The sequence below is a fragment of the Algivirga pacifica genome (genome assembly GCF_039543525.1).
GTDB lineage: Bacteria > Bacteroidota > Bacteroidia > Cytophagales > Flammeovirgaceae > Algivirga > Algivirga pacifica.
Genome location: NZ_BAABJX010000032.1, coordinates 1 through 115,343 on the forward strand (window position 1 = coordinate 1; position 115,343 = coordinate 115,343).

General features: G+C 39.6%; 88 protein-coding genes (1 of these 88 running past the window's edge). 51 read left to right on the plus strand and 37 right to left on the minus strand.

The genetic code is table 11. The features are described from left to right. The first annotated feature begins 295 nt into the window (after positions 1 to 295). The 4 genes from pgi to ABD985_RS10355 all read left to right on the plus strand — a co-directional run bounded on the left by pgi (position 296) and on the right by ABD985_RS10355 (position 5,216). Positions 296 to 1,942: a glucose-6-phosphate isomerase gene (gene pgi, locus ABD985_RS10340; RefSeq protein WP_345371475.1), complete on the plus strand. Its 1,647-nt coding sequence runs from the start codon at positions 296 to 298 to the stop codon at positions 1,940 to 1,942. A gap of 277 nt (positions 1,943 to 2,219) precedes the next feature. Then, positions 2,220 to 2,897 carry a DUF4377 domain-containing protein gene (locus ABD985_RS10345; protein ID WP_345371477.1) on the plus strand — a complete coding sequence of 226 codons (678 nt, stop codon included), beginning with the start codon at positions 2,220 to 2,222 and terminating at the stop codon, positions 2,895 to 2,897. Positions 2,898 to 3,136: 239 nt separating this feature from the next. Beyond that, positions 3,137 to 3,565 carry a hypothetical protein gene (locus ABD985_RS10350; RefSeq protein ID WP_345371479.1) on the plus strand — a complete coding sequence of 143 codons (429 nt, stop codon included), beginning with the start codon at positions 3,137 to 3,139 and terminating at the stop codon, positions 3,563 to 3,565. A 760-nt stretch (positions 3,566 to 4,325) separates the two neighbouring features. After that, on the plus strand, positions 4,326 to 5,216 hold the full coding sequence (locus tag ABD985_RS10355; RefSeq protein ID WP_345371481.1) for a 1,4-dihydroxy-2-naphthoate polyprenyltransferase: 891 nt from the start codon (positions 4,326 to 4,328) through the stop codon (positions 5,214 to 5,216). Positions 5,217 to 5,325: 109 nt separating this feature from the next. Here ABD985_RS10355 and ABD985_RS10360 read toward each other — a convergent pair whose 3' ends face one another. Continuing rightward, on the minus strand, positions 5,326 to 7,533 hold the full coding sequence (locus tag ABD985_RS10360; protein WP_345371482.1) for a S46 family peptidase: 2,208 nt from the start codon (positions 7,531 to 7,533) through the stop codon (positions 5,326 to 5,328). Positions 7,534 to 7,694: 161 nt separating this feature from the next. Here ABD985_RS10360 and ABD985_RS10365 point away from each other — a divergent pair, with 161 nt between their 5' ends. Next, complete coding sequence (locus tag ABD985_RS10365) at positions 7,695 to 8,324, plus strand: RNA-binding domain-containing protein (RefSeq protein WP_345371484.1); 630 nt, start codon at positions 7,695 to 7,697, stop codon at positions 8,322 to 8,324. Between the two features lie 212 nt (positions 8,325 to 8,536). Continuing rightward, positions 8,537 to 9,433, plus strand: a complete 897-nt coding sequence (locus tag ABD985_RS10370; protein WP_345371486.1) for an Rpn family recombination-promoting nuclease/putative transposase — start codon at positions 8,537 to 8,539, stop codon at positions 9,431 to 9,433. Positions 9,434 to 9,533: 100 nt separating this feature from the next. Here ABD985_RS10370 and ABD985_RS10375 read toward each other — a convergent pair whose 3' ends face one another. Further along, positions 9,534 to 10,487, minus strand: coding sequence for an acetyl-CoA carboxylase carboxyltransferase subunit alpha (locus ABD985_RS10375; protein ID WP_345371488.1), 954 nt, complete (start codon positions 10,485 to 10,487; stop codon positions 9,534 to 9,536). A gap of 306 nt (positions 10,488 to 10,793) precedes the next feature. Here ABD985_RS10375 and ABD985_RS10380 point away from each other — a divergent pair, with 306 nt between their 5' ends. Continuing rightward, positions 10,794 to 11,945: a hypothetical protein gene (locus ABD985_RS10380; protein ID WP_345371489.1), complete on the plus strand. Its 1,152-nt coding sequence runs from the start codon at positions 10,794 to 10,796 to the stop codon at positions 11,943 to 11,945. Between the two features lie 186 nt (positions 11,946 to 12,131). On the opposite strand, the gene ABD985_RS10385 is transcribed toward ABD985_RS10380, so the two are convergent. From ABD985_RS10385 to ABD985_RS10395, 3 genes are all read right to left on the minus strand, one after another. Beyond that, positions 12,132 to 13,697 (minus strand): hypothetical protein, encoded by a 1,566-nt coding sequence (locus ABD985_RS10385; protein WP_345371490.1) that lies wholly within the window; start codon positions 13,695 to 13,697, stop codon positions 12,132 to 12,134. 178 nt (positions 13,698 to 13,875) lie between these two features. After that, complete coding sequence (locus ABD985_RS10390) at positions 13,876 to 15,579, minus strand: Na/Pi cotransporter family protein (protein WP_345371491.1); 1,704 nt, start codon at positions 15,577 to 15,579, stop codon at positions 13,876 to 13,878. A 343-nt stretch (positions 15,580 to 15,922) separates the two neighbouring features. Beyond that, on the minus strand, positions 15,923 to 16,294 hold the full coding sequence (locus tag ABD985_RS10395) for a CoA-binding protein (RefSeq protein ID WP_345371492.1): 372 nt from the start codon (positions 16,292 to 16,294) through the stop codon (positions 15,923 to 15,925). A 149-nt stretch (positions 16,295 to 16,443) separates the two neighbouring features. Between ABD985_RS10395 and ABD985_RS10400 the strand changes: the two genes are divergently transcribed. From ABD985_RS10400 to ABD985_RS10440, 9 genes are all read left to right on the plus strand, one after another. Next, the gene (locus ABD985_RS10400; protein WP_345371494.1) at positions 16,444 to 17,241 is read left to right on the plus strand and encodes a DUF4905 domain-containing protein; all 798 of its coding nucleotides are present in this window, start codon (positions 16,444 to 16,446) and stop codon (positions 17,239 to 17,241) included. A 106-nt stretch (positions 17,242 to 17,347) separates the two neighbouring features. Further along, on the plus strand, positions 17,348 to 18,313 hold the full coding sequence (locus ABD985_RS10405; RefSeq protein ID WP_345371496.1) for a lytic transglycosylase: 966 nt from the start codon (positions 17,348 to 17,350) through the stop codon (positions 18,311 to 18,313). Positions 18,314 to 18,394: 81 nt separating this feature from the next. Further along, positions 18,395 to 18,889 (plus strand): acyl-CoA carboxylase biotin carboxyl carrier protein subunit, encoded by a 495-nt coding sequence (locus ABD985_RS10410; protein WP_345371498.1) that lies wholly within the window; start codon positions 18,395 to 18,397, stop codon positions 18,887 to 18,889. 299 nt (positions 18,890 to 19,188) lie between these two features. After that, positions 19,189 to 19,788, plus strand: a complete 600-nt coding sequence (locus ABD985_RS10415; RefSeq protein ID WP_345371500.1) for a ribonuclease HII — start codon at positions 19,189 to 19,191, stop codon at positions 19,786 to 19,788. Between the two features lie 218 nt (positions 19,789 to 20,006). Further along, complete coding sequence (locus tag ABD985_RS10420; protein ID WP_345371502.1) at positions 20,007 to 20,969, plus strand: Smr/MutS family protein; 963 nt, start codon at positions 20,007 to 20,009, stop codon at positions 20,967 to 20,969. Between the two features lie 285 nt (positions 20,970 to 21,254). Beyond that, positions 21,255 to 21,875, plus strand: a complete 621-nt coding sequence (locus ABD985_RS10425; RefSeq protein WP_345371503.1) for a hypothetical protein — start codon at positions 21,255 to 21,257, stop codon at positions 21,873 to 21,875. 169 nt (positions 21,876 to 22,044) lie between these two features. After that, on the plus strand, positions 22,045 to 23,085 hold the full coding sequence (gene hisC / locus ABD985_RS10430; protein ID WP_345371504.1) for a histidinol-phosphate transaminase: 1,041 nt from the start codon (positions 22,045 to 22,047) through the stop codon (positions 23,083 to 23,085). Between the two features lie 367 nt (positions 23,086 to 23,452). After that, positions 23,453 to 25,075: an SUMF1/EgtB/PvdO family nonheme iron enzyme gene (locus ABD985_RS10435; protein ID WP_345371506.1), complete on the plus strand. Its 1,623-nt coding sequence runs from the start codon at positions 23,453 to 23,455 to the stop codon at positions 25,073 to 25,075. Between the two features lie 112 nt (positions 25,076 to 25,187). Beyond that, positions 25,188 to 26,330, plus strand: a complete 1,143-nt coding sequence (locus ABD985_RS10440) for a glycoside hydrolase family 3 N-terminal domain-containing protein (RefSeq protein ID WP_345371508.1) — start codon at positions 25,188 to 25,190, stop codon at positions 26,328 to 26,330. 204 nt (positions 26,331 to 26,534) lie between these two features. Here ABD985_RS10440 and ABD985_RS10445 read toward each other — a convergent pair whose 3' ends face one another. Beyond that, the gene (locus tag ABD985_RS10445) at positions 26,535 to 27,815 is read right to left on the minus strand and encodes an L-lactate MFS transporter (protein WP_345371510.1); all 1,281 of its coding nucleotides are present in this window, start codon (positions 27,813 to 27,815) and stop codon (positions 26,535 to 26,537) included. Positions 27,816 to 28,023: 208 nt separating this feature from the next. Between ABD985_RS10445 and pflB the strand changes: the two genes are divergently transcribed. Continuing rightward, positions 28,024 to 30,249 carry a formate C-acetyltransferase gene (pflB, locus tag ABD985_RS10450; RefSeq protein ID WP_345371511.1) on the plus strand — a complete coding sequence of 742 codons (2,226 nt, stop codon included), beginning with the start codon at positions 28,024 to 28,026 and terminating at the stop codon, positions 30,247 to 30,249. 250 nt (positions 30,250 to 30,499) lie between these two features. After that, on the plus strand, positions 30,500 to 31,276 hold the full coding sequence (pflA, locus tag ABD985_RS10455) for a pyruvate formate-lyase-activating protein (protein WP_345371513.1): 777 nt from the start codon (positions 30,500 to 30,502) through the stop codon (positions 31,274 to 31,276). A gap of 63 nt (positions 31,277 to 31,339) precedes the next feature. Here pflA and floA read toward each other — a convergent pair whose 3' ends face one another. Next, positions 31,340 to 32,353, minus strand: coding sequence for a flotillin-like protein FloA (gene floA / locus ABD985_RS10460; RefSeq protein WP_425550442.1), 1,014 nt, complete (start codon positions 32,351 to 32,353; stop codon positions 31,340 to 31,342). A gap of 546 nt (positions 32,354 to 32,899) precedes the next feature. On the opposite strand from floA, the gene ABD985_RS10465 reads away from it, so the two are divergent. From ABD985_RS10465 to ABD985_RS10475, 3 genes are all read left to right on the plus strand, one after another. Then, the gene (locus ABD985_RS10465; protein ID WP_345371517.1) at positions 32,900 to 34,309 is read left to right on the plus strand and encodes a peptide MFS transporter; all 1,410 of its coding nucleotides are present in this window, start codon (positions 32,900 to 32,902) and stop codon (positions 34,307 to 34,309) included. A gap of 293 nt (positions 34,310 to 34,602) precedes the next feature. Continuing rightward, positions 34,603 to 36,042 (plus strand): peptide MFS transporter, encoded by a 1,440-nt coding sequence (locus ABD985_RS10470; RefSeq protein ID WP_345371518.1) that lies wholly within the window; start codon positions 34,603 to 34,605, stop codon positions 36,040 to 36,042. 274 nt (positions 36,043 to 36,316) lie between these two features. Beyond that, complete coding sequence (locus ABD985_RS10475; RefSeq protein WP_345371519.1) at positions 36,317 to 37,822, plus strand: MBOAT family O-acyltransferase; 1,506 nt, start codon at positions 36,317 to 36,319, stop codon at positions 37,820 to 37,822. 244 nt (positions 37,823 to 38,066) lie between these two features. On the opposite strand, the gene ABD985_RS10480 is transcribed toward ABD985_RS10475, so the two are convergent. Together ABD985_RS10480 and ABD985_RS10485 are read right to left on the minus strand one after the other, a co-directional pair. Further along, complete coding sequence (locus ABD985_RS10480) at positions 38,067 to 39,209, minus strand: DEAD/DEAH box helicase (protein ID WP_345371520.1); 1,143 nt, start codon at positions 39,207 to 39,209, stop codon at positions 38,067 to 38,069. Positions 39,210 to 39,680: 471 nt separating this feature from the next. Beyond that, positions 39,681 to 40,166, minus strand: a complete 486-nt coding sequence (locus ABD985_RS10485; protein WP_345371521.1) for an SRPBCC family protein — start codon at positions 40,164 to 40,166, stop codon at positions 39,681 to 39,683. Positions 40,167 to 40,389: 223 nt separating this feature from the next. On the opposite strand from ABD985_RS10485, the gene radA reads away from it, so the two are divergent. Next, positions 40,390 to 41,784, plus strand: a complete 1,395-nt coding sequence (gene radA, locus ABD985_RS10490) for a DNA repair protein RadA (protein WP_345371522.1) — start codon at positions 40,390 to 40,392, stop codon at positions 41,782 to 41,784. A 207-nt stretch (positions 41,785 to 41,991) separates the two neighbouring features. Then, positions 41,992 to 43,884: an OmpA family protein gene (locus tag ABD985_RS10495; RefSeq protein WP_345371524.1), complete on the plus strand. Its 1,893-nt coding sequence runs from the start codon at positions 41,992 to 41,994 to the stop codon at positions 43,882 to 43,884. A gap of 33 nt (positions 43,885 to 43,917) precedes the next feature. Here the strand turns inward: ABD985_RS10495 and ABD985_RS10500 are convergent, their stop codons facing one another. Beyond that, positions 43,918 to 44,964, minus strand: a complete 1,047-nt coding sequence (locus ABD985_RS10500; RefSeq protein WP_345371526.1) for a hypothetical protein — start codon at positions 44,962 to 44,964, stop codon at positions 43,918 to 43,920. A 678-nt stretch (positions 44,965 to 45,642) separates the two neighbouring features. Between ABD985_RS10500 and glgP the strand changes: the two genes are divergently transcribed. The 3 genes from glgP to ABD985_RS10515 all read left to right on the plus strand — a co-directional run bounded on the left by glgP (position 45,643) and on the right by ABD985_RS10515 (position 49,920). Further along, positions 45,643 to 47,298: an alpha-glucan family phosphorylase gene (gene glgP, locus ABD985_RS10505; protein ID WP_345371527.1), complete on the plus strand. Its 1,656-nt coding sequence runs from the start codon at positions 45,643 to 45,645 to the stop codon at positions 47,296 to 47,298. 393 nt (positions 47,299 to 47,691) lie between these two features. After that, positions 47,692 to 48,480 carry a hypothetical protein gene (locus tag ABD985_RS10510; RefSeq protein WP_345371529.1) on the plus strand — a complete coding sequence of 263 codons (789 nt, stop codon included), beginning with the start codon at positions 47,692 to 47,694 and terminating at the stop codon, positions 48,478 to 48,480. Positions 48,481 to 48,591: 111 nt separating this feature from the next. Further along, a complete protein-coding gene (locus ABD985_RS10515) occupies positions 48,592 to 49,920 on the plus strand; it encodes an NCS2 family permease (protein WP_345371531.1) in 1,329 nt (442 codons plus the stop codon). A gap of 75 nt (positions 49,921 to 49,995) precedes the next feature. On the opposite strand, the gene ABD985_RS10520 is transcribed toward ABD985_RS10515, so the two are convergent. The 5 genes from ABD985_RS10520 to ABD985_RS10540 form a co-directional block, all read right to left on the minus strand. Continuing rightward, the gene (locus ABD985_RS10520; RefSeq protein ID WP_345371532.1) at positions 49,996 to 50,244 is read right to left on the minus strand and encodes a hypothetical protein; all 249 of its coding nucleotides are present in this window, start codon (positions 50,242 to 50,244) and stop codon (positions 49,996 to 49,998) included. A 274-nt stretch (positions 50,245 to 50,518) separates the two neighbouring features. Next, complete coding sequence (hisF, locus tag ABD985_RS10525; protein ID WP_345371533.1) at positions 50,519 to 51,274, minus strand: imidazole glycerol phosphate synthase subunit HisF; 756 nt, start codon at positions 51,272 to 51,274, stop codon at positions 50,519 to 50,521. 10 nt (positions 51,275 to 51,284) lie between these two features. Then, on the minus strand, positions 51,285 to 51,998 hold the full coding sequence (hisA, locus tag ABD985_RS10530; protein WP_345371535.1) for a 1-(5-phosphoribosyl)-5-[(5-phosphoribosylamino)methylideneamino]imidazole-4-carboxamide isomerase: 714 nt from the start codon (positions 51,996 to 51,998) through the stop codon (positions 51,285 to 51,287). 75 nt (positions 51,999 to 52,073) lie between these two features. Beyond that, complete coding sequence (gene hisH / locus ABD985_RS10535; RefSeq protein WP_345371712.1) at positions 52,074 to 52,661, minus strand: imidazole glycerol phosphate synthase subunit HisH; 588 nt, start codon at positions 52,659 to 52,661, stop codon at positions 52,074 to 52,076. 192 nt (positions 52,662 to 52,853) lie between these two features. Then, entirely contained in the window at positions 52,854 to 54,203 is a 1,350-nt protein-coding gene (locus tag ABD985_RS10540; protein WP_345371537.1) for an NfeD family protein, read from the minus strand. 531 nt (positions 54,204 to 54,734) lie between these two features. Between ABD985_RS10540 and tgt the strand changes: the two genes are divergently transcribed. Continuing rightward, the gene (tgt, locus tag ABD985_RS10545) at positions 54,735 to 55,865 is read left to right on the plus strand and encodes a tRNA guanosine(34) transglycosylase Tgt (protein ID WP_345371538.1); all 1,131 of its coding nucleotides are present in this window, start codon (positions 54,735 to 54,737) and stop codon (positions 55,863 to 55,865) included. 50 nt (positions 55,866 to 55,915) lie between these two features. Here the strand turns inward: tgt and ABD985_RS10550 are convergent, their stop codons facing one another. Beyond that, positions 55,916 to 56,587 carry a hypothetical protein gene (locus tag ABD985_RS10550; RefSeq protein ID WP_345371540.1) on the minus strand — a complete coding sequence of 224 codons (672 nt, stop codon included), beginning with the start codon at positions 56,585 to 56,587 and terminating at the stop codon, positions 55,916 to 55,918. A gap of 63 nt (positions 56,588 to 56,650) precedes the next feature. Further along, entirely contained in the window at positions 56,651 to 57,475 is an 825-nt protein-coding gene (locus tag ABD985_RS10555) for an enoyl-CoA hydratase-related protein (RefSeq protein ID WP_345371541.1), read from the minus strand. Between the two features lie 238 nt (positions 57,476 to 57,713). On the opposite strand from ABD985_RS10555, the gene gluP reads away from it, so the two are divergent. Beyond that, a complete protein-coding gene (gene gluP / locus ABD985_RS10560) occupies positions 57,714 to 58,955 on the plus strand; it encodes a glucose/galactose MFS transporter (protein WP_345371542.1) in 1,242 nt (413 codons plus the stop codon). Between the two features lie 72 nt (positions 58,956 to 59,027). Here gluP and ABD985_RS10565 read toward each other — a convergent pair whose 3' ends face one another. The 6 genes from ABD985_RS10565 to ABD985_RS10590 form a co-directional block, all read right to left on the minus strand. Beyond that, complete coding sequence (locus tag ABD985_RS10565; protein WP_345371543.1) at positions 59,028 to 59,954, minus strand: hypothetical protein; 927 nt, start codon at positions 59,952 to 59,954, stop codon at positions 59,028 to 59,030. A gap of 56 nt (positions 59,955 to 60,010) precedes the next feature. After that, a complete protein-coding gene (locus ABD985_RS10570) occupies positions 60,011 to 61,291 on the minus strand; it encodes an asparagine synthetase B (protein ID WP_425550443.1) in 1,281 nt (426 codons plus the stop codon). A gap of 139 nt (positions 61,292 to 61,430) precedes the next feature. Then, complete coding sequence (locus tag ABD985_RS10575; protein ID WP_345371546.1) at positions 61,431 to 63,866, minus strand: PspC domain-containing protein; 2,436 nt, start codon at positions 63,864 to 63,866, stop codon at positions 61,431 to 61,433. Positions 63,867 to 64,182: 316 nt separating this feature from the next. Further along, entirely contained in the window at positions 64,183 to 66,027 is a 1,845-nt protein-coding gene (glmS, locus tag ABD985_RS10580; RefSeq protein WP_345371547.1) for a glutamine--fructose-6-phosphate transaminase (isomerizing), read from the minus strand. 264 nt (positions 66,028 to 66,291) lie between these two features. Next, positions 66,292 to 67,707, minus strand: coding sequence for a DUF4270 family protein (locus ABD985_RS10585; RefSeq protein WP_345371548.1), 1,416 nt, complete (start codon positions 67,705 to 67,707; stop codon positions 66,292 to 66,294). 287 nt (positions 67,708 to 67,994) lie between these two features. After that, positions 67,995 to 68,810 carry a glycogen/starch synthase gene (locus tag ABD985_RS10590; RefSeq protein ID WP_345371549.1) on the minus strand — a complete coding sequence of 272 codons (816 nt, stop codon included), beginning with the start codon at positions 68,808 to 68,810 and terminating at the stop codon, positions 67,995 to 67,997. A gap of 129 nt (positions 68,811 to 68,939) precedes the next feature. Here ABD985_RS10590 and panC point away from each other — a divergent pair, with 129 nt between their 5' ends. From panC to rfaE2, 4 genes are all read left to right on the plus strand, one after another. Then, positions 68,940 to 69,803 (plus strand): pantoate--beta-alanine ligase, encoded by an 864-nt coding sequence (gene panC / locus ABD985_RS10595; RefSeq protein WP_345371550.1) that lies wholly within the window; start codon positions 68,940 to 68,942, stop codon positions 69,801 to 69,803. 193 nt (positions 69,804 to 69,996) lie between these two features. Continuing rightward, positions 69,997 to 70,356 (plus strand): aspartate 1-decarboxylase, encoded by a 360-nt coding sequence (gene panD, locus ABD985_RS10600; protein WP_345371552.1) that lies wholly within the window; start codon positions 69,997 to 69,999, stop codon positions 70,354 to 70,356. Between the two features lie 131 nt (positions 70,357 to 70,487). Next, entirely contained in the window at positions 70,488 to 71,582 is a 1,095-nt protein-coding gene (locus ABD985_RS10605; RefSeq protein WP_345371554.1) for a lysylphosphatidylglycerol synthase transmembrane domain-containing protein, read from the plus strand. A 90-nt stretch (positions 71,583 to 71,672) separates the two neighbouring features. After that, complete coding sequence (gene rfaE2 / locus ABD985_RS10610) at positions 71,673 to 72,152, plus strand: D-glycero-beta-D-manno-heptose 1-phosphate adenylyltransferase (protein ID WP_345371555.1); 480 nt, start codon at positions 71,673 to 71,675, stop codon at positions 72,150 to 72,152. Positions 72,153 to 72,157: 5 nt separating this feature from the next. Here the strand turns inward: rfaE2 and ABD985_RS10615 are convergent, their stop codons facing one another. Further along, positions 72,158 to 72,724 (minus strand): pyridoxamine 5'-phosphate oxidase family protein, encoded by a 567-nt coding sequence (locus ABD985_RS10615; RefSeq protein WP_345371557.1) that lies wholly within the window; start codon positions 72,722 to 72,724, stop codon positions 72,158 to 72,160. A 170-nt stretch (positions 72,725 to 72,894) separates the two neighbouring features. Between ABD985_RS10615 and ABD985_RS10620 the strand changes: the two genes are divergently transcribed. Beyond that, positions 72,895 to 73,581, plus strand: a complete 687-nt coding sequence (locus ABD985_RS10620) for a zinc metallopeptidase (protein WP_345371559.1) — start codon at positions 72,895 to 72,897, stop codon at positions 73,579 to 73,581. A gap of 65 nt (positions 73,582 to 73,646) precedes the next feature. Here ABD985_RS10620 and ispG read toward each other — a convergent pair whose 3' ends face one another. Next, complete coding sequence (ispG, locus tag ABD985_RS10625) at positions 73,647 to 75,635, minus strand: (E)-4-hydroxy-3-methylbut-2-enyl-diphosphate synthase (protein ID WP_345371561.1); 1,989 nt, start codon at positions 75,633 to 75,635, stop codon at positions 73,647 to 73,649. Between the two features lie 248 nt (positions 75,636 to 75,883). Between ispG and ABD985_RS10630 the strand changes: the two genes are divergently transcribed. Both ABD985_RS10630 and ABD985_RS10635 read left to right on the plus strand, forming a co-directional pair. After that, positions 75,884 to 79,477, plus strand: a complete 3,594-nt coding sequence (locus ABD985_RS10630; protein ID WP_345371562.1) for a malectin domain-containing carbohydrate-binding protein — start codon at positions 75,884 to 75,886, stop codon at positions 79,475 to 79,477. Positions 79,478 to 79,719: 242 nt separating this feature from the next. Continuing rightward, positions 79,720 to 81,858, plus strand: coding sequence for a zinc-dependent metalloprotease (locus tag ABD985_RS10635; RefSeq protein ID WP_345371564.1), 2,139 nt, complete (start codon positions 79,720 to 79,722; stop codon positions 81,856 to 81,858). Between the two features lie 23 nt (positions 81,859 to 81,881). Here the strand turns inward: ABD985_RS10635 and ABD985_RS10640 are convergent, their stop codons facing one another. The 4 genes from ABD985_RS10640 to ABD985_RS10655 all read right to left on the minus strand — a co-directional run bounded on the left by ABD985_RS10640 (position 81,882) and on the right by ABD985_RS10655 (position 86,269). Continuing rightward, on the minus strand, positions 81,882 to 82,742 hold the full coding sequence (locus ABD985_RS10640) for a hypothetical protein (protein ID WP_345371566.1): 861 nt from the start codon (positions 82,740 to 82,742) through the stop codon (positions 81,882 to 81,884). Beyond that, the gene (locus tag ABD985_RS10645; protein ID WP_345371568.1) at positions 82,739 to 83,857 is read right to left on the minus strand and encodes a glycosyltransferase family 4 protein; all 1,119 of its coding nucleotides are present in this window, start codon (positions 83,855 to 83,857) and stop codon (positions 82,739 to 82,741) included. Before ABD985_RS10645 ends, ABD985_RS10640 begins: the two co-directional genes overlap by 4 nt. Positions 83,858 to 83,946: 89 nt before the next feature. Next, on the minus strand, positions 83,947 to 84,909 hold the full coding sequence (locus ABD985_RS10650; RefSeq protein WP_345371570.1) for a hypothetical protein: 963 nt from the start codon (positions 84,907 to 84,909) through the stop codon (positions 83,947 to 83,949). A 166-nt stretch (positions 84,910 to 85,075) separates the two neighbouring features. Next, positions 85,076 to 86,269, minus strand: coding sequence for a glycosyltransferase family 4 protein (locus ABD985_RS10655; RefSeq protein ID WP_345371571.1), 1,194 nt, complete (start codon positions 86,267 to 86,269; stop codon positions 85,076 to 85,078). Between the two features lie 253 nt (positions 86,270 to 86,522). On the opposite strand from ABD985_RS10655, the gene ABD985_RS10660 reads away from it, so the two are divergent. Then, complete coding sequence (locus ABD985_RS10660) at positions 86,523 to 87,794, plus strand: MFS transporter (protein WP_345371573.1); 1,272 nt, start codon at positions 86,523 to 86,525, stop codon at positions 87,792 to 87,794. Between the two features lie 441 nt (positions 87,795 to 88,235). On the opposite strand, the gene ABD985_RS10665 is transcribed toward ABD985_RS10660, so the two are convergent. The 4 genes from ABD985_RS10665 to ABD985_RS10680 all read right to left on the minus strand — a co-directional run bounded on the left by ABD985_RS10665 (position 88,236) and on the right by ABD985_RS10680 (position 92,481). Continuing rightward, complete coding sequence (locus ABD985_RS10665; protein WP_345371574.1) at positions 88,236 to 88,985, minus strand: carboxypeptidase-like regulatory domain-containing protein; 750 nt, start codon at positions 88,983 to 88,985, stop codon at positions 88,236 to 88,238. Between the two features lie 67 nt (positions 88,986 to 89,052). Further along, positions 89,053 to 90,339, minus strand: a complete 1,287-nt coding sequence (locus ABD985_RS10670) for a toxin-antitoxin system YwqK family antitoxin (protein WP_345371576.1) — start codon at positions 90,337 to 90,339, stop codon at positions 89,053 to 89,055. Continuing rightward, positions 90,333 to 90,947, minus strand: coding sequence for a hypothetical protein (locus tag ABD985_RS10675; RefSeq protein ID WP_345371578.1), 615 nt, complete (start codon positions 90,945 to 90,947; stop codon positions 90,333 to 90,335). Before ABD985_RS10675 ends, ABD985_RS10670 begins: the two co-directional genes overlap by 7 nt. Before the next feature lie 19 nt (positions 90,948 to 90,966). Next, on the minus strand, positions 90,967 to 92,481 hold the full coding sequence (locus ABD985_RS10680) for a DUF4348 domain-containing protein (protein ID WP_345371580.1): 1,515 nt from the start codon (positions 92,479 to 92,481) through the stop codon (positions 90,967 to 90,969). Positions 92,482 to 92,798: 317 nt separating this feature from the next. Here ABD985_RS10680 and ABD985_RS10685 point away from each other — a divergent pair, with 317 nt between their 5' ends. From ABD985_RS10685 to ABD985_RS10730, 10 genes are all read left to right on the plus strand, one after another. Next, positions 92,799 to 94,169: a UDP-N-acetylmuramate--L-alanine ligase gene (locus tag ABD985_RS10685; RefSeq protein WP_345371581.1), complete on the plus strand. Its 1,371-nt coding sequence runs from the start codon at positions 92,799 to 92,801 to the stop codon at positions 94,167 to 94,169. 276 nt (positions 94,170 to 94,445) lie between these two features. After that, positions 94,446 to 95,480, plus strand: coding sequence for a UDP-N-acetylmuramate dehydrogenase (gene murB, locus ABD985_RS10690; protein WP_345371583.1), 1,035 nt, complete (start codon positions 94,446 to 94,448; stop codon positions 95,478 to 95,480). A gap of 52 nt (positions 95,481 to 95,532) precedes the next feature. Further along, complete coding sequence (locus ABD985_RS10695) at positions 95,533 to 96,561, plus strand: potassium channel family protein (protein ID WP_345371585.1); 1,029 nt, start codon at positions 95,533 to 95,535, stop codon at positions 96,559 to 96,561. Beyond that, positions 96,561 to 97,250, plus strand: a complete 690-nt coding sequence (locus tag ABD985_RS10700) for a hypothetical protein (protein WP_345371587.1) — start codon at positions 96,561 to 96,563, stop codon at positions 97,248 to 97,250. The genes ABD985_RS10695 and ABD985_RS10700 overlap by 1 nt, the downstream gene beginning before the upstream one ends. An 86-nt stretch (positions 97,251 to 97,336) precedes the next feature. Then, the gene (locus tag ABD985_RS10705; protein ID WP_345371588.1) at positions 97,337 to 98,092 is read left to right on the plus strand and encodes a C40 family peptidase; all 756 of its coding nucleotides are present in this window, start codon (positions 97,337 to 97,339) and stop codon (positions 98,090 to 98,092) included. Positions 98,093 to 98,126: 34 nt separating this feature from the next. Further along, positions 98,127 to 99,773, plus strand: a complete 1,647-nt coding sequence (locus ABD985_RS10710; protein WP_345371590.1) for a caspase family protein — start codon at positions 98,127 to 98,129, stop codon at positions 99,771 to 99,773. 462 nt (positions 99,774 to 100,235) lie between these two features. After that, positions 100,236 to 101,138: an HNH endonuclease gene (locus ABD985_RS10715; protein ID WP_345371592.1), complete on the plus strand. Its 903-nt coding sequence runs from the start codon at positions 100,236 to 100,238 to the stop codon at positions 101,136 to 101,138. Positions 101,139 to 101,474: 336 nt separating this feature from the next. Beyond that, a complete protein-coding gene (gene aceB, locus ABD985_RS10720; RefSeq protein ID WP_345371594.1) occupies positions 101,475 to 103,079 on the plus strand; it encodes a malate synthase A in 1,605 nt (534 codons plus the stop codon). Positions 103,080 to 103,189: 110 nt separating this feature from the next. Beyond that, on the plus strand, positions 103,190 to 104,464 hold the full coding sequence (gene aceA, locus ABD985_RS10725; RefSeq protein ID WP_345371596.1) for an isocitrate lyase: 1,275 nt from the start codon (positions 103,190 to 103,192) through the stop codon (positions 104,462 to 104,464). A gap of 174 nt (positions 104,465 to 104,638) precedes the next feature. Continuing rightward, positions 104,639 to 105,295 carry a hypothetical protein gene (locus ABD985_RS10730; RefSeq protein WP_345371598.1) on the plus strand — a complete coding sequence of 219 codons (657 nt, stop codon included), beginning with the start codon at positions 104,639 to 104,641 and terminating at the stop codon, positions 105,293 to 105,295. A gap of 31 nt (positions 105,296 to 105,326) precedes the next feature. On the opposite strand, the gene ABD985_RS10735 is transcribed toward ABD985_RS10730, so the two are convergent. Continuing rightward, a complete protein-coding gene (locus ABD985_RS10735) occupies positions 105,327 to 106,313 on the minus strand; it encodes a beta-ketoacyl-ACP synthase III (protein ID WP_345371600.1) in 987 nt (328 codons plus the stop codon). Between the two features lie 254 nt (positions 106,314 to 106,567). Between ABD985_RS10735 and sdaAB the strand changes: the two genes are divergently transcribed. Together sdaAB and ABD985_RS10745 are read left to right on the plus strand one after the other, a co-directional pair. Further along, the gene (gene sdaAB / locus ABD985_RS10740; protein ID WP_345371602.1) at positions 106,568 to 107,245 is read left to right on the plus strand and encodes an L-serine ammonia-lyase, iron-sulfur-dependent subunit beta; all 678 of its coding nucleotides are present in this window, start codon (positions 106,568 to 106,570) and stop codon (positions 107,243 to 107,245) included. Between the two features lie 146 nt (positions 107,246 to 107,391). Further along, entirely contained in the window at positions 107,392 to 107,817 is a 426-nt protein-coding gene (locus ABD985_RS10745) for a DUF2147 domain-containing protein (protein WP_345371603.1), read from the plus strand. 121 nt (positions 107,818 to 107,938) lie between these two features. On the opposite strand, the gene ABD985_RS10750 is transcribed toward ABD985_RS10745, so the two are convergent. Beyond that, the gene (locus ABD985_RS10750; protein WP_345371605.1) at positions 107,939 to 108,298 is read right to left on the minus strand and encodes an arsenate reductase family protein; all 360 of its coding nucleotides are present in this window, start codon (positions 108,296 to 108,298) and stop codon (positions 107,939 to 107,941) included. 278 nt (positions 108,299 to 108,576) lie between these two features. Between ABD985_RS10750 and ABD985_RS10755 the strand changes: the two genes are divergently transcribed. After that, a complete protein-coding gene (locus ABD985_RS10755) occupies positions 108,577 to 109,797 on the plus strand; it encodes a bifunctional 3,4-dihydroxy-2-butanone-4-phosphate synthase/GTP cyclohydrolase II (protein ID WP_345371606.1) in 1,221 nt (406 codons plus the stop codon). A gap of 126 nt (positions 109,798 to 109,923) precedes the next feature. On the opposite strand, the gene ABD985_RS10760 is transcribed toward ABD985_RS10755, so the two are convergent. Beyond that, positions 109,924 to 111,021 (minus strand): Nif3-like dinuclear metal center hexameric protein, encoded by a 1,098-nt coding sequence (locus tag ABD985_RS10760; RefSeq protein WP_345371607.1) that lies wholly within the window; start codon positions 111,019 to 111,021, stop codon positions 109,924 to 109,926. A 264-nt stretch (positions 111,022 to 111,285) separates the two neighbouring features. Here ABD985_RS10760 and ABD985_RS10765 point away from each other — a divergent pair, with 264 nt between their 5' ends. Next, positions 111,286 to 112,167, plus strand: coding sequence for a DMT family transporter (locus ABD985_RS10765; protein WP_345371609.1), 882 nt, complete (start codon positions 111,286 to 111,288; stop codon positions 112,165 to 112,167). A gap of 83 nt (positions 112,168 to 112,250) precedes the next feature. Here the strand turns inward: ABD985_RS10765 and ABD985_RS10770 are convergent, their stop codons facing one another. Then, positions 112,251 to 113,630, minus strand: a complete 1,380-nt coding sequence (locus ABD985_RS10770) for a LysM peptidoglycan-binding domain-containing protein (RefSeq protein ID WP_345371611.1) — start codon at positions 113,628 to 113,630, stop codon at positions 112,251 to 112,253. Positions 113,631 to 114,280: 650 nt separating this feature from the next. Here ABD985_RS10770 and ABD985_RS10775 point away from each other — a divergent pair. After that, on the plus strand, positions 114,281 to 115,343 hold the beginning of the coding sequence (locus ABD985_RS10775; protein ID WP_345371613.1) for a TonB-dependent receptor plug domain-containing protein. 2,078 nt of this gene lie beyond the right edge of the window; 1,063 of the gene's 3,141 nt are visible here — the first part of the coding sequence; the start codon lies at positions 114,281 to 114,283; its stop codon lies beyond the right edge, outside the window.

A 115,343-nucleotide genomic window follows, 5' to 3' on the forward strand; every position in this document is an offset into this window, starting at 1 on the left:
CATAAAGATAGCGCCTTAGAACGAATATCTTAAATCAAAATTTTCAATGAGCGAAAGCTCAGTTTTTAATTAAAATGAATCACCCAAAAAGACTGCTGAACTAGTTCTAGAGTGTATTAATTATTGAAAATTGACCATTGAAAATTATAAAAGCTATAGCGTACCACTGATCTACACACCAATATTCCTCACCATTTTTTAATGATATTGTGATTTAAGAAGTAGGTTAAAAGGGTTTTTTAATGAAAAGTGTATCTTTGAATCGTAAAAAGAATTCCACTTATATATTTTAACAATGCTAAAGAAAATTAATCCAACAGAGACTAAAGCTTGGGCTAAACTACAAGCCCACTTCGCACAAATGGAAGGCGTACATATGAACGACCTTTTTGCCAAAGATGCAGACAGAGCCAACAAATTTGCCATCGAATTCAATGATCTATATGTAGATTACTCTAAAAACCTAATTACGGAAGAAACAAAACAGCTTCTGTTAGAATTGGCCGAAGAGGTTGAGCTAAAAGATGCCATCAAAAACATGTTTTCTGGTGCGCCTATCAACGAAACAGAAGGCAGAGCAGTATATCACGTAGCCTTGAGAAACCGTTCCAATACACCTATGGAAGTGGATGGAAAGGATGTAATGCCTGACATCAATGAGGTATTAGGCAATATGAAAGCCTTTACGGAGAAAGTAATTGGTGGAGAGTGGAAAGGATACACTGGAAAAGCCATCACAGATGTGGTTAATATCGGTATTGGTGGTTCAGACCTTGGTCCTTTGATGGTGACAGAAGGCCTTAAAGCATATAGAAACCATATCAACGTACACTATGTCTCCAATGTGGATGGTACACACATCGCCGAGACCCTAAAAAATATTGATGCTGAAACTACGCTATTCATCATTGCATCCAAAACATTTACCACTCAGGAAACAATGACCAATGCAAACTCTGCAAAATCATGGTTCCTGGAGCACGCAAAAGATGAGGCGCAAGTAGCAAAACACTTTGTAGCGCTATCTACAAACACTGAAAAAGTAACTGAATTTGGCATCGACAGCAACAATATGTTCCAGTTCTGGGACTGGGTTGGAGGTCGTTACTCTCTATGGTCGGCGATCGGTTTGAGTATTGCTTGTCACATCGGCTTCGATAACTTCGAGAAATTATTGGAAGGAGCTCACGCCATGGACAACCACTTCCGTGATGCAGACTTCGGTGATAACCTGCCAGTAGTTCTTGCACTACTAGGCGTATGGTATAACAACTTCTACGAAGCAGACAGCCATGCCCTATTGCCTTACGACCAATATCTACACCGTTTTGCTGCTTACTTCCAGCAAGGAGATATGGAGTCTAACGGTAAGTATGTAGACCGTTCAGGAAAACCTGTTGATTACCAAACTGGACCAATCATCTGGGGAGAGCCAGGTACGAACGGACAGCACGCTTTCTACCAATTGATCCACCAAGGTACAAAAATGATTCCTGCTGACTTTATTGCACCAGCACAATCACACAACCCTCTTTCTGATCACCATCCGAAGTTATTGTCTAACTTCTTTGCTCAGACGGAAGCCTTAATGACTGGAAAGTCAGAAGATGTGGTTGTAGAAGAATTGAAAGCTGCAGGAAAATCAGCAGAAGAAATCGAACAATTGAAAACCTTCAAGGTGTTCGAAGGAAATCGCCCTACCAACTCTATCTTGGTGAAAAAAGTGACTCCATTTACACTTGGTGCAATGATTGCGATGTATGAGCACAAAATCTTTGCACAAGGGGTAATCTGGAACATTTTCAGCTTCGACCAGTGGGGAGTGGAACTTGGAAAGCAGTTGGCCAATAAGATCTTGCCTGAGCTTCAGAATGAGGAGAATATCACCTCTCATGATAGCTCTACCAATGCATTGATCAACAAGTACAAATCAATGAGATAATCTTGTTGAACCGTTGAATCGTTGAATAGAGCTTCGCTCGTTGATTTGAGTTGAACTGTTGATTGAACTCAACAAACAAATCAACTCGAATCAACGATTCAACAAATACTTGATGGTTTAGCGTTTAAGTTAAGCCATCACATCATTCCTCCCTCTCCTATGAGAAATGTATTTTCTCATCTTTTATCCCCTCCAAATAGTATAAATTATACCAATTCTTCGTCAAAGTATATTCTTTATAATTACTGACGAATCATCATTAAACAATCAACCATCTATGTTACGTAAATTTTATTATCTAGTACTCAGCGCTAGCTTAATCATGTCTTGTCAATCCAATTCAGAGCAACAGCAGGAAGAGGCTGCTAAACCAATCACTGGAAATTACCAGTCAGTTAATAAAGATGGGACTATCAAACACCACAGTTATTACTTATCACTTTCAGAGGACTCTACTGCTCAACTGATCACTGATACACAAAATTTCAAGCCCGAAATACAAGAAAGAGGCACTTGGAAAACCACTGGCTCTAACATCACTTTAGACCTTAGAGGCATAGGGCAAAAAAGTGAGCGAATCATCACCTTAGAAAAGGTGCAAGATCACTTAGTCATCAAAAATATCGATAAGAATGACACCACGGTGGTTACCCTAAAAAAGACAGACCAACTCCCTCCTTCTGAAAAAGAATTAATTATGTGGATACACCCAGAAAAGAAAGATTGCGTGGGCGTTGGTCCTATGAAGTGTATTCAGGTACAGTACGGCATGGAGGAACCCGTTGAAGGAGAATGGCTTTTATTCTATAGCGCTATTGAAGGCTTTGATATCACAGAAGGAAAAATCGCACAACTGAAAGTAAAAAGGGTTACCAGAGAAAACGTTCCTCAGGATGCTTCCAAGTATCAGTACACCCTAATGGAAAAAATACAGGAGCAGGATCTGAAAGATTAAAAAGGCTTACCTGAATTAACGATTTTAGAAGAAGCAGTGGCTGCTAAAGGACCATACGCTTTAGCAGCTGTTGCTAGTATTCTCCTAGTAATGGTTGGATCAGCTTATGGAGCTACTGGTGGTCCTATGTATATGGGAGGTACTAATCCTATGATGTGGGATAAGAGTGATTATGGTAGAGGTTATGCTCAAAAAAGAAAAAAGGAGAGGAACATAGTAATTCGAATAAACGATAATATATGAATATTGAATTCATTCCTAATAAAGGTATAGAGCCATTATATTTTGGAAAATCAATCAAAGATATTCTCAAAAAATATGAACTAGAATCATATACTTTTCGTGAAAAGGGATCTGAATATGATAATGATTTACATATGTATACCTTTAAAAAGTTAAACTCATTTACTGTTTTTTGTGAAGAGGATCAATGTATATCATCTATTATATGTCAGCAAAAATGTCTTTATAAGGGACAAAACTTGATTGGATTATCTGATGACCAAATAGTTGAATTATTCGGAAAACCAGATAACACTGATAGTCAACAGGTTGATAACCCTCCAGAATTACCTCAGATTATATTTTATTACGAAAATTTTGGAATGGATATTTGGTTTAAATACGGCCTTACTGTTTCTGTCACTATTTATAATGGATTAGAATAGTACCCGTTCGCACACAGTATGCCTAAATAGGTAATATCAATAGAAGGCTAACTACTCATGCTAGCCTTCCATTTTTTATAAACGTATGTTGGTGCAAGAAATACAGTCCTACAATTCCTTTTCAATCTAATGTCAAATTCCATTTGTGGGATAATTAATCTTAGCGGTGGGTGCGAACTGCAGATCTTTCAACCCATCGTCTGCGTAGGAATAGCGGCTGCGAAGGAAATGGATGCTATTCTTACGTAGACCGTAGGTTAAAACACCACAGCTAATATATGTCACCCCTAACGGGGTTGTATACTACCTAAACCCTGAAAGGGTGACATCACATAGGGAAGGGAAGGGACGGTAAGTCTTCATTCCGTTACTTTACGGAACATGACAATTATTTACGAAACACAACGATTTTTTATTCTATCTATCAATTCATTACCAACCTCTATTTCCCATCCCTACCACCCGAGCGTGGACGCTCGGCGAAAGCGCTTTTAGGTCTTAGGCAGGAGCCTAAGACCAGTGTCGGGGAGGGCAAACTAGGTCGTAAGGAGGATCTTACAACCAGTATCTCTGATCCAGATACTGCAGTGTCCAAACCATAATCCTTACCTGAGGCAAGGACCTACAGCGAACAGCAATCCCCTTACCTCTATAAGAAATCCATAAAAAAGTTGTACTATAAAGCTACAGATATAGTATTCTTCCCGTATTTTTGGTTTTAATTAAACGAAATTATACCGCATCATACACTTTTATTGCAATGAAATCTTGGATTGAGGCAAGTAGGCCACGAACACTTCCTTTGGCATTATCCAGCATCGGCATGGGTTCTTTTTTGGCTGCAGGACTAGGGTTGTTCCAATGGGACGTTTTTTTACTATGTAGTTTGACCACTATTTTCTTACAGATTCTATCTAACCTGGCCAACGATTATGGGGACTCTATACATGGAGCCGATAGTGCTGAACGAGAAGGACCTTCTAGAGCGGTACAAAGTGGTGCCATCAGTATGAAGGCCATGAAAAATGCGATGATTCTGTTTGGCATCTTATCTTTCGTCACTGGAATTGTGTTGCTTTATATTAGTCTTACCTCCATGGAAGAGTTTTTGTACTTTCTGGGATTAGGAGTATTGGCGATTATTGCTGCGATCACCTACACGGCAGGAAAAAAGCCGTATGGATATGCAGGCCTTGGGGATATTTCTGTAATGATTTTCTTTGGATGGGTAGGTGTAGTGGGTACATTCTACTTACAAGCCAAACAGATTCCACTTTCCTACTTCCTTCCAGCCAGTAGTATGGGCTTATTGGCTGTAGCGGTATTGAATGTCAATAATATTCGCGATATCAACTCAGACATCAAGGCGGGAAAAAAATCGATGCCTGTACGTTTGGGAAGAAGAAAGGCAAGAATCTATCATTGGTTCCTTCTTTTAGGAGCGGTACTCTCTGCCATTATCTTTGTAGTACTGAACTATAAAGGATGGCCACAATGGGCTTTCCTATTAGTACTGCCACTAATTTTCATCAATGGGCGTGCTGTACAAACCAAAGAAAAAGCCGCTGAGCTAGATCCTTATTTGAAACAAATGGCCTTGACTTCACTGGTGTTTATGCTAGTATTTGGGCTTGGACACGTACTTGCGTGATTAATGAAGAGTGAAGAATTAAAAATGAAGAATAAAGGCTATTGCTCGTGATTAGTAAAAAATTAAGAATGAAGAATAAAAGCTATTCTTCATTCTTAATTTTTCATTCTTAATTCTTAATCAACGTCATTTCATCAATCAAGTGCTTGGCACCGCCAAACTTATCGATGATAAACAATACGTAACGAATATCTACTGAGATATTTCTACACTTCACAGGATCAAACATAATGTCTGACATCGTGCTTTCCCACGTACGGTCAAAGTTCAATCCGATCAACTGTCCATTACCATTGATTACTGGGCTACCAGAGTTTCCACCTGTGGTGTGGTTGGAAGCCGTAAAGCAAACGACCAAGTCACCATCCTGCCCGTAGATACCGTAATCCTTATTGTTATACAATTCTACGAGTTTTTCTGGCACATAGAACTCATGTGTTTCAGAGACATCTGTTCTTCTCTTCTCCATTACTCCTTCTAAGGTTGTATATGGCAGATACTCTACTCCATCTCTTGGGTTTGACCCCTCTACTTTACCGAAAGTAACACGCATGGTGCTATTGGCATCTGACCAATATTTCTTATCGTCAAATACTTCCATGGTACCTTTCACGTAATCCTGCATTAATGCATTGATTTGCTCTTGTTTCTCACCATATGCTGGCGCTACTTCCTGACGATACTTCAGAACTAACTCCCCTGCCGTTACCCATGCAATATCCTTTTTCATCTCTTTAGAGATAGAGGCTACTGCTTTTTTAAGGGCCTTTTGGTCTCCTTTCTCAGCGGCTTCAAATGCCGGTTTCATCAACTCATTCAGACGCTCTTTATCAGCAAAAACGGACTCTTGATACAACTCGTTCTCCAGTTTCTTCAGTTCTCCTTTTTTGTGGGCTTCATTAAGGTGATCTGCCAAGAAAACAGGGGCTACGGTTTCTACATATGTTCCAACTAAAGCATCAAAAATTTTCTGGTCCACCCCTTTATCGTAGTCTTTGTAGAAATCTTCGTTGACCTGCTTTAACTGCAGTACAAGCTCAGCCAATTTCCCTTTGTCGTAAAGTTCTTTGTAATTGGTCACTAACTTGTCATATCTACTCGACATACGGAAGATCTCCGGTCCATAGTAATAGAACTCAATAAATAAATCTCTCGCCAGGTTATACGGCTCGATCTCCGCATAAGCACGCTCAAAGTCCTTGAGAAGGTTTTCATATTGTGCATTCCCTTTGACTGCTTGTTGGAACGCAGCCTCTTGTGTTTGCTTTTTCGTTACGGCATCCAGACGATCCAAACCTTTGCTCTCTCCAATCCATTTTTTCCATGCATTGGCTATACGTGCTTGCTTTGCAGAGTATTTAATACGGATGAGATCATCACTTTTCATGGCTTTGTCAATTACAGACAAGCTAGCATCTCTCATAGAGATTTTCACTGGATTGGATACCTCAGTTACATACTTCACCCCATAAGAAGGAATATACTGCTGAGTACGTCCAGGGAAACCATATACCATCGTGAAGTCTTCTGGCTTCACACCATCCAATGAAATTGGGAAATGGTGACGAGGCTTGTAAGGCACGTTATCTGGAGAGTAAGCCGCAGGCTTGTTATCCTTGTCTGCATAAATTCTAAATACGGAGAAATCTCCTGTATGTCTTGGCCACATCCAGTTGTCTGTATCTCCACCAAACTTACCAATAGATGAAGGAGGCGCAAATACTAGACGAACGTCCGTAAAGGTCTCCATGATAAACATATAGTAAGCATTGCCGTAAAAGAAAGGCTTAATTGACGCCTCATAGTGTGTTCCTTCTACCGCTGTGCCCTGTAGCTTTTCTGTGTTTTCTTTAATCAACTGTTGACGCTCTTCTTCGGTCATCGCATCCGTCACACCCGTGAGAACCTCCTTGGTTACGTCCTTGATCTCTACGATAAAGCTCACCTTCATATTATTATTCGGAAGCTCCTCCCCGTGGTTCTTAGCGGCAAAACCATCTTTCAGGTAGTCATTTTCTACCGTAGAATGAGATTGGATCTGTCCATATCCACAGTGGTGGTTGGTCAACACTAGTCCTTGGTCAGAGATCACCTCTCCGGTACAACCACGATTAAACCATACCACTGCATCTTTCATACTTGACTGATTCACGGAATAAATATCCTCAGCCGTTAACTGGAAGCCATTATTCTGCATCTCTTTCTCGATCATTAATTGCTTGATCAAAGAAGGTAGCCACATACCCTCATGGGCAAATAAACTTCCTTGCCACAGTAAAAGTACTATTAGCAGAAAACTTGGTTTATTCAATTTCATGCGCTCAATATGTTAGTGAATGATATATAATAATGACCAAAGGTAATATCTCCTTGATTTGGATGCTAATTCTACCGAAAGAAAACAAAATTGTATTTTTCTGCTTTTATTATTAAGATAGTACAACTTCTCATTCTTCATTCCTTTTAACCCCTAATCTCATGGAATACACTGATCTATTAAAAATCATCTCCAAGGGAGAGTCCCAGGAAGTAGAATTCAAGCAGACACTTCCAAATATTTACAAAACTGCCAAGACGATGGTCTCTTTTGCAAATACAGACGGAGGAATGATATTGGTAGGGGTAAGAGACAATAAAAGTATTAGCGGCATTGACCCTGAGGAAGAAGAGTACTTAATCAATGAAGCGGCTACCCTATATTGTGACCCTCCGGTTGATATTCAATTTGAGCGTATTGAAACCGAAGAAGAAGAGATGGTACTCATCGTTCATGTTCCGGAAAGCGATCAAAAGCCTCATTATGCCCTGGATAAAAATGAGGAATGGAATGCCTATATACGATCAGGGGATCAATGTCTTATTGCCAGCAAGATGAATATAAAAATGGCTGAGCAAGGTATAGAAGGTAATAAGAAAAAACAGCTAAGCAGTCAAGAAGAGGCACTTTTACATTACTTGCACAAGCATCAGAAAATCACTCTAAAAGATTTTGCTCGATTAGTCAACTTCTCTGAAAGAAGAGCTAGAAGGACTTTAATTGACCTCACCAAAGAAGGAATTCTTCGATTGCATGACTTTGAGAAGGAGGTTTTTTACACGTTGGCATAGTCATCATTGTGACTCTCAATGATATCTTAAGAAGCATCTTCTGAGAAATCGTACTAACCATTATGATGGGAACTACGATTATTAAGCCTATTGTCGTAAAAGAGCGAAGGATATCACAAACCATTAGCTAGCCTTTTACACTTATTTTCACCAAGCTCATTATAATACCCTGACCTGTTTTTTATTAGCCTTTCACCAAACGAATTAAGCTAATGCAGATCAGTCAAAAACCCATTTATATCAATCCCTTTACCGACTTTGGCTTTAAGCTCCTTTTTGGCACGGAAGCCAATAAAGACTTGCTTATCGATTTCCTCAATCAATTACTGAAAGAAGAGGCCGGAACAATTATCCATATATCCTACCTGAATAAGGAACAAAAGGGAAAAAATAAGGAAGCTCGAACTTCCGTTTATGATATCTATTGTGAAAATCAGGAGGGCGAACGCTTTATTGTAGAAATTCAAAAAGCCAAGCAAGACTTCTTCATGGATCGTATGCTCTACTACATCACTTTTCCAATACAGGAACAGGCCAAAAAAGGCGAATGGAACTACGAACTAAAAGCCGTTTACTCCATTGCTATACTAGATTTCACACTTCCTACTTCCGACAAGAATGATCAACAGGTTGTTACCACAGGAAAGCTGTATGATATAAGCAGAAATAAAATCATGTCCAATAAATTGACTTTTTATTATCTGGAAATGCCTAAATTTGGAAAGGAATGGCAAGAGTGCCACACCCATTTTGAGAAGTGGCTTTACCTTTTCAAAAACCTAAACCAATTGCACGAAATGCCTGTTGGCTTAGTAGACAGGAAACTCAAAAAGTTCTTGAAGGAAGCCAAAATCGCTAACCTTAACAACGAAGAATATACTATGTATGAGGAAAGTTTGAAACGGTATAATGATCTAAAAAACAGCTTGGATACTGCCAGGGAGGAAGGTCGTGAGGAAGGTCGTGAGGAAGGTCGTGAGGAAGGTCGTGAGGAAGGTAAAAAAGAAAGAAATATCGAAATTGCCCGAAACCTTAAAAAGGCAGGGATCGCTCTCGAGGTTATTATAAGCAGTACAGGACTTTCAAAGAAAGAAATTGAGACGCTTTAAACGATCGATCCTGTAAACCTCTGGTATATAAAAAGGCTTACCTCTAAAGTCATAAGAGGTAAGCCTTTTTATATTGAGTGGATATAGTCGTGAAGTGTGCTTATTCCACTACTACACCCATTTGACAGAACTTATCGATACGCTTTTCGATACGTTTATCAACAGATAGCTTATTAAGCTTCTTCATTTCTTTCTGAATAGCAGCTTTCAAGTTGGCTGCCATACCTACCGGATCGTTATGTGCTCCTCCAAGAGGCTCTTCCACTATTACGTCTACCAAGCCGAAGCCTTTCATATCTGTAGCAGTCAAGCGAAGTGCCTCCGCTGCTTGCTCTTTATATTCCCAGCTTCTCCAAAGGATTGTCGAACAGTTCTCAGGAGAGATCACAGAGTACCAAGTATTTTCTAGCATCATTACGGAATCACCGATAGCAATACCCAATGCACCACCGGAAGCACCTTCACCGATCACAATACAGATCACCGGAACTTTCAGCATAAACATCTCCTTCAGGTTTCTGGCAATCGCCTCTGCCTGTCCCCTCTCCTCTGCTTCCAACCCTGGGAATGCTCCTGGCGTATCAATCAGTGTGATGATTGGCTTATTAAATTTCTCTGCCATTTTCATCAAACGCAATGCTTTACGATATCCCTCTGGGTTAGCCATACCAAAGTTACGCAACTGTCTTTGCTTGGTATTCCTTCCTTTCTGCTGTCCTAGGATTACATACGACTCTCCATCGATAGAACCAATTCCTCCCACCATGGCTTTGTCGTCTGCAATATTACGATCACCATGCAACTCAATAAAGTCATCCGTAATCGCATAGATATAATCCAACGCATAAGGGCGGTCAGGATGTCTCGAGAGCTGTACCCTTTGCCATCTTGTTAGATTCTTAAAGGTATTCTTTTTTAACTGACTAATTTTGTTTTCAAGATCAACGATGGCTGCTTTCACGTCCACGTTGTTCTCCGAGGCCAATTGCTTCATATCAACAAGCTTTGCTTCCAATTCTGCAATTGGTTTTTCAAAATCCAACAGTGTATCCATAAATTGGTCATTTTATAACTTCTGAACAGGTGTAGCACCCCTGCTCTATTTTCTATTTTCTTCGACAAACATAATAATTATTCCCACAAAACAGAGCATTTACAATCATTTTTATACGTTGTGTTTATATTATTCCAAGATACCATATAATTAAATGAATGCTCTATTTTTTAATATAGCTATAGAATTAATCATTTTTCAAAAAATGACTAAAACTATGTTGGAAATTAATAAATGCTTAATAATTTCGCCGGACTTTTTCACGACCTTGCATAAAGAAGTATACATATAATACAAGATCAAATCATGGCCAGAAAGAAACGATTAGAAGACAAGATTACCACTAATAGGCTGGAACGCACCAGCTACCCCCTCTTTGACCTTGGGGAGGGTTCTCAGAAATTTATTGCATTTATTATTGTTTTGGCCATACTTTGTGCCGCAGCAACTCCTTATCCGCACGTTGCCATGTGGCTCGGCTTTGCACTAGCAGGCTACTCTGCTATTGCTAATGATAGTATTCAGACCATAGGAACATTTATTGTATCCAACAATAATAAAAAGTGGTGGGTATTGTGGTTATATATTGGAGGGATTTTCTTACTAGCAGTAGGACAAAGCTGGTACTTAAACGACGGAGATGTCAGCTCAGGTAGACTAACCTCTAAAGGATTTGATGTTGCACCAACATCCTTCTCTTTCCTTCAATTGGCAGCCCCTTTGATTCTGTTAGTTCTAACACGAATGAAAATGCCTGTCTCTACCACTTTCCTTATCCTCAATGCTTTTGCTGATAAACCCTCTACCATGTGGGGCGTTATCCAAAAGAGTATTATGGGGTACTTACTAGCATTCACCTTAGCTTTGGTCGTTTGGTACGTTATCGATAAAACAGTCGCCAACTTAGTGAGAGGTAAAAAGCCTGCAAAATGGTGGATGCCTGTACAATGGGTAACCAGTGGTTTATTGTGGTTTACCTGGATTCAACAGGATGCGGCCAATATTGCCGTCTTTCTTCCGCGACAGCTAGACACTACTGAGTTTATGCTTTTCGCAGGATATATCTTCCTTGGCTTGGGACTACTATTCTACCTTAAAGGAGACCGTATTCAAGATATTGTCAATGAAAAATCTGGTGTAGCGGATATTCGTGCAGCTACCGTGGTCGATTTCGTTTATGCGATTATTCTGTTCTACTTCAAGATTCACAGTAAAATACCAATGAGTACAACCTGGGTATTTATCGGTTTACTAGCGGGTAGAGAGATCGCTATCAGTTTCACAAAGAAACGTGCGACTAAACGAAAAATGTCATTGATGAAGAGTTTACGTATGATGCGAGGTGACTTAGTGAAAGCCTTTATTGGATTGGCAATTTCTGTTGTTTTGGCGATTATGATTAATGATCAGATGCGTGAAGAACTGCTAGGTGGGATTCTTGGAATGATAGGATTCTAGGTCAGTGAGCAGTGAGCAGTGAGCAGTGAGCAGTGAGTAAGCTTATTTGGTCACTAATGAATAAACTCTAGATCAAAAATAAAAGCCTCGAAGAAGGCTGCTTAATTATTGGCAGCAGTTCTTCGAGGTTTTTTGCTTCTGAAAAGATATCGCTCTATTCATACACAAACGAGCCTAACCTTTTTATTAAAAAGCAGGAAAGTAATATATTCTTGGAGCAGTAAAAGGAGCACTATTCGTCAAGTAAACGGGTAAGACAAATTCCCTTTCAATATAGTCTCCCTTATACTTGACCTTTTTCAGGTTACTTGTTTTTAATAACTTTTGAATTACGGCACCCATTACATAATTATCAACCACCTTATGGAAAGGCTTCAATACCCCGATATTATAGGAACCATCCTTATGGACATTTATCTTCAATAAGAGGTAACCTCTTTTCTGCTCAAAGAGTACTTCGTATGGCATTAAGAAGTTTTGGCCTAATGTCATCGACTTGATTCCTTTCAATGGCTTCTTGGCATTTCGGAGATATAAATATACTTTTTCTTTTTCCTCATTTTCGTAATAAGCTTCCTCCAAAAAATTTCCATTAAACTCCCTCACCACAAACGCCTGTCTATGTGAATCCCAAACCGAGTCCACATCAACCTCTTCTTCCTGCGCATTCAAAACACTCATATAGAAATCTTTTTTGATCTTACTATTAAAGTTGCTCCAATTATCTTCATACACTCTAAGACGGTGGATATGAAGCTTCTCATTTTCATCGTAATCTTTAACATCCATGTAGTTGGTATTCTGATCATACAAGAAATCTGTCATACCATACATATCGTTTATATCGTTCGACATTTTGATACTTCGTTGTAGCTTACCTAAGCTATCGTAATACATAACCGACTGCAAATCATAAGGATAAATAGCCGTCTGAATACGGGTTTGTACTTTATGTCCATCAAGGTCGAAGAACTCCTTCTTGTAGTATTTTTTTTCGAACTGAGAGTATAAGGAATAATATACTGAGGTAGAGGTTTGACCGATGGTCTCTCTCATATTGCTGTCATGATAAACTTTTAGCTGCGACTTGTATCGGTTATAAGCTTCCAAGTACCAGATCACTCCAATTGCCTCCATCTCTTTTAGCTGCTCCTCGGTCAATACACTTTCCCATGCTGGCTCAATTTGCTTAAAAAATGCTAACCGCTCGGACTTCTTCCTGGGTACCTGTTTTATAACCCCATTGGTATCCTTGTACAAATAAACAGTCTTTGACTTACTCATTAGCGGATAGGTATAAGCTAAAAATAATTTATCACCCAACTTTGTTAGCTCCCTAACGTAAACAGGCGTTGCCTGAGGAGTTCCTCCAAAATCTCCGTACAAAAAGTTGGAGACCGTCCAATACCTTTGATTATTCATTACAAAAAACTTGATCTCCTTTATTGGTATTTTCTTTCCCTTTGATGGAAGTTTCTGTGTGAAATGAATATACTCTGGTGTTTTTCCTAAAGCGATAAATCCTTTGGCCTTTTGTCCATTGGCAAAATGGACCTCTCCTCCCTTGAAAGGAGTCAATCCTCCATAAGGTACCGTTATCTGAACTTCGGGATTAAAGCTGATGGGATCAAATAAGTTATCAATAGGTGTTCCATCAATAGCATAATGGTATCCTATATTTTGTGCTACTGATACCTGAGAAAAAAAATAAAATAGAAAAAATAAACAGGAATGAATTCTATGCTTGTTCATTAGTCAATAAGGTTATTACGTTTTAAAAGTCTCCTTCAATACAATTGAACGATTCAGTGAATTTATAATAAAAAACAAACAATCCCCTTACTTCCCATGAAAGTACTGTAAAACAAAAGCCCTTCGATCCACATGTCGAAGAGCTTCCATATATCAATAAATACTTCTGTTCACTACTTTAGTCTACCAAACCAGCTACTGCCTTAGAAACCCCCAAGATATGGTCTCCAATACGCTCTATAGAAGAAATCAAATCGTTATAGGCTAACAGTGCTCCTCCATCAGAGACCTTACTGATTCTCTTCATATTTTTCTTACGAAGTGAGCGACGGCAATTGTTGATTTTTTTCTCCAAATCAAGGGCATCATCCATTCTTACCCTGCCATATCCCTTGTTCATATTGACAATCATCAGGTCCAAAGCTTCCTGCACGATATCAAAGTACTCTGCAATTTCTTTTTGCTGGTCTTCCAATAGCCAAACATGTCCTCCATAACGTTTTTCTACCACGTAGGACATCGACTTAAAGACATCCGTGATACGCTCCAAATCATGAAGAATACGAATCAAAGAGCGAATCTCAATAGCAGCAACTTCTGAAAGAGAGCTCTTATCAGCTACTTTTATCAAATAATCAAAGAGCTCTACTTCTCTTTTATCAAACTTCAGTTCAACCTTACGAACAAACTGCATGGCTCTATCACGCTCCTGCTTATGTTCTTCACTCAACAAAAGCATATCCCTACAAGCTTCTGTTGCCGCCTTAATATCCTTAGCCATGAGATCATACTCTTTCTTGACATCCGTAATGGCAGCATCTAACGTATAGATTTGAGAGGTATTGACGTATACCAATTCCTCGGAAGTGTCTTCTAAATCTTGTACTCTTTGAGGAACAAGCTGACTCGCAAAAGCCTCAAGTAACGTATTAAAGTTTAACATAACGAACACATTCACAATGTTAAACAGGGAATGAAAAAGAGAAAGCCCTACCGTAATCGCTAAAGGATTATTCACCTCTGGCATACCGTAGTCTGTGTAATTCAGCATGATATAATCAATCCCATCCAACATCCAAGGTAAAACGGCTACCGCCCAGATACTTCCCAAGAAGTTAATAATGAAATGTGCTCTAGCTACTCTCTTGGCATTCGTATTGGATACCAAGGCTGCTAAGTTCGCTGTAATAGTCGTTCCTATATTCTCTCCAATCACCATAGCTGCCGCTACATCAAAAGGAATCATTCCTTCGCTACAAAGAACTAGGGTAAAGGCCATCGCTGCACTGGAGGATTGCATCACGATCGTGATCAAAAAACCTACTAGTACAAATAGCATAATCGACCAAATACCATAATGGGTGAGGTCTTGAAGAAAACTTACTTGAGCCAAACTAAGTGCAGGCACAGAATCTTGCATGGCGGCTATCCCTAAAAAGAAAAGAGAAAAACCCGCTAAAACCTCTCCCCAGCTCTTGAACTGACTCTTCTGAGAGAGATACATAGGCACGGCAATCACCAGCAAGCCCATCGCAAGCTTAGAGATATTCACCTGAAACCCTAAAATAGAAATCATCCAGGCGGTTACGGTTGTTCCTATGTTTGCACCTAGTACAATACTAATTCCTTGCTGTAAGCTCAGCAAAGAAGCATTGGTAAATCCTACCGCCATCACAGTGGTTACTGAGGACGATTGGATAAAAGCAGTCACTAAAAAACCGATAAACACTCCAATGATTGGAGTAGAGGCCATGGTGCTCACCACCTCCCGTATCTTGTCTTCAGTTACGTTTTTCAACCCTTCATTCATGGTTCTCATCCCATAAATGACTAAGCCTAAAGCTCCTAGGAAATTTAAAAAGTTGAGAAAACTGTAGTCCATAATGTTTGTTTGTACACATCAACGTTGCTCTTGGTAACAACGTCTTGTTTATATATCAGCAAAATCCAATGAAATATTGGAATTTCAATAAAATCCCGTGACGCAAATTAACTTAATTTATCACTGCTATGAACGATCTCTAACGTTTATTAACGATAAGTTAACAAACGTAAATCATACACTTTAATCTAAACTTACTTTTTAAAATGAATAAACATTCATTGTTGCAGGAAGATTTCATTTCCCACGGTTTTTATGATTTCACTGATGACTACAGCCAAAGGAGAAAGAAGAAATTGAACACTCCACCTCTTAACTTTTACTTTTTACCTCTTACCTTGCTTCAATAATTCCCAATGCTAAGCATGACCAACGTACACCCTTCCACGACTTCAATTCCTTTTTCTTCAGCTAAGCGCATCAATTCTATATTTTCTGTTCCTGGATTAAAAACGATGCGTTTTGGCGCTTGCTTAAGGATATAATCATACCATTCGGGCTGATTTTGAGGGCCTACATATAACGTGACCGTATGTACACTTTCATGAATCACTTCTTTATCCTGCGATATTTGCTTGCCGAAAACTTCCCCTTTCTTAATTCCTACGGGTACAATAGTATGTCCACGCTCTGTCAACATTTGAGCGGCACGGAAAGCATAACGACCTGTATTGGTCGTTGCACCAAGGATCAAAGTCTTTTTATCGTTTGCCATTGATTATAATATAATAGGATTAAACTAAAATACAATTTTCAAAGATTTGATGATATCATTCCATTAATAGAAACAAGAATTGCCTATTATTGTTAATGAATAAGCTTTTGATAGGACAATATTAAGAATTGACTCAGTAATACAAAGGAATGAAGATGGAGATCAAGGAAATCATCACCCACAAGAAAGAGGGGTGGCAAGTATGGAGACTGCTTTATGAGAAAGATTTTGTTATTGTGGAGTGGAGAAATGAAGAAGCTCGTAAGGTTGATTTTATGAAAATTGACTTGAAGGAAGGGAAAATCGATTGGGAAGGTATCTCCTTAGAAGAAGATTGGTGGGTGGGCGCTTCAGCCATTGCAGATGATCACTTGTATCTATATAATTTTGATGAAGAAGAACAGGTACCAAAAGTCAGGAATATCATTGCTATTGATCACCATAATGGAAAGGTGAAGTGGATCAAGGAAGGCTGTCAATATCTCGATGCGCAAAATGATGAGATACAAGCAATACACCCTGCCTCTGGCTCCTACCTATTACTTGCGGCAACAGATGGACGTACCTTAAAAGAAGCGCAAGAGCTTCCTGAGTTGCAATCCACCACGACAAACGTGGAAGAAAATATACATCGATATACGGAGACAAACCCTCATTTTGATACTTTTAAAAGGTTTTTAAGTAAATCACTGCACATACACCCTCATAAGCAAATCCTCTATTTGGAGCACAAGGAAGGATTTACACTAAGCTTTTATATGGAGGAAGATAGCAGTGCAAAGATCTACTCCCATTGGCTTTGCACCTTTAGTAAGGGAGGAGATTTACTTCAGAAAATCTGTTTGCAAGCACAAACAGAAGAAGTATCCTTGGATGCTTTTTGGAGTCAGGAAAACTACCTTTTTTACCTTGTTGAGAAGGATACCCTAGTCGTAAATAGGATTTAAACCATCTTAGAATAGGTAACCTTTAACATTTTTAATTTATATTGCCTTAGCGTAAGTGTTCCAAACCTACGCTAAGAATCGAACTTCAAATGATATAACACCCACTATGAGAAAACCTTGTTTTTTTCAATTATTTACGCTGTTCTTCCTTCTTTCATTTTCTTTATCCTGGGGACAACAACCTCAGCTTAGTATCAAACATGAAGTAAAGTCTGGAGAGACAGCACAATCCATTGCTAGCGCTTACAACATAGAAATCACTGACTTACTGGATTTTAATAAAAAAAACAGTAGTCTTCTTTCCATTGGTGAAGTACTTTACATTCCCAATCAAGAAAGTGACAATAACAATCCGGAAATTCCATCCAATCTATTACACCAACCGGCTGCTGCAGCTCCTCCAGCTAACCTGCAGTTAGCTAGTAGTAGAGGTGCACAAGAAAGAATCACTATTCCTGCAGGTGGTAGATTACCTATTATACACCAGATTGACATTAGCGAGAATGCTTATTCCTTGGCAAGCAACTTCAATGTTCCTGCTGATAGTATCTTCGTCTGGAACAAAGTTCCCATCAATGGAGACCTACATCCTAAAAAATGGATTATCGTAGGGTATGAATCAAATATGGGTAATACTTACGATGGTGTAAAGTCCTTACAAGTCGTCGCTGGAAGAGGTGCTTCAAGCATAGAATATGTTTCCAATGAAAACCCTACGATCATGGAAGGGCAAGGAGTCTTTAAAAAGGCCAGCACTCAGCCTGTAGAAAAAAGTGTTCCCAGAACAGAAGAAGGAAAAGCATGGATTGTTCCTATGCCTAACAGTGCTTTGAATAAAGCGGTTGCGATTTACAAAAAAGAAACTGTCGGGGAATATATTAAGGTGATCAATCCTATCAACCCTTCCAAATACACTGCTGTCAAAGTACTCGCTGAGCTTCCTCCGCATGAGGCACAAGGAGGGATTGTCATTAAGCTATCTGCCGCTGTATGTCGCAAGATTGGTATTAAAGAAGATGAGATGAATGGAAAGGCATTTCCAATTAAGATAGAATATATCGTACACTACTAGCAGTGAGCAGTGAGCAGTGAGCAGTGAACTTAAGTTATAGAACATGACTTTTACAGCAACCTAACAGATAAACAACAACATATGCAAATCAACACCAACAACAACACCTATAAAGCCGCTTTTGAGGAGGATTTACTACACTTGAATGATCAGTCTATTCCTCTAGATATCGCCAAACTTAAAGAAGGGCACTTCAGTATTATACACAACGACCAAACCTTTGATGTGGTGGTGGTTGATGCGGATTATGAGCAAAAAGCATTTACTATCAAAGTCAATAATCAACGTTTTACCTTAACCGCAAAAACGGACTTGGACTTGATGCTTGAGAAACTAGGCATGAACACACAAGTGAATACTGTTGTTAGCGACATTAAAGCCCCTATGCCTGGACTAATCCTTACCTATAGTGTTGAAGAAGGCCAAGAAATTAGTAAGGGAACTCCCCTATTAATTCTGGAAGCCATGAAAATGGAGAATGTCATCAAATCACCAAGAGACGGAGTGATCAAGAAACTAAACCGGAAAGCTGGAGAGAATGTGGAGAAGAACACCGTTTTGGTCTCTTTCCAATAGTTTTTATGTTACTACAGACGATGGAGCGCCCACAAAGGCGTTCTTCCTGTTTCATATTATTACAGATGATGAGGTGCCCACAAGAGGCACCTTTTTTTGCTTACTATTTTTCCTGAGGTTCGAGCGCCCACAAGGGGCACCTTTTTCACTTACTACTTTTCCTGAGCTTCGAGTGCCCACAAGGGGCACCTTTTTTACTTACTACTTTTCCTGAGCTTCGGGTGCCCACAAGGGGCACCCTTTCTGCATTTTTTCGTATCTTTGCCTGATAATTATACAACATCATCTAAAAATTATTCATGTTAGCATCAACCTTTGGATCAGGTAAAATTGAGGCAGGACTAGATGAGGCGGGTAGAGGCTGTCTAGCAGGACCTGTCGTAGCTGCAGCAGTTATTCTCCCTGTGGACTTCGAGCACCCGTTACTGAATGACTCCAAGAAAATCAGTGCAAAAAAAAGAGAGCTCCTTAAGGACATTATTAAGGAACACGCCCTTGCTTATGCGATTGCAGAGGTAAGTCCAGAAGAAATCGATAAGATCAATATTCTTAACGCCTCTTTTTTGGCTATGCACCGCTGTGTGGAACAACTAAGCGTACAGCCTGAGTTACTACTTATTGACGGCAACCGCTTTAACCCCTACCCTAGTATCCCCCATGAATGTATCATCAAAGGAGACGGTAAATATGCGAGTATAGCGGCAGCTTCCATTCTTGCTAAAACTTATCGTGACGAATTGATGCTGAAATTTGGAGAAGAATATCCCGGATATGGATGGGAAAAGAATGCAGGGTACCCTACAAAACAACATAGGGCAGCAATTAAGGAATTAGGGACCACTCCACATCATCGTAGTTCCTTTAAGCTACTCCCTGAGCAGACGAGTCTACCGTTTTAAAAATTTTCAACAAAGGTTATCACGGTTAATTGTCTATGAGTAAAAAAGCCTACTGAACTGCTTGTAGAGTGTATTAATTTTTCAATGATCAATTTTCAATTAAACTAAATCACCCAAAAAGGTTGCTGAACTAGCTCTAGAGTGTACTAATTATTGAAAATTAATCATTGATCATTGAAAATTGATAACTGATCATTAAAATATTAAACCATTATAAAATGAATATTGGAGATAGAGTAAGAAGTATTGGCGGTAACGAAGAAGGTATCGTCACCGGATTCATCAGTGAAAGAGAGGTAGAAGTGGAGATCGAGGATGGTTTCCGCATCCCTTTTTTACGCGCCGAACTGGTATTGGTTTCTAAAGACGAGACCAAAGCGTTTGGAGATAACCCAACACCCCTGGAAGATAGCTCAAAGAAGAATAAACCTCAAATCCCTGTTTATGCGGAAAAAGGAATATTCCTAGCTTTTACGCATCTCAACGACAAACTATTGGAGTTGCACCTGATCAATAATACAGACCTCACCATTCCTGTCTTATTGGGTTCTGAAAAGAAAGGAATGTACGAAGGAATCTACGTGGGAGGACTAAACCCTAAGACTCACAAGAAAGTGCACCAGCTCAACCTCGATGACTTTGAGCAATGGCCACTATTGATTGTACAGGGATTGCTATTCAAGGCTGGACTTAGTATCGCCAGAGAACCATTGGTACGCAAGCTTAAGTTCAAGGCCCAAGCCTTTATGAAAAGCAAAAAAGAGGTTCCTATGTTAGGGATGGATGGCTATGTCTTCCAATTGGATGTAGAGGAGCTAGGTGAGCTGGATGCCGACCAGCTAAAAAATGGTATTCTGGAAAGCGACCAACCTGCCCAGGAGCAAATCGAAATGCCTAAGGCCCCAAAAACAGAAATCGATCTACATGCAGAAGCATTGGGTATTGAAGGAGCGGACGAGAAAAATATTCTTAGCCTACAGATTCTGCATTTTGAAAAGGAGCTGGAAGCTGCTATCGCTCATGACAAACCTGCAATTACTTTCATACATGGAGTAGGTGCTGGTATACTTAAACAGGAGATCGAAAAAAGATTAAAGAAATACAAGGAACATATTGAGTTCTTCCAAGAGGCTCAAAAAGAAAAATTTGGCTACGGTGCCATTAAGATTAAGTTGAAATAAGAAGGAAGAAGGAAGAAGGAAGAAGGAAGAAGGAAGAAGGAAGAAGGAAGAAGGAAGAAGGAAGAAGGAAGAAGGAATTTAACGACTATTCTTGTTAAAAACAGCCCTATTCATAATTTTATCCTTCATCCTTTATCCTTTATCCTTTATCCTTTATCCTTTATCCTTTATCCTTTATCCTTTATCCTTTATCCTTTATCCTTTATCCTTTATCCTTTATCCTTTATCCTTTATCCTTTATCCTTTAGACAACTTCATTTTTGATCACCACTAATTGAAATTACCATGAAAATAGGTATTGGAACATTCTTTATCATACTAGCCCTATTGCTGTTTGGCATTGGTAAGCCCAAGTTTTCCAAAGAATACGAAGACTATAAGAGCGCCTCTCACACGATTTCAGAAGGCACTGTCTACCTAAATGGGAAGGTGGCGCCAACCACTCCCAACCTGATCAAGGATTTGGTATATGGATTCAAAGGGGAGTTTACAGGCTTTGGAAAATACAATGGTTTCAAACCCGTCGAGTTGTACGAACAGACGGTTCCTTTTATTACGGAAGATGGCAAAAACATCTCACTGGTTTTTGCACAACCTCCCCATAGAGGTCAATTTATCATCAAGCATATGCTTCCCGAAAAGACCCATAACAACACCGCCATTGTCTTGCAGGGAATCCGTAAAAATAGCATGCTCAATGTCTTAGGAGAAATGAAAGGAGATACGCTTCAAGTGAATTATAGTTATGTAGACACTCCTAAAGCTTATAAAGAATTTGTAGAAGGCGGCAACAGTATTCTAAATCAAGTATTTGCCGGATTGCTGGCAACAGGGCTATTGTTCTTGTTTTGGGGATTTTTAAGTAGACAGAAAAAGAAGAAGCACGGACGTAGAATACAGTATTAAAGTAAAAGAATTAGCCGATTATAGGTATTTGACACTCCTTCCTTGAAACAATTCCATTAACAATAGGATTATATTGTGTTTAATACATAAATTAACCATTTCACTATAATTAATTATCAGTAATTATTAGTCCGAAATTAATAATTATCAATAATCGACTGTATTCATTATGTTCGAACTAAACAAACTACTTCGCCCGCACATCGCAGACTTGAAACCTTATTCCTCTGCCAAGGACGAATATACAGGGGGATATGGCATTTTTTTAGATGCCAATGAAAATGCACTGGGTTCTGCTTCATCCACTACCCACAACCGCTATCCAGACCCTTACCAAAAAGAGGTCAAAACCAAGATTGCTGCCCTCAAAGGTGTTGATGTTTCCAATATTTTCTTAGGAAATGGAAGTGACGATATCATTGACTTACTATTTAGAGTATTGTGTCGTCCTGAAAAAGACAATATCATTATCATGCCTCCTACTTTTGGCATGTATCAGGTAGCTGCAGATGTCAATACCATTGAGTATAGAGTAGCTCCCTTGACGGATAAATTTGAGCTACAGGCAGACAAAGTATTGGAGCAAGTGGATGAAAATACTAAGATGATTTTCGTCTGTACCCCAAACAACCCTACAGGGAACGACCTTTCCACTCAGGAAATCAATAAGATTATCGAAAACTTCGAGGGAATCGTAGTTGTCGATGAGGCTTATGCAGATTTCACGACTCAGGAGAGCTATATTAACCACCTAGAGCAATATCCTAACGTAGTGGTATTACAAACCTTCTCCAAAGCCTGGGGAATGGCCGAGCTTCGTCTGGGAATGGCATTTGCTTCTTCAGACATCATCCATGTCCTTAACAAAGTAAAGATGCCTTACAATATCAATGGCATCACGCAAAAGATTGCTTTGGACGCATTGGAAAACGCTAATAAAAAAGAGGATATGGTTGCTGCTCTCATTGAAGAAAGAAAAAGATTAGAAGCAATACTCCCTACCCTTGATGTGGTACAGCATGTCTACCCTTCTGATGCCAACTTCTTATTGGTAAAAGTAGAAGATGCTAACGATATCTATCAAAAATTGATGGATAAGAAAGTGATTGTTAGAAATATCTCCAAGGCTCCTGGCTGTGAAGGATGCTTGAGAATCAGTGTAGGTACGGCAGAGGAGAATGCGGTATTGTTGGACGTGCTCCGCGATTAAAACGCTTTGTTGAGCGCTACGCTGTTGAGTAGAGCTTCGCTCTGTTGAGTTTCACCTTCGGTGAGTTGAGTTATTTATCTTATCAGAGCCTGTTTATAAAACAGAAAATTAATGACACCACTATTCGAAACGTTATTCTTACGTGGACCCTTGTCCTACAGACCGTGCGTGAGGCAAGGGCCTACATTGTATCGTATCATTAGAATAGAATAACTCAACTCACCGAAGGTGAAGCTCAACAGCACGGAGTGCTACTCAACAGCCGAGCGCTCAACAAAGCACCTATATGTAAATATTAACAAAATATCATTAGTTTTACGGCACCTAAAAAATTAAAGCAAAAACTACAAACCAATTATTTTCAGCCGTGAAACATTCAAGATTTCTTTTACTATTTGCCTTGGGTCTTATTGCTTTTTTCTCAAAGGCTCAAGAAAACAGAGGCTTTGGAGTGGCCCAAGCTACACCCGAAATTATAGAAGGTAAAAAATACGCCTTGGTCATGGGTAATAATATTTATGACCATGAAAATGCCTGGCCAAAGCTTAACAATGCCGTCAATGATGCCCAGGATGTTGCCGCAGCCCTGCAACAATTCCATGGATTTGAAGTCACCTTCTTACAAAATTCTACCAAGAAGAACTTTTTAGATGCATTCAGAAGCATTAGTGATAAGGTTCAGAAAAACGACCGCTTTTTACTTTTTGTCGCTGGGCATGGTGATTTTGACCCTGACCTTACCAAGGATGGTTATTTGGTCTTTAAAGACTCTCAAGACCCAAAAGTGGATTCCTACCGAGGCACTTATGTTGACTACACCCTACTCAACAGTATTCTGGATAATCTTAGCTGTGATCATGTAGGAGTAATCCTGGATGTTTGTTTTGGAGGAGTATTTAATGAAAGCCTCCGAAAAAGCAGTTCCCGTGGACAAAATAATATGTACAATCGAATCGCTCCTGAAACTTATGCCAAGATGATGCTGGGATACCGTACCAGAAAGGTGTTAACCTCTGGGGCTGACGAACCCGTTACCGATGGTGTAGGTCGTAACTCTCCCTTTACTAGCAGGGTATTAAAATCACTGACTTCTACTGAGAAACTGGTCTCTATGGAAAGAATCTTCCAAACGGTGAGGAGCGAAACTGGAAAGGGGCTTCTTAACCCCTTCGGCTCTAATAAAGTCGGCAGTGATTTTATCTTTCGCTATAAACTAGAAGGTATACTGGCGGACACTAATCCACTTGGAAATAATGAGATGGACCCTAAAGACCATGCCTTAACCTTGGTTCAAGGAGGATTCTTTAAAATGGGAGGAACAGAGTACGATGCCCAACCCATCCGAGAAGTAAAAGTAGACGACTTCTATATTAGCAAGCATGAGGTGACCGTAGCCCAGTTTGAAGAATTTGTTTTGGCAACCAACTACATTACCGATGCTGAAAAAGCTGGGAATAGTGAAAACTGGCGACACGACCCTAGAGGTATGGAACGCTTAAAGTCGGACTATAACCAACCTGTAATTTATGTATCTTGGAATGATGCCGTAGCCTACTGCAATTGGTTGAGAGAATCAACAGGAGATTTCTTCCGCCTTCCAACAGAAGCTGAATGGGAATATGCTGCAAAAGGAGGAAGCTCATCCAAACGATATACCTTTGCTGGTGGAAACTCAGCATTTGACGTGATGTGGTTTGATCAAAACGCTGACAATAACATTCACGCCATTGCCAAGAAAACTCCTAATGAGCTGGATTTATACGATATGAGTGGAAATGTATACGAATGGTGTGCTGACTACTACGGCCCATATCACAACGATGATACCGATAACCCTAAAGGCCCTGAGGCGGGAACAGACCGAGTTACCCGAGGAGGCAGTTGGAGAGATTATGAGGAGAATGGCTCCCCCTCCTATCGCAATAGCTTCTCACAAGGAGAAGGTGCTGACGACATAGGATTTAGAGTAGTAAGAGCAACTTATGAGTAAGCTGTAAGCCGATTGTAATGTTGGCAAGGGTCTTGCTTATTGGATTAAATTCCCTTTCTTTGAAGGGAATTTAATTCAAATTTTTCTTACTTCTCTAATGACAGACATCAAGATGCGAAAGATCCTGACCCTTATAGCAACCCTTCCGGCTATCGCCTATTTATATTTAAACTACAACCAATCTACTCACAAGGAATCCGAAAGCACTCCTATTATTCCACAAACCTCTTTTACACTAGAAGACTACTATACCAACAATCCATTTTTACATGCTAAAGTAGACTCTATTATGCAGAGTATCGACTCGGCAGCTTTATCGGCACAGGTTATTGTAACGGTAGGTGGCGATAGTGGCTACCCTGCAGCACAAATAGAAGACATGGTAAAAGAAGGGCATGTAGGAGGAGTATTGTTATTGAGTGGTGAGAAAACACAACTGACAAATCTTTCCAAAAAATATGATAGCCTAAGCCTACAAAATGGTCATCTACCCTTGATCTATAGTGCAGATGCTGAACCTTCTTTAGTCAATAAAAAGATCAAAGGTCTTCCTAAGTTTCCTAATACAAATACCTTAAAAACAGAGGAGCAGACGGTTGCTACTGCAGAAGCAATCTCCAAGGAACTTAAATCTATGGGTATCACTCATAACTTTGCTCCTATCTGTGATTTTAGTATCAATCGTTCGATCATCGGCAACCGTAGTTTTGGTAGTGACCCAGATACTGTTGCTAAGTATGCGCGTATCTTCTCAGAGGCAACACAAGGTATGCAAGTTGCCGCTACGGCAAAGCATTTCCCAGGACATGGAACTGTCAAAGGAGATACGCATAAGGAAGTAGTTTATATCGATGGAGAAATGCAGGAACTCCCCGCCTTCCAAGAACTTATCAATAGTGGCGTACTCTCCGTAATGGTAGGACATATTGCTGTCAAGAATAATCCAGAGTTTAGTACTTATGGAACCCCTGCCAGTTGCTCTAGACGTATTGTTTATGACTTGCTTACCATGCGTATGGGCTTTCAAGGAATTATTGTCACGGACGCTATGAATATGGGCGCGGTCAAAAATCTTCCTAATGCATCCATGAAAGCCCTGGAAGCCGGCTGCCATATGATCTTGATGCCTGCCAATGAAAAGCAACTACACAAAAAAATCCTTGAGCGAATGCAAAAGGATGAGAAATTCAAAAAACATATCTGGCGTTCTGCCTATAAAATTATTCGACTAAAAGTCTGCCTTGGCCTGTTGTAGCAGTGAGCAGTGAGCAGTGAGCAGTGAGCAGTGAAGTTTGATACTTTTCGTGTATCATTGCTAGTGCAGGAGTATTTAATTTTCAATGATTAATTTTCAATTTTCAATTATTTACTCCTCATTGTTCACTGCTCACTGTACATTGATAATTGTTCACTGCTCACTGTACATTGATAACTGTTCACTGCCCACTGCCCATTGTCATTACGCTACTTTTAGGGAAGCTGTTTCCTCTGCGTCCTGCAATTCACTCTGTTTTCTGACTTGCTTAATATTTCGTTGCATCAGGATAGACAACACCAATGCCACAATAAACAATCCGGCAAATATATATAATGTTTGCTCATAGCTTCCTGTTGCTTCACGAATATATGCAGCCATTTGCGGACCAATCAAACCTGCTACACCCCAAGCTGTTAAAACATATCCGCTGATCATAGATAAATGCTTCGTTCCAAAAATATCGCCAACAAAGGCTGGCATTGTTGCAAAACCACCTCCATAACAGCTAATAATAATAAAAATTAGCATCTGGAAGAAGAAAGCATTTGTTGTCTGTGGCAACAACATAAAAGCTACAATTTGTATCGCAAAGAATGCGGTAAACGTCATTGGCCTACCTATCTTATCCGAAAAGCTTGACCAAGCAATACGCCCAACACCATTGAACAAGCCCATGGCTCCTACCATCGCAATCGCTGCCGCTGTAGTCAAGCCTGCCACTTCCTGAGACAGTGGAGAGGCTACAGAGATAATCGCAATACCACAAGTAATATTAATAAAGAACATAAACCATAGGTAGTAGAAACGCTTTGTTTTCATGGCTTCCCCTACGGTTAGTTCTGCCAAATCTTTTTTCACTGCTTTTCCATTGCTATTCTCAGCAGTAACCATTCCTTTGGGCAACCATCCTGTTGGAGGAGGTGCCAAGTATTGTGCTGAGCTAATCATCACAACCATATACACCGCTCCTAGCATATACATAGTCGTAGAGATTCCCAACTCCGGAATACTAAACTGGTATACACTACTTGCGATCAAAGCTCCAAAACCAAAACCCATAATGGCTAAACCAGTCGCCAAGCCCCTACGATCCGGGAACCATTTGATCAGCGTAGATACAGGAGCAATATATCCTACTCCAAGACCCATACCTCCGATAACACCATATCCGAGATAGAACAACCATAAGTTATCAATATCGACAGCCCATCCAGAGAGTAATAGCCCTCCACCGTACAATACGGCAGCGATCATACCACTCTTCTTAGGTCCTAACTTCTCTGCATACTTCCCTAATAAAGCAGCCGTAAATCCTAAACAAAGAATAGCTATACTAAAAGCCCAGGCAGTATGGCTATACTCCCAACCTACTTGGTCAAAAAGTGGCTTCTTCAGTACACTGTAAGCATAAACAGCACCAATAGAAATATGGATCCCAACGGCCGAAGCAGCAATCAGCCAGCGATTTTTAACTTTTTCCATTTAAAGATTATTTGTTAAGTGAAGTGATGATTTAATTATTTAAGCTTCGGTAATACTACACTCAAATTAGACTTTTCGTTGATTCCATTTAACTTTATAAAGTTAATGGATGAAAACCACTCATCTTTGAGATGATTTGGCATATGGGGGTGTTAGCAAAAAAATGTGTTATTACATTGAGAATAGTCTCCAAAAAATATTGACTTTTATGGAAAAAAATACCTTTACCCCCGGCCAATGGCAAGACACTATTGACGTAAAAGATTTTGTATCCAAAAACCTCACTCCTTATGAGGGGGATGAGTCTTTTTTGAGTCCGATTTCAGAGAAAACCAAAGTATTGTATGACCTCTGTATGGAAGGAGTCAAGGAAGAACTTAAAAATAATGGCGTACGCTCTATCGACCCATCGACCATATCCCGTATCAACTCCCACGCTGCCGGATATATATCCAAAGACCATGAAGTCATTGTCGGATTACAAACCGATGAACTACTCCGAAGAGCTATAAAACCTTATGGGGGTGCTAGAGTAGTCGAAAAAGCCTGTGCTGAGCATGGTATCGCACTAGATGCCCAAGTAAAGGAAATGTTTGCCAAGTACATTAAATCACATAACGATGGCGTATTTGATGCCTATACCTCTGAGGTTCGTAAATACCGTTCATTAGGGTTCCTAACGGGACTTCCCGACAACTATGCCCGGGGTAGAATTATAGGGGATTACAGACGCTTGGCGCTTTATGGAGCAGACCGACTCATTGAAAGCAAGCAAGAAGACTTGGAGGCTATTACGGGACCAATGACAGACTACCGTATACGACTTAGGGAAGAAGTCAGTGAGCAAATCAAAGCCTTGAAAGAGATTATTGCATTAGGCAACACTTATGGCTTAGAGTTAGGAAGACCTGCTGAAAATGCTCAAGAAGCTGTACAGTGGGTCTATATGGCTTACTTAGCGGCTGTCAAAGAACAAGATGGTGCTGCCATGTCTTTAGGTAACGTATCAGCCTTTCTGGATGTCTATATTGAAAAAGACTTACAGGATGGAAGCATATCAGAGGAACAAGCACAGGAGATGATTGACCAATTTGTACTCAAGTTACGGATGGTACGTCACTTACGTATGGAGGCTTACAATGAGATATTCGCCGGTGACCCTACCTGGGTAACGGAAGCTATTGGAGGTATTAGCTTGAATGGAGAAAATAAGGTCACCAAAACGGCCTTCCGTTTCTTACAAACACTCTATAACCTAGGCCCTTCCCCTGAACCCAATATGACCATTCTTTGGTCACAGAAACTCCCACAAGCATTCAAAGATTTCTGCGCAAAGGTTTCTATTGATACCTCTTCCATACAGTACGAAAATGACGATCTGATGCGGGAAGTTCGCTGCTCGGATGACTATGGTATAGCTTGCTGTGTCTCCTTTCAGGAAATAGGAAAGCAAATACAGTTCTTTGGCGCTCGATGTAACCTCGCCAAGACATTATTATTGGCAATCAATGGCGGAAGATGCGAAAATACAGGTACACAGGTGATCGAAGGCATCCCAGCCTTGAAAAGTGACACGCTGGATTATGAGGAAGTTATGAGCAACTTCAAGCTTACCATGAAAGAAATGGCTAGGGTATACGTGGATGCCATGAATATCATCCATTATATGCACGATAAATACTATTACGAACGTGCCCAGATGGCTTTGGTAGATACCGACCCCAAAGTTAACGTAGCTTACGGTATTGCAGGACTATCCATTGTTGCCGACTCCCTATCTGCCATCAAGCACGCCAAAGTAACGGCTATCCGTGATGAAAATGGGCTTGCGGTAGACTATAAAATTGAGGGAGAATTTCCTTGTTATGGAAATGATGAAGATAGTGTGGATGAGATAGCCGTCTCGATCACATCACACTTCAATAAAGAGCTTGCTTCTCATGCTACCTATAAGAATGCAGAACCAACCATGTCTATCCTGACCATTACCTCCAATGTTGCTTATGGCAAGAAGACTGGTGCTACTCCTGACGGCAGGGCCAAAGGAATTCCGTTTGCTCCCGGAGCCAACCCGATGCACGGTAGAGATACACATGGGGCTATTGCTTCCCTTAATTCAGTTGCAAAACTCGACTATAAAGATGCGCTGGATGGAATATCTAATACCGTCAGCTTTATCCCTAAAACACTAGGAGGAGATCGAAAAGGACAAATCAGTAACTTAGTGGCTATTATGGATGGATACTTCGGTAAAGGAGCCCATCATATGAATGTCAATGTACTCAACCGTGAAGTCCTACAAGATGCGATGGAACATCCGGAACAATATCCTCAACTGACCATCAGGGTTTCAGGGTATGCTGTTAACTTTGTACGACTATCCAGGGAGCAGCAGCTAGAGGTATTGTCTAGAAGTTTCTTTGAGAAGATATGATCTAGCTGATGAAGGATGAAGGATGAAGGAATATAAACATTTAGATATTTATTCCTTCATCCTTTCTCCTTTCTCCTTTCTCCTTTCTCCTTTCTCCTTTCTCCTAAAAAGAACTTTTTATTGTAAACCTTTCTTAACACACACACCAACGTAGCACTTTTCTAATAGTCTATTGGTTTTATCCATGTAATACAGTAATAAATACCACTTATTACAAAATAAACCATTCACTATAAATCTCTGAAAAGAAATGACTGCTGCGAATTTTTGTCCATCTCCTTCTACTACAACCAACACTACGACTCTTAATGTACACTCCATTGAGTCATTTGGCACGTATGATGGCCCTGGTATTCGTTTAGTAATTTTCTTACAAGGGTGCCCATTTCAGTGCCTATACTGCGCCAACCCAGATACTATGGCTTATGGGGAGGGAACTAACATGGATATAGAAGAATTGGTAAAAAAAGCCGTAAACATGAAGCCCTACTTCTCTAATGGTGGAGGGGTTACAATTTCGGGAGGAGAGGCTTGTTCACAAGCGAAAGGGCTTATCCCTTTATTTAAGCGTCTGAAAGAAGAAGGTATTCATACCTGTCTGGATACTAATGGGTATATCTTCAACAAATACGTAGAGGAGCTTTTGACCTATACCGATTTGGTATTATTGGATGTCAAGCATATTGATGACGAGAAGCATAAAGTGATCACTAAACGCTCTAATAAAAAAGTACTGGACTTTGCCAAGTATTTGGAAGAGCAGCAAAAAGTCTTCTGGTTACGATACGTATTGGTCCCAGGGCTGTCCAATGAAGAAAAAGACTTACATGCCCTTGGAGCGCACTTCAAAAACTACCAGCAAATACAAAAGTTGGAAATTCAACCATATCATAAACTAGGAGTTCATAAATGGGAGCATTTGGGGATGGAATACCCTCTAAAAGACACTCCTGAGAATACTCCTGAGCAGTTAAAAGTGGCAAAAAGTATTTTTGAGCAGTACGCTGCTGAGGTGGTTGTTAATTAAGGTTGAACCGTTGAATCGTTGAATTGAGCTTTGCTCCATTCAACGATTCAACGGTTCAACTCATTAGTCAATCTCTGGATCTTCATCAGAACGTCTCACATGCTTCACTTCCTCCCTACTCGTTTCTGCAATCGCATCTCGCATTGTCGTATCTGACTGAATATTTCTCATTTTATAATAGTCCATAATCCCCAGGTTTCCTTTACGGAAGGCATCTGCCATTGCCTTAGGGACTTCAGATTCTGCCAAGATTACCTCAGCACGAGCTGACTGTGCTTTGGCTTTCATCTCCTGCTCCTCGGCTACGGCCATCGCCCTTCTTTCCTCTGCTTTCGCTTCGGCTACCTTCAAGTCAGCGTTGGCCTGATCAATTTGCAATTTAGCACCAATGTTACTTCCAATATCCACATCGGCAATATCAATGGACAAGATCTCAAAGGCCGTTCCGGCATCTAATCCTTTCTCCAATACCAATCGAGAGATTCGATCAGGATTTTCCAATACATCTTTATGAGAAGAAGAAGAACCAATACTGGTTACAATGCCCTCTCCTACCCTTGCGAGAATCGTATCTTCACCAGCACCACCGACCAATTGTGCAATATTGGCACGTACCGTTACTCTTGCTCTAGCAATCAACTGAATACCGTCCTGTGCTACTGCTGCCACATTAGGGGTATTGATCACCTGAGGGTTCACTGAAATTTGCACCGCCTCAAATACATCCCTACCAGCCAGGTCAATCGCTGCTGCTTGCTTAAAGGACAATGGAATATTGGCTTTTTCTGCCGAAATCAATGCCTTAATTACTGAGGGAACATGTCCCCCTGCCAGATAGTGGGTCTCCAAATCTGCCGTCGTCACTGTTGTAAGCCCCGCTTTAGTAGAGGTAATCATAGAATTGACAATCACTCGAGGAGGTACCTTACGAATTCTCATAATTACCAACTGGAATAAACTAATACGTACTCCAGAGAATATTGCCGTGATCCAAAGATTCACGGGCACAAAGTAAATAAAGACAAAGAAGCCAACCACTGCCAGCAACAACATCATCAGGATGAACCCTATATTCATATCCATGCCGTTTGAAAAAGTTTTGTATATATAGATTATTACAGATTTTCTGCTACTCAAATATAAACTTTTCCACAAGAGATTGAAACATTCCAACTACTTTTAAAAAAAGTAGCTTTACAGCAGGTTTCACCCATTAATATTTATTCACTTTCCATCTGAACTTATCCTCCATTTTCTCTTCAGGAAGGGAACTATGATTACCTCCTGATTATCAAACCACAAAAGAAATTAAGAAACATCCACCTTCATAGTCCAAGAATTTTCATTAACAAAACATCGTACAAATGTCATTGAAATTGTAAAATTCCAAGCAGATATTTCACTTCACATAACATTGTAGATTTTATCATTGGTTTATTCATAAATATCTACAACTTTTAATACTACTTGATACCAGCAGAATACAGTAGTAACCTCTACTACTTCCAAGGTTGTCAAAAGCTTCAGGTGTATCCTCTTCCTGTTTACCTCCTAAGAGAGTAATAGAAACGGGAGACTTTCAGATATGATGAATCAACAAATCATCTTTTAAATAGAAATAACGTGAGTCAACAAACATCCAAACAAGGACACCCGAAAGGGTTATACCTACTGTTTACGGTAGAAATGTGGGAGCGCTTTAGTTATTACGGTATGCGTGCCATCTTCATTTTGTACATGATCAAGGCCTTGCAATTTTCCAACGAAGACGCTTCCAATATTTATGGTACCTATACTTCATTGGTTTACCTGACCCCACTACTAGGTGGGTATATTTCTGACCGCTTCTGGGGAAACCGAAGGTCCATTTTTGTAGGGGGTATTTTAATGGCTATCGGACAGTTTGTAATGTTCTTGAGTGCCTCCATGTTTGACAACAACGAGGCTTTAATCGGTGGAATTTCCATGCCGATCCTATTGATGTATATCGCCCTTGGCTTTATTATCTTCGGTAATGGATTCTTCAAACCGAATATTTCCTCCATGGTAGGATCCCTATATCCAAGAGGAGATAATCGACTGGACTCTGCCTTTACCATTTTCTATATGGGGATTAACTTAGGTGCCTTCTTTGCTCCTCTGGTTACTGGTTTTGTAGGGGATACAGGAAATCCAGGTGATTTCAGATGGGGTTTCTTAGCCGCTTCCGTAGGAATGATCCTAGGAACCATCATCTTTGAGATGCAAAAAGAGAAGCATTTAGTAACACCTGAAGGACTACCCGTTGGAAACAAACCAATTCAACAACCTAAAGGAGTGAAAGGTCAAGGAGGAGACGGTGATCAACTTACTCGCGTAGATTACGACCGTATTGCCGTAATCTTTATCCTATCCATCTTCGTCATTGCCTTTTGGAGTGCTTTTGAGCAAGCAGGTGCATCTCTAACCGTTTTTGCAGACAAATACACCAATCGTAACCTAATGGGATGGGAAGTTCCCGCCAGTTACTTCCAATCTCTCAACCCTGCCTTCATTATGCTTTTTGCTCCTCTTTTTGACTTCATCTGGACAAAACTTGGAGATAAGCAACCTTCTTCTCCTCTAAAAATGTCCATTGGTCTAGCCTTATTGGGAATAGGTTACTGGGTCATTGCACAAGGAGTAGATAACGTGTCGGAAACACAAAAAGCAAGTATGTTCTGGTTAACAGCTATGTATCTATTGCATACTACTGGTGAGTTAGCACTTTCACCCGTAGGTTTGTCTGTAGTAAACAAGTTATCTCCTGCCAAATTTACCTCCCTGATGATGGGAGTATGGTTCCTATCTACAGTAGCCGGTAATAAATTGGCTGGGGTATTCAGTGCTTACCTTCCAACTGCTGAAAGTGGTCCAAAATCTATCATGGGTATCTATGAGATTACAGACCTTAACTCTTTCTTTATGCTGTTCGTATTTGTATCTGGTGGAGCGGCAATCATTCTCTTCTTGTTACATAGAGTGTTAGAGAAAATGATGCATGGTATTAAGTAATCAGACCACTAGAATAATTCCTTCTCAACGTAATCAATAACATTTAGCCTCAGTTTTAACAATAATCGTTAGAACTGAGGCTATTACATTGCCCAACACTTATAGGTATACATATTTTCCGTGATAAGAGAGTCACTGAATATCAGTAAAAAGAAGACTATTCTATGGTTATTTTCTCTGATAAATGTTTCTGTATTTTTTTTAATTCTGCTAAAAAAACCTTACTATTGATAATTTAGCGTGAAAAAATTGCACTAAACTAAGTAAACTTATACATCATTAAATCACTAACTATGAATAACACAACGGTTAATAGTGGCCATCCAAAAGGGTTATACATTCTGTTCTTCACAGAGATGTGGGAACGCTTCAGTTACTACGGTATGCGCGCTTTATTGGTACTTTTCCTAACTGCTCCATTATTTGGCATGGAGGGTATCGAAAGCCCCGCTTTCGCAGGGTTAGGTTGGGACAGAGGCGATGCACTCTCACTATATGGAACCTATACCATGTTAGTATATCTAATGTCTATCCCCGGTGGTATTCTAGCGGACAAGTGGTTAGGACAGAAAAAAACCGTAATGCTTGGTGGTTGGTTGCTGGTAGCAGGTCATGGTGTGATGGCTATCCCTCAAACGTGGGCATTCTATACAGCACTAGCACTTATCGTATTGGGTGTAGGTTGCTTGAAGCCTAATATCTCTACGATGGTTGGTGGTCTTTACAAAGACAAAGACCCAAGAAGGGATAAAGGATTTACCATTTTCTATATTGGCATTAACTTAGGTGCTTTCCTTGCTCCTTTGGCTTGTGGATCTATCGCAGCTACTTACGGATGGCACTGGGGCTTCGGTCTAGCAGGTATCGGTATGGCCTTTGGGCAGATTGTTTATATGTGGGGACAAAAATACCTACAGGGTGTTGGTGAGTCATTGAATACTGACCAAAACTTGAAAGCAGCGAACGACAAACCATTGACTAACATCGAAAAAGACCGAGTGGTTGTTCTTTTGATTTCATTCTTGATTATCATCTTATTCTGGGCTGCATTTGAGCAAGCTGGAGGTTTGATGAACCTATATGCTCAAGAAAAAACCAATCGTGTTATTGGCTTCCTAGGAGACATCAACCTTTCATTCCTTGAAAACGGTAATGCAATCCCTGCAGCATGGTTCCAATCTGTAAACTCTCTATTTATCCTTACATTAGGTCTTCCAGTAGCAGCATTCTGGGCAGCTAGAAGCAAAGCTGGAAAAGAGAGCTCTACCCTATTGAAAATGGCCATTGGTACGATGATCATGGGTGCTGGTTTCCTATTCATGTCGAAAGCAGCAATTGAAGCTGAAGCTACTACAGATGCCAAAGCAGCAATGATTTGGTTGGTATTGGCTTACTTATTCCATACTGTAGGTGAACTTTGTGCGTCTCCAACAGCACTTTCTTTCATTACTAAGCTAGCTCCAGCAAAATATGCTTCTATCATGATGGGGGTTTACTTTGCAGCAACAGGTCTTGGTAACAAAGTAGCTGGTGTGATTGGTGAGGTTGCTGTAAGTGACTCTACCAGCGAGTTGACGGTATTTACTTCTATTGCCGTGATCTGGGTAGCATTAGGTGGATTAGTTCTATTATTCCTGAAGAAGCTGAAGAAGCTTACGCACGGCGCCGAGGATGGAGAGTATACTTCAGTGAACGAAGCCGCTAAAGGTGAAGTAAAAGAAGAAGCAATGTAATTTACTGCTTTCCTGTTACTGGAAAGTCAATATATGTAGAGCGGTATAGGGCAGTGATGCTTTATACCGCTTTTTTTGTTGTTGAATCGTTGATTCGTTGAATCGAGTTGATTTGTTTATTGATTAAGGTAAGATTGAATATTCAATTAGGATTGAATCAGTCAACGATTCAACAATTACGGTCCAATAATTGTCTATTGATCTTTTTTAAACTTTCTCACTATCGGAATATTGAATTAATCCCTATTTTTGTGATAATCTAACCAAACAGACTATGTCAGAACTTTTTACGTACTCAGAGAACTCTCCTCTTCTGTTTACACAAACAGCCTTTTGGATTTTCTTTGGCGTCATTATTATCGGATATCACTTTCTTCAGGACCGTATCAAGGGTAGAAATATCATGCTACTAATTGCTAGCTTGTACTTCTATTACTTGTCTAGTGGCTTCTATTTCCTACTCTTGATCTTCTCTACTTTTGTGGATTATTATATTGGTGGAGCGATCTACAAGAGTACCCATAAAGGAATAAGAAAGTTGCTGGTCACCTTGAGTGTGACGATTAACCTTAGCTTATTAGCCTACTTCAAGTATACCTATTTCTTTACGGATGGGATCAACACTTTATTTGATACGGATATAGAAGTCAATAACTTTCTGGCTGTCTTTCTGAATACGTTTGGAGCGGATATGGACACCAGTAATATCTTCTTGCCTATCGGTATTTCCTTCTATACTTTTCAGACCATTAGTTACTCTGTCGATATCTATAGGAATCAGCTAACTCCTACTAAGAGTTTGATGGACTTTGGACTCTTTGTAAGTTTCTTTCCCCAGTTGGTCGCTGGCCCTATTGTACGCGCCTCTGAGTTTATCCCACAGATCTATAAAAAATTTAGTTTAGACCAACGCGCTTATGGACAAGCGATCTATTTGATTATGTGTGGTCTTTTCAAGAAGATCTTTATTTCTGATTATATCTCCATCAACTTTGTAGATCGTATTTTCGATTCCCCTGCCAGCTATACGGGATTTGAGAACCTAATGGCTTCTTATGGGTATGCGATACAAATCTACTGTGATTTCTCTGGATATACAGATATAGCGATTGGTGTAGCAGCACTCTTAGGGTTTCAATTACCGCTCAACTTCAACTCTCCATATAAAGCCTTGGACATTACAGACTTCTGGAGAAGATGGCATATTTCCCTTTCTTCTTTCCTAAGGGACTATTTATATATTCCGCTGGGAGGTAACCGTAAAGGAAAAATACGCACTTATTTCAACCTATTCATGACGATGTTCCTTGGAGGACTATGGCATGGTGCACACGTCCGTTTCCTTATTTGGGGTATACTACATGGAGTGGCATTGGGTGTTCATAAAATATGGATGGAGAAAACAGGCAGTCATAAGAAAAAACATTCCCTGGGAAGGAATATACTGATGGGAGTGATTACGTTCCACTTCGTCACCTTCTGTTGGATATTCTTCAGAGCTTCGGATATGGAAGCTGTTACTGCGGTACTTACGCAAATCAGCAGCAACTTCAACTTCGCACAGATTCCTGAAGTTATTTCGGCCTACAGCAAGCCATTTATGGTGATTATCTTAGGCTTTGGTATTCACCTATTCCCTCAAGGGTTAAAAGACCAACTAGGAAAGGTCTTTACGCAAATGCCGGATTTGGCTAAGGCTGCTGCTATTGTACTACTCGCACTACTCCTCTTTCAAAGTAGATCTTCGGATATTCAGCCGTTTATCTATTTTCAGTTCTAATACATTTGTAGGGGTATGATGATTAAGTTTGAATAAATAGCGGTCTTACTGTTAAATCGCTTTGTTGAATCGTTGAATCGATGAATTTCACCTTCGGTGAGTTGATTAGTTGATTGATCTTTCACCTCATACTCGATCAACAAATCAACTCGATTCAACGAGCGAAGCTCAATTCAACTCTCCAAAGGAGAATTTCAACGATTCAACAAAGCGGTTTGCTAGTACGACAGTTATCTACTCATCGTTAATATCCTTGCAAATCAATAGTAGCTGCATCTACAGTCTCCACTTGCTTCTTCATCTTCTTCTGAATCACCTTAAAATGGTGCTCATCTTCCTCAGTAATAAACGTATAGGCTTCTCCTGTTTGCTCTGCCCTACCCGTACGTCCAATTCTATGAATAAAGTCCTTTGGAGAACGAGGTAACTCATAATTAATCACATAAGGCAAAGCATCAATATCCACTCCTCTGGCTAACAAGTCAGTCGCTACTAATGCCGTCAATTCACCATCCTTGAACATTTGTAGGGATTTCTTACGGTTCCCTTGCCCTTTCTTACTATGAATGGCCCTTGCCGTAATACCATTTTTGAAAAGTTTATCTGCGACCACATCTGCCTGATGGGTAGAAGAAGTAAAAATTAATACTTGTCGAATATTCTTTTCAATAATCAAGTGACGTAAAAGTGGTCCTTTACGCTCAGGAGTGACCTGATAGGCAAGCTGCTTGATCAACGTGATATCCTGCTCCTCTTGTCCAAGATCTACTACTACCGGATCTTTTAACAACCCTGCCTGAATGGTATTGATATCTGGACTTAATGTAGCGGAGAATAATAGATTCTGTCTCATAAAAGGCAGTTTCCCTAATATTTGGTCCATCTCTTCCTTAAATCCCAGGTTGAGCATTTTATCCGCTTCATCCAATACTAGTGTACTCACAGAAGAGAAGTTCACCGCATTCTTCTCATACAATTCCAATAAACGTCCCGGTGTTGCAACCAGTACATTGATATTATTGAGTTTTTGCATTTGAGGATTAATCGATACCCCTCCATATACCGCCATAGAACGGAAAGGATAAGGAACATATTTCTCAAAAGAACGAAATACCTCCTCTACCTGTATAGCCAACTCGCGAGTGGGTACCAATACCAAGGTATTGATATGTCTGTTCTTCAACTTGGTAACTCCTTCCAGGTTTCTAAGAATAGGCAACACATAGCTCAGTGTTTTTCCTGATCCTGTTTTGGCAATCCCTAACACATCCTGTTTTTTTCGTACTGCCGGAATCACTTCCGTTTGTATAGGGTATGGCTTCTCATAATTCATGGCTGCCAGGGCATCCAGCAAATAGGAAGGTAATTTTAGTTTCTTGAATGACATAATTTCTCGTAGTTGTCCTTTTTAATATTTTGGCAAAGGTACGAGTATATCTTTTGAGGAAGGCTATTTTAATCATTAAAAATAGAGTATCCCTTACTGTTTGTAGAATTGATAGAACAAACACAAATGACGTGAGACTTTTAGAAAATGGTTCTACAACCTAAATATACATATCAATTTACTTCCTAATCAGTGAGTTTTCAGCCTGCTATGCAATGAACGTACCTCCCTTACGTTCTACCCGCCTATATTAGTAATAGAAAATAAAAGTCAATCACTGTGAGCTATTTAATAGAACATATCATCAAACAAATACCCTATCCTTCTCTTTTTGAAGTTAAGGTATTTCCTATTCGCTTTATCCTTTATAAGTTAACTTGGGAGGTAGGAACAGGGTTTCAAGTATTATTTCCACTCTACTCCAGTTTCATAAGAGATGTTATTACATGGACATAATAATAACCTTTCCTGCTATAAAGCAAACACCTTCTTATAAATCGGCTTTCGATACAAAAACTGTCCATACATGGCAGGAAATAGTAATAAATCCATAATACTACTTCCTGTGGTATAGGTAACATCATCGACAATCACTGTATGCTCTCCGTGACGAATCAGACGGTGCTTATGCTTCCATTCCGTAAGACCCAAAGGCAACTTATCCCCTTTATCCACAAAATAAATTTCTCCATGAAGATGTTGTTGCTCCGTTACCACACTAATCCAATTTTGACGAAACAATAAAAAATCCAAAGACAAAGCGACTCTATCCCCTGTTTCACACCCCTCAAACTGTTTGACCTCTAACTTTGGAAAAGGAGGGGCTAATTGATTGAATAGTGTTTGATTAAACCCTTTCCAGACCTGTTCATAAGGTTGTTTAACTTGTGTAGCCACTTCAAAATGCATAACAATGTAGGATATATGGATGTTATTGAATTTATGTAAAATATACATTTAATAACGTTTAGAAAATGAAAGAGTTTTGTTTAAAATATTGATTATTGTCTCTTAGATTCTATTATTTTTACCATTCAGAGCTTATTAGGAATACTCAGATATAAGATTTTTCTATCTAAACCAATATTCCTAATAAGCTCTTACAGGAAATTATTGATACATTATTATTCAATATGATCCATGATCAAACTGCTAACTGAATATTTAAACTATTTTTATAATGGCTAAAAAGGTCAAAACCGCTTTTTTCTGCCAAAACTGTGGGCACGAATCGGCAAAATGGCAAGGCAAATGTCCTTCCTGTGGTGAATGGAATACTTTTGTAGAAGAAATCCTTCAGGATAAATCAGCTGCACCTCAGAAGGGAGATTGGAAACCTGCAGGCAACGTGGCAGAAGGCAAAAAAACGGTTAGCAAACCGCTAAAAATTGAGGAAATCACCTATTCTGAAGAGCAACGTATCATTACCAAAGATGCTGAACTTAATCGTGTATTAGGAGGGGGTATTATGCCCGGGTCTGTTGTTTTGATTGGTGGAGAGCCCGGTATTGGTAAATCTACGCTCATGTTACAAATTGCCCTTACCCTCAATCAACAAAAGGTGCTTTATGTTTCTGGGGAGGAAAGTGGACAACAAATTAAGCAACGTGCAGAACGTTTGCCATTCGATTCCGACAACTGTTATATCCTTACGGAGACCAATACCCAGCAGATCTTCCAACAAATAGAGCAAAACAAGCCAGATGTCTTGGTCATTGACTCTATTCAAACGTTATCTTCCTCATTGCTAGAAGCTGCTGCAGGAAGTGTTTCTCAGGTCAAAGAGTGTACGCTGGAGCTGATTCGATTTGCCAAGGAAACCAATACACCGGTATTCATGATTGGTCACATCACTAAGGATGGAAACCTCGCAGGGCCAAAAGTACTGGAACATATGGTCGATACGGTATTACAGTTTGAGGGAGACCGACACATGACCTACCGTATTCTTCGTACCACTAAAAACCGTTTTGGCTCTACCTCAGAACTTGGCATCTACGAAATGCAATCCGTAGGACTAAGAGAAGTCAGTAATCCTTCTGAAATTTTGATTTCCCAAAGAGATGGAGGATTGAGTGGGATTGCGGTTGGCACAATAATGGAAGGAAATCGTCCATTGTTAGTGGAGGTGCAATCTTTGGTGACTCCTTCTGTGTATGGAAATCCCCAACGCAACAGTAACGGCTTTGATAGCAAACGTTTGAATATGCTTCTAGCCGTACTAGAAAAACGAGGTGGATACAAATTAAGCTTCTCGGATATCTTCCTCAATATTACAGGAGGACTAAAAGTAGAAGACCCTGCCATTGATCTGGCTGTATGTGCTTCCATGATCTCTTCTCATGAAGATTGGGCCTTGGATGGACAGGTATGTTTTGCGGCAGAAGTAGGTCTTGGAGGTGAAATTCGAGCCATCAGCAAAATAGAGCATCGAATCAGTGAAGCCGAAAAGCTAGGATTCAAGCATATTTTTGTTTCCAAGTTTAATATGAAAGGCGTGAAGCAAGAAGATCACAATATACGTATCCATGCCATCGGGAAACTAGAAGAACTAACGGACTACCTCTTCACTTAATGTTGATTCGTTGAATCGTTGAATTGAGCTTTGCTCGTTGATTCGAGATGAATCGTTGACTGATTCAATTCTAATTGAATACGCAATAACAAATCATTAAACAAATCAACTCGAATCAACGGGCGAAGCCCAATTCAACGATTCAACGGTTCAACAACTATTATGCTTCTAAATTTTTCATCCTTTTCCAATCAAAACAACAAACCTATGAAACCACTTCTACTCCTACTCTTACTTAACGTATTGCTACTTCCATCGCTATTTGCTCAAAGCAAAAAAGCCATCAAGGCATTTGAAAGAGGTTATCAGCATATGATTATGCGAGAGAATACTGATGCAAAGAAGTACTTCAACGAAGCCATCACCTTAGAGCCTTCTTATGGAGATGCCTTATATGCTTTGGGACAACTCTATTACTTTGAACGCAATATTCCCGCCATGAAAAAGACTTATGCCCAGCTACTGGAATGTTGTGGACAATCTCCTGAGTTTTCCAGTGTCAATATTATCATGGGAAGATTAGCGATTGGAGAAGGTAATTATGATCAGGCACAGATTTATGCCCAACAATATATGGATCAAGGGGAAGATGCCCCAAAACGTTCCCTAGCCTCACAGATCTTATCCACCGTAGAGTACGCCAAGGAACAATTACAACATCCTCTGGACTATACTCCTCAATCCCTACCCAATGAGGTAAACATTAAGCAACAGCAATATTTCCCTGTGATCACAGCTGATCAAAAATATCTGTATTTTACTGCCAGAGACGAACAGGGAGATGAAAACATTTACCAATGTGTCAGAACAGCATCCGGTTGGTCTACCCCTGAATCCATTGAATCCTTAAATACTCCTTACAATGAGGGAACTTGTAGTATTTCTGCAGATGGGAAAACCATGATTTTCACCTTCTGTGAGAATACCCGTAGAAGGTTTTCCTATGGTAGTTGTGACCTTTTTATTAGTTATAATGAAGGAGGTGAATGGTCAGAGCCTGTCAACATGGGACCAGCCGTTAACTCTCCTGACTGGGACTCTCAACCCTCACTATCCGCTGATGGACGTACGCTTTACTTTGTTTCAGACCGTAGGGGCGGACAAGGACAATCTGACATCTGGGTATGTAAACAAGATGACCAAGGCAAATGGATGCCCGCTAAAAACTTAGGAATGCCCGTAAACACTTCTCAGGATGACATTTCCCCATTTATTCACGCTAATGGTACTACCCTATTCTTTGCTTCCAAAGGACATTTGGGTATGGGAGATCATGATCTGTTTCAAGCAGAGCTTCAAAATGGTGTATTTTCTGAGCCTAAAAATCTAGGATATCCTATCAATACCTTCTCTGAGCAAGTTTCCTTATTTATTACGGCTGATGGAAAGCAGGCTTATTACTCCATGGAAGAATACAATCCTAATACCTATGCTAACCGTAGAAATCTAGCTTCCTTTACACTTCCTGAGGAAGTTCAAATTAATCCTAGTGGGTATATAAAAGGAAAAGTATTAGACAAGAATAATCAAGCTCCTGTAGAAGCACGCATTACCCTGATGGATATTATATCCGGAGATACCATCTCATTATTTAAGTCAGACAAGCAAACTGGAGATTATCTGTCTGTACTTCCGAAAGGCAAGCAATATGCTATGCATGTATCTGCCGAAAACTATGTTTTTCATAGTATGTCTTTTGACTACCGCAAAAGTAATACAGAGGGACTGACACAAGATATCTACCTGTCTCCTATCACTACAGGTACTAAGATTACTTTAAACAATCTATTCTTCGAGATAAACTCATTTAAACTTCTAGATGCCTCCAAAGTAGAGTTAGGTAAACTGGCTGATTTCCTACAAAAAAACAAAACCATACGTATTGCGATTAATGGACATACTGATAATGTTGGTAGTTCTGTCTACAACCTACAACTATCTCAAAAAAGAGCTGAATCTGTTGTAACCTACCTTAAAAAGCTTGGCATTACTGATGACCGACTGCATGCAAAGGGCTTCGGTGAAAAACAACCTATTGCTCCTAACGACACCACCGCTAATAAGGCCCTCAATCGTAGAATTGAATTTGAGATTCTATAATAGAAAGGGCGTCCGTTGTGGACGCCCTTTCTATTATTTTACCTTCTTGTATTTTTTTGCCGTTTTCAGTAAGAACTCAAGATGCTCCGTCATAATCTCTCCCATGTTATCACATTTCAAGTACCCTTGATGGTTATAATGCTCAGCAAGGTCCTTTCTTAGGGATACGACATTTTCCTTAGGGGATAAATGATCTTGTCGCATAACTTCTAATAAGTCTTTCACCTTATGTCCTGAGGCTGTGAAACGGTTTGCAATCATAAAGCGTTCTTCAGCCTGATATTGCTGTTGAGATTCCGGTGAAATTTTCCCTAGTCCTAATTCAATGATCGGCATGTTTTGTTTATAGAATTGAGGAAAGTAAATATTCTTACGCCCTTCATAACATTGCTGGTCAAAATCAATCGATCGTATCCTATAGTTGATTTCATCAAAATCCGGAATCATATTGACCACAAAATTACTGGAATGCATATCTCCCAACAATTGGGCAAAACATCGCTCATTAAACTTAATAAACTCCTTTGCCAGACGAATCTTATTTTGCCTTCCATCTTCCAGGTAGTTATTGATAAACATATCTCCAGGTATTCCAGCAATATGCTCCTCGATCAATGTTTGCTCACTTACCAGATAGTTTACCCTATTCGGAGAAAGAATATCTTCTAACTCCAACCCATAAACACGGGAAGCATCTGCTACTTTTATATAGAAGTAATCAAAGTTATCATTAATACGGTTGACTACCCTTACACGAAATGGCTGTGTATTACCATAAGCACACAAATCTACTCGGTCAATATATAAGTGCTCCAATAGGTCGATATTACCATCAACCTTTAGTGTGGCATATATTTTCTTTAAACTTTGATGTATACTTTCCCTATCATAGGGATTATAAATAACAGTCAACCATAAGGTATCTTCTCCCTCACTATCATAAAGAGGAATAGCCTCTTCATAACGTCTCATATCTTCGTATTGAATAGAAATTGGGGATATTCGGTTGTATTGCTCCAGAAAGTCCTTCAACAAACCCGTCACCTTGAAAGGGACTTTCTTTCTACTAATCATTGCCATAAGCTCTCTATAATGTATGTTAGTTGTCTTTTTATCACTTTAAATATAACAGGTCTTAGTGCATACTTGATCCCTATTAAGTAATATTTATACCTATCCGTGCCTTCTATAGCACTAAACCAGCCAAGCACTCCAAAAAAAACAACTTTTAGGTATTTATTACGTGAGTTTCATCATCCTTGGCCAACAAAACGGGAAATCTATGGTTTCATGAACATTTCCGGATGTATTTACTTTATATCAATAGTAGGGAGGTTCTTCTATTTATAATCTATATAATCCCTCCTATAATTAGGTCTATTCACAAATCAATGATTCTATATCTCTTTCTGTATTTACGACATTATACCCTTATGTGGGAAAATTGATAAAACCGTGTTGTTATAGCCGAAAAGAGATACTACATTCCTGTTACATTCCAAAATGACGACAGATTAGTCGAGGACAAAATTTTCTATAGAAGATGTTCATAGTAATATCACTATTCACGGTTATTTACAATTTTTTCAAAAATTCTTACTTATCGCAACCCGTTGCTATGGAAACGCAGCTGCGAACATGACTTTTATCATCAAAATCATTCCTATATTTGCAAACATTGCCAGTGCAATTAAATATTACTGTTGTCAAAAACAGACCAAATTAATCTTTAGAAGATTCATTTAATAAATAAATACCATGTCACGTTTCGAACAATTCAAGCATTCTTACGCTTACGATCCAAAGTACAAGACTCGCGCCGCTTACTTCTCAATGGAGTTTGCTATTGATCAACCATTCAAAATCTATTCTGGTGGTCTTGGTTTCTTGGCTGGATCTCACATGAGAAGTGCTTATGAGCTGAATCAAAACCTTATTGGAATCGGTATCCTATGGACATTCGGTTACTATGACCAAATCCGTAAAGGAAACCAGGAGATGGACTCTCTTTTCCAAGAGAAGATCTATAACTTCTTGGAAGACACAAACATCAAGTTCACGATTGAGGTAGACGGTCACCCAGTATGGGTAACAGCAAAATACCTTGCTCCTGAGGTGTTCAATACTGTTCCAATGTTCTTCTTAACGACAAACATCCCAGAGAACGACTACTTGGCACAATGTATCAGCAACAACCTATATGATGCTGACATTAACGCTAAAGTTGCTCAGTACATTCTATTGGGACAAGGTGGTGCAAAACTATTGGACGAGTTGGAGTACAACGCTGAGATCTATCACATGAACGAGGCGCACGCTCTTCCTGCAGCATTCCACCTATATAACAAGTTCGGCCGTAACTTGGACGAAGTGAAGAAACACCTAGTGTTCACTACACACACTCCAGAAGAGGCAGGTAACGAGAAGCACGATATCCAGTTGCTTGACAAGATGGGTTACTTCGAGGGAGTACCATTGGCAGAAGTAAGAAAAATCACTGGTATCGACGGAGAGGAGTTCAGCCACTCTTTGGCAGCACTTAGAATGTCTAAAATTGCCAATGGTGTATCTGCACTTCACGGAGAAGTTTCTCGTGGAATGTGGAACAAATATGACGATATCTGTCCAATCGTTTCTATTACTAATGCTCAGAACGCTCCTTATTGGAAAGATGAGGTAATGTATGAGGCATTGGGTAAAGGAGAGGACGATAAACTAATCGCTCGTAAGAAATACTTGAAGAAGAAATTGTTCGAGACCGTAGCAGACCAAACAGGTAAACTACTAGATCCTAATGCGTTGACTATCGTTTGGGCTAGACGTTTCGCTGCTTACAAGCGTGCTGACTTGATCACTAAAGACAAAGAGCGTTTCGAGCGTATCCTAGCGAGCACTGACCGTCCAGTACAGATCATCTGGGCAGGTAAGCCTTATCCAATGGATTACGGTGCGGTATCTATCTTCAATAGCTTGGTACACTTGGCTAAGAACTACAAGAACCTTTCTGTATTGGTAGGTTATGAGTTGAAGCTTTCTAAGAAATTGAAGCAAGGTGCTGATATCTGGTTGAACAATCCACGTGTACCTAGAGAGGCTTCTGGTACTTCAGGTATGACTGCGTCTATGAACGGTGCGATCAACTTCTCTACTAACGATGGATGGATTCCTGAGTTTGCTAACGGAGAAAACGCATTCGTAATTCCTCGTCCAGATCTAAGCAAGCCTATCCACGAGCAAGATGCTGAGGATATGAACAGCCTATTGGATATGTTGGAGAACGAAATCATTCCAATGTACTATGACAGACCAGAGGAGTGGTTGCAAATGGTGAAGAACTCTATGAACGACGTTCTTCCATTCTTCGACTCTAGCCGTATGGCATCTCAGTACTATGAGAAAGTATACAACTACTAAGGTAGAAGGTAATAGGTAAAAAGTAATAGGTCATAGACTTATGTCTTTACTTCACTTACTTTAATCACTACCTATTCTTAAAATACAATCCCCTATTCTTGTGAATAGGGGATTTTTTTTGGCCCTACTCTACACTCAAACAAATTGTACTTTTACAATACTATTATTCATAAAGTATATTCAAGTGAAAAAGAGATAACCACATAACATACTGCATAATATGTAAAAAATACGTTTGTTAATATTATGCAACACGTCCTAACAATCCATATCAAAAGATTTTTTTACTAACACCAAATGTTACATTTGCACTATTCTAATAGTAATTAAGGAGTTTTAAAGTTTTAAGACTTCATTCTTTCCATCACAACGACAAACAAATTTAATCAGCGGATGAAAAAGCTATTTTCCATCTTCATTACCATCGTCGCTTTGACGATCGCAAGCGACGCAATGGCGCAGAATTGGAATTCCACCTTTGTCCAGGCTTACTACGGAGGCGGCTATGACGATTTTAAAATCAACAACAATACCGCCGACGGTAACATGATGACCGTAACACTACAGCATGCGAGCTCGTGGAAATACGGAGGTAACTTCTTCTTTATCAACTACACCTTCGCTCCTGAAGGGTTTATGAACTTCTTCAATGAAGAAAACACAGGAAGCAAGTCTAGAATTTACTCAGAATGGTCTCCTTACCTTAGCCTTTCAAAAGTGACTGGTAAAAACGTAGGCTTTGGTCCTATCGCTGATGTATCAGTTGAGGGTTCCCTTAACGTTGGTGACGGCTTTAGAGCTGGTTTGGGAGGTGTTGGTCTTACTTTCAAAACTCCTATGGGTACTTTCCTGAAGTTGATCGGTTACTACCGTAAAGACAACTTCAATGAGGCTACCGCTCAAATCACTGGGGTATGGGACATCCCTGTATGGAAAAAAGGTGGTGTGCGCTTTGAAGGATACTTTGACCTAATCCCTAACGAGCAAGGTCTAGGAGAGAATGGTATCCACTGGGGTACAGACTTCCTATCACAAGCTCGTGTATTGTTTGATGTAGGTAGACACACGATCTTCAAGAACGATACTGCTAACAAACTAGAAATTGGTTTGGATTACTACATGCACTTCAACAAGTTAATCAGCACAAACGCTCCTCAGGTAGCGGTAAGATGGAGCTGGTAAACTTCCTAATATAGTTTAACTATTCGAATGAAAAGTTTCACTAATCGGTTATTGTACCGTTGGTGAAACTTTCACTTTTAGTGATTCAATTTTCTATATCAAGAATATTTTATGAAAGCATTATTCAATTATTTTGGCATTGACGGCAAGGAAATCACTGTCAAGAAAGAGGTTATTGGAGGGGTTACCACATTCCTGACCATGGCCTATATTCTTTTTGTGAACCCTTCTATTCTTGCCAGTACAGGAATGGATGAGGGCGCCTTGTTTACCGTAACCGCCGTTGCTGCCATTATTGGTACTTTGCTAGCAGCTTTCTGGGGAAAAGTTCCTTTTGCGATGGCTCCAGGCATGGGATTGAACGCCTTCTTCACTTATACATTAGTCATTGGACAAGGTATTCCTTGGCAAACAGCCTTGGGTATCGTATTCCTTTCCGGATTAGTATTCGTTGGATTAACCCTTATGGGAGTAAGACAAAAAATCATTGATGCTATTCCAGTATCATTGCGTATCGCTACTTCTGCAGGTATTGGTTTGTTTATCAGTTTCATTGGTTTACAAAACATGGGGCTTATTCAAGATAACCCGGTAACGCTGGTACAGATGGGATCTTTTATGACGGCTGAAGGTGCTTTCAACACACCTCTTCTATTGTCTATTCTGGGAATGCTTCTAATCGCTATCCTAGAGTACCATAAGGTGACTGGATCGATCTTCATTGGTATTATTGCTACCACTATAGCGGGTATCTTCACAGGTGATGTTTCATTGCCAACTGCTATTGTTTCTGCTCCTCCATCGATTGCTCCTATTGCTTTCAAACTAGATGTACTGGGTGCTTTACACCTTGCTTTCCTTGCGCCGATCTTCTCCTTTATGTTTGTGGACTTGTTTGACTCTTTGGGAACGATCGTAGCATGTTCTTATGAGGCTAAATTAGTAGACAAGAATGGTCGTATTCCACGTTTGGGTAGAATCCTTGAGGCTGACTCTATTGCCACTTTGATTGGATCTTTATTGGGTACTAGTACAACAACTACCTATATAGAATCTGCTTCTGGTATCTCTAATGGTGCTCGTACAGGTTTTGCTTCAGTCGTTACCGCTGCATTGTTTGGGGTAGCCTTGCTATTCTCTCCATTGATTGGTATCGTGCCAGCATTTGCTACTGCTCCAGCACTAGTAATTGTAGGGGTATTTATGATGAAAAATATCAAGATGGTTGACTTTGACAATCTAAGAGAAGCTGTTCCAGCTTTCTTGACGATCGTCTTGATGCCATTGACATACAGCATTAGCCACGGCTTGACCTTTGGTTTCCTATCTTACGTGATTATTGCACTACTTACAGGCAATATCAAAAAAGTAAGTGTAGTAATGTGGATTATCGGAGTGCTTTCAGCAATCAATCTTGTTATATCTGCAGGACTTGTTTAAGAGCTGTCTATAGTATATTCAAAAAAATGCCTTCCTTTTATTAGATAAAGGAAGGCATTTTTTATTTAGTGTGATTCATTTCAAATACTTAAAAAGCTCTCTTAAATCCACGATGTGACAATACTTTTCGAGTACCTCAGAGACAGGAGAAACATTAACCTGTGTCTGCGCATCTTCCACTACTTCAATCAAAAGGTTATCATAATGATAAAGGCAATGCAGCACTCCCTTCATCGTTCTGTCTCCAATATATTCAGCAAAGTACCGTACCGTTTCCAACTGCTTCATTAAAGAAAGCTGTGAAAAATAATGATCTTTCAGCATAATAATGATTTATGGAAATTGTGTTCAAAAAAACATTAGAAGTAAATGAGACTTTAATCATTTCTTCTATGTCATTATTTATTACGGTAATTCTCTATACATAAACTACTTAGCTGCTGTATATATAAATTAGTGGAGAGGATTCAGAGAACCCAATAAAATCACTTTTTTAACATAATAATAACATTGAAAGGTAAAAGGTAAGAAGTATAAGGTAATAGACTCAACCTTTTACCATTACCCTCGTTAGGGCGACCACATGGGGTCACCCCTACTAATGACGCATTTCAATGTCGTTGTCCAATAGATATTGCTTTAGATCTGGGATCGCAATTTCCTTGAAATGGAAAATACTGGCAGCTAGAGCTGCATCTGCCTGATCTTCTTTAAAGATATCAGCAAAATGCTCCATGGTTCCAGCCCCACCAGAGGCAATCACTGGGATGTTCAGTAACTTGGTCAAATACCCTGTCAACTCCAGTGCAAATCCATTCTTGGTACCGTCATGATCCATAGAAGTAAGGAGTATTTCTCCAGCTCCTCTTTCTTGTACCTCCTTTGCCCACTCAATGGTTCTTAGTTCTGTTGCCTCTCGTCCTCCTTTGACGTGTACAATGTGTTCTCCGTCTACATAGCGGGTATCAATAGCCACTACTACACATTGAGAACCAAACTCTCCTGCCAGCTCGTTAATCAACTCAGGACGCTTAACAGCAGAAGAGTTGATCGATACTTTATCGGCACCCGCCTTCAATAAGACAGAAACATCCTCAATGGTACTAATACCTCCTCCCACGGTAAAAGGGATATTGATCTTACTCGCTACCTTAGTTACCAACTCCACTAAAGTCTTACGTTTTTCTACGGTCGCCGTAATATCCAGGAATACTAGCTCATCAGCTCCTTCCCTACTGTATATTTCTGCTAATTCCACAGGATCTCCTGCATCTTTGAGATCAACAAAGTTCACTCCTTTCACAGTCTTTCCATCCTTGATGTCCAGACATGGTATGATTCGTTTTGTTAGCATATCCTATTTCCTAAAAAGTTAATTCCTCCACTTTAATAGCTCCCTCATAGATCGCCTTTCCTACTACTACTCCATAAATTCCAGCCTCATTCAAAGCCTCTAAATCATGCTTTCCTGAAACCCCTCCACTCGCAATCAATTTCAGTTCAGGGTGCGCGGTCTGTATTTTCTTGTACAACTCAATGGCCGGTCCCTGCATCATCCCATCTTTGCTGATATCTGTACACAATACATACGAAATTCCCTTCTTTACATAATCATCGATAAACGTCAATAATTCTACAGAAGAGGTCTCCTGCCAACCACTCACTGCGACCATCCCATCTTTAGCATCTGCTGCCAGAATCATACGATCCGCTCCATAGCGAGTAATCCATTCTTCAAACTTCTCTTTTTGTTTTACGGCAATACTCCCACAAGTCACCATATGTGCACCAAAGTCGAAGGCTTTCTTCAGATCTTCTTCCGACTGAATTCCTCCTCCAAAATCTACAATCAGGTCTGTTTGTGTGGTAATTGCTTCCAACACCTTATTATTAACAACCGTTTTAGCCTTTGCACCATCAAGGTCTACCAAATGCAAGCGTTTAATTCCTGCATCTTCAAACATTTTAGCGACTTCTACTGGATTGTCATTATATACTGTCTTATTAGCATAATCTCCTTGTGTCAGACGCACACATTTCCCATCGATCAAATCGATAGCTGGTATTACTTCTAGCATTTATTATGAAATTTTTCGTGATCTTATTGAATAAATGATATTGGGGTATTTAGATGCCCTAATAGGGCGTCCCTACTACAGTTCCAGGAAGTTTTTCAAAATTACACTCCCTGCCTCACTGCTCTTTTCAGGATGAAACTGCATCGCATAAAAATTATCCTTTTGAAGAGATGCGCTAAAATCCACCGCATGTGTACTTTGAGCTGCTGTTTCTGGGCTTAAGGCTGCATAATAGCTATGAACAAAATATACGTAGCTCTCTGCAGGCAACCCTTCAAATAATAGACCTTTCATATGATGTAACTTATTCCACCCCATCTGTGGCACCTTCACTCCAGCATTCGCAGGAAAGCGCTTCACATCTACATCAAAAATCCCTAGACAATCCACATCACCTTCTTCTGAATGCTTGCACATCAACTGTAACCCCAAGCAAATACCCAGTACAGGTTGCTTTAGATTAACAATCACTTGGTCTAGCCCTCTTTCCTTAAGGTATGCCATCGCTGTGCTAGCCTCTCCCACTCCCGGGAAAATTACCTTATCCGCTTGTTGGAGCAACTCAGGATCATCTGTCACGATAGGATTTACCCCTAATCGATTCAACGCATAAATCACCGATTGTACGTTGCCTGCATTGTATTTTACAATGGCTACTTTCATCATTAATATTCGTTGTTAGTAATTAGTAATTATCTTGGATGCTAAGCCCCTAACCAGCTAGCTTTCTGTTCATGATGTTTAATTGAGCTTCGCTCGTTCATAATGTTTAGTTGTTTTTTTAGTATTTCAACTAAACATGATGAACGAGCGAAGCTCAATTAAACATCATGAACATATTATCCTCGCATTTTGTTATTCTGCTAATTTTTGAACCTTCAGGGCTGCCCCTGTCTGCTCAACCACTTCTACTTTTTCACCCTTATCAATATAGCCTCCTCGAGTAAATGCATCATACAAATCTCCATTGATCATTACTTTACCTGATGGACGCAATACAGTATGAGCAACTCCTACGCTACCAATATGATGTTCATATAAGAAATCTGATGTATATCCCTCCTCTTTGCTAAATGTCTGTTCTAAAGCAATTCTTTTAAACATAGGAGAGGTCAGTAATCTAGAGCCTAGTGCAATAGCCCCTGCCACAGAGAATACGAAACCACTCATGGCTACCACAATCGCCTCTACAATACGCTCAGAAGACACAAACGTGAAGTCAAGCCAATCATTATTCAGCATTACCAACACCAATCCTCCAATCGTACATATTAGTCCCGAAACACCTGCTACTCCAAAGCCTGGAATCACAAACGCTTCTAAGGCCAGTAACAACAGCCCTACAAAGAACAATATGATTTCCCAGTTGGCCGCTAACCCATTTAAATAATAGGGTGTAAAGTAAAAAATGGCCGCCAGAATAGCTGCGGCAATGGGGAAGCCAACTCCCGGTGTTTGTAACTCAAAATAAATCCCTCCAAGAATCACCAAGATTAACACACCACTAATCAGCGGATTCATGAAAAAGGCAATCACTCTCTCTGCGACAGTCAAATGGTAGGTTGTAAGCTCATAGGAAGGAATATCCAGTTGTGTTAATACACCTTTCAACGACTCCTGTTGTCCTTCACAAAAACCAAACTGCATTGCTTCCTGGGTAGTGAACGTCAGCACTTTGCCAGCATCTGAAATCCCTTCCACTTCTAGACTTTCATCCACCATAGCTTCAGCTATCTTAGGGTCCCTACCGTTAGCCTCGGCAGTAGATCTCATCATGGAACGCATATAGGATTGATACTTATCAGGCATTGCCTGTTGTTGTCCATTTACCACTGTGGCAGCACCAATATTTGCTCCTGAAGCCATGTAAATACTATCACAAGCCAAAGCTATTAACGCACCGGCTGAAGCTGCATTCTTATCGATCAATACATAGGTAGGTTGAGTAACCTGTAACAGCATCGTACGAATCTTATCGGCATCATCCACCGTTCCTCCATACGTATCCATATCCACCAAGATTACTTCTGCTTTTTGCTTGTCTGCCTCTTTCAGGCCTAACTCCACATACCTACTCATCCTAGGATCTATAGGTCCTTTAATTTCCAATACCATTACCTTCGTTAAGGTATCCTCTTGTCCCATCACTGTAAAAGGGAGCAGTAACACCAAAAAAAAGCTATATATCAACCCAAATTGTCTCATAATTTCACCAATTCATTGTCTCCTGTCCTATATAGAAAGAAAATTCTTCCGAAAGTGAAAATAGCACTTCTATTTGACGAAACATAACTATTTCTTTATATAGTTATATAACCACTTATATAATATAACTAAAAATAAGCCTTTCACCACATAAGATATCGTTAAAGTACAATTGGAAGAAGGAAGAAGGAAGAAGGAAGAAGGAAACTACTGACTGAAAAGGATTAAAGCCTGTTCACAAAAAATTATTTTCCATTAATAATGGAGTAATGTAAGTCTCTGCCTTAAAACAAGGGACCTCAAAGAATAACCGTTCAAATCACTTTAACATAGCGTTTTTTATTAGATGTCGCTCTATAAACAACAGGTAATTCACCATCAACTATCAGATTAAATACCTCCTTATTCCTTTCTCCTTCATCCTTAAACCTTCTTCCTTCTAGTCTAAAAGAAAAAAATATAGAGCAATAGCACATTTTTGGTAAATTTGCGGTTGGAGAAAAAAAGAATATTAATAAGGATATACACTATATGAAATTTGAACTACAGCACACCGACCCTCAAACGAAGGCTCGTGTTGGAGAGATCACTACTGATCACGGGAAAATACAAACCCCTATTTTCATGCCCGTAGGTACCGCTGGAACGGTCAAGGCTGTACAGCAGAGAGAATTGAAAGAAGATATCAATGCCGATATTATTTTGGGCAACACTTACCATCTATACTTACGTCCGGGCCTAGACACACTGGAAAAGGCAGGAGGTCTTCATAAATTTAATGGATGGGACCGCCCTATCTTAACGGATAGTGGAGGGTATCAAGTTTTCTCTCTATCGGGTAACCGTAAGATCAATGAGGAAGGAGTTATCTTCAAATCTCATATTGACGGTTCCAAGCACGTCTTTACACCTGAGAATATCATGGATATACAGCGTACCATTGGTGCTGACATTATCATGGCCTTTGATGAGTGTACTCCTTACCCAGCAGACCACCGTTATGCGAAAGAGTCTATGGAGCGTACTCATCGTTGGTTGAAACGCTGTACAGAGCAATTTGACAGTACGGAAGGCAAGTATGGTTACAGCCAAACGCTATTCCCTATTGTTCAAGGAAGTACCTATAAAGATTTGCGTAAACAATCTGCAGAGACTATTGCTAGTTTTGAGCGAGAAGGAAATGCAATTGGTGGCCTTTCTGTAGGAGAGCCAGCGGAGGATATGTACGAAATGACTGACCTTGTAACGGACATTCTTCCTAAAGACAAACCTAGGTACCTTATGGGAGTAGGAACCCCTGCCAATATTCTTGAGGGAATAGCCTGTGGTGTCGATATGTTTGACTGTGTTATGCCAACACGACAAGCACGTCACGGACAATTATTCACCACTCAGGGAATTATTAACATTAAGAACAAAAGATGGGAACAAGACTTATCTCCTATTGATGCGGAGTTAGGTGGTTATGTTAGCACATTTTATAGTAAAGCTTATTTGCGCCACCTTATTCGTTCTCAAGAGTTGCTGGGCGCACAGATTGCTAGTGTACACAACTTGACCTTCTACCTATGGCTCGTAAGACAAGCTAGAGAACATATCTTGGCGGGAGATTTTAGAGAATGGAAAAACATTATGGTTAAAAAGCTAATGCAAAGACTATAATGCTGTTGAATCGTTGAACTTCATATTGAAGTTCAACGATTCAATAATAATTAAAGCATTAATAATGCGCTATCTACATCCTTCTGCACCTTATCACATTGCTTCAGGATACGTTGATAGGCTTCTCTCTTTTTCTTTGCAGAGCGTTCTAACTCAAAAATTAGATTAGTGAAATAAATATCAGAGAAGGCCTTTTGCTTAAGTAATACTCGTTCGTAGAAATCATAATTACGTCTCATAAAAGGCATTAACTCTTCTACTATAAGTTGATCATAATGGTGTGTAGTATTCGCTACTTCACCATAGTCATAATAAAAAGAATATAAACGGAAGTTGAGATTGAAATCAGAGAAAACCATAGGGTCTCCTACCAATGCCACCGACTCATAAATAGAAATACTTTTAGCAGGGAACACCTCCAAATCGGTAAGTTCCAACAATTCTTCTATAATTTCACCCGCCTTAGTTTGTCCACGTTCATTCCTTATGGCATTGATATTATCATAAATAATCAGTTCTTTTTCGATAAAGGCGATTGCATTTTTCAGCTCCTTCTCGGTTGTCCTCATATTATATGATATCGTGGTCAAATACTGTCGCTCCAAGGTGCGCTGATCAGTTGATCCAAGTTGCTGATACAATAAATACATTGGAAGGGAAACCGCAAGCATTACTACTAATAGATCAATAATACGGTTACCTATATATCTAATCATCTCCATAAATTCTATTTTTCATTTATTTATCACAGGGCAATCCCTTGTGCTAGATGGCGGCATCTCTTACTATAGGCCTTCCCAAATGGGTTTTCTTTTTTCCTTAAAAGCCATTATACCTTCTTTAGCATCTTGTGTCTGCAATGTCTGTTGAAGCATATCGCTTAAGTATGCTTGATTTTCAGAGGTATTTATTATACACAATTTTCTATAGGCTTTCATCCCCATTCGAATGGCAGAGGGAGAGGCAAAAGACAATTGTTCCAGGACTTGCTGTACTACTTCATCCAATTGCCCTTCTGCTGCTAAATGAGTCAATAAGCCTGCTTCCAATGCTTCTGTTGCCGTAACAGAGCGTCCCGTAAGACTCCACTCCATCGCTTTTCGACCAGGCATAATTTCCATTAGGGCTGCCATCACCTGAAAAGGAAAAATTCCCCTTTTCACCTCAGGTAACGAAAAGAGTACTCCTTTCTCTGCAACAACAAAAGATGCATTTGCCAGTAACAGAAAGGCTCCCGCATAAGCATTAGCATGTACTTTACAGATACAAGGCTTTAAACATCTACGTACTACTTCTCCTATCAACACCTTCTCTGTAGGGGCGGGAATAGTAGAACTATTAGAGGTACTATCTTCCCGAAAAGCCTTTAAATCTGCCCCTGCACAAAACACCGGTCCATTAGCTTGTAACAATATATTCCATATCGCTGTAGTATGATGAGCATAAGCAAATGCAAACGCTAACTCATTAAGTAAAGGGGGGTGCATTGCATTCCGCTTTTCAGGTCTATTTAGAGTGACCACCAAAGTATTCTGTGCTATCTCGACCTGTAGAAACTCAAAAACATATTGATCAATATATTGTACTTCAGAAGCAGTATAGTAGGCCATATAAGGGGATTTTTGTGTAGCTATTAGGGTTGTTTGTTCTACGACAGTTGTCTTTTACAGTAAGATAAGATTTAATTCATTAACAGAAAAGTCCATTTTTTAAGAGGTCTTATTTTTCTTTAAGCATGACATTAATTACTCCATCTGATGCAAATAAGTGTTAAGTTTATGGACAGTCTATTTTGTAACAGCTCTAACCCTTAGAATGGTTAGTCAAAATATATGACCAGTAACTGCTATGAAACCCAACGCATCCAATAATCGCAAAAACTACATGGTGCCGTTTGCCACCATGGTGTTCATTTTCTTTCTGGTGGGCTTTCTGACGGTTGTCAACCAACAATTTCAGGCGCCACTTAAGAATGTTTTTGATCTGGATTATACGCAAACAACCTTATTAACCTTTACATTCTTTCTTGCCTATCCCGTAATGGGCACTCCTTCTGCCAAGATGATTGACAAATTTGGCTATAAAAAAACCACTCTCATTGCCTTACTGATCTTGGCTGTAGCGATGCTCTGTTTCTTGGGAGCTGCTTACTTCCAATCTTACAGTATCTTTTTGGTGGGCTCTTTCATTACAGGTGCTTCCCTTACAGTATTACAAACGGTTGTTAATCCTTACCTTGCCGTTTTGGGAAAACCAGAAGGGGCCTCTACCCGTCTGAATATTGCCTCAGGATTTAACTCATTAGGTACAGTTCTCGCACCTCAATTTGTTAGTATTGTCGTATTCGGTGGAGCAGCAGCCACTCAAGTAGAGTCTGTTTATGTACCCTACATCGTGTTAACGGTACTCATTCTCTTGTTGGTCTTAGTCATCAAAGCGCTCACTTTACCTGAAATAGAGGGTACTACTCAGCAACAGGGAGAAGTACGTACAGGAAGCGCCTGGCAGTTTCGTCATTTAGTATTGGGAGTTATTGCCCTATTCTGTTATGTAGGAGCCGAGGTTTCAGTCGGAGCTAACTTTAATTTATACATGGAAAAGGACATGGGATTTCCTGAGAAATCTCAACAAGTCGTCAACATGGTTTCTCTGTATTGGGGAGGCTTGATGGTGGGACGTTTTATTTCAGGTTTTGGGTTATCTAAGGTTAGAAATGACATACAATTAAAGGTAGCTTCCTCTATTGCATTAGTGTTATGTCTAGCGGGAATGTTTGGTAGCGGGATTGAAAACACCAAAGCAATCGCCCCATGGTTGTTTGTAGGTATGGGACTCTTCCACTCTATCATGTGGCCTTGTATCTTCACCTTAGCAATTGATGGCTTAGGAATATACACCTCTCAGGGATCTGGTTTACTAATGATCGGAGTATTTGGAGGTGCGGTACTACCATTTTTCCAGGGAGTGTTTGCCGATATGCTAGGAGGGTTTCAATGGACCTTCTGGATCGTTATTGCTGCAGAGGCTTATATTTTGTTTTACGCCATTGCTGGGCACAAGAATCCTCTTAAAAAGAAAGTAGATGAGTGATATTAATTCATTGTACAGAAACACTCTCCCTCCTTGGACCCTTGCCTCATGGCAAGGGTCTACTGTTTACTGTTAAAGTCCAAGCTGTTTCCTCAGCGACTCATCTTTAACCGCATTTTGATTCCAATAAGGTGTCCATAGTTGTTTTTGCAACTCTGCTTTATTGCGCATTTGTTTACCTCCTGAGGTAGTTACTTCTTCCCAACCTCGAATAATATAAGGAGGTTGCTTATCAAAGAAAATGGTCAATCGTCGAGGAACCTCCTTGTAAACAACAGCATAAGCGTATTGGGTGGCATTATCTGCCCTGTCCGACAGCGTGACCTCTACCTCTTGCTCCTCTATAGACTGATGTATCATCTCTGAGGCCATCATTCCTGGGATCATGATGATTTCACCTTGAGGCAAGGAAGTTGGATTAATCCTTATCAGGTTAAATAACTCATCTTCCAAATACGCTTTATTAAGGCTATAGGGCTTTTGAGGGGTAGTTGAGAAGTAAGAAGAGTGACTTACCTTAAGTGCTTTCTTCTCATTCAACATTTCCGTATAATACTGGCCACACCAATCTTGGTTGGAGTAAGCTACCTTATAACTCGCAGGAACAAACTCGGCCTCCAAGGCAGTAAACACAGACATCATTTGTGAGTAGTCATATATTCCTGTCGTAAATCGCTTAATGAGATTATACTTGAGAACATTTTGAATATGCTTGGAATCATGATCAGGCTGATCTGCCTTGACCATTTGCTTGTGATCAAAAGGCTCTGTTACCTGAATCAAAATAGCGATTCCCTCTCTTATCTCTCCATACCTTGCTTGTTGCAACGTATAAGTGCTTAACTCTGCTTCCCCTTTATACCAATATTCTCCAAATTGCAAATAAGGATTCAAGGGTGTTTCAAAACCTGCTGGGTTATTATCATTCCCTGAATCCGATGTATTGTTACAGTTAAGAGCAAATAGTAAAATAAGGGGGATTAAATATATTCTTTGCATTTCTAAAGGCCTTTCAAAAACATACAATATCACCTTATTAACAATACTATAACATATCAGGTTTTCTGTTTTTTCTTCTTTGCAGCCGGAAAGAGTATATTGTTCAAGATCAAACGATACCCTGCTGAGTTAGGGTGAAGGTTAAGGTCAGTAGGTTCCTCTTCCACAAAATGCTGATAATCTTCCGGGTCATGTCCACCATAAAAGGTCCAGGTACCCTTTCCATAGGTCCCATGAATATAACGCGCCTCATTAATATCTTTATTCTCTCCCATGACAATCACATCAGGCTTGATCAGGTTCTTCTTAAATCCTGTAGTCTGTCCCATAAACCCTTTGATCACCCTGAGATGATTCTGAGTTAACATCGTAGGAATAGGGTCCCACTTTGCTGAAAATTGAAACAATCGGAAGAAATCATTCTGCTCAGTCAGTTTACGTTCTCCCATTTGATTGTCTATGTTCGCATATTCATAGACATAAGGATTCATAAACAGTTTAAAATCCTTGAATGCAAATGTCTTATTGTAATCAAGCTTATCCTGAGCCTTTGGATCAGCAGGATCTCCATCATACATATGATCACAAATATCCACCCCCTCAGCCGCCAAAGCAATATCATAAGTATCTGTTGCTGAGCACATCGCAAATAAGAACCCACCACCCAAAACGTAGTCACGGATTTGATGTACCACCGAAAGTTTTAATTGAGATACTTTGCTAAAGCCATGTTTAGCTGCTGACTCCTCAAACTTTTTCTGATTATCCTTGTACCATTTTTTCCGTCCATAGGCACGATAGAACTTTCCATATTGCCCTGTGAAATCTTCATGATGCAAATGCAGCCAATCGTATTCTGGCAACTTATTATACATTACCTCATCATCAAATATCACGTCATAGGGAATCTCAGCATAAGTCAGTACCATTGTTACGGCATCATCCCAAGGCATCTTAGAAGGGGGAGAATAAACGGCAATACGGGGAGCCCTTTCCAACTTCATCACATCCATATTAGCTTCAGGGCTGGCAATCACATTCTTAATACTCACTACATCGGCAGTGGAAATCACCTGATAACTAATATTACGAATGATCAACTCATTCTCATACTCTTGTCTGTACTCAAACAAAAAACTTCCTCCTCTATAGTTAAGCAACCATTCTGCTTGCTCACCTTGCTCCAGAATCCAATAAGTGATCCCATAGGCCTTGAGGTGGTTAGTCTGCGTCTCATCCATAGGAACAAAAATATGATTAGCCCTCAAGGCATTCACCAACAGTAAGCTCAATATAAAAGAGACTAAGGTCAGTCGTGTTTTTTTCATTAAGTTCATCTTCATTAAGTCTAAAGTTGATTGGATCTTAAAAGTATCCGTTATGATTTTCAGGATATATAAGAGCTATTTACTTGAACTTATTAAGAGAATACGTAATAATTGAATGAAAAACAACCGATCAAAGCATAAAAGGAAACTATTGCCTTCTAATAATAATATCTGTCCCTAGGATCACCACCTTTGCCGTAGGTCGCTTGATCACTTCACCTTGCTCCGATGCGTAAGCCTTTACATTGCTAAAATCTGTAGCCTTTACCATCACCATTGGCGTCTTCATATTGCTACAATCAATATTACTATAGTCCTGAGCTTTAATGTTTAACTGATTACAGTCTCCTTTTAGAAGAGTATTCGTATTGCCTGCGCTAGAAAACACGATATGATCGGCATCCAAGTGTTCAAAGTTAGCATTGACATACTCATCTAAGTTGATCTTTACCTCTTCTAAATCTTTAAAATTTCCTACGTTAAGGTTACTTTTCCCACTTACTGACAACGCTTTAAGCGTATTCAAAAAAATCTTCAACGTATCAGAGGTATTCACATGAAGCACCTCTCCCTGAGACTTAGGAACGATAAACAATTCGTCATCCTTTACCACAAAATCCAATTGCTCCAGCATCTGTTCTTTCACCACCACCTTATTATTGTTCCCTTGATACATCTCTATGTAAGGAATATCTTTGATCACCACCTGCTGAACTTTTGGAAGTGTTGGATCTTGAATAGATGGTGTACACGTAATTCCATTAGGGGTTATAGGGATAAAATGTTCTTGTGTAGGAATGTGTCTTTGCAGATAATCCTCATAAGGAATAACCTTGTACTTATCCATAAAAATATAGGTTTCCTCGGGGTCAAAATATTGATTTTGCACATTCTTAAGACCTACTTTAAATGGCTTTCCAATAGGTATCCCTATCGCCATATTCATTTCTTGCATGCGATACTCAGCCCCAGATGCCAATTTCACATAAGGATCTATCTGAATGGCATTCTCTTCTACCGTCATATAATAAGAGGTCGTCTTTGCATTCTGAATAGCATCTTGTCTCGTTCTCCCCCTAGCTTGAAATTCACTTTTCACGACAACTCCCTCATTTTCTTGACCAAAGACCGATAAAGGAAACGTATTAAGATTATTACTGCCACCTTCCTCTTCCTCCTTGGAAAGTAATACAATAGGCTGTTTCGAATTTGTAATTGGAATATTTACTTTTTCAATAAAACTGCCCACAGTATGGAAGTTCAAGGCATATTGTCCAGCAGTGAGGCCACCACCTAAGGTGATCACCATCCAAGCTAGCAGCAAAGCAACTGTAACTCGTTTACTAAGAATCCAACGATATACAATTAAGGATAGACTGATGACCAGTAAAAGTAGCAAAGGCGTTGCAGTTGTTGCAAATACAGAGGCTTTAAGGTAAAAAGGCAGGTCTCTAAGTACTTGTAATATTGCTGTAAGTAACTTCAGGTCCTTATCACTTAAATCTACTCCTTGTAGGTCCAGTTTAATATCGTGCAGGTTTGTCAGTAAAAAATCCAAAGCTACATAAACGGCCGGAACACTTACCAGTAATACCATTAATAACGTAATACCTGTAAGCATCGCTACTATTCTAGCCAATTGCTGCAACAAACCTTGAGGTAAGGTAACATGTTTCACCTCCTGATAGATACGTTGATAATAGTGTTGAACATGTTCAACGGGTATACCTTGTTTAGTAAACGTTCTAGAGCGCTCATCAAAATGTGAACGGATATTATTCAAGGTCATCTCCACTCCATTACTCTGTAAACGTTCACTGATAGAGCGTGCCTTTGGTATACTTAACCACAACCCAAAATAAAGCCAGAGTAAAGAGGGATATGCTACACTTCCTATAATAAAAAATAAGTATGCAAATACCGGTTCAATCCCAAGGTGATGACTAATCCCTGTACATGTACCTGTAATAATCTTCCTTCTTCCGCTTCTCAATAAGTATTTCCCTTGTTGTGGAAGCGTTCCATTTTCGGGAACAATAATCCACCCTAATAGATAGCCCACACCCAACAATAGCGCAAGGATATCAAAATTATTAACACTATGATACAATGTAAATAATAAGATAAGACGTACGACTACAGGGTCTACACGAAAATAATAAGCAATCCCGGCACAAAGGCCTGCAAGTTTTCTTCTTTTTACATCACGATACAGTGTTCCTGAAAAAGTTGGAGCCTGTATGGACCGAATACGGGAATATAGATACTCCTTAAAGGATTGTTGAGGTTTCGTTTTCTCTCCCTCAAAAAAGCCTTGTTCACTATCTTCCTGAAACCCTTCAATTTCCCCTAATTGCTCTTTTACATATAAAACATCATGCTCATCCAGCAGTGTTTTTCCTTCATTGAGAATTTGTAAAAGCAATTCAGCAATCCTTTCATCAATACTTTCTATGATGGATATCCCATCCTCAAAGTTCTGAAAATAAAGATGAACAGCTTGCCTGTATTGCTGAAGTGAGTCCGCAGCAGCTTCTGTAAAGTAATAAATAATACCGTTGATATTGACACTCTTGCTTTCCATATGCATCAACCTGTTTAATGCAATTCGATGTATGTTAGTTACTATTTCATTTTAAAGAAACGGCTAAAATATACGGATAGCAAAAATTCAAAGAACAAAGCAAACAACGCATTAATAACCAAGCACTTATCAATAAATACCGGCTAACGAGTAATAAATAGTCAGTGTTCGAAATTGAACAAAAAAGTAAAAAGTAATAGATTAAACGTATAAGGTGAAATCATTCTTTTCTCCTTTCTCCAAAATAAAAAAGGCCTATCTCACAATTCTGAGACAGGCCCTTTATTATCATAGAACTTAACTAAATAAGCTCTTATTATTCTACCGTTACTGATTTCGCCAAGTTTCTTGGTTGATCCACATTACATCCTCTCATTACTGCGATGTAATAAGATAGTAATTGAAGAGGAACTACTGAAATCATTGGCATCAGGATCTCGTGTACATCAGGCACCTCAATCACATGGTCTACCATTTTAGGGATTAATACATCTCCCTTCGTTACGATAGCAATTACACGTCCTTTTCTAGCTTTTACCTCCTGAATATTAGAAACCACCTTATCATAAGAGCTATCCTTAGTCGCAATAAATACTACCGGCATCTCCTCATCGATCAAGGCAATTGGTCCGTGCTTCATCTCTGCGGCAGGATATCCCTCAGCGTGAATATAAGAGATCTCTTTCAACTTTAAGGCTCCTTCCAATGCTACTGGGAAGTTATATCCTCTACCTAAGTACAAGAAGTTTGTAGCATCTTTATACAGGGCGGAGATTACCTTAATCTCTTCATCTAACTTCAAGGTCTCCTCGATCTTCTGAGGTACTTGCTCTAATTCAAATAGTAATTTTTGCAAGTTCACATCAGAAAGCATCTTTTTCTCCTTGGCAACCATTAATGCCATCGTGGTCAATACCGTCAACTGAGCTGTAAATGCTTTCGTACTAGCTACTCCAATCTCAGGCCCAGCATGTGTATAAGCTCCTTCATCAGAAACACGAGCAATAGATGATCCTACCACATTACAAACACCCAATACGGTTGCGCCATTTTTCTGAGCAATTTCAATAGCCGCTAGCGTATCAGCAGTTTCTCCCGATTGAGAAATCGCAATCACCACATCCCCTTTACCAATAATAGGATTTCTATAACGGAACTCAGAAGCATATTCCACTTCCACCGGAATACGAGCTACTTCCTCAAAGATGTATTCCGCTACCAATCCAGCATGCCAAGAAGTACCACAAGCGATAATGACGATGCGATTGGCATTCATCAAGTCTTCCATATGGTGATGGATTCCACCTAACTTGACATGAGACTGTTCTGCAATCACTCTACCTCTCAAGCAATCAGCCACTGACTTAGGCTGCTCCATGATTTCTTTCATCATAAAGTGCTCATAACCTCCTTTCTCGATTGCTTCAAGCTCCATCTCTAGCGTATGGATATAAGGTGTTTGAGGAGTATTTTTTACGTCAATAATTGTAAGTTCTCCTTCCTTGATCAATGCAATCTCCTCATCATTGATATATACTACATCTTTAGTATACTCAATGATCGGCGTTGCATCTGAAGCAATGAAGAATTCTTTTTTATCTTCTCCGATACCAATCACCAAAGGACTACCCTTTCTAGCGGCAATCAATTGGTTGGGATCATCTTTAGAGATCAAAGCGATGGCATATGCCCCTACCACTTCCGTTAAAGCGATACGAACGGCTTCAATCAACTCACAGTTATTGTCTTTCTGAATTTGCTCAATAAAGTGTAGAAATACCTCTGTATCCGTTTCACTCTCAAACTCATGTCCTTTGTTCAGTAATTCCTGTTTTAGAGAGCCATAGTTTTCAATAATACCATTATGTACCATCGCTAACTTCCCATCAGAAGAATAATGTGGGTGTGCATTCACATCACTAGGTCCGCCATGAGTAGCCCAACGGGTATGTCCAATCCCTAAACCTCCGCTAATATCTTTTCCTTGAATTAACTCTTCTAGGCCACTTACTTTTCCTTTAATCTTATAAATATTCAGTGCCTCTCCATTCATTAAAGCAATGCCGGCGCTATCATAGCCTCTATATTCCAGACGCTGCAAACCTTTTACCAAGATATCGCAAGCCTCTTGTGTTCCTAGGTATCCTACAATTCCACACATAGTAATCTAAAAGTTTTAGTACACACATTGTGCTCTCGCACAAAAAAATATTGTTTAGTTATTGAAGGCTTATTGGAAGTTACTCTTCACGAATATTTCAAATAAACCCCATGGGTTGGTATTTATATTCTTATAAAAAAAGAATGTGCTTACCAGAATAATTTATTCCAGTAAGCACACAAATGTAAATGATTCCAAAAAAGAATCATAGTTTTCAGTGATTAAAATAAATTTAAATATACCTGAAAACAGGTATGTTATTTATTAATCAAAAATAGTATAGAATATTTCTAATCGCATTCCTAAGGTCTCATCAAACAATGGATGTGAGTTTGGATTGGCGCTATCTCCAATAATCGCTTTATTAACTCTCCCTACCTGCACAGACTCTATCACACTCGTTGGCAGCAAGATCAACCCATTATCTTCCAATGGGTCACCTTTTTCAAGACGCTCCAAACGATCTTGTAGATAGGTCGTGAGGTTCACACTACCAAATGTTTGGATATTGGTATTATAAGTCAGCTGAAAGCCATCGTTAGGAAAAGCACTCGCCAAAGGTAGTAAACTTCCTTCCTCTGACATCTCTGGAGCGCCATCAATAGAACGGAAAAGTGTAAACCCTGACACAATAGGAGTCATTGTTTGAGGGTCAATCGTCATTCCCTCTGCCGCAATCGCAGGGATAAATAACTCTGCCTTATTAATCACTACCTTCTTTCCTTCTCCTAATTCAGAAAGCCCCAACAAAGATGGAAAATCAATACGTGTTCCTATCCCTGTACCTTCTACAATGATACTGCGATTAGCTAGTTCGATAGAGGAAACTCCTTCTGTTTCAGTCAAGGTGCTCAACTCCTCTCCTTTTTCATAATCCACATTATAGAAAGCACTACCAAAATAAATTTGCTCTGTAAATGATGTATCTTTATCAAAAGTCACCTGATCATTAAACGACAAACGAATAGAAGGCTCTCCAGGCTGCATGTTTATACCAGCAATCCAAGCTGCTTGACGCTCATCTACTACAATAGATATACCATCAAAAATAGCATCGAATGTATTCAAGGTATCTCCAGCTTCTACAACACGTAAAATATCCTCTTTCAATCGCTCTCCAAATGCCAGAGGTAAGTCTACCTGCAGGGTATCATCAAAAGATACCTCTGCTGAAGTTAAAATACTTAGTTGATCTCCTTTCAGGCGATCTGTCGTATAATATTGGAATGCCTCCTCTTCATCTTCATCCTCATAGCGCTTCAACGGCTCTAGATTCTCAAATATGCTGAAGGTTAAAGTTTGTAGAGTGTCTCCATACAGATACCCTCCCAAAGGTAGGGTTAAGGTTACCGAAGTAATCATTGAGTTTTGATTCAAGTTCGTTGAATCTGTACCATAAATCGTACTACCGGCAAAAATTGAAGTATTTGTTTTTCCTAGTAAAGTTCCTTCTGACACTGCTCCCAACGGCATCTGAGCAACATTTCCTGAGACAGGAGCTGCATATTGCTCGGTTGTTGCAGCAACGGCAAATGAGTCAACAAAAAATGTATTCACAAAACTAGAGTCAGAGGGGTCAATATCCTGACCAATCAAGTTATTCTCTGTCCCATCATTACATGAAAAAAATATATTCCCTGCCAGGAATACTCCTAGTACGCCTAAAAATCTACTATTCATTATCATTATCGTTACTATAAGGTTCCCCTAATTCGTTATCTCAATTTTTTGTGGTATCACGCTAAAATAGTCCTATTACCAGTAGGCCTAATCTATTTTATCATTTTTAACAGATGCAAAGATAAAGGTTTTACGCAAACTATAGTAGTTATAAAGCGACTGTACCCTTATGAACTCTTATCCTTCATATATAAGACACCACTTCCTAAACTGAAGTAGTAAAACATCATAAAAAAAGCTTCTGATGAGAGTCACCAGAAGCTTATTCCACTATATGTAATCGTACATTAGTTCATTAAAGAAGTATAAAGATTGTAATAAGAATCTGCATACTCTTCACTTTGTTCAATCGTATCTACTTGCTTACCGTCCAGTTCACCAAGCAAGGTATTTACGGCTGCCTCTTCATCTTTGCCAGCTTTCGTTACAATATCCGCATATTCAGAGCCTATACGAACAAATGCATTGTAATCCGCTGAACTTAAGTTATTAAGCATACCGTCTTCAATATCTACCATTTTCACTTTATTGATCAGCTCCCCATCAAAGATATGCTGGAAAGAAGTATCATAAATCGTGTAGATTGTCTTCGTATCCTTGAAGACAGGATCGTTTTTGTAAGTGGTCTTCAGATAAAGAGGAATCAAGCTTGTAAACCAGTCGTTACAATGTACGATATCTGGTGCCCAACCCAATTTTTTCACTGTTTCAATCACTCCTTTACAGAAGAAGATAGAACGCTCATCATTATCCTCGAAGAATTTATCATCATTTTTAGCATCAGTAAATACTGACTTTCTGTGAAAATAATCTTCATTATCGATGAAGTACACCTGCAACTTTGCGCTAGGAATAGAAGCCACCTTGATGGTCAATGGTTTCTCCTCATCACCTACTGCAATGTTAATACCTGAAAGTCGTACTACCTCGTGAAGCCTGTTCTTACGTTCATTAATCAATCCAAACCTTGGTACCATGATACGGATCTCCATTCCTCGCTCTTGCATAGATTGCGGCAACTTACGAACGTAGTCCGCCACCTCTGAAGTTTGCAAAAAAGGATTAATCTCGCTTGATACGTAAAGAATTTTTAATTTTGACATATTCTGCAGCATTTACATTAATTTAACTGCAAAATTACAAACTAACAGGCCTTTTTTCAAGTAATCCTTGAAAAATCAATAAAATAAACCGCTATATTAACATATAATTTCAAAAGAACAAGACTTGTCATGAAAATATTTAGAGATAAAAATTTACTTCAACAATACATCCTTCAGGCTAAGGCCAATGGGCAATCTATAGGATTTGTTCCTACCATGGGCACCTTGCATCAAGGACACTTATCTTTGATCAAACAGTCTAAAAAAGCAAATGATTTAACCTTCTGCAGCATTTTTGTCAATCCTACTCAGTTCAACAACCCAGAAGACCTAGCAACCTACCCAAGGCAGGAAGCCAGTGATATTGAAAAGCTTACAGCGGCGGGTTGTGATGCCGTTTTCATCCCTGATAACCAGACGATGTACCCCACAGGTCTTGACACTTCAAAATTACTTCAATTCAACTTTGGAATATTAGAGCAGCAATTGGAAGGTGCTCACCGTCCGGGTCATTTCAATGGAGTAGGTATTGTGGTCAGTAAACTGTTTCATTTGGTATCTCCCGACAATGCTTACTTCGGCCTAAAAGACTTGCAACAATTTCTGATTATACGTAAAATGGTACGTGACCTGTCCTTTCCTCTTCAAGTACATGGTTGTCCTACAGTACGGGAAAGTGATGGTCTAGCAATGTCTTCCCGTAACCTAAAGCTTTCCACGGAAGAAAGACAAATCGCCCCTTCCCTACATGAAGGGTTAACATTAGTTCAACAAGCAATCTTATCAGGTGAGTCTGTACAAAACGCACTACAAAAAGGATTAGCGCACATTGAACAATCTAAGGTCTTTACAGTTGAGTATTTAGAAGTTAGAGAAACAGAAACACTCACTAAAGTGGATAACGTTTCCTCTCTTCCTGAATATGCTATATTGGTGGCTGCACACCTAGGCAACGTTCGATTAATCGATAATTTATTAGTGCAACAATCTTAATTGTCATCTATCTATAGATTAATCCAATTAAAGATTAAGAATTTAATTTTTTTTAAATTAATATTGCATTTCCAAGAAACTTTATCACTTAAACCGTGGTTTAATGTTTCGACTCAAATACGTTAATAGTCTCAAAATATGGGACTAATCGTAAACATCACTGAAATATTGCAAACTTCTGAAATAGATCATCATGTATATTGAGGTTCTAAAATCTAAAATACATCGTGTAAAGGTTACACAAGCTGAATTGAACTACGTGGGAAGCATCACCATCGACGAAGATTTGATGGATGCCGCAGACCTGATTGAAGGAGAAAAACTTCAAATTGTCAACAACAACAATGGGGAGCGATTCGAAACCTACGTTATCAAAGGAGAAAGAGGTAGTGGCGTTATCTGCTTGAATGGAGCAGCTGCACGTAAAGTACAAGTAGGAGATATTCTAATACTTATTTCTTATTGCCTATTGGAAAAAGAGGAAGCTAAACGTTACCAAGCTAAACTAGTGTTCCCTGATGAGCAAAATCGCCTGATTCCTGAGACGGTTTAAGGGCTCTCTATTAGAGCAATAGTTGCGAAGACCTTTTTGGTAAAATTTCATAAAAGCCAGTTTATTTACGGTATGTTGTAAATAAACTGGCTTTCTTTGTAGTATTATCATTATGGCTAAATTCTTTATTTGTGAAGTCTTTTATCAAATACCTCATATCCATTAGTATTGCCACCGGTTTTCTTTGGTGGGTCTATCGGGAGCAAAACCTTAGCGACATTTTAGAAAGAATAGAGCAAACGGATCTGCTCTGGCTATGTTTATCTTTATTAGCTCTAATAATTAGTAATTATTCCAGAGCAATTCGATGGCGCATTGCCTTGGAGCCTTTAGGCTACTACCCTACTGGAGTGCGTAGTTTTCTTTCTGTCATGTCAGGATACTTTATTAATGCTATTATCCCCAGAATGGGAGAGATTATTCGATGTACATTACTTTCCAAAACCGCTTCGGTGCCCATTAAATTATCCATAGGTACCCTTATCGCAGAACGAGTACTGGATATGCTCATTATGGGTAGCTTAGTCATGTTGATGTTCATTATTGAATTTGAAAAGGTCGTTGCACTTATTTCGTTTATTAGTGGACAACCTGCCGAAAGTGTGAGTAGCTTTGTAATTGGATTAGGCAGTATAGGAGCATTACTATTCATAACCCTTATTATAGGTTACCTTTTCCGTAAGCAACTGATACAGTTTAAGCTATTTAAAACAGGAGAAGAACGATTACTATCAGTAATCCAAGAAGCTGATCGATATCCTCTATTGCACAAACTGATACAACTCCTTTCTGGCATCAAGGATGGGCTTATTAGCATTCAGAAGATGAGCCTACGACAACAAATTACTTATATTGGACACACGATTGTGATTTGGTCAATGTATTACCTCATGACCTACACGTTATTTCAAGGAGGTAGTGCCACAGAGCACCTTAGCCTTACTTGTGCCTTTACAACTTTTGTAATGGGAGGAATAGGCATGGTCATCCCAACACCGGGAGGTACTGGCTCTTATCATTTTGTAGTAACACAAACCCTGATGGCCTATGGTTTAACGGAAGGTAATGCAGCTGCTTTTGCTATTGTAATGCATGGTGCCCAATCTTTATCCATCATTGCGCTAGGAGGGTTAAGTATGCTTATTGCTAACCACATTCCTCAACAAGGCAGTTACCGGGAAACTCTCAACCAAGTAGTATCTGAAGATACCTCCAATAATGTTTAATATACCGTTTATCGGTTATTGCTTATCGTTTATTTCTTCTTCACTAAGAATATCCAAGCAAAGCGATAAGCGATTTTTATACAAAAAGCTATGGAAACAAAAGACAAGATCATGTCCCTACAAGAGCTCCTACTCCAAAGAGCTCAATGGAAAAAGAACAATGAGAAAGTAGTTTTTACCAATGGATGTTTTGACATCCTTCATCTAGGCCATATTGATTACCTGGAAAAAGCCAGACACAAAGGAGAGCGATTAATCATTGGAGTCAATACAGATGAATCTGTTCAAAGATTAAAAGGCCCCCAACGTCCCATTAACAACGAATATGCCAGAAGCCGAATGCTTGCGGCCTTAGCATTTGTGGATGCAGTGATCTTGTTTGGGGAAGAAACCCCCTTGGAACTTATCCAACAGATAATACCGGATATATTGGTAAAAGGGAATGACTATACCATTGATACCATTGTGGGAGCTGATGTTGTCATGACTCATGGAGGGACAGTAGAAACTATAGAATTAGTAGAGGGTTTTTCAACCACCTCAATTATCGAAAAAATTCAAAAAGGGTAGCACTATCAAGGGGCTATCCAACACTGCTTCCATTGCTCTTCTCCCCTTTCAAACTTGGCCCTGAGGTGCCCTTGCTTTCGTAGTTGCAAGACCTCTACCTCCGTAGCCCTCATTAATAATACACAAAACTGCTGTTCTTCCTGAGACCATTCATAGGCATATGTTGGATCCTGTAATATCATTCCGGGACTTGCAACACTACTATAATCCTTCCAACCTCTCCCCTGCTGTACCTGTTTCCAATATTGCTGGCTTACTTGGTCATCATAATGAATCTGTACCTGTACATTTATTTTCAATTGTATACGTACTTCAGGGTCATAAAACAGTAAGGAGGCTTCGGGGTATTTTTTCAATTCCAATACCTTTGATGAACGGTAATCTGTAAAAACTTTTAAGCGTTTTTGCTCATCAAGTCCTCTAAATATAACTGTTCTTAATCCTGGAGCTTTTGCCGTATGTGTTGCCAAAACCACTTGATGAAATGGATGACGAGCAGAAGAAGAGGCTAACGTATTCCATACATCCTTCCATATAAAATCCAAAGAGGTATATTGAGTTATCTTTCTCATATTTTGAATTATTTTAAGAATTCATCAGGTAAACAAAGCAACCTTATTTAAGATTTAGCGTCTTATAGGTATGGAGGCCATGATCAAAACCTTTTGCTTACAAAATATCTTTATAGAGTAAGAAGAGTTATCTTTAAATTGAAAAAATACAACATTAAAACATACATTTTATGATTTGGATTATCATTATCGGCTTTATGATCTTGGGGTGGATGGTACAATACCGTCTCAAGAGCAAGTTCAAGAAATATTCTCAAACACCCATTCGTTCGAATCTCTCGGGTGCAGAAATCGCCCAACAGATGCTACAGGATCATCATATTTATGATGTGCATATCACTTGCATCCCTGGGAAATTAACAGACCATTATCATCCAGGCCATAAAACCATCAACCTGAGTGAAGCGGTATATTATGGAAGAAATGCTGCCGCAGCTGCGGTTGCTGCACACGAAACAGGGCACGCTGTGCAACATGCACAAGCCTATGCGCCATTACAATTACGCTCAGCTATGGTTCCTATCCAAAATGCCAGTGCAAAGATTCTCAACGTCATTTTTATTATTGGTATTCTAGGTGCTTTTGTTTTACATATGTTCCCTCAAGAGCTTTTGTTTATTGCTATTGTAGGATCTTATGCAGTAATGACCGCATTTAGCTTTATTACACTGCCCGTAGAGTTCAATGCGAGTAAAAGGGCATTGGCATGGATTGATCAATCGGGAGTAGTATCCAGTCAAGAATATGATATGAGTAAGAATGCCTTAAAGTGGGCTGCAATGACTTATGTGGTTGCCGCACTATCCTCTTTAGCGATGTTATTATATTATTTGAATATGTTCTTTGGAAGAGATTAATCAATAAATTAATAGGAAAAAGAAAGGGCTACCTTTATGGTAGCCCTTTCTTTTTTTAAAAAAAATTAATCAATCGTCTCTGGCTCAATCCAGTTTCCATCTTCCTGAATCAACTCGATCAGTTTATCCACTGCGTGCTCCGACGGCACATTTCTCTTCACTACTTCCTGTCCTCTATACAGAGTAATTTTCCCTTTCCCAGAACCTACGTAACCATAATCAGCATCCGCCATTTCTCCCGGACCATTTACAATACAGCCCATGATACCAATCTTTACTCCTTTTAAATGATCTGTTCTTTTGCGAATCATCGCCGTAGTAGACTGTAGATCAAAAAGTGTTCTACCGCAAGAAGGGCAAGAAATATATTCCGTTTTGGTCATTCTAGTTCTAGCAGCCTGTAAAATATTAAAGGCCGTAGAATTATACTGTTTCAAAACTTCGGTTGAAATAGCCTTCTCTTCTGTCAATGGTGAAAGCATAATTCCATCCCCAAAGCCGTCTATTAACAACCCTCCACAGTCTGTCGCGCTAAAAAGCTGGAATTTATCTGCAGACAGGTTGGTAGAATAAACTCTATTAATTACGACTGGAGTAGATATTTTCTCTTGATATAAGTCAAAGAACACATTACGTTGCTCTGCCATACCATGTTCATTGTCTGTCGTCAATACCAATACAACATTTGCCACCTGCTTTAAGCGTTCCTTCACTTTCGACGTCAGTGTGTCTGCACTTACTTTCACGAAGTTCAATTGCTCATGAAGTTCGGACGTATTCAACCACTCTTCTACTTCCAACATCGGAATCTCCTCGTTACGATCCTCTGACTCAAGCCAATTGCTATAATCAACGATTTTTTTTAAACCATTCGGCAGCATAAAGTCTATGGTAGACTTCCCTACATATACATAATCAGCTCCATGGTCATTCATCGCCCACTTATCCGTTGCCGGCAGATAAAAATGTCCGATTGCCTTCAAATCCTCCATTGTAATTTGAGTCAAAGCACTCAAATCTGCGATAACACGAGGAACATTATGATCACCAAAATTAACCACCTCCTCTGTTTTCCTTCTCTCGTAAGCAAATGGATTCTTTGGAGATACTTCTATGGCGTTAGGAATTACCTTTGCTTTCTTAACTCTTTCATTATAGCGGTTAATCAGGTCATAAGCTACCGGTGCTTCTGCTTCAGGTGCTTCAGTCAAGGACACTCTGACGGTATCTCCTAATCCATCTTCTAACAAAGTACCGATCCCCACAGCAGACTTAATGCGCCCATCTTCTCCTTCTCCAGCTTCGGTTACACCTAAGTGTAATGGATAAGGCTTCATTCCTTCTTCTTCCAATTTCTGCACCAACAACCTATATGCTTGTACCATGACCTGTGTATTACTCGCTTTCATTGAAAGCACTACTTGATCATAATCCAATTCCTCACAAATTCTAAGAAACTCCAAAGCAGACTCTACCATTCCGAAAGGAGTGTCCCCATAACGGCTCAAGATACGATCAGACAAAGAACCATGGTTCGTACCTATTCGCATAGCAGTTCCATGCTCTTTACAAATCTTTACTAAAGGAGTGAATTTCTCACGAATACGATCCAGCTCTTCCTGATAAGTAGCATCATCATATTCGATTACTTCAAATTTTTTCTTATCGACATAATTCCCTGGATTGATCCGCACTTTTTCTACCAAACGAGCTGCTACTTCTGCGGCATTTGGGGTAAAATGGATGTCCGCTACCAATGGAACATTATATCCTCTTTCGTCAAGCGCCTTTCTAATTTCTCCAAGGTTCTCAGCTTCTTTCTTACTAGGGGCTGTTATTCTAATATACTCACAACCTGCCTCTGCCATACGAATAGCCTCTTCCACAGAACCTGCGGTATCCATTGTATCTACCGTTGTCATCGACTGCACTCTGATCGGATTATCTCCTCCTAAAGGTGTATCACCAATATTGACCTCTATTGTCTTTCTACGTGTATACTCGGTCAGTTTTGTACAATATGTAAACGAATCAAGCACTGTTTTAGAATCCATAAAAATTGATTTTTGAAAAGTATTCTATGGCCAAAGCCGGTGTTATCTATTAATATTTATATCAGCAAAGATAATTATTCAATTGCTATAATAAAGTACGTTCAAGAAGTAAATCTATTATTGAATATATGTTAGCAGTAGTTTGCAATAAATAGCAGAGCAATAATAAAAGGAGTATATTAATCATTGACAAAACCTTCAACGCCCTAAAAGCAAGGGCAAACATTTATCAACCAGACTATTAACCTATGAAACACTTACTAGCCCTCTGTTGCTTGTTGATTCCTAGCTTGGTATTACAAGCCCAACAAGCAAATTTTAATTTTGCTACTCTCAGTGGCGCTAACATTAAGCAACCTACCTCTCTAACATTCGGACCTGACGGTCGACTATATGTAACAGAACAATATGGTAACATATATGTTTACACGATAGCCAATAATGGTGGGAATTATCAGGTAACGGCCACCGAAAAAATTGACCTTGTAAAGAAAATTCCTAATTACAATGACAACGGTGCGAGAAACACCAATGAAACTTCTCGTCTGACGACAGGTATATTGGTTGCTGGAACTGCCGCTGCTCCCATAGTTTATGTTACCTCTGCGGATGGCCGTTCCAATGGCAATGACCTAGATACTAACTCAGGTATCCTTTCCAAATTGGAAAAAGTAGGTGGGCAGTGGCAAAAGGTAGACTTAATCAGAGGTCTCCCAAGAAGCCGAGAGCACCATACTATTAATGGAATGGCAATAAATAACAATGGTACCACATTGTATATGGCCGTTGGAGGGAATACCGATGCTGGCGCTCCAGGACCTGGAGAATTCTTCCATACTCCGGAATATTATCTTTCAGCTTCTATTATAGAGATTAACCTTACTGCTCTTAATGCATTACCGGTTTGGACTGATAAAAGAACGGGGCAAAAAGTCGTTTATGATTTACCAACATTGGATGATCCTAATCGACCAAACATCACTAATGCATCTCCTGATTTTCCCTACCCTGCTTCTCACCCATACTATAACCAAACCATAGACAAAGGAGATCCTTTTGGTGGTGGAGGTGGATTAAACCAAGCAGTATTAGCTAGCAGTGGTAGCCCTATCAGCATTTATTCTACGGGATATAGAAATGCTTATGATGTCGCATTCACAAAATCTGGAAAACTATTTACTGTAGATAATGGTGCAAACGGCGGTAAGATGCCTAAAATATACAACAGCAATGGAGGGTATAAAGGTAACGATCCAGCTAAATATAATGCAGGAGCAGGTGATTATGTCACTGGCGAAATTGGTGGAGAGCTAGGAAAGGGTACTCAAGACCAACTACACTATGTCCCTAAAGGTTTCTATGCAGGGCATCCAAACCCTATCCGTGCCAATCCTTCCAAAGCAGGTATTTATACCTATGACAAGGATGGTAAACTGCTCAGCAGCAATAGCGGTCTGATGCCAGGCTACCTACCTAATAGCCCTGCCGAAGGAAAATATATCGATCATTATAATGGTGCAGACAAATCATTGGCTACCGTATTTTCCTCTACCAATGGACTTACTGAATATCAAAGTGGTGCATTTGGTGGAGCGTTGAATGGGAGCTTGATTATGGCAGCTATGAGAGACAAAGATGGTAACTCCAACTCTTACAATCGAGGTATGGTATTGGCTATGAAGCCTAATGCCAATGCTACAAGCGTGACTTCCATAGATACACTAGCAACATTTGACCCTAGTGATGTTCCATTGGACGTTACCGTAGACAGCGAAGGTGCCATTTGGACTGCTTGTTACGTAAGTGGAAGAATTGTAGTACTGAGTCCTTCCGGAAACAACGCATGTCTACAACCTGGAGATGCTGGCTATGATGCCTCTGCGGACTATGATGGAGATGGCTTCATCAACTCCTTTGAAGTACAAAATGGAACAAACCATTGCTCTGCAGCGAGTACCCCTGCCGACTGGGATGGTGACAACACTCCTGACGGAGCAGATAAAGATGATGATAATGACGGTATCAGTGATATACAAGACCCTTTCCAAATCGATAAAAACAATGGCTTAAATACCAACCTGCCAGTGCACCTATCTTTCACACCTGGTGTTGCTGATGGAGGATTCTACAACAGTGGCTTCACAGGTATGATGAGTAACGGTGTCACAGACTATCTGGATATGACTAAAGGGGAAATATTCACACAGAATAACCCTGGTGTTTTTGGTGTAAAAAGAGTTCCTAATGGAGATGCCTACAAAACTATTAACTCACAACAAAATGCCTTTCAGTTTGGTGTCAATGTTGATGAGAATACCGATCCATTTATTATCCATTCCAGAGTAAATCTTTCTTTCACAACACCTATCGAGAAACCTTATTATAACATAGGGATTTTTCTTGGTGACGGAACACAAGACAACTACCTGAAAATGGTGTACCAGAAAAAAATCAATGAAGACCCTAACATTCAAGTTCTTACTGAAAAGAACGCAGCCCCTCAGGTAGTTACGCATCAAGTTTCGGGATTAAAATCAGCGGTAGAAATTGACTTTATACTTCGTGTCAATCCTAAAGACAGCAAAGTTCAAGCATACATTTCCTTGGATAAAGGGCAAACAGTCAAAGCACTGGGAGATCCTATCTCTATTCCAAAGTCATGGTTAAGCAGTGAAGATCAACAGGGACTTGCGATTGGAATCATTTCTACTGTTTCTGGGGAAGGTCCAGATGAAAGTGCTATGTGGGCCTTCGTCAACGCTGTCTCGGAAAAAGATTATTACCTTGGCTATCCTACAAAAATGGTAAACTTCTTCCCTATCGTAAAAGGCAGCGGCACAGCTACCCGCTCATTCTCCTTGGGAATGGCAAATGAAGAAGGTGCATTCCCTATGAAAATCGAGTCGGTACAATTAGAAGGAAATGATGCCTTCTCTCTTGAAAACGGCAACGCCAAAACTGTCAATAGCAATGCTACCATGGATATGGTTATCAAATTTGATGGTAGTAAGTCAGTTGGCTTCAAGAAGGCCAACCTAAAGATAAAACATAGCAATGGAGAAGTGACGATTCCGGTATATGGCAGCATCACTGATGCTCTTAATGGAGGAAGCTTTATCAATGCCGGTGGAGAAGAGTATGCCATGGGTGGGGCTATTTTTGTAGAAAACACAGATAACAGTACACCTTTAGGCGCTAGAAGTGTCATGAGTAATACCGCCAAAAACAAAGGGATCAACAATACTAATAACGATGCTTTATTCTATACTAAAAAAGTTGGTAAAGACTTCACTTATACAGCGACAGTTCCTCCTGGACAATATAAATTGAAGCTTTATTTTGCTGAGCTCAACCAAAATGCAAAAGTAGGGGATAATGTCTTTAATGTTGTTGCTGACGGCAATATCCTTTTACAAAACTTTGATGTTATGGAGGAAGCCGGAGAGCCACTGAAAGCCCTAACGAAAACGTTTGCTATTACCAATACTGATGGTATTATTGACTTACAATTCTTTACAGGCATTGGAGGTACTGGTGAGGCTCAAGTGTCGGCAATTGGTCTTGAACATTACACAGACATTACTGCTGTCGTAACAGAAGCCAACATGCTCAAACTATATCCTAACCCTGCCAACGGTACATTTAGTCTAGAAAATAATGGTAACTTATCAGGTAAGGTTACATTTGTCAACCTACAGGGGGCTATTATGTATCAACTCGATTTGTTGCCAGGCTCCAAGGTAAACATGCCAACGAGTCTACTTCAAGGGGATATGTACTTGGTGCGTGTTGCCTGGGATGATGGGACTTATTCTGTTGAGCGATTAATAATCAATAAGTAAAACACTCTAAATATTTAAGATAAAAGGCGTTGTCTCTTCAATGATTTGATAGGGACAACGCTTTTTTATATACCATATTAACTAATAGCCATACCATTCTATCCTATCTATTGAACAAACAACCCAATAACATATAATATTCTGTAGTATTGGTTTTAATCAGAATAAAAAATCTTATATCGACTTATAAATAAATTCAAATATCGTATAAGATTATCTTTTATACTAAATTAAACTATACAGTGAATATCGTTAAAACACTACCCTCTATTGGATTGATTCTACTAGCCATTTTACACACTTTACCAATCCAAGCACAAAACTCCAAACCAATTTCTTGTCACCAACAAGAACATCGCGACGAACTATTGTCCTCTGATGAAAACCGACAACGCATCGACAAAGCTGAACAACGTCTGAATGAACACACCAAACACTACCTGCAGCAAAAGGCGTCACTTCGGATCACTGAAGAAGTCCTGACAATTCCAGTAGTATTTCATGTAGTTCACAACAATGGAATAGAAAATATTTCCGATGCTCAAATCATTGATGCAGTGGACCAGTTGAATGAAGACTTTAGCGCGACCAATCCAGGAGTTGTCAATGTCATTGAAGACTTTCAAGGCATTGTAGCAGATGTGGGATTACAATTCCGTCTAGCCGAGAAAGATCCCAATGGCAACCCTAGCAGTGGCATCACTCGTACGGTATCCTCTTATACCACCAACGGCAGTAACTACGAATATGAGATAAAGACCTCTACAGGATGGCCAAGAGACCAATACCTCAACATATGGGTGGTCTATAGTTCGGATGGAAATAATGGCTCCGGATACGCTTACTATCCTTCTACCGTAGACGATGCGACTAACAACTATAGAGATGGAGTGATTGTATCTCATTGGGCTGTAGGACGTACAGGTACAGCTGTCTCAACACATTATAAACTGTTGACGCATGAAATAGGGCATTGGGCTAACCTAAAACACACTTGGGGAGACCAAACTGCTAACGGACAAAAAAGAGGTTGCAACTATGACGATGATGTCGCAGATACACCTGAGACTATCGGCTCATATAGTTGTGAAACCAATGTTTACTCTTGCAATTCTTTGGACAACACTCAAAACTATATGGACTATAGTAGCTGTCCAGAAATGTTTACGATAGGTCAAAAAGATCGTATGCGTGCAGCCCTAACTTCATCTGTAGCAGGACGAAATAATCTATGGTCTGCCAGCAACCTGTCCGCTACCCTGAATGGTGGAAGTGACACACCATTTATTGCTTTTTCAAGCATCAACTTTCAGGAATCGGAAAATAATGATGGTAGCATCTCCAACTCCATTACCGTGACCTTGAATAATGCATCCTTTCAAACCAATAATGGCATTCTATCCAAAGGTATAGACTATACTTTAACTGGAATACCACAAGGACTCAATGCAACACTAGAAGTCACTACAGAAAACACCGCAGTATTTTCCCTTACTGGAGTAGCTGAACAGCATGAAAACACGAATGATGTATCAGGTATTACATTGACCTTTTTGGACGCTGCCATAACAGGAGGAGATGCCTCTATCTTGGACAATCCCACAACAGATACCTTTACCATTGATTTCCGAGATGCTTTTCAAGTGGTGGAAGTGGACATCACAGACCTCACTGTAAACAACCGAAATACTTGGGAGCCTTTCACCTTAACAGGAATCGGCAACCCTACTTTCGGCGCCTGGTATGATGGGGGCGACTTAAGACTAGAAACTTATACCCTAGCATTAATATGTGAAGGTAGTTCATTAAATATCACTCCTCTATCATCAGGCACAGAAATCGGCCCGTCCAGTAATTGGATATATGGAGGTACTTACCCAGATGAGCATTATGTAAGAACCCGTAACTATACCGTATGGGATGGACAAGAAGCTTATATTGGCTTTAAGGTAGAAGAAAACGGAGAAGTTTATTATGGTTGGTTCCAAGCCAAAGTAGATAGCAGAGGGCGAGCACTCACTATCATGGCCTATGCCTATAATGAGCAACCGAATCAACCGATCAATGCCGGACAAACTACTGCCGGATCTGCTGCTGGAAGACCTTTACTAGGACTAGAGCAACACCTTTTGACCTCATTCAACGTTTATCCTAATCCACTAAAAACAGGAGAACTATTACGAATCAAAAGAACATTAGGCAACAATTTTTCCTCTGGAGAAGTAGAAGTCTATAATCTATATGGACAGCAAATCATCCGTCTCCATTCTAATCAATTAGAGCAAGGAATCTCTACGGAAGGATGGAAAACAGGCATGTACATACTCCGCCTGACGACAGCTGATGGTCAACAAAAAACCACTAGAGTGATTCTCAGATGATAGTAAGGGCAGAATAATCATTACTATTCTGCCCACTTTCCCCACTCCATTTTTCTGGCAAACTGATCATCATACCTCCTTTCAAATGGTAAAATATGATGCTTAATTCCCGACACTTTTGCCCACTGAATACTATTGAACCCAGCTCCCGTAAAAATACGATCGGCAAAAGGATAGAAATCTATCGCCGGAAAATAAGGGACTACCTTTACCCCATCCATCTCTACGGCTTCCATGGTTATCAAAATAAAACAAGGGTCTATACCCTCTATTAGGGCTACTTCTTGTGCATAATCTGCTAATGCTTCTACTTCTTCTTGAGGGGTAGAATGTACCAACAGCCATAAAGGTTTCTGAGATTCACTTTCAGACAAATAATCCGTTAATGATATAGTACACACAGGTAAGGTCTTTGGCCATGAAAAGGCTAGAACTTCCTTTGAAGTTACTGATAGGTAATCCAAATGCTCCTGCTCCAAGGACTCCATCAGTAAGGCTTGCTCAAAGAACAAGGGAACATTAGGGAGCTTGGGTTGGTAAGCCTGCCACTTCAGCCGTCTACATACCCATAGCAAAGGAATTTCACCTAGTAAATCCTTTGTCAGCTCCCCCATGATCCCTGCCGGAAAGGTATCAATCATGATTCTATCCGGAGTATAATCAATCAACACTTTTCTCAAATATTCCCTTAACCCAAGAATATCCTTCTCCAAACTCGAGGGAACCTGTATGCATACTGAACTCGGAAAAATTTTAGTAGCCCAATGAGAAGCCGTCAGTATCCTATAATCGTTCACCTGATACGTATCCAAAATCACCTTTGCCCTACTCAAATGCCCTAGCCCTCCACCAAGACAATAGTACAATACCTTTTCTGCTCTCATGGAGTCACTTTCAAATCGTTAAAATAATGCAGGTAATTATCCACTTCCTGTACAGTAGTATATGCTGTTGTAATTTTATATTTCAATTGCTCACCCAACTGTTGCCTACCTTCTTGAGATAGCTCATCAAAACGAAATAAACGATCCCTCAACTCCGTAATATTTCCCGCTTCAAATAATAACCCATCTTTTTCATGCTCCAGTACATCCCTCATCCCATCAATGTCCGAGGCAATAACCGGCACTCCCAATGCCCCTGCTTCCAGCATCACATTAGGCATTCCCTCATAAAAGGAAGGAATCATCAGTGCATCCATCCGAGGGTAATATGCCAATAGCTCATAACGGTCTAAAAAGTCATAACAAGAATACGCCACCTCTGCCTTTTCCAGCAGTATCTGTTCTGCTTCTCCCAACTCACCTACTAACAATAAGTGAAAACGACTTCTAAGGTTTGGAGTATTTAAGGCATTGATCAGTAAGGGTAATCCTTTTTTAGCTTTCAAATGCCCTACAATCCCCAAACATAGCTTATTATTCACTATACCTCTTTTCCAATCTAATGCTCTTTCAAACTCAAAAGGGGTAGGTTGCCACTCCTCCACATCTATACCATTAGGGGTATAAACCACATGCGCTTCCGGAAAAAACGCTTGTATTCTCTCTGCTTTATCTTTACTGACTGATGCAACAAAACTTGATTTATTCATCGCATCCTCCAATACTTTTCGCCTTCTGGGAGAAAATACCGCTACATCAAAGTCATTTCCCCGAACCATCGTTACCAAAGGTGCCTGTAGCCAGCTACTCAATACAGGCCCTCCAAGCATAGGCAAATACCCTCCAAAGGCGACCACTGCCTCGACTCCTCCCTTCTCTTTCTCCAATACATTCCATAATCGCTGAAGCGTATGAGCTTCACTCTCATAAACAGGCACTTCTATAAGCTTCCCTCCTTGCTGTTGCTCTGTGGTGACCTCTCGTACTCTTTCGGTCAGATGCACCACATCCACCTGAAGGCCTTTATTCCTCAAACCATATACTATGCGGTCACAAGATTGTGCCATACCTCCTCTCAAGGGAGGGTAATTCTCAGTTAGCCAAAGTAGTCTCATTTTTTATAGGTGTTAGCTATTAGTTGTTAGGGATTAGGATAGTAATTTAAAACTCATCACTCATCACTCATCATTCCAAACTAAAATGATCAGCTATCCAAAAAGCCATCCTCTGCAAGCTCATGCATCATAAGCAGTGTACTCTCCTCTTCAAATCCCTCATAATCGGCATCCTTAAACTGTCGCTTCTTTTGTTGTTTCTTAGATAATTCTAATTCCTGTACATATTCCAGAATACCAACTCGACTACATAAGTCCACCAGCTGATTGATAGCGTAGGTCAGCTCAATGCCTTGAATGTTTTTCCAATAAAGGGAAGATCGTATCTTTCGTTTTGACTTGTAATTCCACTTAATGCTATAATACTCCGAAGACTCTTCGATCAGTACCGGATACTTCCTTAACATGGAATCATTGACCAACTCTTTTTCTACTTGTATCTTAACGGTCAACGTATACTTATACTTGGATTTTGGTTTACGCCACCCTGCCCTTCGATAATCTCCGCTCAACTTATAGCTAAACAATAACTTCTCAGAGATTTTCATTTTCCCCAGGATAACAACAGGTTGGTAAATCTCATTCTTTTGAGACACCAATGACTCTTCTTCCAGTAACCCCAAATCAATACGTTGACTTAGCTTGGTTTTTAAGGTGAAATACTTTTTCAACTCTCTTGGTAGTGAAAATACATTAGAACGCAACAAAGGATAACGAATATACCTTGCCTTTGCATTCACCTTACGTTGCTGCCGAATCGCAAACCATACGATAAGCAAACACCCCACATAAATCATAGCCGTATACAACCAACCTTCCAAAGTTGAGTACACATCCGTCAGTTCAATTAAACTGCTTAAAGGTATAATACTCAATACAAGCATGATAATCATTGTCACTTGTATATTATACCATAACTCAAAATGAAAGGAATCTACATACCGTTGTAACGGAGCAAACAGGGATTCCCACTCGGCCAACGTATGCGTACCTTGATAGCGACCTTTATCTACGATCTGCTTTTGGATTGGGTTCAATTGATCTTTGTTCATAATGTTTAATGGAGCTTCGCTCGTTGATGATGTTTAGTTGTTGCTAAATAGAGAAATGACTTATTGAATTCGTTACACCCCATCTCGAATTGGAGCTTCGCTCCATTACAAGACATCTTAACTCGAGTTGATTGTTTATTGCACTCAATCAACATATCAACTCGAATCAACGATTCAACTCACTGAAAGTGTAATTCAACGGTTCAACAGCTTCTTTGCGTAGTTGTCCTTCATATATACCCCCCATCCTATCTTCTAACGTATCCCACAAAAAATGTTTTTTCAAATGCTCATAAGCAGTCTTAGCCAGCTGCTGTCGATACGCTGGGTACTCCAACAGCAAACGGATTGCTCTACTTAACTCGGCAGGGCGATCAGCCCTTACCAAATGTCCCGTCTTTCCGTGGGTAATAAACTCCTCTACTGCTGGTATTCTACTCGCCACAACGGGTACCTGATGCGCCAAAGACTCAAAAATCTTAAGCGGAGAGCATCCTTGCTCTAAGTTGCGATAACATTCCGATAAGGGCGCAACGGACAGTAATGCACCTTGCAGCACAGCACTTAAAGCCGGTTTGGTCAACTGGTGAAACCATAACACTCGATGCCCTACTCCATTTTTCCAGGCCATTTTCTGATACTCCCGACTATACTTCTCTTTCTGGGAGGCACACACCACTAAGTGTAAATCAGGAATATCTCTCAGGTAACTCATAGCTTGCAGTAATGTACCGAAACCCTGCCAGTCTTGTAATGCCCCAAAATAAACGATATAGTTATTCGGCAAAGATGGTATCTGATAAGGACTTTTCTGAGGCAAATCAGCCCCATTAGGGAGGTATAAAATCTTATCTTCTGGAATCCCTCTCTTTATGATATTCTGACGAATCACCTTGGAGGGACATAGCAATAGGTCTGCCTCTTCCATACAATATTGCTCCAACTCCTCCAGCTTTTTGAGCGTTGCCTTTCCAACAGCAGCGTATCGATAAGGAATTTCTATAGAAGGCCACCCGTTGACTTCAAACAAAACAGGGGCACTGACCGCTTGCTCCAAAATCGCCTGCCCTCCCCATATATCCCGAAAATGGTAAAAATCATAATACTGGGTAGCAGTCTGCTCCGACAGCCATTGTTGAAAAGCCTCTGCCCGATGTAAATAATTCGTCTGTTGACTCTCGAAGCTATGCAGTGTCTGATGTTCCAAAAAAGGAAAATGATCCGGTGTCCCTGATGCTAACGTATAAATTGACACCGCATCAAACACCTTGGCCATGGCCTTGGTCATATGATAAATATGAGTGGCCGCTCCCTTGGGTGAAGGGTATAGATCAAAGGCTGTATACAGGGCTGTAGTCATAGTAAAATAAAAAATGGCACAAACGAACCTATCAAACTGAAGGGTAGATTTAATCAGTTACTTGTTGTATTATTTCCTCAAGGTACAAAAGTTTCACAATGGATATATAATGTTTTTCTAGTCTAGAGTAGATCTCATGTGCTTGTATGAAACATCTTAAACCGTATACGGGACTGCCCTAGGATTTTCATAAAATAAAGTATTCTTTTAAAGTAACACTTATTTTTTTGATAGAATCCATGCTATTTTTTATATGAAAACTAAAATCAATCATACCCCCAACATACCTATTTCGTCATTTATTGCTACCAAATTCATGGAGAGGTTCAGCTATTATGGTATCCGTTCCCTTATGGTACTGTACATGGTGTCTCCTGCCATAGGTATGTCCCAATCAGATGCTATTGAGGCATATGGGTTAATGCCAGGACTTCTTCTCTTCTTTTACCTATTTGGAGCACTATTGGGAGACCTTGTTTTAGGCAATAAGAAAGTCATTCTACTCGGAGGAATATTGCAGGCAATGGGCGCCTTTACTTTTTGTATCCCCGAGATAACCATGGTATACGTTGCCATCATTTTGCATAGCTTAGGAAGTGCATTATTGGCTCCGAATATATTTGCAAGCTTCGGTAAGCGTTTACTATCCTATGATAATCCCAAACAAACGAGCTTTGGGTTTATGTCAATCTATATGGTCGCCAACCTAAGCGGCTTTATAGCGCCATTAATTTTAGGATCAATAGCATCCCAAGAGCAGTGGAGTATAGCCTTTGTGATTATAGGAATCGTCAGTCTACTTTCCATAATTCCAATGCTTAAACTGCAAGAGCAAAAGTTTAAGGCAGTCACACAGCCTTCCACAAGTACCCTTATCGCTATTGCTTTGAAAATTATGGGGGCTTTTGTCATTACAGGGATTCTTTCTGCTAGTTACCTATTACTTGGAGATGTTTTCTATAAAGTTTCTTCTACTCTTGAATCGGCAACATCTTTTCAAATCAAGGCGAGTATGTGGACAGTTTTCAATGGGTTTGTTACCGTAGCCTTTGGGGTAATCCTACTTCTGCTATGGAGGTTCATTCATATTAGTCAGGCAACTAAGTTTATACTAGGATGTTTCTCAGCAATTCTATCCTTTTTCTTCCTATGGACTGTTGCTCAAAATACAACAGATGAAACGGCCTTTCTATTCGTTTTGCATATCATTTTTGCGGGAATCGCAGAAGTATTGATCTTCCCTACACTCTATATGGTGATTCTAGAAAAAGCCAATCCAAAATACATAACAATAGTAATCAGTCTAGGGATAATTGTTCTACAACATTTTTCGGGGATTTTCAAACCAATAATCAACACTAGCCCTTCCGAAGAGCAAGAGACAATGATCTTTCTTTTATCGGGCTTGATCCTGCTGATAGCGTTAGTTAGCCTATTGGTTTATAGACTCTTTTTCAGAAAGAACAGAGAAACGATATGGGTTGAAGATGAACGTATCGAGAAAGAGCAACAGGTACTTATTTAAGAGCCTACTTTCTACTTAGCAGTTTTAATTAAGATTGAATAATTAACCGGCACGCTTCTTACCTGAAGAGATAGGTGAAGACTTACCGTCCCTACCCGCCCCTATGTGATGTCACCCTTTCAGGGTTTTTATAAATAACCCCGAAGGGGTGACATCACATAGGGGCGGGATTTATTCCGTCACTATACGGAACATGACGGTTATTTTTTCAATCTTAATAAGCCCCAGGCTCTTTTATAAATACCGCTACGCAATGATCTATACTACTGTTTTTCTATCTAATAAATAATATACGTGGTATAATAGATCGCCACAACGTGGTAATTCTAAAAGAGCCTGGGATTTTAATCCTAGGCGGAGTTGAGGGAAATATTCAACCTCAACTAAAACTGATCGATATATTACTTTTGTTGGCTCTAATAGAACATAAACTCTTGATTTTTAGCGTTCTAAAAATTTTTTTTTCATACACCACCACAATCCTCCAAGATACCCTCCCGTAATCACTACTTCTCCAATAAGTACATTATCGCCCTCTTTAAGCTGTACTTGTAATACCTCCTCTATCATATCTAGCTTTACCTTAACGCCCTTACTTTCATATCCAACGTATTGAAAAGCTAAGATAGCATACCCCTCTTCTTTGAATAAATATTCTTCTATATCCAACTCGAAAACTCCATCAATATCAGATATAGCCCCAAAAGGAGTCTCTTTGACTCGAACGACTACTCCTGGTAATACCAGCTTATCCTTATCCGTAACCACTCCTCTGATCTTAACCAACGCTCCTTCCGGTACTTTTTGCTTCTCTTCTTCCTTCTGCCCCTTAGTCTTCGATGGACGATAATGTAATACCGCTTGCACAGGCTCCTGCCCTCTCCCCTCTTCCGAAATTCCTAAAAATGCCAAAACACTTCCCAATACCGCTGCTGGCCAAAAACGATTTTTCTGCCTAAAAGGCTCACCCAAAGTCCGCAACTGATTGCTATGAAAATGACCACATACCCTTCCCTTATGGCTTTTGAAGTACACTTTGATTTCTTGGTCAGACATTTGGGTAAAATCCACTACGGTTTTGGCGCAATGGCCACAGTGCTTCCCTCCTGTTATAGGAGTCATGGCTTCCCAGCTTTCTTGGCAAGGATTGGGGATACTGAGGTGGGGTTTGGAGGAATGAAAAAGTCTCATAGGATTAAATTATTGATTGCATTATTTCTTCAAGGCACTAAATTTTCAGGAGTAATGTAGTGGTAAATCAATCCGACTTCCCAATCCAAGGCAATGGTTCTTCCCAATCCTCAGGTGCTTCTATCAATGCCCCCTGATCATCCCACTTCCAATGGTACTTAACCCTTTCCCATTGATACTTATAAACAGGTTGAAAGCCTTCTTCCATTACCCAGTCTAATTCCTTAATCAAATTATACTCATCTCTTGTATACTCCACTTCCCTCATCTCATCATGCTTATCATAAATCCGTTTTAATTGATGATTAACAGGTCCATATTTAGCTTTCTCCTCACTTGTAATCCAGGTAATTTCTTTTTCTACACTAAGAAGCTTTCCTTCCTGATCATACCTCACTGCTCCAGATGGGTAGCTTTTTCTTTTCAATATACCCTGCTCATTCCAGTGATAAGACGTATCTGCATTTAGCCAATAACGAAGTTGTCCATTCTCATAATACTCTTCTCTTTCCAGATACTCCGAAACCCAATCGGATCGTGAACCATTAGGCTCAAAAGGATTTACATACACCTCTTTATAACTTACTTTCAAAGACTTTTCCCTCAGTAGACGATTATCATCCAATAACAGTATTCGCTTAAACGTTGAGTCTTGTCCTCTGAAACGAATATACTCATAACGCAATATCCCATCTTCAAACCACTGTTGAGTGGTATCCCCCCGCTCATATTCTGCTAATTGTCCAGAAGGAAAATAAACTTTCCTCCACTCTGGCTCTAGAAAATCGTCTGACAGATTGGTTTCTGTAAATTGCTCTTCCATTTCAAGGCTTCCATCCTCCCGAAATGTCATCCAATACCCTTCGATATAACCATACTTGTTTACACGATTAATTACTCTACCCTCATACACCTTATATTTAGGAGGTATGGTATCATAATAATACTCTGAATAAACAATTTCTTTTTGCTGAAAAAATATAGGGTAGTCATGCCCTTTCAATCCTCCTATCGCAAATCGTATTGAAAAACAACAACGACATTCACAGGGTTCTCCTATAAAAGATTCATAAGGTTGTAAATACAAACTACTCTCCTTCCAATACACAACCGGATCAAATTCTGCACAACAATTATCTGTAAAGTTAACAGTGACCCACAACGTGTCTCCATAAAACTCTTGCTGTGAGATTCTATTTTTTAGGCGATAAGGGTCTAAGAATGTATCACAAGGCATACTTTCCCACTTTAGTAACTGTACCTCTTGCGCTTGTGCTATTACTATTTGCTGAAGCAGGATTACAGTAAAAAATAGACTAAAGCGCATCATCATCTTAAAAACAGTTACTACCATTTATTAGAATAAAGTTCCTCATTACTCTCAGCTACATATTCAAACTGATCTTCGATAAGAATACCATGTTCGTCGCAGAATTGGTGAACGCGATAAAGCATAGAGGTCATTAGTGTGAAATTCTTTGACGAATAGATTAGCTCAAACCGATAAGGTTTTCCTTTTAATCGATGAATAACGATTACATCATTCCACACCTCTACCTTTTTGATTTTGTTCGATTTAAATATTCTTCCACCCAAGATCAATCTATTCTCTATAAATTGTATAGATACAATACTTTCTTTTAAGTGGAAAGAAAGAATAGCCAGTAACAACCCACTCGAATATATAATACGCTCAAGATCCGGAGCAGAATAAATAAGCACAAGCATCACAGTCAATAAGCTGAGATAAATAGCCAAGGTAGACTTCTTAGCACGGAAAAATCCATTATAAAAACGGAATTCCTCATTATTAGGATCGTTTTTGTGATTGTTTAAAGGCTCTCCATCTAAAATTCGTAGTAACTGTCTTACAGTAAAAAATAGTATCGGAATCCAAACGGCAATAATTTCAAGATGCTCTTCAAAATATTCCCAAACCATATAGTAGTAATACCCTGTCATAAAAGGCTAAGTATTAGGATTAATTAGAAAAATCTACCCACTCCGTCAACACCCACTCACCATCAATCTTCACAAATACATATTCTACATATATCCCATTATCAATCCCTGAGAAATACAATCTCCGTTTATCTGACTCCACATCATAAGGAAGGCTAAAAACAGGATTGACTGCTTCAGACAAAGGAAGATATTCCCAACTACTGGTATCTATAGAAAACTCTGTCTGCTGATCATCATCTCCCCATGTTTTCTTTTTCAGGTTCTCACTTAAATGTTGTTTTTGATAGGTAGAATCAGAAGTGAAAGCTGCTAGAAACTTCAAGAATTCATAATCCTTGTGAGGGGTTAACGATTGTTCTTCTGTTCCATGGAAGCGCCATATACCCTTATGCTCCACAAACTTTAGTTGAATGCTTTTTTCTTCGTCCAACAAAAAGGTAGTCACCGCTACCGAATCGGTTTCCTGATCCTTTACAGTAATGTCCGTTAAAGTGGGTAACGCCTCATGTACTGAAGGGAAGTTTACCCGCTTCCAATCTTCTCTAGAAGCTAATTTTATCCCATCATAAGTCACAGGGTAGCTTGTATTCTCTTCCCTGAAAAAATCGTATTGAACAAATTGCCCAAAGAATGCATTAAAAGGTATATGTTCTGAATTTGTTATATAAAGCTGTGCTTCTAAAGATTCTTCTTTATCGATCCCCTTCACGACCATCTTTAAGTATTTATAATCAGTGTTATAGCTTCCATCTTCATTCCAAAACTCCTTGGCATACTGTATTTTCAAAAAAACAGTAGAATCATTGACCCATTTAATTTCTTCCGGCTCTACCCCAGGCATCCACTCACTAAATTGAGTTTCTTCCATCACCCGAAACTTGCCCTCTTCGTATTTGATCAACTGAAAATACGTTACCACCTCATAGCCATCCGGTCTAATCGCTATCATATGTGTACCATTTGGGGATCTTAGAGGAGCTTCTACTAAGGTCATTAATTCTTCCCCAGTCATCGCATTATAAAGCTTCGTATCTGACCATTCCCAATAATCAATATTGATGGTAAAGGCATTCCAATCAGGAAAATACTTCCCAACAGAAAGTAGCTCCTTCTGATCTTCCATATAATCAGTAGTTCCTTCTAATATAACTTTCTCCTTTGTTCTCAATGTCACGATTACTGTTGAATCCTGTTCCCTCATATGAAAAGGATCTTCAGAGGATGGCTGAATACTTAGAGTAACACTCTTAGCTAAATCAAAAGAATCTTTAGAAATTAAGCTTAATGAAATCGTATTTCTCAAGTCGATATCATGGACATTCTTATAAAGGATGTCAAAAGACTGTACGCTATCTGAAGCAGCTTCAATCGTTGATATGTGGCTCAAGGAATCAATAGTAGTTTTTGGAGTCTCCTCTTTGGAAGATGTTTCATCTATCGTTGCAACAACCTTTTCTTTCTTTTTCTCATGACTACTTTGTGAAGAACATGCGATCAGAAAAGCACAAAAAATAAGAGGTAAAAAACGCATTTTGGGTAATTGTATTAAAAAAGAACCGTAAAAAACCCTCAAGGGATATGACTTATATTAAAGTAAAGATAAAAATAATACAATGCTGTAATCTCCTCCCTCTATATATCATATTTTTTAAGTCCCCTTTTTAACATAAGTAAAAGAAGAATTCTCCAATATTTCATTTCACTTATTTTTTAAGCATTTTTGTAATGGTACTTTATAAAGAGAAGTACACGATGATTAGACATGCGCATTCAACAGGAATACTATTGCGTACTAATCACGAACGACGAATCACTTACCACTAATTTAGACATAAGACCATATACACCATGAAAGTACATTTTATTGCCGTTGGAGGGAGCATCATGCACAACCTGGCTATCGCCCTGAAATTAAAAGGCTATGAGGTAAGTGGATCCGATGATGAAATCTTCGAACCTTCCTATAGCAAACTGCAAGAACATGGTATTTTACCCGATGAGATGGGATGGCACCCAGAACGTATTACAGAAGACCTGGATGCAGTCATCCTCGGGATGCATGCCCGTATTGACAATCCCGAACTACTCAAGGCCAAAGCGTTGGGGGTCAAAGTATACTCATTCCCAGAATATGTCTATAAGCAAGCTCATGATAAAAAACGGGTAGTGATTGCTGGAAGTCATGGAAAAACGACCGTTACGTCTATGATCGTCCACGTACTCAACGAGAATGGCAAAAATCCGGATTACCTGATCGGCGCACAGGTCAAAGGCTTACCACAATCTGTTAAATTGACAGAAGAAGCGGAAATGATCATTATCGAAGGAGATGAGTACCTCACCTCTCCTATGGATCGTCAGCCTAAGTTTCTGAAATACCACCACCATATTGCCGTCATTACAGGAATTGCCTGGGATCATATCAATGTGTTCCCCACCTATGAAGAATATGTACAGCAATTCCAGCGACTATTGGACCTTACGCCTAGTCACGGTGCCATCTTCTACAGCAAGAGTGATAAAGAATTACTAAAACTAATGGAGAAGCAAAAATTCTCTTCTTCTATCAAGGCAGTCGGCTATGAAGCACAACCTCACGAGATTCAGGAAGGAAATACCGTTTTGACGGGCACCACTCCTCCTACACCACTCAAGGTCTTTGGCAATCACAACCTGGAAAACATTAGTGCAGCCTACCATGTTTGTAAAGCATTAGGCTTATCTGATCAGGAATTCTATCAGGGGATCAGTACTTTTGAGGGCGCCTCATTGCGTATGCAATTACTGGCCGAGAAAAGTGGAACGAAAATATTTAGGGATTTCGCCCATGCCCCTTCCAAGGTAAAGGCAACCGTAGCCGCTGTACACGGACAGTTTGAGGGGCAAAAGCTATTAGCTTGTCTGGAACTACACACCTTCAGCAGCTTAAATAAAGCATTTATTCATGAGTATAAAGGTAGTATGAATGCCGCTGAAGAAGCGATCGTTTACTATAGCCCGCATACAGTAGAACACAAGCGTTTGGAGGCTATCAATCCAGAGGAGATTTCTGAAGCCTTTGACCACCCCAACCTCACCGTATTCACAGATGCCAACAAGCTGAAAGAATACCTAAGGAATTATGAGCTAACAGGACATCATTTATTGTTGATGACCTCTGGAAGCTTCGAAAAAACAGACTTGAAGACTTTTGCAGAAGAACTTACGGCAGGACTGTAGAGACTCCTTACCAAGGCATCTCCCCCATAAACACTATTCTAAGAGTTCAGATTTTATCTTTGTTCAGGAGAATCAATTAAGGACTACTCAAAAAAGATAAAATCGCTCTTAGAATTAATTTTAGCACTAATGGCAGTGATAATGTAGGGTCAAAGAGCGATTTTATCTATGTCGGACTACTGCTTTTTAAGTAGCATAGAAGCCGATAAAATCTGAACTCTTTAACCAGTTTTTTACTACCAACAGCAAGAAGATTATTTATAAAGACTAAATACTATGAACAAACACCGTTCAATAAAACATAACCAATCCCTGAAGGCATTCAATACCTTTGGTGTCGATGTTTCTGCCCAATCCTTTATAACGGTTACTTCTACGGAAGAACTTGTAGCATTAATCAAGGAGGTTAAGCAACAGGAGACTCCAGTTCTACCATTGGGGGGCGGAAGCAATATCCTTTTCACTAAGGACTTTGAAGGATTAGTGATCAAGAATGAGATCGCTTACATTAATAAGGTACAAGAGGACGAGCAGCATATCTTATTAGAAGTCGGTGGAGGTTACAACTGGCATGAGTTCGTATTGCATGCGGTAAATAACGGCTGGCAGGGTATCGAAAACCTTTCGCTTATTCCCGGTACGGTAGGTGCTTCTCCTATCCAAAACATTGGGGCCTATGGGGTAGAGATCAAAGATGTATTTGAATCGCTTCAGGCAGTAGCCCTAGAAGATGGCTCCTTGCACACCTTTACCAAAGCCAATTGTGACTTTGGATACCGCAACAGTGTTTTTAAGAATGCGCTAAAAGGTAAATTCATTATCAGCAGTGTGACCTTCCGACTGAATAAGCCTTCTACCTATCGATTCAATACCTCTTACGGTGCCATAGAGCAAACCTTAAAAGAAAAGGGAATTGAGAAGGTCACCGTAAAGGATATCAGTGACGCCGTTATTGCGATTCGTGAAAGCAAATTACCTGATCCTAAGGAAGTCGGAAACTGTGGCAGTTTCTTTAAGAATCCAGAAATTCCACAAGCACAATACGACACCTTAAAGGCTGAATACCCTGCGATACCAGGTTATCCAACGACCGAGGGAATGATTAAAGTCCCTGCCGGATGGTTGATCGAGCAATGTGGGTGGAAAGGCAAGCAGGTAGGAAATGTAGGCACCTATCCCAAGCAAGCCTTGGTATTGATCAATTGCGGTGGCGCTAGCGGAGAAGAAGCCTATGCACTAGCATTGGAAATCAAAGCCTCTGTGATGGAGAAGTTTGGAGTAAGCATTACTCCTGAAGTAAATATTTTATAAAGAAGATAGTTGCGTGATGCATCACGCAGCTATCTTTATCTTTTTTTAGCCAATGACGACAGAAGCTTCTTTTAAAATAATTTATCAACGGATTATCCGTACCCTTTTTTTCCTACTGACTATTATTGTGATTGGTAGCGGAGGATACCTATTGCTTGCTCCAGAAAAAGCAACGGTATTGGATGCGGTATACATGACCGCTATTACTCTCACCACCATAGGTTATGAAGAAGTCATTGACTTAAGCGACAATCCTGCCGGACGTATTTACACCATAGTCCTGGCATTTACGGGGATTGGTATCTACACCTATTTGGCTACCAATCTAGCTGCCTTAATGGTAGAAGGTGAACTAAGAAATATATTTCTTCAACGAAGAATGAATCGAATGATCAATAAACTGGAAAATCACTTCTTGATTTGCGGAACAGGGAGAGTAGGCTTGCAAGTCATGCATGAACTAAATGCTACGGAACGTTCTTTTGTTTTTGCAGACATCAATGAACACAAGGTCAATAAGCTTAGGGATGAGTTCCGCAATCATCCAGGTATTGCCGGCAACTGTACCCACAACAGCATTCTGGAGAGTATGGGCATTCATCAAGCCAAAGGTATTTTTGTATGCACCAATGATGACAACGTCAACTTGGTAATTTGCCTTTCCGCCAGACAGCTTAATCCAAATATCCGCATTATATCTTCCTGTAAATCGCCGGACTTTGAGCAGAAAATCGAAGCGGTGGGAGCCAATAGAGTCATTTCCCCTTACGAAATCGGTGGAATACGTATGGCCAACGACATGTTCAAGCCTGATTTTGTTGATTTTCTGGATCGAATGAGAAGTGAATCTTCTTACAACATAAGATTAGAAGAAATTCATATTAGCAATAAATTTGAAACCACTACCCTGGGGGATATCTTATCAGACCATTTTGAATACACTATGGTACTCGCAGTCAGAATAGAAGACTCCTGGCATTTTGCACCCAAAAAGCATACGCTCATGAAAGGTGCTAACCTAATTGTCGTTATGACCTCCCCTCAGGAAAGAAAACGATTAAAAGAACTACTACAAGAATAATGGGCAAAACACTCTACTATATCGCCTCTTTCCTTGGTAGTTTAAGTACATTGATCAAAGCAACAAGGAGCGGTCCATTACTCGGTATAGGGCTAATATTTCTATGTACCCTACCTTCTTTGGGGCAGACTGCTTTTATGACGACAGAAGAAAAGCGTAATATGCAATGGCAAAATGTACAAGGCAATCTACAAGTAAGTCTTGATTATGGAATGGGTGTTGCGGTACAATACAAGATGTTACAGTTCAATGATTCCAAAGTCAACATCAGTACCACACTTAGTCCCAACATAGGTTATTTTATCAAACCCCAATGGGTGGTTGGTATACACCTGGATACTTTTGCTTCCTTATTAAATGTAGACTACCAAAACGATTACAAACTTTACTTTATCAGCTCTGGTTTATACACTCGGTATTACACCAAATGGGGGATTTTTGCAGAAGGACGATTTGGAGTGGGAAGTGGAAAGGAGGAGTATACGGTATCAGGTACTTCATTTCCTTTTCCATTAACGACACTGACGGGGAGCTCTGGTCTCGGGCTCAACCATTACTGGCATGAAACAATCAGTCTATACATTATTTTACGTTACCAGATGAATGCCTATTCCCTGGATAATGACTTATTGCGCTCCTATGTATCCGGCGCCAATATTTCTGCCGGCATCAACTTCACCCTTCCATAATTATTCTTCAAGAGAAGAGCCTCCTTGATATCGCAAAAACAACAAACATTTTTTATATATTTCTAACGACAAACTAGCAATTAGACATGCAAGAATTTGGTATTTGCCAACTAAGCGTTATTCCAGTACGAAGAGAAGGAGCTCACAGCGCTGAGCAGATTCACCAACTTATTCTGGGAGATACGTATCAAGTATTGGAAAAAGAAGAAGAGTGGGTTAAAATCAAGGGTGACTTTGAAGGATACGAGGGATGGGTTGCCATCGGACAACATTATGCTATCACAGCAGTGGTTCGTGATGAACTCCTCAGAGAGCAGCCCTCATTCCTGAATGAAACCTTACTGCTACATAATGACTCCCCTATGCCTGTGAGTATTGGCAGTACTATTAACAGTCACATTTTAGGGATTTTTGGAGAGAAAAATCAGGAACAACTTAAAGCGCATGTCCACTCTATTTCCGAGGAAAGCATTGGACAAACTGCAAGAAAATATCTAGGAACTCCTTACCTTTGGGGAGGAAAAAGCTACTTTGGGATTGACTGTTCTGGATTCTCACAGCAAACCTATAAACTACATGGATACTCTTTACCAAGAGATGCTTACCAACAAGTAGAAATTGGAACAGAGGTCAGCCTTGAAAATGCCAAAGAAGGAGATCTTGCCTTTTTTGTCAATCCTAAAGGTAGAATTGACCATGTTGGCATACTTCTTTCTAATACAGAAATTATCCATGCAAGCCACAGGGTACGCATCGATAAAATTGATGAGAAAGGAATCTATAGCGAAGAATTAAAGCGGTATACCCATCCGTTACATATTATCAAAAGAGTATTGAAATAATCATCATTCAATATTCCCAATGAAAATTAAATGTATGACACTCCAAAAAACTTTTATTTTCATTATTGCCTTTACGTGCATTTCCTTCCTTGGAAATGCACAAAGTGCTTTACTTCAAGCCGTAAAAGACAATAACCTAACTAACGTTCGTTTCCTACATAATCAGGGCGCTAAACTCAATGTGCAAGATGGAGAGCTCAAAATCACTCCGCTCATGGTTGCTGTAGAGCAACTACACGTAGAGATTGTGTCCTTTCTATTAGAGAAAGGGGCTGATCCTAATATTACAGATGCCAACAAAAAAGCGCCTCTGCACTATGTATTCTCTGCATTCGACAAAGCTGTCCGTGAGGGAGATCAGGAAAAAGCTTTGAAAAAAGAGAAAAAGACTTTTCAGATTGTGAAGTTACTACTCGACTATGGGGCCAATCCTAACACAGAGCTAGTAGGTCCATCCCCATTGCATTTGGCTGCATGGCTGGGATTACCAAAAGTAGGACAAATACTATTGGAACACGGTGCGGACATCAACGCACAGGATAACCGACTGAATACCCCCTTGCACTATGCCTTATACTATCAATTGAAGTTCAAGAAAAACGACTACACTCAACTCATACGATCGTTTTATAACCATGCGGTACTGCCTTCTCAAATTCCCAATATGCAGGCCAAAATACCAAACCAAATACGATCGGATAACCAACGTCCTGAAGTACTTTCCATTCAAAGTATTACGCCTGAGAAGTCCAAAGCCATTGTTCGCAGTAATTTTGACAAAGGTAAATTCTATCCCATTAACCTTGAAATAGAAGTAAAGGATGATTACGGTGTCCTATCAGTACAGGTAAATCATTCCATTGCCAAGGAAGTACGCCCCAACGTATATCACGCCTCTGTGCTCGTACCTTGGGAAACACAACATGTCACGATTGATGTCATGGATGTATTTTCCAAGAAACACTCGATTCAACACCAAACTTCTTTGACCAAGAATCGAAAACTGGCACTTGTTATTGGTGTAAAAGACTATGAAATTATTTCATCCCTGAAAAACACCCTCAACGATGCCGATAGTATTGCCAATTCTTTAAGCAATATGGGGTTTGATGTCATTCGAGTAAGTAATGGAGTTAAATCTACCATAGAAGAAAAAATACAGGAATTCACCGAGCGCATGAAGTATTATAATGTCACCTTGTTCTATTATTCTGGACATGGCGTACAGGAAAAAGGAGTCAACTACCTTATTCCTAAAGAAGCTACCATGAGTTCCCACGAAAAAATTCTAGAAGAATGCGTCAGCATCAATCAAGTAATGAAAGGTATGAAGTCTGCCAATAACAAATTAAACATCCTTATTATGGATGCTTGTAGAGAGAGCATTTCTAATATGGCCCTAACAAGAACTTCTACCTACCAATACGGACTACAGCCAGTAGAAGCACCCAATGGCTCTATCATTCTATATGCAACTGCTCCAGGAGAGCTTTCTGGTGATGGTAGTGGCAATAATGGCATTTTCACAGCTTCTCTTCTAAAGTTCATTAAACATGACATCTCTATCGGCACGATGTTTGATAAAGTATGTCAAGACGTAGTCAAGAAAACACAAGGCAAACAGACTCCTTGGATCACCAAATCCTTTTTTGAAGAATTTAAACTGAATGTAGCGATGTAATAAATCAATATATTCTTACTAGATGGTACATCTATACGTTATCCTTCTTTTTTATTAACACCTAACTGAAGGAACACATACTTTATTATTTTATACTATCTCTTTAGTGTTTAAATACAATTCAGTGTCTAAAAGCCTTTTAAAATCTTTTTAAAAACATATTTTAACTATGAATAGCACTGTTGGACAAGGTTCTATCATTAAATAATGATAACATTTGAAAATGATGAAAAATTAGTTTTAACGCATCTTTTTCAATAAATTCCACAATGTTCCAAGAATCAAGGAACATAATTTGATTTCGTATAGTTATTGTAATGACTCGCAACCTGCTTCAGGTAATAGTAATAAACGTTAGTCTTAATCTAATAACTTAATACTGAAGCCAATCCATTGCCTTTTATGTGCAAAATTAATTCACAAAACGGCCAGCAGTAATTATTCACTAACTAGTCCAAAAGCATGATTATGCAATCGCAAACCAAAATACAAGAAACGGATTCAGTAGAAAAAGAAACTTGGATCTCGCTAGATTTCACCGATAAACGCTATGAAATTAGCAACATGGGTAGAGTACGCTCCTTTGCTAGAAAATCACAAGGAGAAATCATTAAAGGCAGAGACATTGGAGGGGGCTACCTTTCCATTGACTGCAAAGTAAACGGAACAAAAAAATCATATTATGTACACCGTTTAGTTGCCAAATATTTTCTGGATAAGCCCGATAAAAAAAGTAATATCGTTATCCATAAAGATGGTGACAAGTCTAATAACCAAGTCGCTAACCTAGAATGGTGTAGTTTAAAAGATCGATTCAAAACAAAAAGAAAGTATATTCCAGATTATTCGGAGTCATTTGTACAAGGCTGTAAGAAAAGTCAGAAGACCTACACCAAGCCTGAAGATGGACACGAGTACTTCCAGTTTGGCGATAAATACCATAGAATATCTGACAATGGTTCTTGTTTATTTATACGCGTGAATATGGGAGGTAAATGGAAAAGCCTTGCTATTGCTGAGATTATTCTTGAAAGACATGGCATGGAAAAGCCTTCCAATCAATATAAACTAGGTTACAAAGACTGGGACTATAAAAACCTGGAGCCTTCCAATCTGTTTTGGGAAACACAAGCAGAAAAATCTAGAAGGCTTCTTGAAGCGAGACCCCTTCAAATGGCCCGCATTCGAAAAATGGGACTCTCTCATAAAAAAGGGATTCCTGTAAAAAAACAAGAACTAATCAAGAAATACCTTTTGGAAGGTAAAAGTATAGCCAAAATCAGTCGTCTTTTGGATATTGGCTATACAAGACTCTACAATTATATCAATAAGACACCTGAGCTAGCTCAGGCAGTAAATCGATAACTGATTAATTGTATATCAATACAGTCATTAAAAGCTTATGCATATTTCTTTATGCATAAGCTTTTTTTTTGCATTATCATATCAACCCACCTACTCTTTCAAAGGAAAGAATTTATTTTTGCGAAATTTCGCTAAAATAAATTAAGTAATCATATATTTACAATAATAGATGTAACTATATGATATATAGTTATTTAAATAAAATAAACAACCCTATGTAATATATGAGTTTAAAAAAATAATTTACATTTAGCGAAATTTCGCTTTTATGTAAATTTTCGTTTTACTATATTCGTTTTACAAAGGAACCAATCACAACACAAAAACCATTAGAGCATGCAGCGAACCTCTCAAACTACTTTAGCTGCCGACATCAAGATCATCGGCACTATGAAAGAAGAATACAAAGAAATCCTAACGGAAGATGCCCTGGATTTTATAGCTAAACTTCAATTTAAATTCAATGACCGCCGCAGAGCCTTACTGTACGCTAGAGCAGAGCGTCAAAAGACTTTAGATGAAGGTAGCAAACCTACTTTTCTGGAAGAAACAAAAGAGATTAGAGAGAGCGACTGGACTGTTGCCCCTATTCCTGAAGACCTACAAGACAGAAGAGTTGAAATCACAGGGCCAGTCAATCGTAAAATGATTATCAATGCCTTGAACAGTGGTGCCAATGTGTTTATGGCTGACTTTGAAGATGCCAACGCACCCACTTGGGACAATAACCTGGAAGGGCAAATCAACCTAAGAGATGCTGTTAACAAAACCATTTCTTACACTAACCCTAAAAACAATAAGTTCTACCAACTTAATGAGCAGACCGCTACACTTCTGGTACGTCCAAGAGGATGGCACCTAGTAGATAAAAATATTCAGATCAACGGAGAGGCTGTATCGGGAAGCTTAATGGATTTTGGACTGTATTTCTTTCACAATGCCAAAACATTATTGGCTAATGGGTCAGGACCTTACTTCTATCTACCTAAACTGGAAAGCCATAAAGAAGCACGCCTATGGAACGACATCTTCGTTTTTGCACAAGAAGAGCTAGGCATACCACAAGGTAGCGTTAAGGCCACGGTACTTATTGAGACGATCTTGGCTGCCTTTGAGATGGATGAGATTCTTTATGAATTGAAAGAACACTCAGCGGGACTTAATTGTGGACGATGGGACTATATCTTCTCTTATATCAAGAAGTTCAGAAATCACCCAGGATTCATTCTACCAGATCGCTCACAAGTAACAATGAGCGTACCCTTTATGAAATCCTACTATGAATTGCTTATCAAAACTTGCCACCGCAGAAATATTCATGCGATGGGTGGTATGGCCGCTCAGATTCCTATTAAAAATGACGAAGAGGCCAACACTAAGGCAATTGCTAAGGTAGCTGCAGATAAAGAGCGAGAAGCAAAAGCCGGACATGATGGTACTTGGGTTGCGCACCCAGGACTCGTTGCTACAGCAAGAGAAGTGTTTGATCGTTACATGCCAAACAAAAACCAACTGGAAAAGCAACGACCGGAAATCAACATCGATGCAAAAGACTTGATTGCCGTCCCAGCTGGGAGTATCACCAAAGAAGGTATGATCAACAATATTGATGTCGCTATCCAATATATAGAAGCATGGCTAAATGGAAATGGTGCAGTACCTATCTATAACTTAATGGAAGATGCTGCCACTGCTGAAATCTCAAGAGCACAGCTATGGCAATGGATTAAGCATAATGCTCGCCTGGACGATGGTACCCCTATTACTGCAGAGCTATATGATAGCATGAAGCCTGAGGTAAGAAACCGTATCAAAACATTAGTAGGTGAAGAACGCTATATGCAAGGTAAATACGCAATAGCAGAGGAGATCCTTGATCGACTAGTACTTAGTCAGGAATTCGAGGAATTCTTAACGCTTCCAGCCTACGAACAACTTTAATATTGTATTAAATTAAGCTGAATGTATATAAAAAATGGCTGTTCGAGCCCCCACTCGACAGCCATTAAGTACAAATTTTTCAAAGAAAAACTCTATAAACCCCAAAGAAAATGAATAAACAGGAAAGAATCAATGCTTTATTGAATGATTGGTCCAATAATCCAAGATGGGCTGGTATCGAAAGACCTTATACTGCAGAAGAAGTAATCAAGTTACAGGGAAATGTAGTCATCGAGCATACCCTAGCGAAACAAGGAGCTGAGAAACTATGGAATGGACTAAAATCTGAGCACTTCATGGCTGGTCTTGGAGCACTAACGGGTAACCAAGCGGTACAAGAAGTACAAGCTGGATTAAAAGCCATTTACCTGAGTGGATGGCAGGTAGCCGCAGATGCCAACCTGGCTGGGCAAATGTACCCTGACCAATCACTTTATCCTGCAGACTCTGTTCCTGCAGTGGTTCGTCGTATCAATAATGCCTTGAGACGTGCTGATCAGATCCAGTCTGTAAATGGCGAGGGTGATATTGATTGGATGGTTCCTATCGTAGCGGACGCTGAAGCTGGATTCGGTGGTAACTTGAATGCCTTTGAGTTGATGAAGATGATGATTGAATCAGGTGCTTCTGGCGTTCACTTTGAAGATCAGCTTTCTTCTGCTAAAAAATGTGGTCACCTTGGTGGAAAGGTATTGGTTCCTACCCAAGAGGCCATCAATAAACTTGTTGCTGCTCGTTTGGCTGCTGACGTAAGTGGTGTCCCTACCGTATTGATTGCTCGTACAGATGCAGACGCCGCCAATTTGATCACCAGTGATATTGACGAAAGAGATCGTAAATTCATCCATGGAGAACGCACCCACGAAGGGTTCTACCAGGTGAAAAATGGCTTGGAGCAAGCGATTAACCGAGGTCTGTCTTATGCACCATACGCTGACCTTATTTGGTGTGAAACATCAAATCCTGACATGGGAGAGGCTAGAGAATTCGCTCAGGCGATCAAAGAGAAATATCCAGATAAAATGTTGGCATACAACTGTTCACCTTCATTTAACTGGGCAGCTAAACTGTCTGAGAAAGAGATGTTGAACTATAGAGAAAACCTTGCAGACTTGGGTTATAAGTTCCAGTTCATCACCCTTGCTGGTTTCCATGCATTAAACACGAGTATGTTTGAACTATCCAAAGCCTACAAAGAGAGAGGTATGGCAGGATACTCTGCATTACAGCAAAGAGAGTTTGCTTTGCAGGAAGATGGATTCAAAGCTGTAAAACACCAAGGTTTCGTAGGTACCTCTTACTTCGATGCAGTACAGAACGTTGTAACCAACGGAAATGCATCTACTACAGCCATGAAAGGCAGTACAGAAGAGGCTCAATTCTAAGAAAACAATCTATCATTTTGTTTGACGCACTATTGTAACAATATAGAAAAGCCAATCGTTTTACGGTTGGCTTTTCTCTGTTATATAAAAATACTTTGCAAGGTTAATTACTTTGGTATGCCTTTGGCTGTAATGTTTTTTATAAAAAAGATATTAACCCTAAGAAGTTTTTGAATGAAGATATTATTACTGAATCTATTCCTAATTTTTGGGTTTACAGTTAATAGTCCCGGACAATTATCGGATTATGCCGAGAGTTGTGAGAGCAAGATCAAACGTAAGCCTCCTAAAAGTTCAGCGCATAAGTTCTTCAAAAGTCCGACATATTATTATGAAAATTATTCTTTTGAAGTAACGGCTTATTACAATGCCGACGATGAACTGATCTTAATTAGCGAAACCTCCTCCTTCGGAGAGGAGCTTAAGCAACAATCCCACTATCACATTGATGAAGGGAAGTTATTAGTTCACGAAACACTTTCTGTTGAGAGATATGAGCAGACAAGGGTTTCCAGACATACAAAACATTATTATCGAGATGGGAAGCTGAAAGAGGCTTATGTAAGAAACGGCTCACAGTGGGAAGGATATACTCCTATCTTGCCCGAGTCTGACGAAAAAGTAGACCAACTGATTGACGCAGCCAAAATAGAAGGAGAGTTTGCCTCTCAATTTGCAGGCATTAAACGATTAAATGATGAAAAAATGCTCCTGTTTCATACCAATGGAGTAGTTTGTTTTAAGTTCTACATCAATCATCAAGATCCTATTACACGTTGGGCAGCCAAGAAAGCTTTAGAGCAACATCAGCAACCACATCTTGTAAATTAAAAAGGCGGGAACTTTGTCCCGCCTTTTTTTATTAGTATGCCCATGTCAAGTACATAGACCCCCAGGTAAATCCTCCCCCAAAGGCCGCCAGTACAATCTTGTCCCCCTTCTTAAACTTCTCTTCCCATTCCCATAGGCACAAAGGAATTGTCGCTCCAGTCGTATTCCCATATTTCTCAATATTCACAGTCACCTTCTCCATATCGACTTTCATACGGTTAGCCGTTGCTTCTATAATTCTCATATTGGCTTGATGAGGAATCACCCAATCGACATCCTCCCCTGACAGCTCATTTCTACCCAATACTTCCGCCGCTACATCAGACATCTTGGTAACAGCATGTCTAAATACGGCTTTTCCATCCTGATAAAAATAATGCTCTCGCTCCAATAGATCTTCATTAGATGCTAAAGGCATCGCTGAGCCTCCTCTTTTTACCCTTAAAAGCTCACTTCCCTTTCCATAAGAATATAGCTTAGCATCCTGAATACCATAATGCTCGTCTGGCTCCAATAGTGCAGCTCCTGCCCCATCTCCAAAAAGGATACAGGTAGTTCGGTCATTATAGTTAATCACTGAGCTCATCTTATCAGCTCCAATGACCAACGCTTTTTTATAATTTCCGGATTGAATAAAATTGGAAGCCATCTCCAGCGCATAAACAAATCCTGAGCAAGCCGCTGAGACATCAAAGCTCATAGCTGTAGACTCAATAGCATCGGCAACTATATTAGCGACTGAAACAAAGCCATAGTCTGGTGTAGCCGTGGCGCAAATAATTAAATCAATTTCCTGGCCTGAAATCCCTCTTTTCTCCAAGATTTGCTCTGCTGCTTTCGTAGCCATATAAGAGGTTCCTTTCCCCTCTTCTTTCAGGATTCTTCTCTCTTTAATCCCTGTTCTACTGACAATCCACTCATCATTGGTTTCCACCATTTTTTCGAGGTCTGCATTGGTCAGTTTGTCTGAAGGTACCCAGCCTGCTACAGCTGTAATGGCCGCATAGTTCGGTTTCATTTCTTTGTATACTTGGTTGTTAGTAATAATACGGTTTCTATTATTTTGCCTCTCACTTCCCTTACACAAGACACTCACTTTCAAAAGGGTATCAAATAAAAAATTGAAAGACAAACTTAATTCATTACAAGTTTACCATAAAATATTTCAATTCTTAGTCATTTTCAAGAAATATTCGCTATTTCGCAATTGTAAACCATACACTTATAAACAAATCATATTCTTTCAAACATACGTAACCAGAACACAACAGCATGGCCGATAAAAGTAGCATTTTTGATATGATTGGTCCAGTAATGATTGGACCTTCCAGTTCCCATACCGCAGGTGTTGTACGCATTGGTAGAGTAGGACGTAAGCTTCTGGGATGCCAACCTGAAGAAGCCATTATCACTTTTTACAACTCTTTCGCACGTACTTATGAAGGACATGGCTCTGATCGTGCCATTCTTGCAGGGCTCATGGATATGAAAACCGATGACACCAACATTAAACACTCCTTGGATCTTGCCAAGGAAGAAGGATTAAAGTATACTTTTCGCCCGATTGCCAATGCCTCTGCCCTACACCCCAACTCCATACAGTTGGAGTTAAAAGCCAAAGGAGTCACTATCAAAGTATTAGGCATTAGCCGAGGAGGTGGATTAATTAAAATTAAAAAGATCAATGAGTTCGATTGTAACTTCAGTGCCAACACACATACCCTCATTGTTTTAGCAGATGACCAGATCGGTAGTATATCATTTGTATCCAGTGTACTGGCACACGACGATTGTAATATCGCTGAGATGACTGTTTCCAGAAAAGGTAAGCACGAACTCGCTTGCCAGTTTTTTGAAATGGACTCTGCCCCACGCCCTATCACGGTCAAATACTTACAAAGCCTAAAATGGGTTAAAGAGGTCACTTACCTTCCAGACATCGACCTATAAACTTCCTTATTTCTTCTAATTTTTTGTGGGTTTCTTTCAATAATACAATTATATTGGTCTTTAATTATTGGAAGAAACCCCTATTTATTTCTTCCCTATCGATTTCTTTTTAAAACTATTTTTTACATCTAATAATTACTATCAAAATGAAAAACCTGTTTGCAACTGTCTTTTTCCTACTATTCGCAGTAGGCGTTCAAGCACAATCACCCTCCATTCTAGGAAAATGGAAAACTATTGATGACAACACAGGAGAAGCCAAATCTATTGTAGAAATCTTTGAAAGAGATGGAAAGGTTTATGGTAAAATTGTAAAGCTATTCAATAAGTCTGATAACGAGCTTTGCCTTGAGTGTAAAGGAGACAAGAAAAATAAACCAATTGTAGGCCTTGAAATCATTGAAGGATTAACCGCAGATGGAAAAGTCTATGAAGGAGGTACGATCCTTGACCCTGCAAACGGTAAAGAATACGATTGTAAAATTTGGGTAGAAGATGGCAAGCTAATGGTACGTGGCTACATCGCCTTCTTTTTCAGAACACAAACTTGGTTGAAGGCGGAAGCTATCTAAGAGCTCAGCGCTTGTTTGGAATACTATAAATGCTTAAAGTGACCAGAGAAAGAGGACTAAGAGTCTGCTTCTCTGGTCACTTTTTATTAGAACCATTTTATAAATCTCCTTCTCCTCACCTCTACATCTTCATAATATCCGTAGGTGTTTCCACCAATCTGGCTTTATTTTTCCATACGACAATAGGGCCTCGAATCAAAAAAGGGTGCTTCATTAACACATTTAACCAGCCTTCGGAATCAAACTCCTTTCCTCTAATGTTCTTTTGATAGAAGGGATCTGACTTATTCAGTAATTCCTTAGGTGTCTTGTTCAGCTTTTTCAAGAGATATTTCCATATCGTTGTCGTAAAAGCATCCTGTCCATAACTTGTCGTCACCACCTTACTGCTCATCGATTTTGCATAAGCTACAGTCTGCTTGTGAAGGCTACTACCGGGATGATAAAACACCTCCATAATGTTTTTCTTGTTGGAATACATGGTTTATAATTGAAGTTGTAAAAGATTGGAATAAACCTTAGATAAAGGGCTAAAAGAGACACCTTTATATCCAACTAACAATTGGATAAACATAAATAATTCCCAAAGTGTTTACACTTGATAACAAGTGAACAATTATTCATTATAAACAATTGTTATTGACATTAGTAAAATAATAGTAGTTTTGTAAGTAATATTTAATTCGATTACCAACAAACACACAGGAGTTCAGGTTTGAGGATATAAATATCCCATCCACTAATCATATCAATAAAATAATGGCTGAAGAAATTAAACTCAACACCATTGAGGAGGCAATTGAAGCAATTGCCAATGGCGAGATCATTATCGTAGTCGATGATGAGGATAGAGAAAATGAAGGGGATTTCATTTGTGCTTCAGAATGCGTTACCCCAGAGATTGTCAACTTTATGGCAAAAGAAGGACGTGGACTAATCTGCTGTGCCATTGTAGAGGATCGTGCGGAAGAACTAGGATTGGAACTGATGGTCGGTAAGAATACCGCTGCTTTTGACACTCCTTTTACAGTATCTGTTGACCTTATCGGACACGGCTGTACCACGGGTATTTCTGCAAAAGATCGTTCTAAAACTATCAGGGCTTTGGTTGATCCTGAAACCAAGCCTGAGGAACTCGGTAAACCAGGACACATCTTCCCACTAAAAGCAAAGAAAGGTGGAGTATTAAGAAGAGCAGGACATACAGAAGCAACTGTGGACTTTGCCCGCTTGGCTGGTTTCAGACCATCAGGAGCATTGGTGGAGATCATGAACGATGATGGCTCTATGGCCCGACTTCCTGACTTGGTTAAAGTTGCCAAGAAATTCGACCTTAAATTGGTTTCTATCAAAGATCTTATTGAATACAGAATTCAAAAAGAATCGTTGATCGAGCTGATGGAAGAGGTAGATATGCCTACACAAGATGGACACTTCCAACTAAAATGCTTCAAGCAAAAAAATACGGGTGAGCTACACATGGCCTTGGTAAAAGGAGAATGGAAAGAGGACGAACCTGTAATGGTAAGAGTACACTCTTCTTGTGTTACCGGAGATATCTTTGGCTCTTGCCGTTGCGACTGTGGAGAGCAACTGAAAGGTGCCATGCAAATGGTAGAGAAAGAAGGTAAAGGTGTGATTCTTTATATGAATCAGGAAGGTAGAGGTATCGGTCTTGTCAATAAACTGAAAGCTTACAAGCTACAGGAACAAGGAATGGATACCGTTGAAGCAAACCTTGCACTTGGCTTTAAAATGGACGAGCGTGACTATGGTGTAGGTGCTCAAATCCTTCGAGCAGTAGGGGTTTCTAAGATGAAATTAATCACCAATAATCCTAAGAAGCGTGTGGGCCTAATGGGCTATGGTTTGGAGATTGTTGACTCTGTACCTATCGAGTTTGAGGCTAACCCTCACAATAAAAAGTACCTTAAAACCAAGAGGGATAAAATGGGGCATGATATCATGAAGGAGCAATAGTTCATGATGTTTAATTGAGCTTCGCTCGTTCATAATGTTTAGTTGATACTATACAACTAAATGCTATAAACGAGCGAAGCTCAATTAACATATGCCATGTAGCGAAACGAATAATAAAAACCCTGTTTAAATAAAATAAGAAACGGGATTAGTATTTACCTCAGAGCTATAGCAAGCTAATTCCGAAAAGCGCCCACTGACCCATTGGTATAATAAATCTTTCGTATGTATTTCACTTTCATAGTGTCCTACATCTGCTATCATGATCTGTTGCTCTGCATCAAAGTACTCATGGTACTTATAATCTGCCGTAACAAACACATCCGCTCCTGCTGCCTTGGCATTGTTTAGCAAGAAGCCTCCAGACCCTCCACAAACAGCCACTCTTTTCACTTCTTTTTGAACTGATGGCGTATATTTAATCACCTGCAGGTTAAGCACCTCTTTTAAGTGTTTCAAAAAGTCCTTCACCTCCATCGCTTCTTTTAGATCGCCCACCATTCCAGAGCCAATATCCTGATTCGTATTCTCCAAAGCTTGTAGATAATAAGCCACTTCTTCGTACGGATGGGCATTTTTCAAGGCACTCAATACTTTTCCACTGGCATAGTCTGGCAAGATTACTTCTATCCTAGTTTCCTTCACTTTCTCCAAAGCTCCTTGCTCTCCTATAAAAGGTTTTGCCTCTGTGTTGGGTTTAAAGCTCCCCTCCCCTTCTACCATAAAGCTACACTCAGAATAGTTTCCAATATTTCCAGCTCCCGCTGCAGACAATGCTTCCAATACCATTTGCTGATGTTCCATTGGCACAAAAGTCGTCAACTTCATCAGTCGACCTTTTTTAGGGGCCAAAATACTGGTATTCTCCAAGCCTATCAATGCTGATAGTCTCGCATTTACTCCATGTTTTACATTATCCAAATTCGTATGAATAGCGTAAATACAAATATCATTTTTGATGGCGTTGATAATCGTACGCTCTACATAATTGCGACCATTAAATCGTTTCAGTCCCTTGAATACAATAGGATGGTGAGCTACGATTAAATTACACCCTTTGGCAATAGCCTCTTCAACCACTACCTCTGTGCAATCCAACGAGAACAACACGCCCTTAATCTCTTCCTGTCCTGTACCTGTAATTAGCCCTGCATTATCATAGCCTTCCTGTAAAGCCGTAGGGGCCTCTCCCTCTAAAAATGCGATTACCTCTTTAACTTTCATATTATTTGTTCATAATGTTTAATTGAGCTTCGCTCGTTCATGCTGTTTAGCTGAATCGTTGCATTGAGCTTCACTCATTCCACTTCACCTTCGGTGAAATTCGAGATACTATGATAATAGATTCAACTAAACAACATGAACGCAATTACAAAGTAATTGTAATTAAATACCATGAACAAATATTTTATAATTATGTAGGAGGCTTCACTTTGATTTCTTTTTTCGTTTATCTTTCGGGTATTCTTTTGTTACAAATAATTCCCGATGAACTACAAACCAACCAACCATCTTTTAGAGCTTAATTTAGCCGTACTATTTATCAGTACTTCCGGTACTTTGGGCCGTTATATTGATTTGCCTGCTCCAACCGTCATTGCGCTAAGGGCACTCTTAGCCGGAATCTTATTATTTGCGTTCTGTAAATGGAAAGGCATTAGCCTTCATATTCAAAAAAAACATAGAGGTAAGGTATTATTAGGGGGCTTTTTACTAGGACTGCACTGGGTTACTTATTTCTATTCTTTACAACTTTCCAATGTGGCCATAGGAATGCTCTCTTTATTTACTTACCCAGCTATTACGGCTTTATTAGAGCCTCTGTTTATGAGAACAAGAATGTCTTGGTTTCATATATTTTTAAGTATGGCTGTACTTATGGGAATTTATTTATTGGCCCCTGATTTTGGCACCGATCAAAACACCTTGCTGGCTATAGCCATAGGGGTATTCTCTGCATTTTGTTATGCCTTAAGAAATATATTATTGAAAAAAGTAGAAGGCTACCATGGTTCGTCCATTATGACCTATCAACTGCTCATTATAACGGTACTCCTTCTCCCCTCCTATGGAATGACTACATCTACTGCCTTATGGGATTACCTTCCGGCAACAGCCGTCCTAGCCCTGCTTACCACCAGTATAGGACACACCTTATTTGTTTATAGTCTAAAAGGATTTTCTGCAGCTACCGCCAGCATCATCAGCTGTATGGGACCTGTCTATGGCATTATACTGGGAATTATCTTCTTAGGGGAGGTTCCTGCTTGGACCACCGTAGCAGGTGGTACAATTATTTTAATTGCTGCAATCGCAGAAAGTCTAAAGGTATATCATCTACCTAAGTATAAGGTAGTAGGTAAAAAGTAAAAGAGAAAAGGTAAAAGGTATAAGGTATAAGGTAAGTATACCTTTTACCTTTTACCTATTACCTATTACTTTTCACCTTATACTTAATATCTCATAAATACTTTAAGTCGCTGTCCTATCTGTATCTGGCTCCCATCCAAATCATTCAATTCCTTAATATCGGCCCAAGTAATATTATATTTCTTGGAAATGGTACCCAAGTTATCTCCACTAACGACCTCATGCTCAAAATACATCACAGGTACACCAATACTGAGTTGTAACCCTTCTTGCATCGCTTGTTCTTCAGGAACGCTTTTTTGGTTAGAAGCATAACGAATATTCTCCGTAATCACATCAAAGCGAGCCGCAATATCCAATGCAGTTTCTCCTTGTTGTGTTTTATAAGATTTCCAAAAAATGCCTTTTTCGTGACTGGAGATATTCTTCTTAAGCTGATTAATACGATTTTTCAGCCACTTTAAGTGCTCCATTTGCTCATTGGTAAAACCCTGATCGATCAAAGCTTCATCTATCATCGTTTTTGCCTTATTCAACTGAGGCAAGCTTTGCTGATAAGTACTGAAATTCGTTGCCAAAGTATTAACTTCCTGCACCAATTGATCATAATTTTGGGCAGAGGTTTTTGGCTCAGCCTTCGAGGAAGCCTGCAATTGAACTTCAGTGACACCCTCTACTGATTGAGAAGGAGTTGCCCAATGAAAAATCCCTATAACCCCCAAAGCTACTACCATCCCTAAAGTGAACACAAACGCATATCGACGTAATTGTAACTGTACAGAGGGAACTTTATATTTTATTTCTTTAGGTGAAGTTGTTTCCTGTTTGGCCTCTATAATCGGTTTTTCTGGAATTTTGATACTTTCAAGTAAGGCTGCAGATTCTTTAGAACCCATTCTCTGTGCTTCCTGTAAGAATATAGTCGCTTGAGGAATATTTTTTAATGTTCCCTTTCCATGGTAACACATATAACCCAACATAAACAACAAGCCCTCATCCAGGTCAATCTGGTCTTTATAAAAATAGGTCAATGCTTGAAAAGCGTCTTCATACGCTCCAGCCAAAAAAGCCTCTTTGATTTTAAAAACAGTCTCCTCTGCCTTAAAATTGGCCAAGTCTAAGCTTAACAACAATTGATCAGATAGTCGCTTTTGTTCCAAGAACTTTTTCTCCTCCTGTATCTGTTTTATTAATTGTTGCTGCTCCTCTTCCAAAACTTCCAAAGGAAATGCTTTATAGTTCTTTTGTCCTATAGAAGTTGCTTCTGCTACTATTCTTCCATCTTGCAAGACGACTTGATTGCCTGCCTGAAAGGCTCCCGTTTTCTTATGGCCTTGTTCACATTGAATCAAGTACGGTTTTCCTTCGGAACCTTGAGCAATATAGAGATAACACAAATCCCCTATTGCCAGAGGCATAGATAGGTCAAACAAAAAGTTTTCACGAAATTCTTGAAAAGTCATGGTGCAGTCTTTAGCCTAGTAAAAGGTGATTTTTCTCTTATCTATTCTTCAAATCTAAAAAAATATATCATTTATCGAAGATACTTCTATAATAAAGCATGGAATTCCTATATCGGTTATCGGTTATCGGTTATCGGTTATCGGTTATCGGTTAGATAAATAAAATGACTTACTGTAAGTAACTCCTCCCCCTTTGACTCTAAAAATATAATATTTATAAATATTAACTTTTATTAACTAATTAAAGTAAACCAAGTATTAAAAGTAGAGTGAACACTTTTTAAATGAATAATCACTCATTGAAAAAGTCTATTTTAACAACTAAATAAAACAAACAGAACATCCAATACTAACACTGCAAAAACCCCTCAATACAAAATTTTTTAACAAAAAAAGAAACTCCACACCACATATTTAACACGCATAACATAGCAAACAGCAAATTACACATATTACAATACTTCAATTTCTCTCTTAAAAAAGAACCATTTTAACACTTAAAAAAATGACTTATAGTATTTAAAAATTAACATACAGTTAATGAATGTTACACAAATGCAAGAATTTATTATATTTTTTTAATGTTTTTTAAGATATACTTTTGTCCCCGTAACTAATTCAATAACTACTTAAATTTAAACTTCTTTCAAATGCACGTTAGAATTTTACAATTCGTCTTTACGGTGCTGGGCTTTGTGTATTTCACCGGTACAACCGCAGTGGCACAAAATACTACTGCAGCAATGAATGGTGTTGTTACTGACCGTTCAGGGGAGCCACTTCCAGGAGCAACAGTAATTGCCGTACACGGACCATCGGGTACACAGTATGGTATCTCAACACTATTTGATGGTAGCTATACCTTAAGAGGTATGAGAGTTGGAGGTCCTTACAACATCTCTGTATCTTTTATCGGTTACCAAAAACAAGATATCAATGGACTTTTCTTGAAACTAGGCGAATCTAAAAAGCTAAACATCACGCTGGTAGAGGATGCTGTAAATCTTGAGGAGGTAGAAGTAACTGCCAAACTGAGCAGCGATATCAACTCAGAGAGAACTGGTGCTTCTACAAGTGTTTCCAGTGCACAATTGAAGGCACTACCTACAATTAGCCGTTCGGCATCAGACTTCACTCGTCTGACTCCACAATCAAACGGAAACTCATTCGGAGGTAGAAACAACCTTTACAACAACTTCTCTTTGGATGGATCTGTATTCAACAACTCTTTTGGTCTTGACGTAGCGACTCCAGGTGGACAAGCAGGTGCTCAGCCAGTATCATTGGATGCGATTGAGGCAGTTCAAGTATCATTGGCTCCATTCGATGTAAGAGAAGGTGGATTTACAGGTGCAGGTGTAAACGCTGTAACAAAATCAGGTACTAACGAATTCAAAGGTACAGTTTACACATTCGGTAGAAACGAAAACATGATCGGTAACAAAGTAGCAGGTCAGGAAATCGAAAACCTAGACTACTTCACTCACCAAACAGGTTTCTCTTTGGGAGGTCCGATCGTTAAAAATAAATTGTTCTTCTTCGTAAACGCAGAAGCAGAAAGAGCAAACGAAAGAGCACACGGATTTGTAGCTAACCGTGGAGAAGAAGTAGGTGGTAACATCACTTCAGTAAATTTTGATGACATCACTGCTGTACAAGAGCATTTGATGAACGAATGGGGATACGATGCAGGTGCGTTCGAAAACTATAACC

Excerpts from the sequence above, each read along its gene's own strand:
- ABD985_RS10420 (WP_345371502.1), top strand. The coding sequence starts at position 20,007 with ATGAATATTGGAGATAGAGTAAGAAGTATTGGCGGTAACGAAGAAGGT.
- ABD985_RS10520 (WP_345371532.1), bottom strand. The coding sequence starts at position 50,244 with ATGCTGAAAGATCATTATTTTTCACAGCTTTCTTTAATGAAGCAGTTG.
- hisA (WP_345371535.1), bottom strand. The coding sequence starts at position 51,998 with ATGCTAGAAGTAATACCAGCTATCGATTTGATCGATGGGAAATGTGTG.
- ABD985_RS10745 (WP_345371603.1), top strand. The coding sequence starts at position 107,392 with ATGAAAAACCTGTTTGCAACTGTCTTTTTCCTACTATTCGCAGTAGGC.
- ABD985_RS10590 (WP_345371549.1), bottom strand. The coding sequence starts at position 68,810 with ATGTCAAAATTAAAAATTCTTTACGTATCAAGCGAGATTAATCCTTTT.
- ABD985_RS10555 (WP_345371541.1), bottom strand. The coding sequence starts at position 57,475 with ATGGCCTACTATACTGCTTCTGAAGTACAATATATTGATCAATATGTT.
- ABD985_RS10730 (WP_345371598.1), top strand. The coding sequence starts at position 104,639 with ATGAAGATATTATTACTGAATCTATTCCTAATTTTTGGGTTTACAGTT.
- ABD985_RS10630 (WP_345371562.1), top strand. The coding sequence starts at position 75,884 with ATGAAACACTTACTAGCCCTCTGTTGCTTGTTGATTCCTAGCTTGGTA.
- gluP (WP_345371542.1), top strand. The coding sequence starts at position 57,714 with ATGAAACCCAACGCATCCAATAATCGCAAAAACTACATGGTGCCGTTT.
- ABD985_RS10350 (WP_345371479.1), top strand. The coding sequence starts at position 3,137 with ATGAATATTGAATTCATTCCTAATAAAGGTATAGAGCCATTATATTTT.
- ABD985_RS10425 (WP_345371503.1), top strand. The coding sequence starts at position 21,255 with ATGAAAATAGGTATTGGAACATTCTTTATCATACTAGCCCTATTGCTG.
- ABD985_RS10565 (WP_345371543.1), bottom strand. The coding sequence starts at position 59,954 with ATGCAAAGAATATATTTAATCCCCCTTATTTTACTATTTGCTCTTAAC.
- ABD985_RS10665 (WP_345371574.1), bottom strand. The coding sequence starts at position 88,985 with ATGAGACTTTTTCATTCCTCCAAACCCCACCTCAGTATCCCCAATCCT.
- ABD985_RS10585 (WP_345371548.1), bottom strand. The coding sequence starts at position 67,707 with ATGAATAGTAGATTTTTAGGCGTACTAGGAGTATTCCTGGCAGGGAAT.
- sdaAB (WP_345371602.1), top strand. The coding sequence starts at position 106,568 with ATGGCCGATAAAAGTAGCATTTTTGATATGATTGGTCCAGTAATGATT.
- ABD985_RS10735 (WP_345371600.1), bottom strand. The coding sequence starts at position 106,313 with ATGAAACCGAACTATGCGGCCATTACAGCTGTAGCAGGCTGGGTACCT.
- ABD985_RS10500 (WP_345371526.1), bottom strand. The coding sequence starts at position 44,964 with ATGGCAATGATTAGTAGAAAGAAAGTCCCTTTCAAGGTGACGGGTTTG.
- hisF (WP_345371533.1), bottom strand. The coding sequence starts at position 51,274 with ATGCTAACAAAACGAATCATACCATGTCTGGACATCAAGGATGGAAAG.
- rfaE2 (WP_345371555.1), top strand. The coding sequence starts at position 71,673 with ATGGAAACAAAAGACAAGATCATGTCCCTACAAGAGCTCCTACTCCAA.
- ABD985_RS10770 (WP_345371611.1), bottom strand. The coding sequence starts at position 113,630 with ATGACTTTTCAAGAATTTCGTGAAAACTTTTTGTTTGACCTATCTATG.
- ABD985_RS10365 (WP_345371484.1), top strand. The coding sequence starts at position 7,695 with ATGGAATACACTGATCTATTAAAAATCATCTCCAAGGGAGAGTCCCAG.
- ABD985_RS10405 (WP_345371496.1), top strand. The coding sequence starts at position 17,348 with ATGAGAAAACCTTGTTTTTTTCAATTATTTACGCTGTTCTTCCTTCTT.
- ABD985_RS10515 (WP_345371531.1), top strand. The coding sequence starts at position 48,592 with ATGAAAGCATTATTCAATTATTTTGGCATTGACGGCAAGGAAATCACT.
- ABD985_RS10385 (WP_345371490.1), bottom strand. The coding sequence starts at position 13,697 with ATGAACAAGCATAGAATTCATTCCTGTTTATTTTTTCTATTTTATTTT.
- ABD985_RS10390 (WP_345371491.1), bottom strand. The coding sequence starts at position 15,579 with ATGGACTACAGTTTTCTCAACTTTTTAAATTTCCTAGGAGCTTTAGGC.
- ABD985_RS10485 (WP_345371521.1), bottom strand. The coding sequence starts at position 40,166 with ATGTATATTTTACATAAATTCAATAACATCCATATATCCTACATTGTT.
- ABD985_RS10400 (WP_345371494.1), top strand. The coding sequence starts at position 16,444 with ATGAAGATGGAGATCAAGGAAATCATCACCCACAAGAAAGAGGGGTGG.
- ABD985_RS10700 (WP_345371587.1), top strand. The coding sequence starts at position 96,561 with ATGGGCAAAACACTCTACTATATCGCCTCTTTCCTTGGTAGTTTAAGT.
- glmS (WP_345371547.1), bottom strand. The coding sequence starts at position 66,027 with ATGTGTGGAATTGTAGGATACCTAGGAACACAAGAGGCTTGCGATATC.
- pflA (WP_345371513.1), top strand. The coding sequence starts at position 30,500 with ATGACTGCTGCGAATTTTTGTCCATCTCCTTCTACTACAACCAACACT.
- ABD985_RS10765 (WP_345371609.1), top strand. The coding sequence starts at position 111,286 with ATGAACTACAAACCAACCAACCATCTTTTAGAGCTTAATTTAGCCGTA.
- ABD985_RS10440 (WP_345371508.1), top strand. The coding sequence starts at position 25,188 with ATGCGAAAGATCCTGACCCTTATAGCAACCCTTCCGGCTATCGCCTAT.
- ABD985_RS10685 (WP_345371581.1), top strand. The coding sequence starts at position 92,799 with ATGAAAGTACATTTTATTGCCGTTGGAGGGAGCATCATGCACAACCTG.
- ABD985_RS10705 (WP_345371588.1), top strand. The coding sequence starts at position 97,337 with ATGCAAGAATTTGGTATTTGCCAACTAAGCGTTATTCCAGTACGAAGA.
- tgt (WP_345371538.1), top strand. The coding sequence starts at position 54,735 with ATGAAATTTGAACTACAGCACACCGACCCTCAAACGAAGGCTCGTGTT.
- ABD985_RS10395 (WP_345371492.1), bottom strand. The coding sequence starts at position 16,294 with ATGGCAAACGATAAAAAGACTTTGATCCTTGGTGCAACGACCAATACA.
- floA (WP_425550442.1), bottom strand. The coding sequence starts at position 32,353 with ATGAATATAGGGTTCATCCTGATGATGTTGTTGCTGGCAGTGGTTGGC.
- ABD985_RS10710 (WP_345371590.1), top strand. The coding sequence starts at position 98,127 with ATGACACTCCAAAAAACTTTTATTTTCATTATTGCCTTTACGTGCATT.
- ABD985_RS10650 (WP_345371570.1), bottom strand. The coding sequence starts at position 84,909 with ATGAACAAAGATCAATTGAACCCAATCCAAAAGCAGATCGTAGATAAA.
- ABD985_RS10620 (WP_345371559.1), top strand. The coding sequence starts at position 72,895 with ATGATTTGGATTATCATTATCGGCTTTATGATCTTGGGGTGGATGGTA.
- ABD985_RS10715 (WP_345371592.1), top strand. The coding sequence starts at position 100,236 with ATGATTATGCAATCGCAAACCAAAATACAAGAAACGGATTCAGTAGAA.
- ABD985_RS10615 (WP_345371557.1), bottom strand. The coding sequence starts at position 72,724 with ATGAGAAAGATAACTCAATATACCTCTTTGGATTTTATATGGAAGGAT.
- ABD985_RS10645 (WP_345371568.1), bottom strand. The coding sequence starts at position 83,857 with ATGAGACTACTTTGGCTAACTGAGAATTACCCTCCCTTGAGAGGAGGT.
- ABD985_RS10510 (WP_345371529.1), top strand. The coding sequence starts at position 47,692 with ATGAAAAAGCTATTTTCCATCTTCATTACCATCGTCGCTTTGACGATC.
- ABD985_RS10755 (WP_345371606.1), top strand. The coding sequence starts at position 108,577 with ATGGCTGAAGAAATTAAACTCAACACCATTGAGGAGGCAATTGAAGCA.
- ABD985_RS10370 (WP_345371486.1), top strand. The coding sequence starts at position 8,537 with ATGCAGATCAGTCAAAAACCCATTTATATCAATCCCTTTACCGACTTT.
- ABD985_RS10680 (WP_345371580.1), bottom strand. The coding sequence starts at position 92,481 with ATGCGTTTTTTACCTCTTATTTTTTGTGCTTTTCTGATCGCATGTTCT.
- pgi (WP_345371475.1), top strand. The coding sequence starts at position 296 with ATGCTAAAGAAAATTAATCCAACAGAGACTAAAGCTTGGGCTAAACTA.
- ABD985_RS10360 (WP_345371482.1), bottom strand. The coding sequence starts at position 7,533 with ATGAAATTGAATAAACCAAGTTTTCTGCTAATAGTACTTTTACTGTGG.
- ABD985_RS10380 (WP_345371489.1), top strand. The coding sequence starts at position 10,794 with ATGGCCAGAAAGAAACGATTAGAAGACAAGATTACCACTAATAGGCTG.
- ABD985_RS10470 (WP_345371518.1), top strand. The coding sequence starts at position 34,603 with ATGAATAACACAACGGTTAATAGTGGCCATCCAAAAGGGTTATACATT.
- ABD985_RS10410 (WP_345371498.1), top strand. The coding sequence starts at position 18,395 with ATGCAAATCAACACCAACAACAACACCTATAAAGCCGCTTTTGAGGAG.
- murB (WP_345371583.1), top strand. The coding sequence starts at position 94,446 with ATGAACAAACACCGTTCAATAAAACATAACCAATCCCTGAAGGCATTC.
- ABD985_RS10495 (WP_345371524.1), top strand. The coding sequence starts at position 41,992 with ATGAAACCACTTCTACTCCTACTCTTACTTAACGTATTGCTACTTCCA.
- ABD985_RS10445 (WP_345371510.1), bottom strand. The coding sequence starts at position 27,815 with ATGGAAAAAGTTAAAAATCGCTGGCTGATTGCTGCTTCGGCCGTTGGG.
- ABD985_RS10655 (WP_345371571.1), bottom strand. The coding sequence starts at position 86,269 with ATGACTACAGCCCTGTATACAGCCTTTGATCTATACCCTTCACCCAAG.
- ispG (WP_345371561.1), bottom strand. The coding sequence starts at position 75,635 with ATGGATTCTAAAACAGTGCTTGATTCGTTTACATATTGTACAAAACTG.
- ABD985_RS10570 (WP_425550443.1), bottom strand. The coding sequence starts at position 61,291 with ATGAACTTAATGAAAAAAACACGACTGACCTTAGTCTCTTTTATATTG.
- pflB (WP_345371511.1), top strand. The coding sequence starts at position 28,024 with ATGGAAAAAAATACCTTTACCCCCGGCCAATGGCAAGACACTATTGAC.
- ABD985_RS10575 (WP_345371546.1), bottom strand. The coding sequence starts at position 63,866 with ATGGAAAGCAAGAGTGTCAATATCAACGGTATTATTTATTACTTTACA.
- panC (WP_345371550.1), top strand. The coding sequence starts at position 68,940 with ATGAAAATATTTAGAGATAAAAATTTACTTCAACAATACATCCTTCAG.
- hisC (WP_345371504.1), top strand. The coding sequence starts at position 22,045 with ATGTTCGAACTAAACAAACTACTTCGCCCGCACATCGCAGACTTGAAA.
- ABD985_RS10475 (WP_345371519.1), top strand. The coding sequence starts at position 36,317 with ATGTCAGAACTTTTTACGTACTCAGAGAACTCTCCTCTTCTGTTTACA.
- ABD985_RS10640 (WP_345371566.1), bottom strand. The coding sequence starts at position 82,742 with ATGAGAGCAGAAAAGGTATTGTACTATTGTCTTGGTGGAGGGCTAGGG.
- panD (WP_345371552.1), top strand. The coding sequence starts at position 69,997 with ATGTATATTGAGGTTCTAAAATCTAAAATACATCGTGTAAAGGTTACA.
- ABD985_RS10355 (WP_345371481.1), top strand. The coding sequence starts at position 4,326 with ATGAAATCTTGGATTGAGGCAAGTAGGCCACGAACACTTCCTTTGGCA.
- ABD985_RS10660 (WP_345371573.1), top strand. The coding sequence starts at position 86,523 with ATGAAAACTAAAATCAATCATACCCCCAACATACCTATTTCGTCATTT.
- ABD985_RS10750 (WP_345371605.1), bottom strand. The coding sequence starts at position 108,298 with ATGTATTCCAACAAGAAAAACATTATGGAGGTGTTTTATCATCCCGGT.
- ABD985_RS10540 (WP_345371537.1), bottom strand. The coding sequence starts at position 54,203 with ATGAGACAATTTGGGTTGATATATAGCTTTTTTTTGGTGTTACTGCTC.
- hisH (WP_345371712.1), bottom strand. The coding sequence starts at position 52,661 with ATGAAAGTAGCCATTGTAAAATACAATGCAGGCAACGTACAATCGGTG.
- aceA (WP_345371596.1), top strand. The coding sequence starts at position 103,190 with ATGAATAAACAGGAAAGAATCAATGCTTTATTGAATGATTGGTCCAAT.
- ABD985_RS10345 (WP_345371477.1), top strand. The coding sequence starts at position 2,220 with ATGTTACGTAAATTTTATTATCTAGTACTCAGCGCTAGCTTAATCATG.
- aceB (WP_345371594.1), top strand. The coding sequence starts at position 101,475 with ATGCAGCGAACCTCTCAAACTACTTTAGCTGCCGACATCAAGATCATC.
- ABD985_RS10670 (WP_345371576.1), bottom strand. The coding sequence starts at position 90,339 with ATGGTAGTAACTGTTTTTAAGATGATGATGCGCTTTAGTCTATTTTTT.
- ABD985_RS10760 (WP_345371607.1), bottom strand. The coding sequence starts at position 111,021 with ATGAAAGTTAAAGAGGTAATCGCATTTTTAGAGGGAGAGGCCCCTACG.
- radA (WP_345371522.1), top strand. The coding sequence starts at position 40,390 with ATGGCTAAAAAGGTCAAAACCGCTTTTTTCTGCCAAAACTGTGGGCAC.
- glgP (WP_345371527.1), top strand. The coding sequence starts at position 45,643 with ATGTCACGTTTCGAACAATTCAAGCATTCTTACGCTTACGATCCAAAG.
- ABD985_RS10415 (WP_345371500.1), top strand. The coding sequence starts at position 19,189 with ATGTTAGCATCAACCTTTGGATCAGGTAAAATTGAGGCAGGACTAGAT.
- ABD985_RS10675 (WP_345371578.1), bottom strand. The coding sequence starts at position 90,947 with ATGACAGGGTATTACTACTATATGGTTTGGGAATATTTTGAAGAGCAT.
- ABD985_RS10480 (WP_345371520.1), bottom strand. The coding sequence starts at position 39,209 with ATGTCATTCAAGAAACTAAAATTACCTTCCTATTTGCTGGATGCCCTG.
- ABD985_RS10375 (WP_345371488.1), bottom strand. The coding sequence starts at position 10,487 with ATGGATACACTGTTGGATTTTGAAAAACCAATTGCAGAATTGGAAGCA.
- ABD985_RS10550 (WP_345371540.1), bottom strand. The coding sequence starts at position 56,587 with ATGGAGATGATTAGATATATAGGTAACCGTATTATTGATCTATTAGTA.
- ABD985_RS10695 (WP_345371585.1), top strand. The coding sequence starts at position 95,533 with ATGACGACAGAAGCTTCTTTTAAAATAATTTATCAACGGATTATCCGT.